The 115,343-nt window shown below is 42.7% G+C and carries 86 protein-coding genes, 1 tRNA gene and 3 rRNA genes (1 of these 90 running past the window's edge); 43 read left to right on the plus strand and 47 right to left on the minus strand.

Annotated features, from left to right (window positions below; all coding sequences use genetic code 11):
- Together AOB57_RS09670 and AOB57_RS09675 are read left to right on the plus strand one after the other, a co-directional pair.
- Nucleotides 1-911, plus strand: the 3' end of a protein-coding gene (locus AOB57_RS09670; RefSeq protein ID WP_054297706.1) for a catalase. The gene continues 1,219 nt to the left of window position 1, outside the view; 911 of the gene's 2,130 nt are visible here — the last part of the coding sequence; the start codon falls outside the window, past its left edge; its stop codon occupies nt 909-911.
- Nucleotides 912-1,178: 267 nt separating this feature from the next.
- A complete protein-coding gene (locus AOB57_RS09675; protein WP_167829593.1) occupies nt 1,179-2,108 on the plus strand; it encodes an IS5 family transposase in 930 nt (309 codons plus the stop codon).
- A 119-nt stretch (nt 2,109-2,227) separates the two neighbouring features.
- Here the strand turns inward: AOB57_RS09675 and AOB57_RS09680 are convergent, their stop codons facing one another.
- The 6 genes from AOB57_RS09680 to AOB57_RS09705 form a co-directional block, all read right to left on the minus strand.
- Complete coding sequence (locus tag AOB57_RS09680) at nt 2,228-2,902, minus strand: DUF5602 domain-containing protein (RefSeq protein ID WP_167829594.1); 675 nt, start codon at nt 2,900-2,902, stop codon at nt 2,228-2,230.
- Between the two features lie 180 nt (nt 2,903-3,082).
- Entirely contained in the window at nt 3,083-3,718 is a 636-nt protein-coding gene (locus AOB57_RS09685; RefSeq protein WP_054299993.1) for an iron-sulfur cluster assembly scaffold protein, read from the minus strand.
- Between the two features lie 74 nt (nt 3,719-3,792).
- Complete coding sequence (locus tag AOB57_RS09690; RefSeq protein WP_054300011.1) at nt 3,793-4,947, minus strand: cysteine desulfurase family protein; 1,155 nt, start codon at nt 4,945-4,947, stop codon at nt 3,793-3,795.
- A 206-nt stretch (nt 4,948-5,153) separates the two neighbouring features.
- The gene (locus AOB57_RS09695; protein WP_054299994.1) at nt 5,154-5,573 is read right to left on the minus strand and encodes a DsrE/DsrF/DrsH-like family protein; all 420 of its coding nucleotides are present in this window, start codon (nt 5,571-5,573) and stop codon (nt 5,154-5,156) included.
- An 18-nt stretch (nt 5,574-5,591) separates the two neighbouring features.
- Entirely contained in the window at nt 5,592-5,819 is a 228-nt protein-coding gene (locus AOB57_RS09700) for a sulfurtransferase TusA family protein (RefSeq protein WP_054299995.1), read from the minus strand.
- 154 nt (nt 5,820-5,973) lie between these two features.
- Nucleotides 5,974-6,393 (minus strand): HIT family protein, encoded by a 420-nt coding sequence (locus AOB57_RS09705; protein ID WP_054300012.1) that lies wholly within the window; start codon nt 6,391-6,393, stop codon nt 5,974-5,976.
- Nucleotides 6,394-6,651: 258 nt separating this feature from the next.
- On the opposite strand from AOB57_RS09705, the gene AOB57_RS09710 reads away from it, so the two are divergent.
- Complete coding sequence (locus tag AOB57_RS09710) at nt 6,652-7,017, plus strand: DUF5518 domain-containing protein (RefSeq protein ID WP_082384330.1); 366 nt, start codon at nt 6,652-6,654, stop codon at nt 7,015-7,017.
- 67 nt (nt 7,018-7,084) lie between these two features.
- On the opposite strand, the gene AOB57_RS09715 is transcribed toward AOB57_RS09710, so the two are convergent.
- The 7 genes from AOB57_RS09715 to mdh all read right to left on the minus strand — a co-directional run bounded on the left by AOB57_RS09715 (nt 7,085) and on the right by mdh (nt 13,634).
- A complete protein-coding gene (locus AOB57_RS09715; RefSeq protein WP_054299997.1) occupies nt 7,085-7,702 on the minus strand; it encodes a DUF3786 domain-containing protein in 618 nt (205 codons plus the stop codon).
- A 308-nt stretch (nt 7,703-8,010) separates the two neighbouring features.
- Nucleotides 8,011-8,568, minus strand: coding sequence for a putative ATP-dependent zinc protease (locus AOB57_RS09720; RefSeq protein ID WP_054299998.1), 558 nt, complete (start codon nt 8,566-8,568; stop codon nt 8,011-8,013).
- Between the two features lie 296 nt (nt 8,569-8,864).
- Nucleotides 8,865-10,040 carry a hypothetical protein gene (locus AOB57_RS09725; RefSeq protein ID WP_054299999.1) on the minus strand — a complete coding sequence of 392 codons (1,176 nt, stop codon included), beginning with the start codon at nt 10,038-10,040 and terminating at the stop codon, nt 8,865-8,867.
- Nucleotides 10,041-10,249: 209 nt separating this feature from the next.
- On the minus strand, nt 10,250-11,203 hold the full coding sequence (locus tag AOB57_RS09730) for a tyrosine--tRNA ligase (protein WP_054300000.1): 954 nt from the start codon (nt 11,201-11,203) through the stop codon (nt 10,250-10,252).
- Nucleotides 11,204-11,241: 38 nt separating this feature from the next.
- Nucleotides 11,242-11,973, minus strand: a complete 732-nt coding sequence (locus tag AOB57_RS09735) for a tRNA(His) guanylyltransferase Thg1 family protein (protein ID WP_054300001.1) — start codon at nt 11,971-11,973, stop codon at nt 11,242-11,244.
- Nucleotides 11,974-11,991: 18 nt separating this feature from the next.
- Nucleotides 11,992-12,249, minus strand: coding sequence for a PRC-barrel domain-containing protein (locus AOB57_RS09740; RefSeq protein WP_054300002.1), 258 nt, complete (start codon nt 12,247-12,249; stop codon nt 11,992-11,994).
- A 461-nt stretch (nt 12,250-12,710) separates the two neighbouring features.
- Nucleotides 12,711-13,634: a malate dehydrogenase gene (gene mdh, locus AOB57_RS09745; RefSeq protein WP_054300003.1), complete on the minus strand. Its 924-nt coding sequence runs from the start codon at nt 13,632-13,634 to the stop codon at nt 12,711-12,713.
- 244 nt (nt 13,635-13,878) lie between these two features.
- On the opposite strand from mdh, the gene AOB57_RS09750 reads away from it, so the two are divergent.
- The 3 genes from AOB57_RS09750 (at nt 13,879) to AOB57_RS09760 (ending at nt 16,552) form a co-directional block, all read left to right on the plus strand.
- Nucleotides 13,879-14,628, plus strand: a complete 750-nt coding sequence (locus tag AOB57_RS09750) for a ribonuclease H-like domain-containing protein (RefSeq protein ID WP_054300004.1) — start codon at nt 13,879-13,881, stop codon at nt 14,626-14,628.
- 198 nt (nt 14,629-14,826) lie between these two features.
- Nucleotides 14,827-15,567: a glucose-6-phosphate isomerase family protein gene (locus AOB57_RS09755; protein ID WP_054300005.1), complete on the plus strand. Its 741-nt coding sequence runs from the start codon at nt 14,827-14,829 to the stop codon at nt 15,565-15,567.
- A gap of 226 nt (nt 15,568-15,793) precedes the next feature.
- A complete protein-coding gene (locus AOB57_RS09760; protein ID WP_054300006.1) occupies nt 15,794-16,552 on the plus strand; it encodes a DUF128 domain-containing protein in 759 nt (252 codons plus the stop codon).
- A 92-nt stretch (nt 16,553-16,644) separates the two neighbouring features.
- Here AOB57_RS09760 and AOB57_RS09765 read toward each other — a convergent pair whose 3' ends face one another.
- From AOB57_RS09765 to AOB57_RS09790, 6 genes are all read right to left on the minus strand, one after another.
- Nucleotides 16,645-18,087, minus strand: a complete 1,443-nt coding sequence (locus tag AOB57_RS09765; protein ID WP_054300007.1) for a single-stranded-DNA-specific exonuclease RecJ — start codon at nt 18,085-18,087, stop codon at nt 16,645-16,647.
- Nucleotides 18,088-18,140: 53 nt separating this feature from the next.
- Nucleotides 18,141-18,623, minus strand: coding sequence for a YheU family protein (locus AOB57_RS09770; RefSeq protein ID WP_054300008.1), 483 nt, complete (start codon nt 18,621-18,623; stop codon nt 18,141-18,143).
- Between the two features lie 382 nt (nt 18,624-19,005).
- Complete coding sequence (locus AOB57_RS09775) at nt 19,006-19,401, minus strand: DUF1699 family protein (RefSeq protein WP_054300013.1); 396 nt, start codon at nt 19,399-19,401, stop codon at nt 19,006-19,008.
- A gap of 1,016 nt (nt 19,402-20,417) precedes the next feature.
- A complete protein-coding gene (locus AOB57_RS09780; RefSeq protein WP_054300014.1) occupies nt 20,418-22,064 on the minus strand; it encodes a tRNA uridine(34) 5-carboxymethylaminomethyl modification radical SAM/GNAT enzyme Elp3 in 1,647 nt (548 codons plus the stop codon).
- 214 nt (nt 22,065-22,278) lie between these two features.
- Entirely contained in the window at nt 22,279-22,854 is a 576-nt protein-coding gene (locus AOB57_RS09785; RefSeq protein WP_054300009.1) for a hypothetical protein, read from the minus strand.
- Nucleotides 22,855-22,928: 74 nt separating this feature from the next.
- Entirely contained in the window at nt 22,929-23,909 is a 981-nt protein-coding gene (locus AOB57_RS09790) for an IS5 family transposase (protein WP_394339691.1), read from the minus strand.
- Between the two features lie 955 nt (nt 23,910-24,864).
- On the opposite strand from AOB57_RS09790, the gene AOB57_RS09795 reads away from it, so the two are divergent.
- Nucleotides 24,865-26,856, plus strand: coding sequence for an S-layer protein domain-containing protein (locus AOB57_RS09795; RefSeq protein WP_054298404.1), 1,992 nt, complete (start codon nt 24,865-24,867; stop codon nt 26,854-26,856).
- Nucleotides 26,857-27,033: 177 nt separating this feature from the next.
- Complete coding sequence (locus tag AOB57_RS09800) at nt 27,034-27,612, plus strand: hypothetical protein (protein WP_054298405.1); 579 nt, start codon at nt 27,034-27,036, stop codon at nt 27,610-27,612.
- Nucleotides 27,613-28,056: 444 nt separating this feature from the next.
- On the opposite strand, the gene AOB57_RS09805 is transcribed toward AOB57_RS09800, so the two are convergent.
- The 4 genes from AOB57_RS09805 to AOB57_RS09820 form a co-directional block, all read right to left on the minus strand.
- Nucleotides 28,057-28,815: a formylmethanofuran dehydrogenase subunit C gene (locus AOB57_RS09805; protein WP_054298406.1), complete on the minus strand. Its 759-nt coding sequence runs from the start codon at nt 28,813-28,815 to the stop codon at nt 28,057-28,059.
- A complete protein-coding gene (locus AOB57_RS09810) occupies nt 28,816-30,540 on the minus strand; it encodes a formylmethanofuran dehydrogenase subunit A (RefSeq protein WP_264371690.1) in 1,725 nt (574 codons plus the stop codon). It abuts the gene before it with no gap.
- Nucleotides 30,537-31,841 (minus strand): formylmethanofuran dehydrogenase subunit B, encoded by a 1,305-nt coding sequence (locus AOB57_RS09815; RefSeq protein WP_054298408.1) that lies wholly within the window; start codon nt 31,839-31,841, stop codon nt 30,537-30,539. The genes AOB57_RS09810 and AOB57_RS09815 overlap by 4 nt, the downstream gene beginning before the upstream one ends.
- A 68-nt stretch (nt 31,842-31,909) precedes the next feature.
- Nucleotides 31,910-32,293, minus strand: a complete 384-nt coding sequence (locus AOB57_RS09820) for a molybdopterin dinucleotide binding domain-containing protein (RefSeq protein ID WP_054298409.1) — start codon at nt 32,291-32,293, stop codon at nt 31,910-31,912.
- Nucleotides 32,294-33,080: 787 nt separating this feature from the next.
- Between AOB57_RS09820 and AOB57_RS09825 the strand changes: the two genes are divergently transcribed.
- From AOB57_RS09825 to AOB57_RS09840, 4 genes are all read left to right on the plus strand, one after another.
- Nucleotides 33,081-33,191, plus strand: a tRNA-Met gene (locus AOB57_RS09825).
- Nucleotides 33,192-33,715: 524 nt separating this feature from the next.
- Nucleotides 33,716-35,254, plus strand: coding sequence for a class I SAM-dependent DNA methyltransferase (locus AOB57_RS09830; protein ID WP_054298410.1), 1,539 nt, complete (start codon nt 33,716-33,718; stop codon nt 35,252-35,254).
- A complete protein-coding gene (locus tag AOB57_RS09835) occupies nt 35,251-36,495 on the plus strand; it encodes a restriction endonuclease subunit S (RefSeq protein ID WP_054298411.1) in 1,245 nt (414 codons plus the stop codon). The genes AOB57_RS09830 and AOB57_RS09835 overlap by 4 nt, the downstream gene beginning before the upstream one ends.
- Nucleotides 36,492-39,926, plus strand: a complete 3,435-nt coding sequence (locus tag AOB57_RS09840) for a DEAD/DEAH box helicase family protein (RefSeq protein WP_054298412.1) — start codon at nt 36,492-36,494, stop codon at nt 39,924-39,926. Before AOB57_RS09835 ends, AOB57_RS09840 begins: the two co-directional genes overlap by 4 nt.
- Nucleotides 39,927-40,014: 88 nt before the next feature.
- Here AOB57_RS09840 and AOB57_RS09845 read toward each other — a convergent pair whose 3' ends face one another.
- The gene (locus tag AOB57_RS09845; protein ID WP_167829596.1) at nt 40,015-40,176 is read right to left on the minus strand and encodes a hypothetical protein; all 162 of its coding nucleotides are present in this window, start codon (nt 40,174-40,176) and stop codon (nt 40,015-40,017) included.
- Nucleotides 40,177-40,402: 226 nt separating this feature from the next.
- On the opposite strand from AOB57_RS09845, the gene AOB57_RS09850 reads away from it, so the two are divergent.
- The 5 genes from AOB57_RS09850 to AOB57_RS09870 are packed head-to-tail and all read left to right on the plus strand — an operon-like array spanning nt 40,403 to nt 46,576.
- Nucleotides 40,403-42,058 (plus strand): ABC transporter substrate-binding protein, encoded by a 1,656-nt coding sequence (locus tag AOB57_RS09850; protein WP_054298413.1) that lies wholly within the window; start codon nt 40,403-40,405, stop codon nt 42,056-42,058.
- Nucleotides 42,036-42,896, plus strand: coding sequence for a class I SAM-dependent methyltransferase (locus tag AOB57_RS09855; RefSeq protein ID WP_054298414.1), 861 nt, complete (start codon nt 42,036-42,038; stop codon nt 42,894-42,896). The genes AOB57_RS09850 and AOB57_RS09855 overlap by 23 nt, the downstream gene beginning before the upstream one ends.
- Nucleotides 42,886-43,908 carry an ABC transporter permease gene (locus tag AOB57_RS09860; RefSeq protein ID WP_226999468.1) on the plus strand — a complete coding sequence of 341 codons (1,023 nt, stop codon included), beginning with the start codon at nt 42,886-42,888 and terminating at the stop codon, nt 43,906-43,908. The genes AOB57_RS09855 and AOB57_RS09860 overlap by 11 nt, the downstream gene beginning before the upstream one ends.
- Nucleotides 43,905-44,852, plus strand: a complete 948-nt coding sequence (locus AOB57_RS09865) for an ABC transporter permease (RefSeq protein ID WP_054298415.1) — start codon at nt 43,905-43,907, stop codon at nt 44,850-44,852. The genes AOB57_RS09860 and AOB57_RS09865 overlap by 4 nt, the downstream gene beginning before the upstream one ends.
- A 2-nt stretch (nt 44,853-44,854) precedes the next feature.
- On the plus strand, nt 44,855-46,576 hold the full coding sequence (locus tag AOB57_RS09870; protein ID WP_054298416.1) for a dipeptide ABC transporter ATP-binding protein: 1,722 nt from the start codon (nt 44,855-44,857) through the stop codon (nt 46,574-46,576).
- A gap of 530 nt (nt 46,577-47,106) precedes the next feature.
- On the opposite strand, the gene AOB57_RS09875 is transcribed toward AOB57_RS09870, so the two are convergent.
- Both AOB57_RS09875 and AOB57_RS09885 read right to left on the minus strand, forming a co-directional pair.
- On the minus strand, nt 47,107-47,433 hold the full coding sequence (locus tag AOB57_RS09875; RefSeq protein ID WP_054298417.1) for a DUF2769 domain-containing protein: 327 nt from the start codon (nt 47,431-47,433) through the stop codon (nt 47,107-47,109).
- A gap of 407 nt (nt 47,434-47,840) precedes the next feature.
- The gene (locus AOB57_RS09885; RefSeq protein WP_226999469.1) at nt 47,841-49,715 is read right to left on the minus strand and encodes a glycoside hydrolase family 15 protein; all 1,875 of its coding nucleotides are present in this window, start codon (nt 49,713-49,715) and stop codon (nt 47,841-47,843) included.
- Between the two features lie 596 nt (nt 49,716-50,311).
- Between AOB57_RS09885 and AOB57_RS09890 the strand changes: the two genes are divergently transcribed.
- The 5 genes from AOB57_RS09890 to AOB57_RS09910 all read left to right on the plus strand — a co-directional run bounded on the left by AOB57_RS09890 (nt 50,312) and on the right by AOB57_RS09910 (nt 55,705).
- Nucleotides 50,312-51,376: a uroporphyrinogen decarboxylase family protein gene (locus AOB57_RS09890; protein WP_054298419.1), complete on the plus strand. Its 1,065-nt coding sequence runs from the start codon at nt 50,312-50,314 to the stop codon at nt 51,374-51,376.
- A 372-nt stretch (nt 51,377-51,748) separates the two neighbouring features.
- Nucleotides 51,749-52,465, plus strand: coding sequence for a DUF421 domain-containing protein (locus tag AOB57_RS09895; protein WP_054298420.1), 717 nt, complete (start codon nt 51,749-51,751; stop codon nt 52,463-52,465).
- 171 nt (nt 52,466-52,636) lie between these two features.
- Nucleotides 52,637-53,077, plus strand: coding sequence for a hemerythrin domain-containing protein (locus AOB57_RS09900; RefSeq protein WP_054298421.1), 441 nt, complete (start codon nt 52,637-52,639; stop codon nt 53,075-53,077).
- 614 nt (nt 53,078-53,691) lie between these two features.
- Complete coding sequence (locus AOB57_RS09905) at nt 53,692-54,144, plus strand: hemerythrin domain-containing protein (RefSeq protein WP_054298422.1); 453 nt, start codon at nt 53,692-53,694, stop codon at nt 54,142-54,144.
- Between the two features lie 556 nt (nt 54,145-54,700).
- The gene (locus tag AOB57_RS09910) at nt 54,701-55,705 is read left to right on the plus strand and encodes a phosphate signaling complex PhoU family protein (RefSeq protein WP_082384162.1); all 1,005 of its coding nucleotides are present in this window, start codon (nt 54,701-54,703) and stop codon (nt 55,703-55,705) included.
- Between the two features lie 310 nt (nt 55,706-56,015).
- Here the strand turns inward: AOB57_RS09910 and AOB57_RS09915 are convergent, their stop codons facing one another.
- From AOB57_RS09915 to AOB57_RS09955, 9 genes are read right to left on the minus strand one after another with little or no spacing between them, the layout of a single operon-like run.
- Entirely contained in the window at nt 56,016-56,741 is a 726-nt protein-coding gene (locus AOB57_RS09915; RefSeq protein ID WP_054298424.1) for an ABC transporter permease, read from the minus strand.
- A complete protein-coding gene (locus AOB57_RS09920; RefSeq protein WP_054298425.1) occupies nt 56,741-57,508 on the minus strand; it encodes an ABC transporter ATP-binding protein in 768 nt (255 codons plus the stop codon). The genes AOB57_RS09915 and AOB57_RS09920 overlap by 1 nt, the downstream gene beginning before the upstream one ends.
- The gene (locus AOB57_RS09925; RefSeq protein ID WP_054298426.1) at nt 57,505-58,398 is read right to left on the minus strand and encodes an energy-coupling factor transporter transmembrane component T family protein; all 894 of its coding nucleotides are present in this window, start codon (nt 58,396-58,398) and stop codon (nt 57,505-57,507) included. The genes AOB57_RS09920 and AOB57_RS09925 overlap by 4 nt, the downstream gene beginning before the upstream one ends.
- A 24-nt stretch (nt 58,399-58,422) precedes the next feature.
- Entirely contained in the window at nt 58,423-60,168 is a 1,746-nt protein-coding gene (locus tag AOB57_RS09930) for an ABC transporter ATP-binding protein (RefSeq protein WP_226999470.1), read from the minus strand.
- A gap of 37 nt (nt 60,169-60,205) precedes the next feature.
- Complete coding sequence (locus AOB57_RS09935) at nt 60,206-61,780, minus strand: hypothetical protein (RefSeq protein WP_054298442.1); 1,575 nt, start codon at nt 61,778-61,780, stop codon at nt 60,206-60,208.
- A gap of 13 nt (nt 61,781-61,793) precedes the next feature.
- A complete protein-coding gene (gene cobN / locus AOB57_RS09940; RefSeq protein ID WP_054298427.1) occupies nt 61,794-65,780 on the minus strand; it encodes a cobaltochelatase subunit CobN in 3,987 nt (1,328 codons plus the stop codon).
- 9 nt (nt 65,781-65,789) lie between these two features.
- The gene (locus tag AOB57_RS09945) at nt 65,790-67,508 is read right to left on the minus strand and encodes a WD40 repeat domain-containing protein (RefSeq protein WP_054298428.1); all 1,719 of its coding nucleotides are present in this window, start codon (nt 67,506-67,508) and stop codon (nt 65,790-65,792) included.
- Between the two features lie 4 nt (nt 67,509-67,512).
- A complete protein-coding gene (locus AOB57_RS09950; RefSeq protein ID WP_054298443.1) occupies nt 67,513-69,051 on the minus strand; it encodes a WD40 repeat domain-containing protein in 1,539 nt (512 codons plus the stop codon).
- Between the two features lie 53 nt (nt 69,052-69,104).
- On the minus strand, nt 69,105-69,686 hold the full coding sequence (locus tag AOB57_RS09955) for a hypothetical protein (protein ID WP_054298429.1): 582 nt from the start codon (nt 69,684-69,686) through the stop codon (nt 69,105-69,107).
- Between the two features lie 351 nt (nt 69,687-70,037).
- Between AOB57_RS09955 and AOB57_RS09960 the strand changes: the two genes are divergently transcribed.
- The 9 genes from AOB57_RS09960 to AOB57_RS10000 all read left to right on the plus strand — a co-directional run bounded on the left by AOB57_RS09960 (nt 70,038) and on the right by AOB57_RS10000 (nt 82,960).
- Nucleotides 70,038-71,798 (plus strand): S-layer protein domain-containing protein, encoded by a 1,761-nt coding sequence (locus AOB57_RS09960; protein ID WP_054298430.1) that lies wholly within the window; start codon nt 70,038-70,040, stop codon nt 71,796-71,798.
- A 19-nt stretch (nt 71,799-71,817) separates the two neighbouring features.
- Complete coding sequence (locus AOB57_RS09965; protein ID WP_054298431.1) at nt 71,818-73,857, plus strand: putative cobaltochelatase; 2,040 nt, start codon at nt 71,818-71,820, stop codon at nt 73,855-73,857.
- A 108-nt stretch (nt 73,858-73,965) separates the two neighbouring features.
- The gene (locus tag AOB57_RS09970; RefSeq protein ID WP_054298432.1) at nt 73,966-76,764 is read left to right on the plus strand and encodes a DNA-directed DNA polymerase; all 2,799 of its coding nucleotides are present in this window, start codon (nt 73,966-73,968) and stop codon (nt 76,762-76,764) included.
- Nucleotides 76,765-77,173: 409 nt separating this feature from the next.
- On the plus strand, nt 77,174-78,067 hold the full coding sequence (locus AOB57_RS09975) for a PstS family phosphate ABC transporter substrate-binding protein (RefSeq protein ID WP_054298433.1): 894 nt from the start codon (nt 77,174-77,176) through the stop codon (nt 78,065-78,067).
- A gap of 31 nt (nt 78,068-78,098) precedes the next feature.
- Entirely contained in the window at nt 78,099-78,989 is an 891-nt protein-coding gene (gene pstC / locus AOB57_RS09980) for a phosphate ABC transporter permease subunit PstC (protein ID WP_054298434.1), read from the plus strand.
- 2 nt (nt 78,990-78,991) lie between these two features.
- Nucleotides 78,992-79,849 carry a phosphate ABC transporter permease PstA gene (gene pstA, locus AOB57_RS09985; protein ID WP_193726263.1) on the plus strand — a complete coding sequence of 286 codons (858 nt, stop codon included), beginning with the start codon at nt 78,992-78,994 and terminating at the stop codon, nt 79,847-79,849.
- A gap of 51 nt (nt 79,850-79,900) precedes the next feature.
- Nucleotides 79,901-80,677 (plus strand): phosphate ABC transporter ATP-binding protein PstB, encoded by a 777-nt coding sequence (pstB, locus tag AOB57_RS09990; protein WP_054298435.1) that lies wholly within the window; start codon nt 79,901-79,903, stop codon nt 80,675-80,677.
- Between the two features lie 5 nt (nt 80,678-80,682).
- Entirely contained in the window at nt 80,683-81,333 is a 651-nt protein-coding gene (phoU, locus tag AOB57_RS09995) for a phosphate signaling complex protein PhoU (protein ID WP_054298445.1), read from the plus strand.
- Between the two features lie 220 nt (nt 81,334-81,553).
- Nucleotides 81,554-82,960: a dihydroorotase gene (locus tag AOB57_RS10000; protein WP_054298436.1), complete on the plus strand. Its 1,407-nt coding sequence runs from the start codon at nt 81,554-81,556 to the stop codon at nt 82,958-82,960.
- A 225-nt stretch (nt 82,961-83,185) separates the two neighbouring features.
- Here the strand turns inward: AOB57_RS10000 and AOB57_RS10005 are convergent, their stop codons facing one another.
- The 4 genes from AOB57_RS10005 to tnpA form a co-directional block, all read right to left on the minus strand.
- On the minus strand, nt 83,186-83,734 hold the full coding sequence (locus tag AOB57_RS10005) for a KH domain-containing protein (protein WP_054298437.1): 549 nt from the start codon (nt 83,732-83,734) through the stop codon (nt 83,186-83,188).
- A 1-nt stretch (nt 83,735) separates the two neighbouring features.
- Nucleotides 83,736-84,518, minus strand: coding sequence for a serine protein kinase RIO (locus tag AOB57_RS10010; RefSeq protein WP_054298438.1), 783 nt, complete (start codon nt 84,516-84,518; stop codon nt 83,736-83,738).
- A gap of 1 nt (nt 84,519) precedes the next feature.
- Nucleotides 84,520-84,849, minus strand: a complete 330-nt coding sequence (gene eif1A / locus AOB57_RS10015; protein ID WP_054298439.1) for a translation initiation factor eIF-1A — start codon at nt 84,847-84,849, stop codon at nt 84,520-84,522.
- Between the two features lie 96 nt (nt 84,850-84,945).
- Nucleotides 84,946-85,341 (minus strand): IS200/IS605 family transposase, encoded by a 396-nt coding sequence (tnpA, locus tag AOB57_RS10020; protein ID WP_054297573.1) that lies wholly within the window; start codon nt 85,339-85,341, stop codon nt 84,946-84,948.
- A 45-nt stretch (nt 85,342-85,386) separates the two neighbouring features.
- Between tnpA and tnpB the strand changes: the two genes are divergently transcribed.
- The 4 genes from tnpB (at nt 85,387) to rrf (ending at nt 92,106) form a co-directional block, all read left to right on the plus strand.
- Nucleotides 85,387-86,499, plus strand: a complete 1,113-nt coding sequence (gene tnpB, locus AOB57_RS10025; RefSeq protein ID WP_054297574.1) for an IS200/IS605 family element RNA-guided endonuclease TnpB — start codon at nt 85,387-85,389, stop codon at nt 86,497-86,499.
- Between the two features lie 786 nt (nt 86,500-87,285).
- Nucleotides 87,286-88,763: ribosomal RNA gene (locus tag AOB57_RS10030) — 16S ribosomal RNA — on the plus strand.
- 212 nt (nt 88,764-88,975) lie between these two features.
- Nucleotides 88,976-91,884, plus strand: a 23S ribosomal RNA gene (locus tag AOB57_RS10035).
- A 100-nt stretch (nt 91,885-91,984) separates the two neighbouring features.
- Nucleotides 91,985-92,106: ribosomal RNA gene (gene rrf / locus AOB57_RS10040) — 5S ribosomal RNA — on the plus strand.
- Together the 16S, 23S and 5S rRNA genes form the textbook arrangement of a ribosomal RNA operon.
- Before the next feature lie 396 nt (nt 92,107-92,502).
- On the opposite strand, the gene AOB57_RS10045 is transcribed toward rrf, so the two are convergent.
- The 3 genes from AOB57_RS10045 to AOB57_RS10055 all read right to left on the minus strand — a co-directional run bounded on the left by AOB57_RS10045 (nt 92,503) and on the right by AOB57_RS10055 (nt 94,706).
- Complete coding sequence (locus AOB57_RS10045) at nt 92,503-92,865, minus strand: nascent polypeptide-associated complex protein (RefSeq protein ID WP_054297577.1); 363 nt, start codon at nt 92,863-92,865, stop codon at nt 92,503-92,505.
- A 74-nt stretch (nt 92,866-92,939) separates the two neighbouring features.
- Nucleotides 92,940-93,260, minus strand: a complete 321-nt coding sequence (locus AOB57_RS10050; protein WP_054297578.1) for a HesB/IscA family protein — start codon at nt 93,258-93,260, stop codon at nt 92,940-92,942.
- Between the two features lie 291 nt (nt 93,261-93,551).
- Nucleotides 93,552-94,706 (minus strand): hypothetical protein, encoded by a 1,155-nt coding sequence (locus AOB57_RS10055; RefSeq protein WP_054297579.1) that lies wholly within the window; start codon nt 94,704-94,706, stop codon nt 93,552-93,554.
- A 166-nt stretch (nt 94,707-94,872) separates the two neighbouring features.
- Here AOB57_RS10055 and AOB57_RS10060 point away from each other — a divergent pair, with 166 nt between their 5' ends.
- The 4 genes from AOB57_RS10060 (at nt 94,873) to AOB57_RS10075 (ending at nt 100,541) form a co-directional block, all read left to right on the plus strand.
- Nucleotides 94,873-96,852 carry an amylo-alpha-1,6-glucosidase gene (locus tag AOB57_RS10060; protein ID WP_054297580.1) on the plus strand — a complete coding sequence of 660 codons (1,980 nt, stop codon included), beginning with the start codon at nt 94,873-94,875 and terminating at the stop codon, nt 96,850-96,852.
- 90 nt (nt 96,853-96,942) lie between these two features.
- Complete coding sequence (gene hisI, locus AOB57_RS10065; protein ID WP_054297595.1) at nt 96,943-97,305, plus strand: phosphoribosyl-AMP cyclohydrolase; 363 nt, start codon at nt 96,943-96,945, stop codon at nt 97,303-97,305.
- 276 nt (nt 97,306-97,581) lie between these two features.
- A complete protein-coding gene (locus tag AOB57_RS10070; protein WP_054297581.1) occupies nt 97,582-99,504 on the plus strand; it encodes a PINc/VapC family ATPase in 1,923 nt (640 codons plus the stop codon).
- 179 nt (nt 99,505-99,683) lie between these two features.
- Entirely contained in the window at nt 99,684-100,541 is an 858-nt protein-coding gene (locus AOB57_RS10075) for a hypothetical protein (protein WP_054297582.1), read from the plus strand.
- A 56-nt stretch (nt 100,542-100,597) separates the two neighbouring features.
- On the opposite strand, the gene AOB57_RS10080 is transcribed toward AOB57_RS10075, so the two are convergent.
- From AOB57_RS10080 to AOB57_RS10090, 3 genes are all read right to left on the minus strand, one after another.
- The gene (locus AOB57_RS10080) at nt 100,598-101,059 is read right to left on the minus strand and encodes a hypothetical protein (RefSeq protein ID WP_054297583.1); all 462 of its coding nucleotides are present in this window, start codon (nt 101,057-101,059) and stop codon (nt 100,598-100,600) included.
- Between the two features lie 106 nt (nt 101,060-101,165).
- The gene (locus AOB57_RS10085; protein ID WP_054297584.1) at nt 101,166-101,651 is read right to left on the minus strand and encodes an Ig-like domain-containing protein; all 486 of its coding nucleotides are present in this window, start codon (nt 101,649-101,651) and stop codon (nt 101,166-101,168) included.
- 871 nt (nt 101,652-102,522) lie between these two features.
- Nucleotides 102,523-103,644 (minus strand): chymotrypsin family serine protease, encoded by a 1,122-nt coding sequence (locus tag AOB57_RS10090; RefSeq protein ID WP_054297585.1) that lies wholly within the window; start codon nt 103,642-103,644, stop codon nt 102,523-102,525.
- A gap of 811 nt (nt 103,645-104,455) precedes the next feature.
- On the opposite strand from AOB57_RS10090, the gene AOB57_RS10095 reads away from it, so the two are divergent.
- The 4 genes from AOB57_RS10095 (at nt 104,456) to AOB57_RS10110 (ending at nt 113,898) form a co-directional block, all read left to right on the plus strand.
- Nucleotides 104,456-104,749 (plus strand): hypothetical protein, encoded by a 294-nt coding sequence (locus tag AOB57_RS10095; RefSeq protein ID WP_054297586.1) that lies wholly within the window; start codon nt 104,456-104,458, stop codon nt 104,747-104,749.
- Complete coding sequence (locus tag AOB57_RS10100) at nt 104,742-110,297, plus strand: hypothetical protein (RefSeq protein WP_054297587.1); 5,556 nt, start codon at nt 104,742-104,744, stop codon at nt 110,295-110,297. The genes AOB57_RS10095 and AOB57_RS10100 overlap by 8 nt, the downstream gene beginning before the upstream one ends.
- Nucleotides 110,294-113,383: a fibronectin type III domain-containing protein gene (locus AOB57_RS10105; protein WP_054297588.1), complete on the plus strand. Its 3,090-nt coding sequence runs from the start codon at nt 110,294-110,296 to the stop codon at nt 113,381-113,383. The genes AOB57_RS10100 and AOB57_RS10105 overlap by 4 nt, the downstream gene beginning before the upstream one ends.
- 332 nt (nt 113,384-113,715) lie before the next feature.
- Nucleotides 113,716-113,898 carry a hypothetical protein gene (locus AOB57_RS10110; RefSeq protein ID WP_167829597.1) on the plus strand — a complete coding sequence of 61 codons (183 nt, stop codon included), beginning with the start codon at nt 113,716-113,718 and terminating at the stop codon, nt 113,896-113,898.
- Between the two features lie 357 nt (nt 113,899-114,255).
- Here the strand turns inward: AOB57_RS10110 and AOB57_RS10115 are convergent, their stop codons facing one another.
- Nucleotides 114,256-114,660: a transposase gene (locus AOB57_RS10115; protein WP_054297589.1), complete on the minus strand. Its 405-nt coding sequence runs from the start codon at nt 114,658-114,660 to the stop codon at nt 114,256-114,258.
- On the minus strand, nt 114,588-114,950 hold the full coding sequence (locus tag AOB57_RS15045) for a transposase (RefSeq protein WP_082384021.1): 363 nt from the start codon (nt 114,948-114,950) through the stop codon (nt 114,588-114,590). Before AOB57_RS15045 ends, AOB57_RS10115 begins: the two co-directional genes overlap by 73 nt.
- Nucleotides 114,951-115,343 lie beyond the last annotated feature (393 nt).

Below are 115,343 nucleotides of genomic sequence, written 5' to 3' on the forward strand. Positions count from 1 at the left end.
CGGTAGGAGAAAACCTCCCGCGTCCTGCCTCTGCAGAAGAAGGTGGATACGCCCACTATATGGAGAAAGTAGAAGGAAAAATAATCCGCGCCCGCAGTGAAAAATTCAAGGACTTTTACAGCCAGGCAAAATTGTTCTGGAACAGTATGTCGGAGCCGGAAAAGAAGCACATCATAGAGGCATTCCATTTTGAAGTTGGAAAAGTCAATGATAAAAATATACGGAAGGCAGTTGTTGATATGTTCAACAATGTAGACGGAGATCTTGCAATCGAAATTGCAAAGGGAGTAGGAGTTCCGGCTCCTGAGAAGAAAGGTGGATCTCCTGTCACGAAAGAGTCTCCGAATGTCAGCCAGGAGCGTTCGGAGCATACGGTGAAGAATACCATTAAAACCAGAAGAATTGCCATCATTGCTGCGAATGGGTATAACCATAATGATGTCAGCCAGGTAATGCAGGCTTTAGAGGCTGGTGGAGCAAAAGCCCATATTATCTCTAAACACCAGGGGATGTTAAAGAGTTCAAGCGGAGAAAGTATCGAGGTTGATAAGAGCTATGTCACCACAGCCTCAGTATTGTACGATGCTGTATACATCCCGGGAGGAAAAGAGAATGTAGAGACCCTGAAAATGCAGGGAGACGCAATCCATTTCGTCAATGAGGCGTTCAGGCACTGCAAACCTCTTGGAGCAACCGGTGAAGGCGTCGAATTACTTAAAGCCGCAAACCTCCCTGATATACAATTTGCAGGGAAGGAATCAGCTGATAAGGAGATTCCTTTGATTTCCGATAAAGGTGTCGTGACGGCTGTTAGTGCGGAAGACAGGAGTGCTTTTAATGAGTCCTTCACTACTGCAATTGCAAAGCACCGTCACTGGGATAGGGAAAAGAAAGAACAGGTTCCAGCTTGAAGTTAACTTAACTCCGGATTATTTGAGCTAAATTCATTTGAGCCGAGGTTATTTGATTTGAACTAAATTCATTTGAACCGAAGTTATTTGAGAGGAGAAATTACTCCTCTCTTCGCTTTTAAACTCTATTCGCTTTTAAAAATTGAACTATATTTGGCTCTGTAGAAATCCTCTAAATTCTGTTTTTACCCAAAAATTATAAAAATAAAATTGTAAAAATGCTCCTTAATTTTTTTGTCCCCACAAAAAACAAAGGAGCAATTGCTATTGTCATCAAATAAGTATATTAAATTTATTGATCTCAGTCTTAAAACGGTTCAGTCTTCCAGACTGAACCTTTACTCCTGCAAATATTCCAAACGTGTTTATACTCAACATCAGCTTCTTGTTCTTGTTTTATTGAAGGAGTATATAAGTACAGACTACCGTGACTTTGTAGAACTTGTTGACCTCATGAACAATATAAAGGAAAAACTTGACCTTGATAAGGTTCCTCATTACACTACTCTTCAAAAGTTTGTGTCCAGAATTCCCTCTTCATTGTTTAACCTAATTTTGTCAAAAACTCTAAAACTATTTTACTCACATGGAGAAAAAGTTCTCATTACGGCAATTGATGCAACAGGATTTACGAGTTCTTATGCAAGTCATTATTATTCTAAGAGAACAGGGAAGCTCCGAAGGAGCTTCCTTAAAACTTCAATATCAGTAGACACTATTAAAAAAGTAATATTAGGATGGAAAATTAGCCAAAAAACAGATCATGATGTCAAGCATGCAAAGACTCTGATAAGACAATCAAACAAGTCAAGAAAGTCTCAATGTTATGTGATGGATAAAGGATATGATTCCGAAGAAATTCATACTCTAATAAGAGAAGAGATAAAAGCAGATTCAATAGTACCTTTGAGAGAAAGAAAAAGAAAGAGAATAAACGGAAAATATAGAAAACAATTAAACAAAGACTTTGATAAGATCAAATACAATAGAAGGAATATAGTAGAGACAATAATATCTGTTGTAAAAAGAAAATTTGGAGAAACATTAAGAGCAAGAAAGGTTAGAAATCAAGTAAAAGAAGTAAAAGTTAAACTAATAGTCTATAATATAAACAAAAAAGTAATACAATTATTATGGATTAAATTAAGGATTTCTACAGAGCCCTATATTTGGCTCCGTAGAAATCCTCTTAAATAGCCAATCTTAACAAATTAAAACTAAATTGCCTGATTCATTTTGCTGAAGAACTTTAAGTCTATTGATGACGATTAAGTAGGTTTTCTACAGAGCCCTATATTTTAAAGTTAAATTGTGTTTTACCTGAGAGTTAGTCCCTCAAGAGCCAGTGTATACTCTTTATTCGTTTCACTGTAGCTCAAGGAGTAACTTGTGGGATAATAGGAACTTGTCGGATAACATTTCGGAAGCTTGAGTTCTTTTGTTACCTCTGGTTTTGTCTCAAGGAAAGCTATTGTAACCATAGGTTCGACAAAAACCATTTCCCCGTTATAAAACCCATAAATAAAAGTCTCATTAAAAGGCTGTCCGTTAAACTCAGGAGCTTTCGGGTCTATCCAGTGTGCTCCCATTCTGGGCACTCCTCCTGGCGTGGGAACATATCCCTCCGGAATATATTCTGATGCCGGCATTTTTGATAAGTTCTTACAATCTTCCCCGGTCGCTGTGATCTTATCTCTTTCCTCAGGGGTTATCATGTAAAAATGAACATCAAAGTGCGGCTTATCATAAATTCCCTGAGGTTCATGTCCATGAGGATTCCAGTCAATCCCAATGTGGTTATAAGCTGTGGAAGCAGCTTCTTCCGGCAGAGAAAGTGTGTACTCCACAGTTCTTCCTTCAGGATGTCCTTCCAGAGCTGATTCTGTAAAGTTTACTCCTATTGACGAGGGATTTCCTTCATTGTCAAGCTTAACCCAGGAATAAGCAACTCCGCTGCCCAGGGTTTTACTTTCCCCCTCAAACATTCCCATTTGAGGTGGCTTAACAAAGCATTTTTCTTTTTGTTGTTGGGTCTCCGCCATTGCACAGCCGGAAAAGAGAACAGCAACTACCGTGAGTATACAGAAATAACATGTCAATTTTCTTCCCTTCGTATTACTCCCCCCACATAGCATTTTTCATTTTCTCAAATAACACGAATTCTATTCACGTCACGCTGTAAACACCACATCAACCTTTTCTACATCCCACAGAGACCCAAGTTTTTCTACAATATCCTCTTTTATCGCCGGAGCAAACTGGTGGTTTGCAGGCAGGTCTACTACCACTCTTACCGCTCCATCTTCAACGCTAATTTTAAGGATCAGGTTTGTGCGGATGACGTCAAGCCCTGTTAGAGGGTTCATTACGTGTTTGAGCCTCTTTTTTACAACTTCTTCAGTTGTAGGCTCTTTCTCGGTTATAAGTCCGTGTTTTTCCTCATAATCTTTGATTGCAGCGCGCAGGCCCTCAACTGCGAGCACTGAACAGTGGGCTTTGACCGGAGGCAATCCTCCAAGTTCCTCCGCAGCCTGCTTCCATGTTATCTTTTTTGCTTCATCAAGGGTTTTTCCGCGTGCAAGGTCTGTTATGATCGAGGCTGTGGCAATATTTGAGGCACAGCCGTAAGATTCGAATTTTATATCTTCAATAACCTTGGTATCTGGATTGACCTTGATATAAACGGCAACCATGTCTCCGCAAGCCGGGCTTCCTTCAAGACCTTTTCCGTCAGGATTCTCCATCTTTCCTACATTATGCGGATTCTTGAAATGCTCCAGCACTTTTTGACTGTAAGGAAACTTCATTGTCACACCTTTCTATAATCTTTCTCTGAGCTTCTATAATCTGCTTTCCCTTGTATTGCCTTTCAATCTTGTTTTCATTTCCTCGCAAGTGGGCTTATCTCCCTGAGCCTTGCTACTATCTCACTCATTGCTTCAATTGCTGCATCAACGTCTTCCATGCGGTTGTAGCGCCCGAGGGTAAAACGTACCGAACCATGTGCTCTCTCATGGTCTCCTCCGATACCCCTGATTACATGGCTGGCTTCAAGGGAGCGGCTGAAACATGCAGAACCCGTGCTTACTGCAAACCCTCTCATGTCCATATGCAGAGTTACGGATTCGCCCTCAACATAATGAAAAGTCAGGTTTGCGTTCTGAGGCAGGCGCTCTTCCCGGCTTCCGTTCAGGGTAACATCAGGAATATCCGAGAGAGCTTTGTCAATAACCCGATCTCTCATGGCTTTGAGCCTTATGTTTTCCTCTTCGGTTACGAGCTCGACAGCTTTTGCAAAACCGACCGCAGACGGAATATCTTCCACCCCTGCCCTCAGGTTAAATTCCTGGAAACCCCCGTCCATGAACTTGGTTATTGGGGTATCTTTCCGAATGTAAAGAGCGCCCACCCCCCTTGGGCCGTGAATAGTATGGGCAGACATGGTGATCAGGTCTACAGGTAGTTCCTTTACACTCAGGGGAAGCCTGGTAAAGCTATGAGTGGCGTCTGTGTGCAGGAGCACATCTTTCTCTTCGCAAATCTCGGAGATAGCTTTCAAATCCTGCACTGTCCCTATTTCCTGGTTACCGTGCTGGATTGAAACAAGAACTGTCTCCTTTGTGATTGCGTTTCTCAGCCCCTCTAGATTCACAAATCCTTCCGCATTCACATCAAGGAAAGTTACGCTAAAACCCTGCCTCTCAAGAGCTTTTGCAGTATTCAGCACAGGAAAATCTTCTATTGTCGAGACAATAATATGCTTTCCTTTCTTTTCTTTAAGAGCCCAGGCAACTCCTTTAAGCGCGGTATTGCTTGACTCGGTGGATCCTGAAGTGAAAATAACCTCCTCCCAATTTGCAGCAATCTTTGAAGCAATGCTTCCCCGGGACTTTTCTAGTGCTTCTTTTGCATCAATACCCATAGAATAGCCAAATTCTGATGTAGCTACTGCATAAGTATCAAAAAAATAGGGTTTCATCGCTTCAAGTACCTGCTCATCCATCCTCGTGGATGTAGAGTTATCAAGGTAAATCATATTCTCAAATATTTTTCTCCCTCCCAAATTAGACTATATAATTTTGATTTTATAGTTGAATCTCAGCTTTTTCAGTGAAACACAATATTCTCAATCCGAAAAATCCCGAAATAGTAGTTTAGTTGAACGCAAAGGTATAAATCAGACCTAACATTGAGTGCATTCTTATTATCGCAGCAGTGACAATTTTGAAGCTTTTCTGAGCCTTATATAAAGAGAGTTACACTAGCGCTTTTTGCCTCCTGAATATACGAACCAACAGCCCCCCATTCATCTATCCATTCCGTCTGAAGTTCATCTTTACTTAAACCCATGATTTCCATGGTCATCTCGCACGCGATTATTTTTCCCCCAAGTTCCTTGAAATCGCTCATCAATCTCTCAAGTGAAGCTACATTGGCTTTGTCCATTCTTTGCTTGATCATCTGCCTGCCAAGCCCCATCATATTCATCTTGGAAAGCGGCCCCTTGTCAAGCTCTCCTTTCTTCAAGCGCATTAATCCCCAGAAAGTAAAGTATATAGAGGCCTCCATACCCATTGCCAGGGCTCCGTTCGCAATTATAAGCGCACTGTATACTTTATCCATATCGCCACTGTGCAGAATAATGACCGCTTTTTCCCCCATTTAGACTCCTCTTCCGGCTTATCTCCGGATCTTTATCTCCCACTCTTTCCCTCCTTCTTTATCTTCAATATCCAGCACTTCTAGCCCCATTGCCTCGCAGGCCATAGGAATTTCTTTTCTTGATGCTGGATGTGTCCCTTTTATAATAACAAGATCCCCTGGAGAAGCTTTCTTTAAGGCCTTCCTGCATTCTACCAGCGGAACCGGGCAGGTCTGCCCTCGAACATCGATTTCAACTTCTGTCATTATTCTTACCCCCCAAAGTAAGAGTAACGGTAGGATTCTGACAGCAATTCTGTCTGCTATCTTTCCTTAAAATTCACTATATTCCAAAAATTATATTATCGTTTCGCATTGAAAGTTCTATCTGGGAATTACCCCTATAATCCTGAACCATATTTTAGAGTGCTTCCCTGATCTTTTTTGCAATTTCTTTTAGGTTTGTGGTATCAGGCTCGGTCCATACTATTGACTTTATTCCTCTCCCGCCATCTCCTTTTCTTCTGGGAATAACGTGTACGTGTACATGAGGAATTTCCTGACCGGCAACTTTCCCATCATTGATTCCGACGTTTGACCCCTCTGCCGAAAATGCTTTCTCGATTGCAGCCGTGATCTTTCTTGCAGCCTCAAAAAGCGAAGCAACACTTTCCGCATCCATATCCGTAAACCTGTTGAAATGCTTCTTAGGGGCCACCAGAGTATGCCCTTGACTCGCTGGAAAAACATCAAGAAATGCAAAAACGGCATCGTCTTCATATACTTTCTCTGAAGGAATTTTCCCCGCTACAATTTTGCAAAAAAGGCAATCTTCCATCATAACCATATCCCCTAGAGTTTTAGGAGATACACTTATATCAGGGTTCTGTTTCTTTCGCAACTTGTAACCGGATTTAAAAATTAAAACAAGTGTTTGGCAGAGAGCCATGAAGTAGAAAGTCTGGGAAATCCTGGGATGAACAAATTCCTTCTCGGAGATAAAGATTAATAAACGTTTAACTATATATTAAATAATAATTATAATAAGAGATCAAATTATTATAATAACCTTGAATTGTGTTTATTTCATTGCTGTGGGGTGGGGATAATAGCTAGAGTTCTGGGTGGTGCACTCATAGGTATGGTCTGTACTTTTATTTTTTATTTTATTCCATTAGTAAACTCCATAGCCCCTTTACTGGGCGGTCTTCTAGGGGGCTATTATGCAGACGGAGGTTCCGGGGGAGGGCTTAAAACCGGAGTTCTTATGACCATTTTCATGATTATTCCGGGTTTTCTTCTGGGAGGAATTCTCGGATCAATACTCAGAGATGCGCCTGTCCTTGGAGGATTCGTAGTTGCCTCTACATTTGTAATTACGCTAGTTATCGTAGCTCATACAGCTTTGATAGGTATAATTGGGTCGGTAATCGGGGCTGTTCTGGCTGAAAGGAGTACAATCTGACGGTTTGATAACCTTTATTTAACAGTTGCTGGGAAATCTTGGACGATTAAGTGTATAGAATCCCAATTTACAATCCTTTCTCAATTGTGGAGGTCAAATTGAGTTTTAAGACACGCTCTAAACTATTATCCAACAATGCTATAGCCAAGAAAAACATTAAAACTGCAATTTCCTCTGTAGTAAAAATCTTTGCCAATTCCCTATCGAATAGTATAGTCACTTCAGGTGGAAGCTCTTTATCTGCAAACCAAAAAATAAACTTGACACGAACATCTGGAAAGGTAACCAGCTCTACCGAGACATCACCACCTTCAACAAGTTTGCCTCCAAAGCGATCCGTCAAATTCTTGATCAAACTATCTGGATCTTCTCTAAGGCTTTTCAATATCGGTTTGATTGTATTTTTTTGATACGCTGGATAATAGCTTGGTCCACCCTTAAGTTCTTTGAATGAGATCCATTCTCCTTTCTGTATATATCCATGCTTTAGGATGCCTATGAGATAACGAAGAATAAGTACGGATATTTCCTCGCTTGCGGGAGCATCAGATGGCTTCATCAGCACGATCCTATCGATTATTTTTACTTCATAAACATCAGTTAAAAATTTGACCGTGTATTTTTGAGAAGGAGCTAGCGCTGCAATCTCATCCCACGCCTTGTTGAGTGCGATCTCGTATGTCACGGTTTCTTAACTCCTTATTGTCTGCTAATATATGATTAGGGTTTATATCCCACTGCTGGAAGATAAAAATCTCTAGTTTTTATCACTGTAAGTGTTACTTCCATCTTGACCTTATTTCAATACTTCTAATTGTGGCGCTGTAAAAATTCTTAATTTGATGCAAAGGTAGATGGAAGGGATTTGATAATTCTTATAAAATCAATTTATGTAATATTTTATAGGATATCATATATGGTATCCTATATGATATCTTATGTGATTTTATTCAATCACTTCTTGCGGCAGTTTTATACAGTAACTTTTTACTTTTAATCAGCACTTTTCGGGTGATTTTTTGTAGGCTCAGTAACGTACTCAAAGTTCCATATCGGAATTCCTTTTACTTCTCCCTTCTCAAGATGCTCAAGTTCATGATCTGCGCTGTACGCAGATGTACCTTTCAGGCGTATGTGCCTTTTTTTCATCTCCTTTATCCTTATCGTTCTGAGACTCGGGTTAACTTCTGCAAATATCACTTTTTTCGCTCTCAGGCTTATACAGTAAGGTCTTTCAACCAGCTCTCTTTCTTCCCTGGATCCACATTTTTCGAGTCTGTAGATCACTCCTTCTTTCTCTACAATCTCAGGTTCGATAAAGAGGTATATCTTTTCCAGAGTATAGCCGGTTTTACTCTCATCATTATAATAAGTAATTACATCCTTTACGGCAATACTTTTCATTTCCTCAGAGGCGTAACTCCATGAACCTCCTGATTTTAGCGAAAGCAGAAAAGGAAGAAATAACTCTGCCTGAATCTCGAAACTGGAAATTATATCCCTCTCCCAAGCTGAAAACTTGAAGATTGCTTGAATTTCCTCAACATCCATATTCATCTCCCCTTTTCAGGATCTGAATGTCAAGTTTATTTAATCCTTTTCCTTTGTGCACAATAAATCAATTTACGAGAAACCATATTCAGAAAACTATAGAATATTGAAGGTAAGATAAAAATCTAGAGTAATGATATATTAAAATAAAGTGAAATAAAGCAAAATGTAATAAAGCAAAGTATAATGAAATAATGTAATATAAATTTGAAAAATAAAAAATAAAATAAAAAATAGAAAATAAAAATGAATTAAAACATAAAAACAAACTATAAGTAAAAAAATATAATAAAGATTCAGGCAATCAGGTATTTTCTGTCCTTTATCTGAGTTCTACTATCAACACCAAGTATTCCAGCAATTTCTATACCTTCACTTCCGACTTCGGCAAGCTGGGTATAAATCTCAGACTTTGTTATATACTTTTCAGTACGTGTGCCGTCAGCTTCTTCTATTTTGATAGTTATCTCTTCTTTATTATGTACTTTTGCCAGGCACTCCTGAACGATTACCCCATACGGTTCAGCAATCACTTTCAGGCAGTCAAAGATCTGGTTGGTAGAGATAGCATCCTCTTCGTCGAGGAGGACTTTTGAAAGGGTATAAGTGCGTATATTTTCTCTGAGATAAGCCTGAACTTTCTCAGGAATCCTTGCTAGTCTTTCCATATCAATAAAAGCCCCAAGCTCTTTATCAGAAGTAATCTCCTTACCGTCTTCATATACAAAGTACCTGTGGTCCCCGCCTTCTATCCTGAATTTCCGGTTTGCTTTCTTGTTTTCGAGACTTATGCGTACGTTTTTTTGCGTGTCATATTCCAGAAAAGTTACAAGGAATTCGGAAAGGTCCTGCATTTTTATTTTTTCTTCTTTTCGCAGGATACCGGTTCGCGTCCATCCCGGCAGGCTTAAGTTTCCAAGCAGTTTTTCTACGGTCAGGCTCTCTTCCATAAAGCCGAGCCTGTAGTGGTACTGCACGCCTGAGACCCAACCTACCATTTCTCCTGAAATGCCGCCGCCTGTACTGCTGGAGAGCTCAAATCGCTTTTCAGCTCCGTAAACGCCTGAGATTAAAAACTTGCTAAGGACTTCAAGTATTTTTTCTTCGATTTTTTTATACTCATAAGGAGCTCTATTTTCGATTTTCGCGCATTCGGCTTCGAGGACTTCTTTTCTTTTCCCGAGATTTTCGTTACAGGTTTGCAGGATTGCATTAGCGCAGGGTATAACGTCCTCGATATCAGCTCCATTAATTAATTTATTAAGTACGGTCTTGAGCCTCTCCTCAAAATTATTCATTCCTTCTATTCTATTCTTCAATTCATGGAGTGCTTCTTTATGCCTGCATTTTATCTCTATTATGGAATTTTCCAGATGAATTACCTGGGAAGTTATATCTAAAAAAGTTTTCAGATCCTCAATGAAATCCCTCTGTACAGGCAGTTCCTTAGAGTCCTGGTATATATATTTCATAAAAGCACCCTGGATAAGCTAAACAACCCTTCAAATATTCTATTACCTATAGCTATATAACGTTTTATCCAGAAGCTTCCTTTATTTATAGAAGAAGTATTTTATCTTAAACAATAAATATTACATAAATATATGTCCTATATTCTGGACATCGTCTCATGCTATACTTTCTCTGAAAAAGCCGGGGGGAGCCCGGCCATTTTCCTTATTCAGAGTAGAACTTTCCGGACAGGATCCAGTATGTCATTTATATACTTTGCGGCAGCGTTTTTCAGATCCATTGGATGGATACTCTCTGCCACAAAAGCCTTTTCCATTTCTTCGTAACTGTTATATGTTATATTTCCACCGAATTTTTCAGGTCTCTCTATGACAACAGTTTCGTATCTGGGGAATATATGGTAGCGGAAAAGCGCCAGAATCGGGTTTTCTTCGGTATCTCCTATCTTGCAGTAGGCTTTCTTAAACTTCCTGTAAATTTCTTCTTCTGTATCATCCACTGATATAAAATTCTCCTTTGAAGAAGCCATCTTTGTTCCGTCTAACCCGATGAGAATTGGAGTGTGAATGCAGATAGGTGTTTCGAATCCCAGATTCTTTAAATTCTCACGGGCAAGCATATGGATTTTTCTCTGGTCGATGCCTCCAACTGCGATATCAACTCCCAGCATGGCAATGTCAACAGCCTGCATCAGTGGATATACCATCTGCGAAACAGTTGGGTCGTCCATAGCACGCCCGACTTCGTCCATGCTTCTGCGTGCCCTGTTCAAAGTTACTGCCCTTGAAAGTTTGAGAACATTCAACATGTACTCTGCCCCAAGCTGATAGTCAGACCCATATACGAAATTAGTTTTTTCCTCATCGAGCCCGAGAGCGATAAAGCAGCGCCTATTATAATCTGCGATCTTTCGGACTTCCTCAAGCGTGCCTTTCTTATTGAGATAAGCATGTACGTCTGCAAGCAGGACAGTGATTTCAAATCCGGCTTTCTGCAGATCAATGAGTTTATTTACTGTAAGAACGTGACCCATATGGATTTTCCCGCTTGGCTCATATCCTACATAGGCGCGGGGAGTTCCTTTTTTAGTAAGAAGTTCTTCAAGTTCTTCCTCAGTCACGATTTCCTGAACATTTCTTTTTATAAGTTCGAGTCTGTCCATAGCCTCTACATTCCTTTTGTTTTCTTATTCTCAAAAACTCAATTTCTATTAATAAGTTTCTGTAAAAACGCCATACCTTCTTCGGATTTGAAATTCGGGATTTCCCAGTTCTGAATGACCCTTCTGCGCAGAGATTTTACCTCTTCACCAAGTACGGGATTAAAGCCAGAGATTTGGTATTCCTCTTTAGAGATAACGATTCCTCTCCTCTGCCAGGCAGGAAGCGTTGCAAGATTTATCCCCCTCTCAAAAAGCATTTCGTGGATCTCCCACTCTTTCTTTCCTTTGAGGTATTTTGAAGCCTCAGTCTTATCTATTCCTTCGTTCCTCAGAGTATAATATCCCCAGGCTGCCACAAAATTGCGCCAGGCTTCAAGCTGCCTCCAGTGGAAATATGCAGAAATCTCTTCTTTTTGAAGAATTACTATTCTGGAATCAAAAGCAACAGGTTTTTCAAGCTGCAGGTTTATCGTAAGTGCGCTTCCCAGAAAGCTTGCCACAACAGAGTCAATCTTTTCCACTCTTCCCTCAAAGGGAAGTCTCATGAAGAGAAAACTGATCTCATCCGAAAAAGTATAGGCAAAGAGAGGGCTTAAACCACTTTCTTTAATGAAGAGTTCAACAGTATCAGCCATTGCCCTGGCGAAGGTTAGATCATAGGGTTTTTTAAAGCCCAAGCCCGAAAGCGTGTTTTTAAAATTCCTGCCGTCAGCGCGCACAACCACTGGAGGGATACAGCGCATTTCAGCATAGATTTCCCGATCTTTCATAAACTTTTCAAGATTTACTTAGTCTTCTTTTCGCTTTTTGTATCTCTGGATGACGTCTCTAACTATAATGATATCTGCTGCCGTTATAACCCACCTATAAGGAATAATTACGCCTCTGCTTGTCAGGTCAAAAAGCTCCCTATTAATATCCGAAATAGCAAGCCCGGTAATCTTCTGTTCCTCTATATCAATTACGAGGTCCTGCAACTTCCCTACATAAACACCGGTGTTTGTGTATATGTTTAAACCAAAAAGTGATGTAAGTTCTGCGCGCATCATATCCCTGCTTTGTAAATTAATTTAAATATTTCTCCTAACCTTATATGAAAAACATACTTATATATCTTACAGTTTTACCGACATTATATAATTACTGTCTTATTCTGCATATCCATACAGAACTTGAATCTCAGTCACTATTAAATAAATATTCTTATTTAAGTTAGCGAGAGGTAAAAGCGGTTTGGCATTGTTAAATCCACTGCCTGTCTTTGAATAAAGAAGAGGGAGCCTTAACGGCTTTAAGCATTTTTACTATTAGTCGCTCAAAAATTAAGCTTATTCACTATTTTTCTGTAACTCTCTACAATAAAAGCTATATCTCTTTGAGATTTTTTCCGGTTACAGGTATCTAAGCCATTAACCTGTAAACCAGATTCTTTATGTTTTTATATAAACTTTCTTTTTATTCTAATTTGTTTATTTTTAAACTTCAGTTTATCTATCCGTTTATTCTCTCATATCTCCAGTTGTGAAATCACATTTCGAATTGTTTCTGAGGATTTTCTTAGGGTTTCATACTGGCTTTCATCAAGCTCAAGTTCAAGGATTTCTTCGACTCCTGATGCTCCAAGTTTCACGGGTACACCGAAGTAGATGCCTTCCTGTCCATACTGTCCTTCCAGGTAAGCTGAAGCAGGCAATATTCTTTTAGAGTCTTTAATCACAGCTTCCGCCATCGAGACTACAGCTGCCGAGGGAGCATAAAAGGCACTGCCCTGTTTGAGGAGTTCTACAATCTCGGCCCCTCCGTTTACTGTCCTTTCTACCAGCCTGGCAATTTTATCATGTGGAAGTAGATCCGTGAGTGGAATTCCAGATACTGTCGTATACTGGGGAAGAGGTACCATGAGGTCGCCATGCCCTCCTATTACCATTGCCTGTACATCTTTTTTCGAGCACTTCAGTTCTTCTGCAATAAAGCTTGCAAAACGCCCTGAATCCAGAACTCCGCTCATTCCAAACACTTTCTTCGTCTCAAAACCTGTTGATTTCATAGCTACGTAAGTTATAATATCAAGTGGATTTGTTACATTGATTACTATGGATTCTGGAGCATATTTTGCAATATTTTTGGAAACTTCCGTTATTATTTTTGAGTTTGTCCGGATCAGATCTTCCCGGGTCATTCCTGGTTTTCTTGCAATCCCTGCTGTAATGATTACAAGATCAGAGTCTGCAATATCTGCATAATCATTGGTCCCAATTATAGAAGTATCGTAGCCTTTTATTGCACCTGCCTGCATTAGATCAAGGGCTTTGCCCTGAGGTAATCCTTCCACAATATCTGTCATGACAATCTCGCCAAGCTCAAGTTCAGCTAGTCGCTGGACTGTAGTCGCCCCTACGTTTCCTGCACCTACCACGGAAATTTTAGCCATTAACTGTACACCTGTGTTAAACAATTTATTTTAAGGTAAATTTTGAATTTCCAACATTAAAAATTTATCCTGTAACATGAGTCTCTATTACCTATCAACTACATTTTTTATATTTATCTGTGCTAATATCTCTTTAATATTTTTTGTCGTTAAATTCTTGAATTTACTGGTTTTTCTTTCGAACACTTTCAGATTTCATGCAGCATTTTTATTAAATATTACTCTCAAATGGTTCAGGGGAAACATGCTGAATAACACATACATTCATATTCCAGGTGTAGGGAAGGGCTTAGAGCAAAAAATCTGGGCTCAGGGAATACACACATGGGAAGAGTTCCTTAAGATGAAGGACAGAATACCCATACCTTCGTCACGAAAGGCCAGAATTTGTGAAGAGATTAGGAAGTCTTCCGAACGCCTGGCAGCAAAAGATCACTGCTTTTTTTCCCAATGCCTTCCTTCTGCAGAACACTGGAGAGCATATTCCCTATTTTCTGATTCTGCCGCATTCGTAGATATTGAAACTACGGGTCTTTCTAGGTCCCGGGATAAAATAACCATTGTGGGAATCTACGACGGAAAGGAGTCAAAGATCTATATAAAAGATATTAATCTGGATAATATCGTAGAAGAGTTCTCAAAATATAAACTGCTTGTAACCTTTAACGGTGCTCGTTTTGATCTGCCTTTTATAAAATCCGAGTTTCCCGAAATAGAATTCAAGCAGCTCCATATAGACCTCATGTATCCTTTAAGGCGAATAGGGTACAAAGGAGGTCTGAAAAACATTGAAAAGTTACTTGGAATATCTCGAGGTGATGACACCGAGGATCTAACTGGATTTGATGCCGTAAGGCTCTGGAGACAATATGAAAGAGGAGATCAGGAAGCTCTGGACAAACTTATTAAATATAACCAGGAGGATATAGTTAACCTGAAGACTATTATAGAGCTAACCTACCCTAGAATGGTTGAAAATGCTCTGAAGACCTGAGAAGCAAAGTATTTCAGGTTCGGAACTGATAAGAGATAAAATGTCAGGCAGCAAATCATATTTGCCATCAATTATTTATATACTTATCTTGCTGTTTCTGATAACCTACCCGGATAATGTATTGACAGACTTATAACAAATTCTTATTTAAAACTTGAATATTATCATCTATATGCTCTGGCAGGAAAGGGGAATTCAATGGAAGTAACACTGAAGTTCGGGGATAAAGTCACTGTGGCCGATGTAAGAAAGCTCCATGATATGGAAGATGTAGTTTTTGATCAGGAGTGGTTTGAAGAAACAGAGGACAGAAATCGGGATGTGTATTACATGTTCCGTGACCTTGCGAAAAGCAATTCTGACCTTGAGAAAATCAAAGCTAATCATTTGAGATATGATATTACTATAATTCCTCCTGCAATGCTTGGGTCGGAATATATAAAGACTGTAGGTCACTACCACCCGCGCGTTCCGGGAACAAATCTCTCTTATCCTGAGATTTATCAGGTACTTGAAGGTTCTGCTACCTATCTACTTCAAAAGGTAAAAGACGGAGAGGAAGATCTTGTTCTGGATGTTGTAGTAATCAAAGCGGAAAAAGGTGATCTGGTGCTTGTTCCCCCTGGATACGGGCATGTAACTATAAATGCCTCAGAAGAGACACTTAAAATGGCAAACTGGGTCTGCCGTGACTTTTCATCGGTTTACGAACCTATAAAAAGACTCTCTGGAGCCTCATATTTCCTTCTTAAGGATGGCTTTGTAAAAAATCCGCTTTATAAAAATATTCCGCCGATCCGTAACCTTAAACCCCTTACATATGACGAACTCGAGTTAAACTCCACAGAAGATATGTATGAGCTTATACATAAAATTGAAAAGCTCAGGTTTTTGACAGCACCACAGGATTTTGCAGGATTCTTGACAGGAGTGCTCTGAGAAGCAGGCTATTTTCTAACTTAAGCGAGCATGCTTTTACTTTTCCTTTCCATGTGGTTTTCTCAGAAACCCCTTACTTTTTTATCTTTCCATATCCTGAAATAAAACCGACACCGGTAGTACGAGAGGCCCAGGAGAATGAGCAATAAAAACCAAAGAATATCCTGTAACAATGAATACATAACTTATATTAGGTATAAATATTTTCAATTACTGGAGGTTTGAAATGAAAGAAAATGAATACCGTATCCAATTTACATCATCCAGAATAAGGGACCTCATGTACAGGACTACATTTGATCCTAAGAAAATGGATGGAGACGTTATACTTAATCTCTCATTTATTGATAAGAAAGATCTGGATGATGTGCTTGGGATTTTTAAGATGGTAATCTCAAGCGGGCTTTCGGTAACTCCCTATGTTAAGATAGTTTCCGAAGGCGAATCTCTCGGAGACCTGACTATTGAAAAGGGGAAGGTAGGTATCGGAACAGTATGTAGCATTACTATTGACGGAGTATTGCTAAAAGCAGGAATTCCTGTAAACCCCAAACTCGGAGGGGTTGTTCAGATCCGAAGCGGAATTCCGGTTCGCTTTACTGATGTACTGACTTACGCAAGTACAACTGTAGATCCGCTTGAAATTCTGATGTCACAGGGAATTACTTCTGTATCGGAAATGCTCAGGACAGGCTCAGGCAAGATTCTCGCAAATCTCAGAGAAGCTCCTATGGTTGCAAGAGATGAAATTGAAAGTTGCCTTTCTGACCTTCTGGATGCAGGCTTCAGTGGAATCCTTGAAGTTGGGGAACCAAATACACGGGTTCTAGATGTTCCCATAGAGAGAGACCATCTTGGAATAGTCGTCATAGGAGGGACAAATCCTATGGCTGTTGTACAGGAATATGGGATCAGCATAGACACCAATGCAATGTCAAAGCTAATTTCATTCAAAGAGATGAGCAGGATTGAAGATCTGGTTTAAGGCTCAATGGTAAATCTGACTCTAAAGCAGATCCTGGCTTTAATGTAAATCTGACTCCGAAAATCTCTTTAATTTATTGAGCCTTTACTTATTCAATTCAGCTTTTCGGAGCATACTTCGGAAGGCTGGTCTCTTTGCTTTGAATGTGTCTTTCTTCGCAGCTGTTCTCCTATAAACAGATCCAGCTTTCTTGCGAATTCTTCCTTTTTACCGTCAGGAATTGTTGCTCCTGCTGCAATATCGTGCCCACCGCCTACACCTCCAACTTCAGCCGAAACAATCGACATGGCTTCCGAAAGGTTGACTCCTCTGCGGATAAGGTCCTGGGTTCCCCTTGCTGAAACCTTTGTCCCTCCTTCGGCTTTTGCAAAAGCAATAATGGGAAGATTTCTGTTTTCAACTAATGTAGAACTCATGCCCGCAATAATACCCACAATAGTTTCTTTTATTTCCGAGCCTGCGTCGAAGTACTGGATATTTTCAAGCTGGATAACTCCCTTTTCTTTAACATATATGAGTCCGTTGACAAGATTCTGTCTATGCTCGGCAAGCAATTTACGGGCACCTTCATAAGCTTCCTCTCTGTTTCCCATGCAGACTGCCAGTCCAATCTCTGCATGATCGTAGCGCGCGGTGGCATTAAGAAGGGTGGAAAATTCCGACGCATCTCTCATCTCCGTTCCTTCTTTTTCTCCAAGGAGGATGTAAACCTCACCTATCAGACGCTCTATCTTATATGAGGGCATACCTGATTTCAGGCAGTACTGGATAAGTCCTGAAACAATTTTCTGTTTTTCTGAGATTTCAAGGTCAATCCAGCGTCTCCAGTGTTCATCCTGACTCAAACTAATATTAAGGGAGTGAAGAAACTCAATGCATGCTTCTTCGCTCCCCGTAAGCCCTGGGAGGTAAGGATCTGAAGAATATTGCATTAATTTATAAATCGGGCGGGTTTGTTTTCCAAATAGAGTCAGGTCTTTTTTGAACTGTAGAATGTTTCCCCTAACCCCATCTTCCAGAATTTCCCTGTTGACTCCGACAAGCTGCCCCATTTTCAGATGTTGCATATCCCCAACAGCCCCCACTATTGCCAGTGAGGAAAGGTCCTGATTTTTTCCAAGAGCTGAAGCCAGTAAGTAGGTAGTCCCAGATCCGCTTAACTCATACGAACCATTTGCTCCGAAAAGGTGAGGGTTAAGGTGAAATTGATGGCTTCCCTGGGGTTGGTGATGGTCTGAGATCACTGCATGGATCCCGCGAGATTTTATTTGCTCGCACATCCCGCTTCCAAGGTCAGTAAAAATGACAATGCTATGGTTCTCATCAGCAATAGCATCAAGAGCCTTTTCATCAAGCTGCTTGACAAAACGAGTCGTATATTCAAAACCGCCCCTTTGAAGGGCAGTACAGATAATTCCTGCAGAAGTCAGCCCGTCAGCGTCAATATGAGATACAACGTGGATTGATCTGTACTTTTTAATTTCGTCGGCACATTTCGCCGCTTCTTTATGAAGTGCTTTTATTGTTTCAGACATTACTCTCTCCACTGTTTTTCTGCTTGTCTCAATTAATAATCACTTTTTTAATCTTACTTTCCTTCCCATTCCCTTGGATCGACCTTATAATCTTTTCCTTCTCTTCTTATTTCAGGAAAACTTCGGATCTCCTGTAACGTAAGTTTGAGATTTTGATTGAGATATTCTTTTTCCAGTTCCTTCCAGGGAATTATGTATGCTTCCCTTCCGTGGCCGGGTCCCAGGCGAAGTTCTACTGCAAGAAATCCACGTCTTCCTGATCTGTTCAGGTAATCCGAAATTCTTTCTATCTGGTGGATTCCGTTTTTATCAACGGTAAAATGCTGAGAAAAGTAAAGTGCATTTGCTCCTTTGTCCACTGAAATGCTTTTGCACTCGATTCCCAGGTATAGATCCGGGTTAAGAGAATCCACAAGCACATCTAGAAACTGTGGAGTGAATCTGTGCTGCTTAAGCCTGTAGGAGATAGCTTTTATTCCATTCTCTTCAATGTATGCATTAAGTGAGTTTACAAGCATGCGTTCAAACTCGGTCATGAAATCCTGTTAAATGTTTTCTCTATTTTACTTAAACCTTCTACTCAGAATGCAACCTTTTCACCCTGATTACATAGGAGAGATATGTCAGCTTAAACAGGTTACATTACTGGGGGCTTAAACAGGTTACATTATAAGGGGCTTAAACAGGTTACATTACTAGGGAGTTGATACACATCATCTGGATATGTTATCTATCGCCTGAAACTAACTAACATTCAATTTTATGAAACAAACTTCCGCAAATTGATAGAAGAGTAATGATTGTACATAAGAGTAATTTATGTGAAAATCAAAAAGAGCTTGAGCCGCATAATAAATTTGAGTAATATCTTGTAAGAAAAATAAATGCCGGTCAGGTTCTTGACCGGCTGCACAATTTTTAATTTGATATAATGAAACTTACAAAGTCCGGGCTGAGCCTCGTTTCTTTTACAAGCCTTTCAATAGTTTCCTCATCGGAAAGCCCTTCTTCCCTGAGTTCTTGTATGCGGTCAAAAACGTGCTGTGACACTTCGGAGTATTCGTTAATGTCTTTCCTGTGACCCCATACATCGCCCTCAAGTAAAGCGATATTCTGCATTGAAAGATACATCTGTGCAGAACTGGAAATCGTTTTTTTGTATGAGCTTGGGATGTGGATCGCTTTTATTTCCGGACACTTCATAATGAGTTTAAAAATGTCCTTGTTAGATGGTCTGAATGCAAGATGGACAATTTCCTCATTAAGTTTTAAAGTGTCTATTTCTTCTTTTGAACTTACAACTCTAATTTTCATTTTTATCACCGTTCGTTTCCAGGTATTTTAAGGTGTTTTAGAACATTTTAGGGATTTTTTAGGGTTTCTTAAGGTTTCATTTAAAATTCTTCGGAGTCTCTTTAGAGCTATTTGATTTAATCAGAGCCTCTTCAGGTTTTTCGAGGTTTAGGTTTTTAGGGAGTTCCTTCCGGATTTTAGAGTTTCCGGATTTTTTATGTTTTTACTAACTTTTGAAACTTCCACTAAGTTTTTAATTTTCACATCATGGGTTTACTTAATTATTTATTTTTAAACCTTTTGAATTCGTTAACCCTAAAATTCAATTATTGTTTTAGAATTTATTTTGAATTTTAGAATTGTAAACTGTTTTTCAAAACCTTAATTTATATTTGAGGTTTTTTGTTATGTTAGGGACATATACTATTTAATTTTTTATGAACTTTCCTCTTATTTTCAACTTTTTCTATTATATTATATAAGTTGGGTCAAGGAAAGGGATAATCTCCATTTTCCCATTTTCTTAATTTTTTAAGTACAATCTGTCAAACTCTAGGGTTTCTTTTAAATAGCTCTAAAGAAATTCTGAAAATCAGTTTATGAGATAAAGCTAGCAATTCTACTGATGACATTTATTTATATTACACTATTTTATATATTTGAGGTGAACTGTATACGATATTGTACTATACTACTTAATATTTTCTGTAAAGCTCTTTTTCTTGTAAAATTCTTTTGAATAAACTGGTTTGACAAAAGAGATTTTTTCATTAAAGAATCTCACTAAAGATACTTATCATATAAGGGAAAGGACTAGATTACTAAATGCTCATTGTATAAAGGAGAGGGGCAAGGTTACTAAATGCTACAAATTTTTATCCTCGGCACTTTGATAATTACAAATCTGTAAATTAGTGGCACTGAAAATCTTCTAAGACATATGCAGTATTTTAGAAGACATATGTGCCGTACTTTTTCTTTTTTTCAAAAGTCTCTAAATTAAAAATAGTGACCTGCGCGAAAGTAGCAGGTCTGTCTTAACCTCTCAAAATCTTCGACATATATACGTTATCAAGAGTGTAGCCGAATTTTCGATAATATTCTCTGGCTCCTATTCCGCTAATAATAGCAAGTTTCTCGTAACCGTTTTCACGCGTTATATTCTCTGCTTGTTCCAGAAGCTCCTTTCCATATCCTCTATGTTGCCATTCCATTTGCTTTGCTCCTTTTCCTACAGGTACCATTGAACCATAAACATGCAGTTCTCTTATCAGGGCAGCTTCCTGCAGTTCAGGGCGATAAGGAGCAAAAGGAAAACGCAGGCGGGCAAATCCAATAAGAACATCTGCAGCAAGGTCTTCAAACGCAATGAAATGTTCTATGCCCCCGCAAGCTTCGTAGGTCTCTACAGTAAGCTCGATGTCTTCTTCATTTACCTTTCTCCCTCTCAGGCCAGTATGTCCGACTTCTCTGCAGCGGATACAGCGGCACTTTCCTCCCTTTTCTCTCAACCTTTCTTCTGCAAGCTGTCTTAGATTACTCTTTCGGACTCCTGCAAATATCTGGTGAGCTGGAATATCGCGCTGAATGCGCTGGAGTCTTACCCATTTAGGAAGAATTTCCTTTACGTCTGCAATAAGTTCGGCGGCTTCTTCGTCAGAAAGGGCTTCATAATCTCCTGCCTCCCAGAGTTTGTATAGAGGAGTGCCTTCAGTTACAAGTGTAGGATAAATCTTGAGATAATCGGGTCTGAAGCGTGAATCTTCAAACAATTTTTTGAAGCCTCTGAGATCCAGCTTTGAATCCGAGCCAGGCAAATGAGGCATCATATGAAATCCAACCTTAAATGCACTGTCTCTTAATATCTGATTAGCCCTGACAACTTCTGCAACGCCATGACCTCTCTGCATGCGGGTAAGCACAAAATCATAAACACTCTGGACCCCAAGTTCTACCTTAGTACCTCCCAGCTTGAGGAGCTCGTCCACATGTTCTTCCGCTGCCCAATCAGGACGTGTTTCAAATGTTATTCCTACATTGCGGATATCAGCTTTTTCATTGGCTTTCTGAACTTCTTCAAGAGGAATATAAGGTATAGATTTCCCGATTTTCCAGGCGGTCTTCCTCCACTCCTTTCCTGTTGTGAAATCATTCATTGCTTCAAGGCAGCGTCTAATAAACCATTCCTGGTAATCCAGATTGCGTGCAGAAAACGTGCCTCCCATAACTATAAGTTCCACTTTCTCTACGTCGTGACCGATCTCTTTAAGCTGGGAGAGCCTGGATTTAACCTGGGCGTAGGGGTCAAAATCATGCTGAATTGCCCTCATAGCTGCAGGCTCTCTTCCCATGTAACTCTGGGGTGACTTAAAAGTGGAGTTTGGGCCCCCCGGACACGGCAGACATACTCCGTGGGGGCATGGAGCTGGAGAGGTCATTACAGCAATTACTGCAACTCCGGAAATTGTTCTTACAGGCTTCCGTTTCAAGAATTCTTTGATTATTGCCTGTTCTTCAGCTGTCCCCTTGGTTATGATGTCTCCATTTCTGGGGAGGCTGGCTAGATGGTAATGCTTACTGACATCTTTTTTTACTTTATTTAACTGACTTTCATTTTCTATTTCGCCTGCAAGTACTCTTTCAAGGATTTCCCTGCACGCCTTATTATAATCGTTTTCTTTCATCTCAAGTTCCGTCTTTCCGGTTTCCAAACTCCGGTTTTTTTCTAGAGAGCGTTAAAAACTTATTTGTAAGATGTTAAAAAAGATTTTTTAGCTTTTAAAAAGCTGTTTAATCTAACTTTTTGATAATTTGCAATAATGTAGCTATAATGATAGCTTAACGCATATAAATAGAGCAAGCTTCGTCTTTATCAATGAGGTTTCATAGATCTATTACTTAGCAGAGATCGAACCCAATAATAAAAGTTCCGAGTCCGACTGCGGGCTTGAGGCCCATTAAAGATCTTATATACTCATCTGATGGGGTGGATGGAGACGCAATTACAACATTGGTCACCCCTTCCACGCACTCTACATCCTGACATTTCTGTGGGGGTAGGACGACAGTTATAGGTTCTTTCTTTCCACCTCCTGGTTTAGGCATTGTGTTTTTGTAGATTACAAAGTTCCCCATAACCAGCATATCATCGCACTTTTTACACTCTTCAAGCTTCTCGGAGTCGTAAATGTCCTCACCAATTTTTTCTCCGTACTGCATAAGCACTACGTTAGGCCCCTCGGGCCAGACATAGTCCATATTAGTTGTAAAGGCTATGATTATCTGACGTTTGAAGACTTCCTTAATCCCCTGGTTGTCTCCCACACCCAATCCCATAAGGACGGCACCTTCAGCCTTTTTCTCAAGCTCTAAAATTTTTTCTTTGTCTTCCTCACTCAAAACGTATGTATCTTCAACGCCCTTCATAGCTTTTATTCTGCATATGACATCCTGAATAACATTTTTACATTCCAAAGCGAATTCCCCTTCGTGTTTTAGACCTACGTTATATTTAGTTCAATAAATCTTACCTTGTTTCACGTTCTTATTTAATTTATTCTTTTATTCATATAGTAGCAGTTTTTTGGCTCTGTAGAAATCCTTAATTTAATCCATAATAATTGTATTACTTTTTTGTTTATATTATAGACTATTAGTTTAACTTTTACTTCTTTTACTTGATTTCTAACCTTTCTTGCTCTTAATGTTTCTCCAAATTTTCTTTTTACAACAGATATTATTGTCTCTACTATATTCCTTCTATTGTATTTGATCTTATCAAAGTCTTTGTTTAATTGTTTTCTATATTTTCCGTTTATTCTCTTTCTTTTTCTTTCTCTCAAAGGTACTATTGAATCTGCTTTTATCTCTTCTCTTATTAGAGTATGAATTTCTTCGGAATCATATCCTTTATCCATCACATAACATTGAGACTTTCTTGACTTGTTTGATTGTCTTATCAGAGTCTTTGCATGCTTGACATCATGATCTGTTTTTTGGCTAATTTTCCATCCTAATATTACTTTTTTAATAGTGTCTACTGATATTGAAGTTTTAAGGAAGCTCCTTCGGAGCTTCCCTGTTCTCTTAGAATAATAATGACTTGCATAAGAACTCGTAAATCCTGTTGCATCAATTGCCGTAATGAGAACTTTTTCTCCATGTGAGTAAAATAGTTTTAGAGTTTTTGACAAAATTAGGTTAAACAATGAAGAGGGAATTCTGGACACAAACTTTTGAAGAGTAGTGTAATGAGGAACCTTATCAAGGTCAAGTTTTTTCTTTATATTGTTCATGAGGTCAACAAGTTCTACAAAGTCACGGTAGTCTGTACTTATATACTCCTTCAATAAAACAAGAACAAGAAGCTGATGTTGAGTATAAACACGTTTGGAATATTTGCAGGAGTAAAGGTTCAGTCTGGAAGACTGAACCGTTTTAAGACTGAGATCAATAAATTTAATATACTTATTTGATGACAATAGCAATTGCTCCTTTGTTTTTTGTGAGGGCAAAAAATTAAGGAGCATTTTTACAATTTTATTTTTATAATTTTTGGGTAAAACAGAATTTAGAGGATTTCTACAGAGCCAGTTTTTTGCTTTCTTTTAAATCCAATGGTATCATATAATGCTCTTTTTATATTTCTCTTTTTATGTCGTCAACTTCTAATATAACACCTTTTTCTCCTGCAGATAATGTAAAGAGTTTTGAATAATATTATAAAAATAAAGGAAGTACTTTTAAAAATCTTTAAACTATTTAACCGCATCACAATTTTCCCGAGCCATTAACCCGACTTTTATAACCCCCTCAAACTTGATATTACTTATTGAGTATAATATCACTTGTATTGAGTATGTGCTCTGTCAGGACACCGTCTCTAAAGACAGATCTATCTAAATGAACTGAACTCTTCAAATTCGGATTTATATCTCAATTAATTTTGGGCGACTTGCAGATTCATAAGAACGTATTAGCCTGGATCTGATCCCATAACGTGTCGAAAGTTTATCAAACTCAAAAGATTTTAAGATGTGATGCAGAAAAAGCTTGCCAACAGGAGAAGCTTACCAGCTGGATTGTAGAATTAGTATTGATTTGAAATTGTTTAATGTAAAAGCTCTATAATTATACTATCTTTTTTCTATAGTCTCTTATAAATATTTCGAATTTATCTTTTAAGTTTATTTTTGACGAATATTCTGCCTGAGTTCTTTCGACATTTACCGTCATTTACATCGTTGTTTTGCGCTTTTCCTGTTCGATTTCCCTGAAATAGACCACAAAAGATTTAATAAGGCAATTATTTTATAGAACACTTGTAATCCAATTTAGAGGGATAAGGAGGGAATGAAATCCTCTTCGGCAATAGACGATATATATAAGTCTGATTTGGTGAAGAATGGTGAAACCCTTAAAGTGTTGATCCCGACACTTCTTCTTACATACGACATATCTTAACAAACATGGAGGAACAATAAAATGAAGAGATTTGCAGCAGTGACACTGGCTACTCTCATGCTTCTTACTGTATTTGCATCCGCCGCAAGTGCACAAGATGCAGTTGAGATCCGCGGTCCTGTGTTCAACGGCTCTAACATCCAGGAAATCGTCGGTACCGACGGCATTACAATCGATGCTACACAATTTGCAGCATTCTTCTATGACATTAACGACAACGTTACAACTGAAACTCTTTCCATTAGAAATGTTCCAGGAAACAACGGCAACGTAATTGGAGAGGGTGGGCTCGTCTATGAGACCCAAATTCAGCAGGTTGAATATGAATTTACCGGCGCCGCAGGCTGGGACAATTACAGTGTAATTGGCTTCTTTGCAGAGAAGTACATCCCACTGAAACCCAACAGCGCTGACAAACTTGCCAAGCTCGTCCTTGATAGCGATGACAGGTACACCATTAGAACCGGCGAAACCCTTGACCTCGGTGAAGGCTATGCTCTCGAAGCCAAGCAGGTCGATGTTGAAGGTGAGAAAGTCTGGCTCGAATTCACCAAAGACGGAGAATTCGTAGATGACGAAATCATCTCAGTCGTTAACGAAAACATGAGCACCTGGGAAGTCGAACTTGATGACATCCAGGACGAAGACGATGTTGTTGTCTTCAGAGTACATATCAACCAGGTCTTCCAGGGCGCAGTCGACAGCATTGCCCAGATCGAAGGTCTCTGGCTCATTGACTACGCAAATGCAATGACCATTGAGTCTGACGACGAATTCGGTGAACTTAACGACGTTTCCATCCAGGGAGACAGCCTTGTGATCCGCAATGACGATTCCTTCACTCTGACCAGAGACTCTGAAGAAGAAATCGCTGAAGGCATGTTCTTCAAGATCGCTGACACACCAACCAATGTACTCAGGTTCTATGTCATGAAGGAACTTACAGACCCAGGAACCTATGAAGTCAGAGGACAGGTTGCCACCGGTGACTTCACCTGGGATGCAACTAACTTTGCAGGTTTCTTCTACGACATCAATGATGATGTTACCACAGAGACCCTTTCTGTCTCCGGACTTGAAGGAAATGTAATTCCTGAGGGCGGTCTTGTTTATAACACTACCATTCAGAATGTTGACTTTGAATATGACGAGTGGGGCCAGTATCCAGTTATCGGCTTCTTTGCAGAGAAGTATATCCCACTGAAAGCCAACAGCGCTGACAAACTTGCCAAGCTCATCCTTGACAGCGACGACAGGTACACTGTCAGAACCGGCGAAACCCTTGACCTCGGTGAAGGCTATGCTCTCGAAGCCAAGCAGGTCGATGTTGAAGGTGAGAAAGTCTGGCTCGAATTCACCAAAGACGGAGAATTCGTAGACGATGAGATCATTTCAGTTGTTGGCACTGGCGCAAACACCTGGGAAGTCGAACTTGATGACATTGAGGATGAAGACGATGTTGTTGTCTTCAGAGTACATGTCAACCAGGTCTTCCAGGGCGCAGTCGACAGCATTGCCCAGATCGAAGGTCTCTGGCTCATTGACTACGCAAATGCAATGACCATTGAGTCTGACGACGAATTCGGTGAACTTAACGACGTTTCCATCCAGGGAGACAGCCTTGTGATCCGCAATGACGATTCCTTCACTCTGACCAGAGACTCTGAAGAAGAAATCGCTGAAGGCATGTTCTTCAAGATCGCTGACACCCCATCCAACGAGCTCAGGTACTACCCATTCGTTGAGAGAACTGTCGGCGAAGGCGAAGAACCCGATCTAGAGGATGACGAACCTACAGTGGGTGAGAACGTAACCGCTCCTGAAGACGATGAGAACGTAACCGCTCCTGAAGACGATGAGAACGTAACCGAACCTGGAGAGACCCCTGCAGAAGAGGAACCAACCGTAGGCGAAACTCCTGAAGAAGAACCAGCAGACACTCCTGGCTTCGGAGTTGTCCTTGGACTTGTTGGACTCCTTGCAGTTGTCTACCTCGTCAGGAGGAACAACTAAATTTTCTGATTGAAGGGTTTTCCTAACCCTTCTTTCTTTCAATTCTTTTTTGGTTTCTTTTTGCAGATACCTTTTTATCTCCTGATTTCTTAGTTCTGACAATTCTTTTAAATCTGAAATCCTGATTCTATAAGCCGTCTGGTTTTTCAGGGTTTTTGAAAATCAAGGTGAAGATTTATGAAAAAAAGTATAGCTTTAATATCTGTATTTGCGGTTTTAATGATCGCGTTTTCAGGCTGCGTCGGTGACAATAATTCTGCAGATGATAATGGAACAGAGCAAGATAACTCGGGAACAAGTATAACTGATGGAACTGCGGCTGATATTAGCGAAATTGAAAACCTTCCTGCAGGTTTTGAATACGTTGGGTCCCTTCCTCTTAATGAAACTGATATCAAAAATGACTATAACGCAGAGAATGTTTCCGGAATCGTAGGTGGGTCCGAAGGGATGTACAGATACAACGGGTCGGACTTCTATCTGGATGTAATCGAGCTTGAGGATGCCGAGGCTGCAAATAACCTTATTGGTGCATACAAATCTTCTTTCCCGCCGTTACAGAATGGTTCCCGCTTTGTGGAAGAATCCTTTAACGGACATTCTGCTGTCCGAATAACTGATTATATAACATCTAGTGGAAAATCTGTTCCCAGGTACTCCTATATCTGGAGCAACGAAAACTATGTGCTGGTAGTTTTTGGAAATACTGCTGACAGTACTCAGGTGAGACAGTTAGCTGAAGCAACAGGATATTAATATGTTTACGCGAGGGGTATGTCTTTTACCCTTTTATATCCTTTAATTTTTTACAGTTCATTTTTCGCTTTCCTTACCAAGCCTTCTTATCCGATTTCAGATCTTCTTCATTGTGTGGATATAAAGAACCACGGCTCATGGAATCTGATATGAATTCGTTAAAATGATTGGCACATTACTGCAAATCTTCTTAAAAAAATCATCCCAAAAGAAGTATATAAACTCAATATTTTAAGAAAACAAAAAAGCCAAATTTGATCCCGATTTAAAACAGACAATTCCAGTAATTCTACTTTTAAGATCCAATATGGGTGGATAAGAAACGGATAAGATAAAGAGTCTTCTGGGAATTAAACCCGTTTATGATCTTATCCGCCGACTTAATTCTTTTTGAGAGTTTTATTAATTCTCAATTTTATTAATTTTCAGTTAGAGATGCCGCTTTTACTTTATCAGCAATACACCTTTTCCGCCGACGTTGACATCGCCAGTGAATTTCCGGTAGGTAACCCCTTCAAACTCCTCTGTTCCTTCTTCTTTAAAGGATGGCAAGAGATCGAACGTTTCACCTTTAATGATAACTGTACCGCTCTTCATTTCACTTGCAGGCATTGTAGCATTGCCTTCAATTATTATCTTCCCGCCGTTGTTTGAGATTGCAGGAAGGAGACCTACACTGCCTTTTACGAGGATTTCTCCTCCGCACATGTGTTCTCCAAGGTAGTCTTTGGCATTGCCGTTGATAGTAATTTTTCCTCCACGCATGCCGCAGGATTCTCCCCTGTAACCTGACCCTACATAGTAAGAGGCATTTCCGTTGAGTATAATTTCTCCACCTGTCATCTCACAGCCAAGCCAGCTGTCAGCATCGCCATTAATTACGATCTTCCCGCCTCTCATACCAAAGCCGCAGTGCATATCCACATTGCCGTTGATCTCTATCTCTCCGGCACTCATGTTCTGCCCAATGCGCTTTACTCTTGAGACATCGCCTTCGAAAATAATCTTTGTATTCTCAACGGAGTCGCTTCCTTCTACCTTTACATTGAAGAAATCGCCAAGAGGGTACTGGCCGTTTCCATACCAGACCTTAATCGCCTTTATCTCCTCTTCAGTCTTGCCTGCAAAATTGTCAGGGTTTACGTCATCGGCTTCGATTGGGATTTTATTGGCTTCTTTGAGGGAGAGTTTTACAACCTGCATTTAGAACACCCCTTCCGTGGCGATTTCAACAGGTTTCTGCAGGTACGCATCTTCAACCATATAGTTGGCTTTGCTCACAGTGTAGTACTTCCTGAATTTAACATCTATATCTTTCTGCATTGCACTATCGATGGTTGAAGGAACCTTTGCATTTACCCAGTAGATCTTGCCTTTCGGAGTAGCTTCTATCTCTCCGTCTTTTACGACAATCTCCCCGTCTTTCAGCGTGTACGCTGCACCTGAGAAAGCTTTCTTAACCTTCTCATACTCTATCGAGGGGTCAATTTGTCCAGGCAGGATATCATATATTGCGATATCGGCATCTGAACCTGGTTTAAGATTTCCTTTTTCAGGCCTGCTATACATCTTTGACTGGGTGCTCCTGGTCATAACTGCAAGCTCATAGAAATCCAGTTCCCTCTCAATTCCGGGCAATACCATCCTATCAAGCGCCATCTTGGAAAAGCCGGAAATGACTTCCTCCCTTCTTTTTGCACTCATGAGGTAGGTAAAAGCTTCAGGATAGTTCACGAAAGAACCACCGTTCGGACTGTCAGTTGTAAACATAACCTTCCAGGGATCCTTCACGAGCAGGGCAAGTTCAAGACCAATTGCCCACTGCACGGCATTTACAAAGCTCTTTGGAGAGTAGAATAGAGGTACGACACCGGATGCATCTTCCAGTTCAATATCCTGGTTGCTCCATTTCTCGTGCAGCATTCTTGCATTTGCATATTCCACAGGTCCGTCTGCAGTCATGGTTACTGCAGGACCGAAGATTACCTGTCCAAGGTCGAAAGTCAAGTGGTCTGCTCCGTTCACATAATCTGCAACCATGGGAGCTCCTGTCTCAAAGTCCCTCCACGAGGTACCTGCATAGGCATTAAACTGCACGTGAGTTACGTGGAGGGCTTGCCTGTCCCGGCTAGGTTTAACTTTCTCGAAGAGCTTCATGGTTTCTATGGTAGTTTCATAATTCCCTGGTTTTCCTAGGTTGTTGCAGTGCACATGTACGGAATGGGGAAGGTTCAGACGTTCGTTAACTTCAGCAAGTCCCAGCAGAATTTCGGCAGGATTTACATCAAAGTTCGGGACAGGGTCATAGAGTCCGCTCACGTTCTTCCCCCATCCCCAGGCTTCTCCTCCTCCAGGATTTACGATTTTTATTCCGTAGCCTCTTGAGGCTCTGAGACCCCAGGCAATGTATGCTGCCAGCTTTTCGGGTTCCTTGTCACGTATATACTCCATGACCTGCCAGTTGCTTCCGAAAAGGGAGAGCCCCATTTTGTCCAGAATCGGGATTTCTTTGAACTCTTCATGAGTGTGCCTTGCAGCAAGCAGGGGAATTGCGGCTTCACAGATAGTCGTGTACCCGAGTTTTGCGTACCTGTACCCGATTGCATAGGTGTTGGGAGTGTTGTATCCTACCTGTGCTCTTGTCTTTTCGGTACGTGCAACCTGCCCCGAGAGTCCGGGTACGAGATTCTTCCTTGCATCGTTAGGATTAATGAAACGTCCTACGTTAATTTTGCCGGCGCTGTGGGTATGCCCGTCAAAGCCTCCTGCCATTGTGAGCCTTCCTTCGGCATCAATAACCTTTGCATTTGCGGAGACGCTTTCTACAATCTTTCCGTCCTTTATGGAGATGTCCATTGTCTCGCAGTTAATTCCCTGTGCAGGGTCGCAGACGTTTGCGTTTTTAATCAGGATTTCCGACATCTTCATGCACCTCTCTTCAATTCCCTGACTTTTGCGCTCAGGTCTTTTACTATTTCTTCGTCGGTCTTGAACTTCGATTCAATTAATTTCTTCATGCGGAGAGAAATTGCATCCATACGGTAAGCCGTTCCCTCGGCTTCTATTCCCACAACAGCTGCCGGGAAGACTACATCTGCAATTTCAGTTGTTGGATTAGGATATGGGTCAATTTGAATTACAGGGATTTTTGCAAGATGCCTGACTGCTTTCTGAGGGAAATGAGCCCCTGCATCAGCTGCAGCAATTATTGCAGCGTCCGGCTCTTCACGCACAAGAAGATCATTTGCCCCGGTCTCTCCAGGGTTATAATAAGGATATCCTCTAGCAAAGTCGATTGCCATCGGGAAACCGGTCTCCCAGGTTGCAACCTGCCCAAAACCAGTGACATTATAGTGCCCGCGCATTCCTATCATTACAGCTTTTGTGTGCTGGTTAAGATCTGAAATTAAAGAGGACATAGCATCGCCATTTTTGTACTTGGAACGGGACTGTGTTACTCCCATCCCGAAGAAAATACAGACGAATTTTGCGTTTTTCAGAGTCTCTGCAAGTTCAACAACTTTAGCCTTAGGAACGCCTGCAACGGTTTCCGGGATGACATCTTCGTGCCCGTTTACAATTGAACGAAGGGCAGTAACCAGGAGCAGGTCCGAGCCCTGTTCTATCTCTACATAATTGTCAGCCAGTTTTGCAGTGTCAGTTTTCCTGACATCGACAACTATCATTTTCCTGCCTTTCCGCCCTTTCTCGGTAAAGAGCCCTTTTGAGAAGCTTGAGTAACGGACCATATGTCTCGGGTGAGCATGCACCGGGTTGCAGCCCCAGAATATAATTACGTCTGCCCTATTCTTTATTTCCCCAAGAGAGGCTGAGGGAGACCCTTTCTCCTGGGCAGCAAGCGCTGTTGGTCCGTGGCATACGTTTGCTGTAGAGTCAATGACTGAGCCTGTTTCTTCGGCTAGCTGGATAGCCCCGCTGACCGCCTCGCAGGAAGTAGAACACCAGCCGTAAGAAAGCATTCTCTTAGAATTCACCAGAATTTTTGCGGCAGCTTCAATCGCCTCTTCATAAGAGACCGGGACAAGCTCCCCATCTTTCCTGATCATAGGAGTTTCTATCCTGTCATGTTCGAGCATACCTACAAACTTGCTGTGCCCAAGAATACAGGCGTTTTCGATTTTTGTGATTTTGTTATCTTCAACTGTGACTGTGATATCATCGCAGAGCGACCCGCAAAGGGAGCAGACTGCGTCTTTAATTACTGGCATATTTTTCCTCCGATTTTTTCAGATTTCCCGGATTTAATTGGAAATGTAAATTTTTGCCCCATCGGACTTCAGGCTTCCCTGTACTTTTTCATCAGGGACTTCATGTCCAGTGGCTTTTCATCCGTAACTTCAATTTCCGCAGGGACGCCTTTGAATCCGGGCATTCCGCAGCCGTGTGTATCAGGGCTCAACACTGCATTTGCCCAGGGACCCATAGGGATAAAGGCAAGACCATCAGGGTTTCCTTCATTTGCCTTTGCAAAAACCACCACGTCCCCAAATTCGGTGGTAACTTTCAGGCTGCTTCCCTCAGAGGCGCCAAGCCTCTCAAGGTCAGCGGGACTAAGTTCGCAGTAAGCACACGCATCAAAATAGCCTTTGTGCGTCTTTGCTTCCAGATGTGCGCCCTGGTCGGCGGTTCTTCCGGATATGAGATTTACTTTTATTTTCATTGGATTTCCTCATCTGGGTTCTGATCCAGGTATTTAAGTAAGCTAAATCTTTATTGTGAAACGTCAGTATCAGATTTCTTCTTTCTAACAGCCTTCAATCCGTAAAATAATGCCCTTTCTTAGGAAGCTATTTATTTCGGATTGGCTGGCTGCTTAATAAGTCTGGCTTGAAAACTTGGGAATTAACACTTAGGAGTTAATAATTAAATCTGAACGGAATATGGGAGTTAACTCGCGAAGGCTTTGCTTTATTTGCCTTGATGCGGCAGAAAGCATTCTAGCAGTAAAGTTTGACTTTTAAGCCTTTGAGTTTTAAGGGGTTATTTTGTGTGTAAACACCCAGGTAAGTTCTTTTAACTGGATCTCTATTCGATCATCCACTATAATTCATATTTATATATTTATTTGGAATTATATTTATCTTAGATCTCAGGCCTTCGAGTTGACATAAATATAATATTCTGGGGATTGAAGCTTCTCCAGAATATGGTTTTTGCTTTCCCTGTTTTTGAGAATCAGTTTGAAAGCATATTTTTATTTCTTCTTTATTATATATATTTCTGCTATATAGCTATATCTCAATAATTTCTTTTAATATATATTACCCCATTATGTCAACTCTAACATAACGTGCTCACTGATTCCTTTAATATGCTCTGACCACATGGAGTGTCCATCTCCCATATTCTCAGACCCCCTTCTTATAAAAAATAGTTGTGCAGTGACCCATTTTTTCATCTTTCGATCGTTAGCTTTTAATAGATCTTTGTGCATTTGAGTGTTGCAAGCCCGGATAGCCTAGATGGTTGGGGCGCCAGACTCATAGGGACAATTAAATTAGGCGTCTTTAATCTCCTGAGATATCTGGAGGTCGCGTGTTCGAGTCACGCTCCGGGCATCTAATTTTTATTATAAATGATTTTAACGCATACTGATTTGTTTTTTGTTTCGTAAAGTTTGCTATTTTAATACTGTAAAGTCTGCATTTATCATTTTGTTTAGACGTTGCATTAGTAAATTAATATTTCAAAACTGGTTCTTTGAATTTTCAAATATGCTTCACTATCTATTGCTTGAATTATTAATTTAATCTCTTTTTAAAGATTTTATTTAGAAATATGATAAAGATAGTAAGAGTTAATAAGAATCGCGGATAGATACTTGACAACAAGTCTTTAAAAATAAACATTTAAGGTAATCAAAATTGTAACCTGATAATAGGCTAAGAAAATATACCATAAAAATATGCATTGTTGAAAATTAATCAAAAAGTTTAAATCTGGCTACAATCGGTGAGTGAATACGAGGCTGGGCAAAGATAAAATCACGATAGATTCAGGTAAACAGAAGAATTTTCTGCTGTTTTACAGCCTTTTACATTAACTTCAGCCACCTCAGCTACCTGATTTAGAGGAATAAAAAATGATCAGTGGTGAATTAAAAAACCAAATCGACCGAATATGGGATGCTTTCTGGTCCGGAGGAATCTCCAACCCCCTCGAGGTTATCGAACAAATTACCTACCTGCTGTTTTTAAGGCGGCTGGACGACCTGCATACACTGGAAGAAAATAAATCAGTCCGGCTCAAACGCCCGATGGAGCGCCGCATTTTCCCTGAGGGTAAGGACGAAGAGGGCTGTCCCTATGAAAGCATGAGATGGTCCCGCTTCAAGAACCTTCAGCCGGCTAAGATGTTCACAGTGGTCGATAGACATGTTTTCCCCTTCCTGCGCACCCTTGGAGGCGATAATTCCACATACGCCCACCATATGAAAGATGCCCGTTTCACCATTCCCACGCCTGCTCTTCTCGCCAAAGTAGTTGACCTTCTGGACGATATTCCGATGGAAAACCGCGATACTAAAGGCGACCTCTATGAATACATGCTCAGCAAGATCGCTACCGCCGGGCAGAACGGCCAGTTCCGAACCCCGCGCCATATCATCCGCCTGATGGTGGAACTGACCTCACCCCAGCCGAAAGACATTATATGCGATCCCGCATGCGGTACAGCCGGATTTCTCGTATGTGCAGGCGAATACCTTCGCGAACACTATCCTAATATCCTGCACGATGAGAAACTGAAACAACACTTTCATCACGGCATGTTCCACGGCTTTGATTTCGATAACGTCATGCTCCGCATAGGCAGCATGAACATGCTCCTTCACGGCGTGGAAAACCCCGATATCCGCTATAGAGACTCCCTTTCCCAGGAAAACGCCAGCGACGAAGAGGCTTACACGCTTGTTCTCGCAAATCCTCCATTTGCCGGCTCGCTGGACTACGAAAACACTGCAAAAGACCTTCTCCAGATCGTCAAGACCAAAAAGACCGAACTGCTTTTCGTGGCTCTTTTCCTGCGCCTGTTGAAGCCGGGCGGCCGGGCGGCTGTTATCGTTCCTGACGGCGTGCTTTTCGGCTCAACCAGAGCGCACAAGAAACTCCGCCGCATACTTGTAGAGGAGCAGAAACTCGATGCCATCGTTTCACTCCCCGGCGGCGTTTTCAAACCCTATGCCGGTGTTTCAACCGCAATCCTCCTTTTCACCAAAACAAATTCAGGAGGCACAGACCATGTCTGGTTCTACGATGTTCAGGCTGACGGCTGGAGCCTTGACGATAAGCGCACCCCTCTCCTGAGCGAAGATAAACTGGGTGTTACTCCCTCAACCAAGCTTAACGAAGACGAGCACGCGAAAAATAACCTTCCTGATATCCTTGCCCGCTGGAAGGAGCGTAATAACAGTGAACTCAAACGTTCCCGAACCGAACAGAGCTTTTGCGTGCCAAAAGCCGATATCGCAGCCCAGGGCTACGACCTTTCCCTAAACCGCTATAAAGAAGTTGTGTACGAAGAAGTGGAATACAGATCCCCGAAAGAGATACTCAAAAGCCTCGCAAAGCTGGAAGCTGAGATTCAGCAGGGGATGGAGGAACTGGAGGGGATGCTAGGTTGAGTCCTTGGCCAGCAATAGAACTTGGTAAAGTTGCAGAAATTGCTGCAGGAGGAAGTGCACCGCAAGACCCTGATGACTTTAGTAAAGTTGGCATCCCATTTGTGCGTGCTGGAAGCCTGAAACCATTGATAGAAGGAGCAATAGTAGAATCATCATTGGAGCTTTTGAGCGAAGATGTAGCTAAAAAGCATCGATTACGCTTATTTCCTGCAGGAAGTGTTTTATTCGCAAAGAGCGGGATGTCAGCTACAAAAGGCCTTGTATATCGGCTTACCTCGCCTGCCTATGTTGTGAATCATCTTGCAGCCGTAATAGCCGGACCAAATCTAGATTCAGGTTATTTACGCCATTGCCTGCAAGTCTTTTCACCAACTTGTCTCATTCAAGATGAGGCCTATCCTTCGATTAGGCTAAGTGACATCACATTGATGAAAATCCCTCTTCCTCCCTTAGATGAACAGAAGAAAATCGCAGATATTCTAGACCGTGCGGAGGCTCTGCGAGCCAAGCGCAGAGCTGCGCTCGCTCAGCTCGATGAGTTAGTTCAATCCATTTTTATAGAAATGTTTGGGGATCCAATGAAAAATCCAAGAGGTTTTAATGTTGTGAAATTAAGCGAGGTTAGTGAAGTAAGTAGTGGATTGACTTTAAACAGCCAAAGAAGAAGTAAAAAAGAAAATCTATTCCCATATCTACGTGTAGCTAATGTTTTTCGTAACAAATTGGATTTGAGTGAGATAAAGTATATCCACATCTCTGATTCTGAAACTAATAAATATATGCTGAAAAAAGACGATGTTCTCATTGTCGAAGGACATGGAAATATTGAAGAGATAGGTAGAACTGCTGTATGGAAAGGAGAAATTGCTAATTGTGCTCATCAAAATCATATAATTAAAGTTCGGCTTGATGAAAACTATATGAGACCATATTTTGCATCTTATTTTTTGAATTTGTATGGTAATAAAGGATATTTTTACTATAAAAGTAGAACAACTAGTGGCCTCAATACAATAAGTACGAACAAAGTCAGAGATGTAGAAATTTTTCTACCACCTATTGATACACAATTGATGTTTGAAAAAATTGTATTAGAAATAGAAAGAAGGCAACAATCTCAACAGCAGTCCCTCTTAGAAATCAATAATCTCTTTGATGCACTATTGCATGAAGCCTTTACTGGAAAACTGTTTTCAAATCAATTTTTTGACCGGAAAATAGAGAAAGGAGTAAAGATATGACCAATTTTGCCTTTCTCGAAGCCGAATGGCCTTTTTTGTATGAGGCAGCCGAAAAAGCTGAAAATGCGGTTTATCCTGACCCGCGCGCTGCCTGTTTTTATGCTCGCAGGGCGCTGGAGCTGGCTGTGCAGTGGGTGTATAAGTATGATTATACTCTGCTTCTGCCGTATCAGGAGAATTTGAGTGCTCTTATTCATGAGCCTACGTTCAAGAAGGCTGCGGGAGAGGCGGTTTTTAACAAGGCACGGGTGATTATCCAGCTTGGGAATCAGGCTGTGCATAGTAACAGTCCTATCAAGGAATATGATTCAGTAACAGCCGTGAGTGAGCTTTTCCATATAACCTACTGGCTGGCACGCACTTATGGCAGGCAGGGGAATCCTGAAGATGGACTGAGCTTTAACCCCGAGGAATTGCCCAAAACAACTATCCCGAAGCAGACAATAGAGCAGTTGCAGAAACTTGAAGAGAGCCTGCGCGAAAAGGATGAAAAACTTTCTGAGCTTCTGGCTGACAAATCCGCAATGGACGAAGAACTCAAACGTCTGCGGGTTGAGGTTGCAAAGGCAAAGGAAGCTTCAACTTTACTGCCGGACACGCACGATTATTCCGAAGCTGAGACCCGAAACTACTTCATTGATCTCCTGCTTAAAGAAGCCGGCTGGTCTCTGGATAAGGATAAGGATGAGGAATTTGAAGTCTCAGGCATGCCGAACGAAAGCGGAATCGGTTATGTAGATTATGTGCTCTGGGGGGATGACGGGAAGCCCCTTGCTCTGGTGGAAGCAAAACGCACCACAAAAGACCCGCGGGTAGGTCAACAACAGGCAAAGCTTTATGCCGACTGCCTGGAAAACCAATTCGGGCAGAGACCAGTGATCTTCTATTCAAACGGGTACGATCACTGGATCTGGGATGATTCCATGTATCCACCTAGGCAGGTTCAGGGATTCTACAAAAAAGCTGAACTGGAACTGTTAATCCAGCGTCGTAGGAGCCGCAAATCTCTCTCAGAAGTCGATGTTAACTCAAAAATTGCCGATCGCTACTATCAAATCCGTGCTATCCGTCGGATTGGAGAATCCTTTGAAAAGGACAATGACCGGAAAGCTCTGGTAGTAATGGCAACAGGTGCAGGAAAGACCCGAACCGTAATTGCACTCTGTGACCTTCTTATGCGCTGCAACTGGGTAAAACGTGTGCTTTTCCTTGCTGACAGGGTAGCTCTTGTCAATCAGGCGGTAAACGCCTTCAAGCGGCACCTTCCCGACTCATCACCTGTGAACCTTGTAACTGAAAAAGATATAGAAGGGAGAGTTTTTGTTTCGACCTATCCTACAATGATGAAACAGATAGAAGAGATGAACAATGGACAGCGCCGGTTCGGAGTAGGACACTTTGACCTCGTGATTATCGATGAGGCGCATCGTTCGGTCTTTAAAAAATACAGGGCTATTTTCGACTACTTTGATTCTCTCCTTGTGGGTCTTACAGCAACCCCCAAAAATGAAATTGAACGCAATACTTTCAGCCTCTTTGACCTTGAACCCGGAGTCCCTACCGATGCCTACCAGCTCGAAGAAGCTGTAGAAGACGGTTTCCTGGTTCCCCCAAAAGCAGTTTCAGTACCCCTTAAATTCCAGCGCCAGGGGATCAATTACGATGACCTTTCCGATGAAGATAAAGAGCAGTGGGAATCTCTGGATTGGGGGGATGAGGACGGCGAAATTCCTGACCGTGTAGAAGCCGAAGCCATCAACAAATGGCTGTTCAATAAAGATACCGTAGACAAAGTGCTGGAGCACCTGATGGAGCGGGGGTTAAAAGTCGCTGGCGGTGACCGTCTGGGCAAAACTATTATTTTTGCCAAAAACCAGGCTCATGCTGAATATATTGCCGAACGGTTCAATGCAAATTATCCGCATTTCAAGGGCGAGTTTGCCCGAGTTATCACTTTTAAGACTGAATATGCCCAGAGCCTTATAAACAACTTCTCTATCAAGGAAAAATCTCCCCACATTGCTATCTCTGTGGACATGCTTGATACCGGAATCGATGTACCGGAGATAGTGAATCTAGTTTTCTTCAAACTGGTGCGTTCCAGGACAAAGTTCTGGCAGATGATAGGGCGCGGTACAAGGCTATGTCCTGACCTTTTTGGGCCGGGAAAAGATAAAAAATTCTTTTATCTTTTCGATTATTGCCAGAACCTTGAGTTCTTCAACCAGAATACTGAGACCACTGAAGGTTCACTAGGAGATTCCCTCAGTACGCGCCTGTTCAAATCGCGGCTTGAGTTACTTTCCGAGCTGGACAAGAGACTAGAAGCTGAAATTAAAGGCGGTGCTGAGACCCCGGAGAGATATGGTGAACCGAAAACAGAAGCTGAAGTCCGCTTCCTGATTGCTGAAACTCTGCATAATGAGATTACCTCGATGAATCTGGATAACTTTATAGTGCGTCCCAAGCGGCAGCTTGTCGAGAAATACTCAAAGCCAGAAGCCTGGATAAAGCTATCCAGCGAAGACCTCTCCGAGCTTTCCCATGAAGTTGCGAGTCTGCCTTCGGAATTACAACCTGAAGCAGAAGAGGCAAAGCGTTTTGATCTTCTTATCCTGAACCTGCAGCTTGCTTTGCTGCGTGCCGAACCTGGTTTTGAGCGCCTGCGTGATAAGGTGAGAAATATTGCCGGTCTTCTGGAAGAAAAGTCCACTATCCCGATGGTACGTGACCAGATGGCTTTAATTCTAGACGTGCAGACCGACGAATGGTGGGAGAATGTAACAACTCCCATGCTGGAAACTCTTAGGCGGCGTCTCCGTGACCTGGTAAAACTGATAGACAAACACCAGAGAACGCCGATTTTTACCGATTTTGAAGATGAAATGGGTAGCGAAATTAATGTGGAATTACCTGGCTTTTCTTCTGCCGGAGATTTCGAGAAGTTTCGTGCCAAAACTCGTGCTTTTCTACTGGAGCACCAGGATAATACCGTCATTTATAAGCTTCGGATGAATATAGCATTGACATCATCTGACCTTGACGAATTGGAGAGAATACTTTCTGAAAGCGGGGTGGGCAGGAAGGAAGATATCGCTCGTGCTAAAGAAGTATCTCACGGTCTGGGGTTGTTCGTTCGCTCACTTGTAGGATTGGACCGAGAGGCTGCGAAACAATCTCTAGCTACTTTTCTATCGGGCAAAACCCTAAATGCAAATCAGATAGAGTTCATAAACCTGATAATTAACCACCTTACCGAACATGGAATAATAGATATTGCATTGCTTTACGAATCACCCTTTACTGATATCACTCCACACGGTCCTGACGGGCTTTTTACCTCGGCTCAGGTGGATGAACTAATAGGAGTTCTGGAACAGATCACAGCAACAGCACTGGTGTCCTCCGGTCAGCAACAGATTACTGCTTAAGTGATCTTTAACCCGCTTTTCCCATACAATCCTTCACCATAGATTACAGGATAAAATGCTGTTCCGCTGGTTATTATTTTATTCTCCTTCAATGAGAATTCGTACATTCAGATATCATAACTATAATATCATAAGGGTTGCCCATCCACACTATCCTGTCACCGTAAATGGCAGGAGATGTTGCAAACCTGCCGGCAGTGATTTTAGTCTCTTTGTCGATGAGATTGGAACCGAAGTTCCGGGTTTTCAAAACAGGATGAGTATAAATAAATAATAAAATTGAGGGTAAATATCCTCTGGTTGTGGAACTCAAAATAGCTTAGAAACATCCTTTTTTCTACTTTTTTTTGGTTTAGGTGGATTTAGTAATACTTTTATACATCTATGTAATACCACTATGTATTATTAGCAATTAATTTACTTTGTTCATGTTTCCGGAAATTAACAGGGTAGTTCCTGAAAGTCAGGTGTTGGTAATGGATAGAAAAAGGTTACTGGTGTTATTTTCTGTTCTCCTGATAGGCTTGAGCTTAATGACTGCGGGCTGTACTGATCAGGACAGTGCTCAGGCAGGAGAACTGGCTGAGATTGAGAATACTGCTGAAGGGTCACAGGCTGTGGATGTTGTTAATCTGAGCGGCGGGGATTGTGGGTATCCTCAGCCGTTTACGATATATCCGAGGGGACCGGGGTCGTCAAAGGTCAGGATGATCTTTGACAGTCTCCTTGAGAGGGATGAAAGCGGTATGATTCCCTGGCTGGCTGAAAGCTGGGATGTCAGCCCGGATGGGACCGAATATACATTCCATCTCCGTGAAGGGGTTGTGTGGAGTGACGGAGAGCCTTTTACGGCAGATGATGTTAAGTTTACTTTTGATTATGAGCAGGAGCATGTGCCTATCTCGGGCGGAATTGAGCCGGGTATTGTAGATAGTGTCCAGGTCTTGGACCCCAACACTGTCAAATTCGTACTGAGCCAGCCTACTTCTACATTCCTTTACAAGCTCACGAGCTTTAAAATAATACCTGAGCATATCTACAAAAATATCTCAGATCCGGTTAGTTTCCTTGACTCAAAGGCGGTCACGGGGACTGGTCCGTTTCTTCTTGACGAGTACAACAAAGAACATGGGACGTATCGCTTTGTGGCAAACGAGAAATTCTGGGGGCCTGAAGTTGCCGTTAAGTCCGTCGAGTTTATTCCGGTCAGCGACTCGTTAATAGCTTTTGAGCAGGGCAAAATCGATTTTGCAAGCATATCCCCTGACACTCTTGATAGGTTCAAATCCGATCCTGATATAAGAATAGTCCAGCAGCCGGCCTTCTGGGGTTACCAGTTCTATTTCAACATGAAAAAATGCCCGGAACTCAATGACCGCAGAATAAGGCAAGCTTTTGCTTATGCCATTGACCGTGACGAACTGGTGGAAAAGATTGCAAGAGGTGCAGGAAAAGCCGGCAAGATGGGCATACTCCCTGAAGACCATATCTGGTATAACCCTGACCAGCCTGAGTATGGCTACAATCCGGATAAAGCCAGTGCACTGCTTGAAGAAGCCGGATGGAGTGATACGGATGGGGATGGAATACGTGATAAGGACGGGGAAAAACTGTCATACATATTATCTCTCAGCAGTGGCGAAATCCGTATTGGTGGACTTATAAAAGAGAGGCTGAGTGAGGTGGGAATCGACGTCCAGGTGAAATCCCTTGAGAGCAAGTCCAGAGATGCCAATCTAAAGAACGGAGACTTTGAGCTTCTTATCAGCGGTTTTGGGGGCTGGGGACAGGATGCAGATTATCTTCGCACAAGGTATTGTGACACAGATTCACAGTCATCAAATAGTGTGTCATCCGGTGCAGCAGTATATGGTTACCACAATGATACCCTGAACTCGCTTGGTGCCCTGGAGCTGCAAGAATCTGACAATAATAAGCGGAAAGAAATAATATGCGAGATGCAAGCCCTGCTTGCTAATGATGTGCCTGCAATACCGCTCTATTATACAACGTCATACGATGCCTGGAGAATCTCAAAATATGACGGCTGGATGAATATGTACGACCATCATGCAAGAACACACAGCATTCTTTCGTATCTTGAGAGGGATGGGATTGCAGAAAAAAGATGATATTAATAACCTGCTTGAATGCTGGAAAAAAGCCACGGATAATGTGTTGATCCAGGATGAGGGCAGGATGGCGGAGTTCTGGAACAAACGTTCTGTGAATTATGCCAATAACATTGAAAAAGACAATAGAAAAAAGAGAACTGATGAGATCCTCGAATTTCTTAAAGAATCCGGTTTTAATCCTGAAGGATCCAGAGTTCTTGATATCGGATGCGGGCCAGGAACACTTTCTCTTCCTCTCTCAAAGCTTGGAGCAGAAGTTACTGCACTTGACATATCTTCCGGAATGCTTAACAGACTAAAAGATGCTGTAAAAGAAGAATCTCTTCCGATAGATATCATTGAATGCTCCTGGTGGACAGCAGACATAGATCTCCTTGGATTCAGGAACGAATATGACCTTGTAATTGCCTCCATGACTCCCGCGATAAGGGATATTGAAGACTTTGATACTATGATGGCATGTTCAAAAAATCTCTGTTATTACAGCAACTTCCTGAGAAGAGATGAGGACAGGGCGTATCGTGAGATCCGGAGTTCGATACTCGGTGAAAAATCCGAGAATACTATGAACGGCATAATTTATCCATTCATGTATCTTTACCTCTCAGGCTACAGTCCCTCGCTCAGGATCAGCCATTCCAAATGGAAGGAAGAATTGACCTGGAAAGAAGCAGCAGATCAGGCAATAGAATTTATTGGGCGGGGGAGGGATTTTGATAATGAAACAAAGAAAAGAATAATGGATTATTATAAAAATGCCTCTCCAGATGGAATCTACCGTTCCGAGTCGGACGTATACACAGGTATGATGGTATGGAAAGTTAATGGCAGATAATCGGGTGGTAAAGGGGGCAGATGATTTGATGGAAAAGGATAGGAATTCGTTTATTTTGAGGTTGTTATCTACTCTTTTTGTAATTCTTGCCATCAATTTTTTCCTTCCTAGAGTCATGCCCGGAGATCCGTTCACAACCATTTCTGCAGATGAGATAGGGGAAGAGATTATTGTAATGACCGAGGAACAGCGTCTTTATTACCTGAACTATTACGGACTTGATAGGCCTTTGCATGAACAGTTTTTAGCATATATGAAAAACCTGATGACTGGAAATTTGGGAAGGAGCATTTATTACAAAATGCCGGTCAGTGATGTAATAATGCTCCATCTTCCCTGGACTATATTAATTGTCGCGAGCGCTACAGTAATCAGTACAGTCTTAGGTGTGTTTCTCGGAACACTTTCGGCTAAGAACAGAAAAAACGGGAGTGACAGAATTATGATGACGTGTATGATCGCCTTTGCAGAAATTCCCCCGTTTCTGCTTGGCCTTATCCTTCTTCTGGTTTTCAGTGTACATTTAAGGCTTTTTCCTCTTGCTGGTGCTGTCACTCCTTTTGCGGACTATAATGCTCCGCTAGAACAGGCATGGGACATAATGTACCACGCTTTTCTGCCTGTTGTGACCCTGTCACTTACGCAGCTGACCGGGGTTTACCTGCTCACCAGAAATACGCTGATTACAGTGACCACGAAGGATTATATCAGGACTGCCCGTGCAAAAGGACTGGGTGAAAAAACCGTATGGATACGGCATGCACTCAGAAATGCGCTGCTTCCGGTAGTGACAAGAACGGGCTTTATGGTAGGAATAATGATTGGGGGAGTTGTGCTCGTCGAGAATGTTTTTTCTTATCCTGGCATAGGGATGACGCTCCGAAGTGCTGTAATCTGCCGGGATTATCCTCTTATTCAGGGCATTCTCCTGGTAACTGCAGTCTCCATACTTGTCTGCAACCTGCTGGTTGACAAAATATATGGGAAACTTGATCCGAGAGTTGCGACATGATAAAGAATTTTGTTACTTCTGGAAATGCCAGAATAATTTCGCTTGCTCAGGCGTTAAATATTGACAGAAATAACAGAATTAACAGAGTAGTCATCAGTACAGCTGGGGCATTCTCCAGATTCAGCACTGAAGGTAAAATTGGTATCCTTGGAATAATCTGTATCATTCTAATTGCAGTTTTTGCTCCCATGATTACAATTTATCCTCCTCAGAAAATCACAGGTGATTCACTCGAACCTCCCGGTCCGGGACACATACTCGGAACTGATGAACTGGGTATGGATATCTGGTCGCAGATATGTTACGGTGCGAGAATAAGCCTGACAATAGGTCTTGCAGTGGCTTTTGCGGCAGGCTTTGGTGGGGGAGCTATTGGAATACTTGCAGGATATATTGGAGGGCACGTTGACCAGGCACTGATGAGGGTAATTGATGTGACAATGGCTCTTCCAAGCTTTCCTCTTCTGATTGTAATATCTGCTTTTCTTGGACCGAATATCCTTAATGTAATTATTGTACTTGTCCTGTTCAGCTGGGCAAAACCCGCACGTATTGCACGTTCCCAGACGCTGTCGTTAAAAAAGAGCAACTATATTATTGCAGCTAGGAATTACGGTGCAAAACCGTTTTACCTTCTCTGGAGGCATATATTTCCTGAAGTTATGCCTGTTCTCTTTGTTCTTGTCATCGGTATAGCCTCACATGCAATCATAGCCGAAACAGGGCTTGCTTTTCTGGGACTGGGAGATCCTACTTCCAAGAGCTGGGGAATGATGCTCAATCATGCAACCGGTTTCAGGTCAATATATTTTACGCCTTACTGGCAGTGGTGGCTATTGCCTCCGTTGTTCATGCTTATTTTTCTCCTGCTCTGTCTTGCGTTCATAAGCAGGGATATGGAAAGGATACTTGACCCCAAACTAAAAATAAAGAAAGGTTTCTGATTATGAGTCTGCTTAAAGTCAATGACCTTAAATGCAGCTACCTGACTGACACTAACACTGTCAAGGCTGTTGACGGCATTTCTTTTGAGATTGGAGAAGGAGAAATCCTGGGCATTGTCGGAGAATCCGGAAGCGGCAAGACTACTGTTGCACTTGGGATCATGGGGCTTTTGCCGGAAAATACAGCCATTTCTGGCGAAATTCTTTACCGGGATGATGTAATCTCTTCCTTGCCCGAATCCGAAATGGACAGGTTGAGATGGAAAGATATAGCAATTGTTTTTCAAAACAGCCTTGAAGTGTTGAACCCTGTTATGAAAGTTGGCGTTCAGGTAATAGAACCTATGACAAAACATCTTGGTATTAGCCCTGAAAAAGCACGGATAAAATGTGCTGACCTGTTCCGAACTGTCGGCCTTGACCCTAAGTGGATGGATTTGTATCCGCATCAGCTCTCTGGAGGCATGAGGCAAAGGGTTCTCTTAGTAATGGCTCTTTCATGCGATCCTAAAGTACTGATCCTCGATGAAGTTACTTCTGCACTTGATGCCTTTACCCGAAAGGATATCAGGGACCTTCTGCTTGACCTTCAGAAGCAGAACGGGTATACAATGTTAATAATCTCTCACGATATCACTTTTGTATCTTCTCTTGCATCCAGAATAATAGTAATGTATTCTGGAAAGGTTGTGGAAACAGGCTCTGTAAGGGATATTCTAGTATCTCCCCGTCATCCCTATACAAGGGGTCTTGTTCACTCGACGCCGGATATTTTCGTTTATAAAGACTTGTGGGGAATCCCCGGGGATGTTCCGGCAGGGGATGAATTTAAGGGCTGCCCCTTCAGCCCGAGATGCACACAGAAAATCGACATATGCAGCAGGGTTTCCCCAGTCCTGATGCCAGCAGGAGGCGGACGGGAAATTGCATGCCATAGAGGTGGCATAGCAAACCTTCTGGAAGCAAGAAACCTGAGCTTCAATTATCGCCTGCCTGATGGAAGATGTATTCAGGCAGTAGATAATGTTAGTCTGGAAGTGAGGGAAGGGGAGGTTCTTGCAATTGTCGGCCAGACAGGCTCAGGAAAGTCAACCCTTGCACATCTCCTCGCAAATGTAATAAAGCCCGAATATGGAGAAGTATTGTTTATGGGAGGCGACGTCAGAGTGGGAAACTATGGAAACAGGGTCAATGGCATTCAGATAGTATTCCAGGATCCTTTCAGTTCGACAAGCAACAGGTTTACCGTGCACGATGCAGTCAAAGAGCCCCTTTATATCAATAAGATCGGGTCCAATGGAGACAGACAGCGTATGGTTAAAAATGCCCTTGAACTTGTTCGTCTTCCCATTACAGACAATTTCCTGAGGAAATATTGCGGTGAACTAAGCGGCGGGCAGAGGCAGAGGGTTGCACTTGCCAGAGCAATGGTTATGGAGCCGAAACTCCTTATTGCTGATGAGATCACTTCGGCTCTGGATGCTTCAACTTCTGCAAATATATTGCGTCTTTTAAAGGAACTTCAGAACAGGAGAGGATTTGCAATGATATATATTTCACATAACCTCTCCCTGACTCTCAAGATTGCTGACAGGATAGCAGTTATGAATTCTGGAAAGATTGTAGAGCTGGGAAATTCCCATGAAATAATGCTTTCACCTTCTGATGAGTATACAAAAAGGCTCGTGGGTTCAAGAATAGGGCTGTGCTGTCATAATCATTAACCATCATAAATCTGACTCGTATAATTTCAATTTACATGGTTCCCTTTTTCAATGAAAGATGATTTCAAAGGTGAAACTTGGAAAGAGATTCTCTGACAATTGCTCAATTCTGATAGCTATCCGAATATCGGATTATGAGAAAAATATTCTCGGTATTTTCCAAATCGCCAGCAATCTGGGAATTAGGGTCAGTTCGATCAATTTCAGCAGACCAAGCCTTGAAGATGTAATATCAACTAAATATAAATTGGGTACCCCAAAACAATAAAATTCAGATATACAATTATTTAGACATTTTTAAAGATGAAAACATTTTAAATTAAGAAAGATAATAATAAACTGAAAACATATGGAAAGCATAGAAAAGAACTGCATTTGATAAATTGATTGTTCCAAATTCAAGATTCAAGAATATAAATTTGAATTTTGAGTATTCTTAAGCTAAAAGCAAAATAAAGGCTATGTAAAAATACTCTGAAATAAGTCTTTATACTATATTTTACTCGCTGCTGGATTTATTCATTCTTTTTTCAAACTGCTCCACCTCTCTGGCAGAAATACATTGTCGGCTTTACATTTTGCAGATGATATTCTTTCCAGACAGCACAGGTATAGCATATACATTGTTCTTCAGGGTAAAGATCCTGACAGGTAGCTCTACCAGTTGAACAGTAGACTCCTGGAACGTCCTGGTTTTTAGGAACATTACCTTCGCTCCCACTTTCATATTGCTTCATTAAATTATCAAGTTTATCCATTGCACATTTGCTGTCAGCTTGGACAGGACATTTTGGGCACATACATTTCTTGATATTCTCTAGAGTATACGGAACTTTTGCATTTTCGCATGTATTCATATTATCTCCTAAATAATATTCAAAAATATTTATTCTTTTAGGTGCTTCTCCAGTGAGGTTACAAGCATTTCCATTTAACTGATCTCAAGACTCTTCTGTAGGCAATTTCATATTATGCTTTTCTCTCATATGTTTTTCATATTCGGCTCGTGTTGCAAACGTCATACGACAAACAGAGCATTTGAACTTTTGTTCTTCTGAATCTTCCTCCTGCACATTATTTCCCCCATTTCATAATTTTTAATTCTCATAAAGAGCTTTTCAGACTTAAAATAACCACAATTAAAAACTTTATTCAAAATATTAATTGGAATCTCCCATACTCTTAAATTAAAGAGATTAAACATGCTCTAATTTTAGACTATATTCTCAATGGAACTCTTTGAAAGCAAAGAAAACACAGGTGCTCAATCTTCTTTAATTCTTAATTGTGTTTTCTTTTTTTGATACCTGATAATTGTATCCACGAATTCAGCATGGCTCCAGGTAAGTGGTGCGACAGAAAGTGGTTCTCCTGTAAGAGAATCAATCTGTTCAGGCATAATTCCTGTTTCAAGAGAATTATCTGCAGCCCAGTTAATCAATCCAAGAGCCTTTTCTAGATCCTTGATCTCTTTTGCTTTTGCAATATACCATTTCGCAAGCCATAGAGTGCATATAAGCCAGGGGTTGCTGTTAATCCTGCCTTCTTGACGATAATAAAAATCATTTTCATATCTCGCCAGACCGCCTGTTCCTGGAACCCAAAGTTTTTGTTCTAAGTTTCTCATTGTTCTTATCACTCTAGGCTCATCTGCTGGGAGTAAATTAAACTCGAAAATTCCATATACACTGCTATCCACTGTCCGATCTAAACTTTTATTTTTTATATTATGATTCTTATAGTTTATACCCCTCAAAAAAATACCGCGTTCATTATCATAAAGCTCCCTTAATATTGCTTTTTTCAATTTTGAATAACGCGATATGCATGTTTTATAAGTTTCTTTGTCTCCTACTAAACGGCTGAGTTTCTCTCCTGAGAGAAGTCCTCTGTATACAGCAGATGCGGTAAAGGTAAAAATTCCCTTTCGTTCTTCCCAGAGATCGTAACTTTCAACGGGAATATCATTTGGATACTTATAGTCATCCATAAAAAAAACAGCATTTTTTACCAGAGGTTCATATACCTCCTTTATAAATTCAATATCACCGGTAGCTTCATAATATTTCCAGAGAGCGTGGATAACAAGAGCAGTCTCATCTTCCTGAATCGGAAGTGAAGGCTCTCCATATGTAACCCAGGGAAGCCAGCTGCTTCCCAGAGTGCCGTCAGGGTTATATTTGTGCAATAAACATCCAGCCCACCAGATTACATTTTTACAGAACCTGAAAAAGGGTTTGGTAAATTCAGGAAAACCTGCATTTATCATGGCAATTGATACAAAAGCTCCATCTCTGGGCCACATATAACTATAGGTATCTCGATTAAATTGAATATTCTCAGAGTCATTTGCTGCTATTATAGCTCCATTTGTGTCAGTCTGGGTCTTTATTGTCAGAAGGGATCTTTTATATAAATCCACAAGCCGAGGTTCAAGCCCTGAGAGATCAATTCTTTGACGGTCTACCCAGTTCCTCTGATATTTTTCTGTATGCTTCTGAAGATTTTCTGGTCCCAGTTCCATAACGATATCATTAAGCGTATAGACATCTTTAAAATCTTTTCCAGCTGTCATATAATAGTAAATGACCTCTGTGCTGCTGCCCTGAAGTTGCAGGCTAATTCCTACAGTTGAATCTACTGAACCCTGAGCAACTGGATTTTTTGAGAGTATTCCATCTTCCGCATCCACATAAGTACCTTTTAACCCGTCTTTCTCAGCATAGCCTATAGCATAATCGTCGATATCAGCAACCATATCTTCCTTATTGTTTGCTTTGAGAATGCCTATAAGAAAGTACCTGGCTCGTTTATAATGAACGATAACGTTATGGTCCATCTGATATATTGCAGTGTCTCCTACGCCGTCTCCGTATAAGTGAAAATCGTGATTAAAAAAAAGTCGAACCTCTCGGAAAATTTTCTGTAGATTTTTAATTGTTATCTTCCGGAGAAATATATTGTCTTCACAACACACACTTTCTTCCAAAAGCAGTTCGATCCCCAGTTCATTATTTAAAGCCCAATTCTCGGAGACAAGGGTATCGCTCTTATACGCAGGCTTTCTCTCCCAATTTTCTTCATTGATCCAGGAAAGCCTACCGTCAGTATAGATTCCTATTCTATGGAAATGCCCCATCAGGTGGTTTTCCTGTCCAACGTAAGGGTAATAAATATCTCTTACCTGAAACCACTGGTCTATATTTATAAGTAGTGACTGATTTCCAAGGACAATATGTCGGACAATACGGCTTTACCTCCCTAGGAAGCTCTTTTAACGTTTAACCAGAAATCCCCAGAAATAATATTTATGGAAAATTATTCATTTCATACTTTGGGTTTAGAGAATAAAAGCCTTTTCAGTTTTTGGAAAGACTATAACTTATGCGGTTGGATTGAAAAATTAATACAGGCTTGCCCAAGGCCACAGAAAAATCACAATATATAGAGAGCGCAGTTTACATTTTTATTTTTTAAAGCTTTGACTTCTAAAATTTGATATTTCGAAACTTTGATTATTATTAGATCGCTACTTCTTTAGAATTGCTCACTCGACTCATATTCTCTGGATTAAGGTCATTCTTTTCGATTGGTTTGTGATGTAACCGATTAGATCGAAAATGTATGAAAAACTCCTGTGTACTTGTTTGAATCGTTACTTTTCGGTATATATTTATGACTTAAGTTACATACTCTAAAGAAATAATAACAGGGGATAATACTACGGCACAACGAATGACATCATCAGAACGTATGGCAGCGCTTATTTCAGGGCAAAAGCCTGACCGTATTCCGGTAATTCCGTTTGTAGAGGGATATTCCTCAAATATTACAGGCATATCTCTTGGAGATTTTTATGCTGATGGGGATAAATGTTTTGAGGCGCAGTTTGCATCCATGCGGCTTCATGGTTATGAACAGACTCCGATGTATGGATATGCATCCTGTGGAGCATGGGAATTTGGTGGGAAAATCGATTTTCCTTATAGAAAAGGGCAGGGGGCTCCTTACGTAACCGAGCATCCTGTGAAAACTATAGAAGACATTGAAAAACTTGAGGTCCCGGATTTTGAAAAAGAATTGCCTGGTGCATATAAAATAGCAGACCGGGTTGCAGCCAGATGCTTTAAACTCGGAATGCCGGTTACCGTACAGACAGGCAGTAATTTTACTGCTGCCTCGGTTGTTGCAGATACATCTGAATTTTTAACATGGCTCATTATGGAACCAAAAACTGTCCATCTTTTACTCGATAAAGTAAGTGATATGTTCATCAACGCTCTAGACTATTTTGCAAATAAATATGGCTCAGAAAGCCTGCTGCCTTTTGACGGAGGGCCGTCCGAGTCAAATAATATGATTCCTCCGCAGATGTTTGAAGAATTTGCGTACCCATACATGAAAAAAGTTCATACCCATGCGAAAGAACTGGGAATACATGCTATGCTCATGCACCCATGTGCTAATCAGAACCTGAACCTTCCATATTATAGAAAATTAAGAGAAGAACTGAACTGGTCAGGAAAATATTTCTGGCTTTTTGGACCGGAAACTCCTATCAAAGATCAGGTTAAAGCTTTTGGAGAACACGACGTTATCTGCGGTAATATCAATCCTACACTATTCCTTACCAGCTCATATGAAGAACTTCTGGAAATATGCAGGCAGAATATCGAAGAAGGTATGAAATCTCCATCAGGGTATATTCTTTCTCCTGGATGTGAATTCCCTGTAAATGCGCTGCCTGTAAAGCTAATGGCGATGGTAGATGCAGCAGAAAAATACGGCAGATATGAATGATGTACAGGATGAATTTAAAGTTCTGCAAAAATCTCGGTCAATCATATTTTATTGAAGAGGATTTGGATAATCCTCTTTTTTTCTGCCATAAAAAAGTAAGGTGCGTTAGGGATTTGATCTAACCAATAACACTGAATTATTCTCATGGTCAGGTTTCGGTACTGTATGTTCCCTCTTTCAGGGAAAAGCTTCAGTCACTTTATGTTTCTTTTCTGTTATCTCAGCGTGGAGATTTTCATTTTTCTCAAGACCTTTTATTTTAGAAGAGTTCGTCTTATCTTTTGCTGATGATGTTTCTAGTTTCTACCTCCAATATTGGTTTAATCATATAAATAAGAACTTTTAAGCCCTTCTACGCCTTTATTACCTGATATGGCAGAATCTTCCATAGAGGTCTTCGAAATAACAAGGATTCTTATAGCCGATGCTCCCTGGCATTTCCTGCTTGAAATAATTGTCAGGTCAGCTTTCATGTTTATTTTTGCACTTATCTTTATGCGCTTTTTAGGAAGAAGGGCAATCCATCAGCTAACTTCTTTTGACCTTCTGCTTATTATTGCGCTTGGGTCAGCTATGGGAGACCCTATGATTTATCCTGATGTTGCTATTTTATGGTCGGTTTTCGGAATTGCAACCATTATGGTATTTTACAGAGTACAGAACGCTCTGGCGAATAAATACTCCTGGTATGAAGATTTGACTGAAGGCAGTCCTGTAAAGATAATAAGTAATGGGATTCTTGATTCGAAGGAACTTGAGAAACATACCCCAACACAAGATGATATTTTCCTTTTATTGAGAAATGACGGGATCCGGAATCTGGGAGAAGTTGAAGCTGCTTATCTTGAGAGAGATGGAAGCCTGAGTGTGTTCAAGTACAGACCCGGGAAAGAAAAACCAGGTCTGCCGACAATCTCCGAAGATATGATTGACGAATGGAAGCCTCACAAAGCAGGTACGAAAGTCGAAATTTCAGGCTATCACTCCTGCTACAAAACGGGCGAGACTATCTGGCTGGAAAAGGGCGATATCTTTCCCGACTGCGAAGGCGAGATCTGGGTATTGTCTGAAGAAATACAAAATTTTTGAACCACCTGCTTTTTTCAATATCTACTTTTTTCAATAAATTCTATGAAAGTGATAAAATAGAATAAATCCATGCTTTTGGCGCTACTTTTTTTATAAATTAGATTCTGTGGTTATGTATTTATATTTTTGAAAAAATAACACTTTGTTATACCTCGAACGAGGGGGGGAAGTATGGAAACAATTTATGATATACTAAAAGCAGAACACAGGCAAGTAGCTGACCTTACACAGCAGGCAATGCGTGATAGCTCAAAGGAGAGTTTCCTCAAGATAAAGGCGAAACTCGATCCTCATATAATGGGAGAAGAAAAGCTTTTCTATCCACTGCTTGAGCAGAAATCGGAATTACGTGAGCTTGTCAATCATGCCTATGAAGAGCATAAAGAAATAAGGTCCGTATTGTCAGAACTGGAAAGCATGGATCCAAGCAGTTCGAATTGGGTTTCCAAGCTCAAGGAACTGGATGAGACTGTAAGTCACCACGTAGAAGAGGAAGAAAATAAGGTATTTCCAGAGGCTCAGAGAGTAATGAGTGAAGACAAAGCACAACAGATATCTCAGCAGTATCTTGATTTCTCAAAGACTTTTAAACAGCAACATCCCATGCCTTAAAAACTAAAAAGTAAACGAAAAAGAGATTGCCGGTGTCCAGAAACGTTCTGGAACAGCAGAAGGACAGCAGAAGGCAGAAGAGCTTTCCCAGAAATACCTTGAGTTTAAAAACAGCTACAGGGGTAAGATAGGAGCTGGGGAGTCCCTGGCATAACAAAAGTCCGGAGATTATTAGTAATCTGTTGATTTTAATCAGCCAGAGGATATTTCCCCCTGATCCTCTCCCTTTATTTTTGTATAATTACTAATTATTTTGCCATTAACTATCTTAGAGTTTTCTTAATCCCTTCTATTTCATATTGTAAGATAACGATTATCTTACACACTGCTTAAGCATTCCTGGAAATCTTATTTCCTTCCAATACATAAAAATGGAAATTTTAAGAGAAATCTCATAAATTATTACTATTGTTGTTACTACTTATATAAATTAGATATACAGTCTATTACTTATATAACTGGATATGTAGATTGTTACTTATATAATCGGATAAGCATATTATTAGTTATATAATTGGATATATTGGCTACTATTTATATAAATTGGATACATAGGTTACTTATTTATACGGTTGCTTGACTAACTTCCTTATACTAAAAAGAGGGGGAAATTTATGGAAACGATTTATGACATCCTGAAAGAGGAACATGACCAGTTGGCTGATCTTCTCCAGCAAGCAGTGGCTGATAGTTCAAAAGTGTCTTTTCTTAAAATAAGGATTAGGGCTGAGCCTCATATGATAGGGGAAGAAAAATTCTTTTATCCAAGGCTTGAAGAGACAGAAGAATTACGTGACCTTATTGCTGAAGCCTATAAGGAACACAATGAGGCAAAAGCCCTGATCTCTGAGATGGAAGTTATGGAAGAAAGGGATGAAAGTTGGACTTCTAAACTCAGTGAACTAAAACAAAGTATAGACCATCATGTAAAAGAAGAGGAAAATAAAGTGTTTGAAAGAGCTCGAAATGTCCTGAGCCAGCAGGAGGCAGAAGAACTCGCTGAACAGTATGTTGAGTTCAAAAGGAGTTACATGAACAGGGTAGAAGCCGGGGAACTTCCGGTATAAAAGATAAAATATAAGTTGGACCTTAGGGCTGATTTTTTCTTTAATCAGTCCTTTTTACTTTTATATCACTTTTCTTTACATTATGTGAATTAGTCTGATTTTACAATTAATATGCCATTTATTAACCCAATTCTTTCAATGTGCCATTTACCAACCCAGGTGTTTCAATACGCTGTTTATTAACCCAGGTCTTTCCAGATGGCTTTTTATACTCTTTTCCATCTTTTCATTTTTTATCAAAACTAATTAGTTCTCACCAGTTTACCTGTAGATTAACAACCGGACTATGTACATGGTCTCTTATACTAGTTAAAAAAGAGTTTTCAAGGAAAAAATGCTTTCTCATAAATCAGTTTTGTGCCTGACTCTGTATCGGATTTTCAATGAAAGTCTATGTTTTTCTGTGATTGAATGATGGTCCTATATATGGTAATTAGACAAGATTATCAGATTTTATTTCTTACTTTAACGTCCTATTTTCAGGATACCTTTATATATTACTTTCCTCTATATAGTTTCTTCAAGATTAATTAGAATACCCTCAGGGGGTTTACTTATTACCAAGGATAAAAGAAAAGTTCAGTTTACCGGAAATTCTACTTATATTGTGTCTCTCCCCATAAAATGGGTCCGGGATATAGGGCTTGAGGCCGGGGACACCCTTACTCTTACACCCATGCCCAATAGAACCCTGCTTGTTTCTCCCAGCGCGGTCTCAAAGGAAAATTCAGCTCTTAAGGCTACAATCGATTATGTTCACTCAGACAGTGCAGAAAATAATCTCAGGATTCTTATTTCTCATTATCTTGTGGGCTATGACGTCATCAGGCTGACTACAAAAAAGGGATTCAGTGCCTATGATCGCAAGTTTATCAAAGATTCCGTGCGCCAGAAACTAATAGGGCTTGAGCTTGTGGAAGAATCCCGGAATGAGCTGGTCTTCCAGTGCCTTCTCAACTACAATGACCTCCCTCTTAGCCGGGTAATTAAAAACATGTATGGGCTTGTACTTTCCATGCTTGAAGACTCCATGTCTGCTCTCAGGGATCACAATGTCGAGATTGCCGAGGATGTCGTCCAGAGGGATGACGATGTGGACCGCTTTTATCTTCTTTCCGTCCGCCAGCTTAAGGCTTCAATCGATGATATCGAACTTTCTGAAAAGATAGGAATCAGGCATCCCAGAGAATGCCTGGGATACAGGCTTATTACAAAATGCATTGAGCGTGTAGGAGACCATGCAGTCAGGATCTCCAAGAACGTCCTTAAAATGGACTCCGGGGTCAGTGCAGATGACCCGATCTTCCAGATGGCTGATCTCTCCCGCAAAGTTTTCGAGAGTTCGATAGGCTCAATGACTGAAGAAGATCCGCAGGCTATTAATAATATTGTTGTAGAAGCTAAAAAAGTCTCCCAGTTCGGGGTTTCTCTGGAGCCGCAAGATTGCGATGGTTCAGGCAATATCGAACTTAGCATGATCCTGGAGAGTCTCAGGCGTGTTTCGGAATACAGTGCTGATATTGCTGAAGTTGCAATCAATATGAATATTAGACAGGCTTGAGCCTGAAGTTACGTATTGAGATCAAATATAATCAGAGATTTACATGGGAGTTGCAATTACATTGCAACAACCCGCTGTCCTTTTCGCCCACTTCTTTCGTTCAAAAGGACTAATTTATAATAGTCATCACTCAAGAGGACTACTTCGGAAGTTATTAGCACGAGCTGAGCCGAGTGGGCCAGTCAAGTGAAATGTCTCTATATAGGCTGGCTGAGGCGCTTAACTTATATTGATTTCAAGCGTTTTCGGGATCAAAGGAGATGTTTCTTAGGCCATAAGGATAGTGCTTTTTTCCTTGATTCTCTCTTTTTCACACAACTGCCTTTCTGAACTGATACGTTCCAAGAAGCACCATAATCCCGGCTCCTATAGCAAGGCCGATGATCCCGTTAACAGGTATTCCTCCTTCAAACAGCATTCTTGCACTGTCGATTGCATAGCTCACCGGATTAAGCTTTGCCAGTGTCCTCAACCAGGCAGGCATAACTTCGTAGGGCATAAGTGCGCTACTCGTGAAAAACAGGGGCATGCTGATCATGCTGTTCGCGGCTGCGTAACTATCATGGTCACTCAGATAGAGTCCTATCATGGTTGAGAAGGCAGAGAATAAGACCGAAAACAGGAACAGTGTTAGATATATCAGAACTATATGTATAGGGTTCAATATCCTTACTCCAAGAAACGTAGCTATCAAAAGGATCACGGTCGCCTGAAGTAATCCTCTTACGCTGATAAAGAGGATTTTTCCGTACAGCATACTTTCTCTCGGGGAAGGCATTGCAAGGAATTTATTCAAAAAACCCAGTATTTTATCGAAAATCATAAGCGATCCTCCCTGAAGGGAAGAAAAAAGGGTTGTCATAACAAGGATGCCAGGAGTGATAAATTGAAGATAATTATCAGTAAATTTTGTGGGCAGGGCAAGCCCAACAAATACAAGCCAGGCTGCAGGCATTACAAGCGACGAAATAACAGTTACTCTTCCTCTCAACCATTTTACAAAATCCCTTTCAAAATAGTAGTATATTGCTCTCATTATCTCCGCCTCAGAAGATTCCTGAACTGTGTGGAATTAAACCCTGCCTGCTCCTCAGGAGTTTTGACTTTCTCTAGAAAAACGTCATTGAGAGAAGCATTTTCTCCTGCTGAGCTTACAAGATTCTCAGGAGATCCGATAGCTGTTATCCTTCCTTTGTCAATAATAGCAACCCGGTTACAGTATTTTTCTGCTTCTTCCAAGTAATGTGTTGTCATGAAAATAGTCATTCCTTCGGCTTTCAGCATCTTAATGTGTTCCCAGATCTTTTTTCTGCCGCCTACGTCCAGACCAAGGGTGGGCTCGTCAAGAAACAGGACTTCAGGCTCATGCACAAGCGCCTGGGCAAGTTCAAGGCGCCGCCTCATTCCTCCAGAGTATTTTGCCACAAGATCATCTGCGCGGTCCGAAAGCCCCATCATTTCGATCACTTCGTCTACTTTTGAATTCCTATCAAGAATTCCGTAAAGTTTTGCATAAAGCATCACATTTTCCCTACCTGTCAGCTTTCTGTCCACTGCCATATCCTGGGGAACATAGCTTATTTTTGACCTCACCTTCTTTGAATCCTTAACAATATCATACCCGCAGACCTTTGCGGTGCCACTGCTCGGTCTTAGCAGGGTTGTAAGCATCATGACTGTCGTACTCTTGCCTGCCCCATTGGGACCCAGAAGTCCAAATATCTCATTCCCAACATCCAGATTCAGGTTATCTACAGCAAGCAGGTTCCCGAAGGATCGGGATAATTTTTTAATCTCTATCACAGGTATCCCCTGGCGATTGCATAAACAGGTCTTAAGCCTGAATTGTAATAAATTCCACTTGTATACATGTTGTAAAGAAACTTTATTATCACAATACTTAATGCTGCAAAAATGCAGAACATAACCACTGCTCTGTCAAATTCCGAAAATTCCAGTTTTTTGAGGTATGTCCTTTCTGTATTAGCCCGAAAAGCTCTGCTCTGGATGGAAACAGCAAGCGTACCTGTCCTCCTTACACAGTTTGACAGGGTAGGGGTCAGTATATTGAGCGATGTTTTGATAATTCCTGATCCAAACTTTTTAGGACTAAAACCCCTGAGCCTCTGGACTGTTATTACAGTGGTCACTTCGGTGATTATTATCGGAAGGAACCTGACTGCTGTTACCACCATAAAAGCCACGCTATAAGGGACACTGAGTCCTACAAGGCCGTTTAACATATCTCTTGAATCCGTAGTCCAGCATATCAGTAGTCCAAGGGACATGATTGAAGCAGATCTCAAACCCTGAATTGCGCCGTGCTGAAGCCCTTCTGCATATACGAACAGTCCTCCATTTGTCATCCATCCCAGTACCGGAAAATCAGGGCTGATTATGGTAAAAATTACAGTCCTCGGAAGCTGGGAATAAAACAGGGCCTGGGAATAGACGGTTCCCCAGATTAAAAGTATGAGCAATATTGCAAGGGTTTTGAGTTTTATTGCAGGCATCCTTGCGAGTGCAAAACCGGAAAGTACGATCAGAAACAGCAAAAACATGGTCTCAGGATTGTCAAGTGTTACTGCTACAAAAGCAACTGATATCAGAATCAGGATCTTTGCCCTGGGATCCATCCTGTGAATTATAGTGTCTTTAACTGTTGGCTCTGCAATTGATCTGACTCCTATCATATTATCACTTCAGCCACCTGTTCTTCAACATTCCACTACTTCACAACTTCTATGAGCCAGTGTCTCTACAAGCTCTGTTATCGAAAAAGCATTAATTCCAAGATAGTTAGCAATCTCAACAACAGGCGGCTGGGTAAGAGATGCTTTCCTGAGGATATCTGTATTCCTTATAACATCTCTTCCCTTCCCATCCGCTATAATCTGACCCTCGCTCATCACAAGAATTCTTGTGGCATAGAGCATTGCAATCTCAATATCATGGGTACAGAACACAAGCGTGGAACCTTTATTTTTGAAATAATCCATCATCTGCTCTATATTTACTCTATCCTGCCCTGTTGTAGGTTCATCAAGAAGGACAAGCTCTGGGTCAATAGAGAGTACCGAGGCAACAGCTGTCCTTAATCTCTGACCTCTGCTCAATGATTGGGGAAGATCCTGCTTGAGATCTAAAATCGACATCGCTTCCAGGGAAATCCTTGTCCTTTCCTCTATATTTTCTAACTTTAACTGAACAGGTCCAAACATCACCTCTTCCTCGGCTGAATTGCAGAAAAGCATAAGGTCCGGGTTCTGGAATACGAGCCCTATTCTGCCTGCAAAAGAATACGGATTTTTTGACTCTGTATCTTCTCCGAAAACCTTTATGCTTCCTTTATACGGCTTAAGTATGGATGCAAGATTTAGAAGCAGGGTTGATTTACCTGATCCGTTTGTACCCATAACCGCAACCCTTTCGCCCCTGCATATTTCCAGATTTATGCCTTTAAGCACCATCCGATTTTTATCATACCCGGACCACACATTCTGGATTGAAATCAAAAGTTCGTTATTTTCTGCAGAGCAGCCCTCAGGATTGATTCTTTTTTCCAGATCATGATGTGTTATGTATCTCTCCGTTTTTTCTTTAAAATCTCTATTATTCAGCAGAGGAATTGTTTCCTCTGCACTGAATGGTCTCGCCTTTATCCCCAAGGTGTGGCAGAGCTCGACAGGTACGGGAACCCGAAGACCCAGCCTGTGAAATATCTCCAAATGGTCAAAAGCGTCGGGGGCAGGCTGGTCGAAAATTATTTTTCCGTTATCCATTATGACGATTCTGTCTGCAAAAGGTGCAATTTCGTGCAGCCTGTGCTCAACCAGCAAAATGGTTATCTTCATTCTCTTGTTGAGTTCCCTAACAGTGTTCAGTATTTCCTGTGTGCCTGCAGGGTCCATCTGGCTTACAGGTTCGTCCATGGCAAGGATTTCAGGCATCATCGCGAGCATGCTTGCAATGCAGACCCTCTGCTTCTGACCCCCTGAAAGAGCATTCGTGGAACTCAGCCTGTGTTCTAGCATTCCTACCATCCGGAGAGCTTCTCCTACCTTTATATCAATCTCTTCTCTTTCTATGCAGAGGTTTTCAAGCCCAAAGGCTACTTCGTCTTCAACAGTTGTAGAAAAGATCTGGTCATCGGGATTTTGGAAGACAAGCCCTACTTTCCTTGAAAGCTCTACCTGGTTTAAATCACCGATTTCTGTCCCCATGATTTTTATGCTGCCTGAAAATATTCCCTCGGATTCGTGTGGAATTATGCCGTTGAGTGTTTTGAGTAAAGTGCTCTTCCCACAGCCTGTAGGTCCGGTCAGGAGAACGAATTCTCCTTCCTCTATTTTCAGATTGACTCCTTTCAAAGTCGGTTCCGATCTACCCGGATATGTGTACCACAAATCTTTGATCTCTATTATTGTGCCTTCCTTATTCTGTTTTCTAATATCATCTCCCACTGTACCACCCTGACTTTGCTACTTTTATTCTCCAACCTTATTCTGCCACCTTTTTCAGTCTGTTTCCCAGGCTTATTCCGAACCAGGCTCCTATGAAAGTGTAGAGAAACCCGTCTATCAGGATATTCGCTATTATGTACCAGTTGCTATAAAACAGCCTATAAAGCACCATCCAGACGTTGAAGGAAACATACCCGCTGATCATATCCGCAATTCCGCACACTATCCCTACCCGCAACCTGTTTTCCGGATCAGGATTTTTGCCGGTTATGCCTGCAGTATACATCATAACCTCCAGAATCACCGCACTCACAGAAAGCGTTATAAAACTAATCGGGGTGAAGCTCCCGGTTATAAAGCCTCCAAGAAGGAACCTGACCATCGTAAAAAGGCTAACCACTCCAGGTTTTGGGATCAGGACAACAAGCGAAGCAATAAGCATGTAAAGAAGGATCTCATAAAAGAGCCCGGTAAACAGGAAGCTGAAAGGTCCAAGTATTGCATGGGATAGCTCCCACAGGATTGTCATCGGCAGGTTTATGGCTGCAAAAGAAACTGTGCCAAAAAGGGAAATAAGCACAAGGTTGCGGGTTTTAAACCTGCTCATTATCTCTTTTGACTTTATGAAGAAGAGGCTGACTGCGGTCAGTCCGAGCAATGTGGAGGCAAATGTAATCATTATAGGCCCCCATTTCCTTGAGATTGCAGTTATTTTTTGGTTCCGGGTTGTTGCAACCCAGTCACTGCCTGTGAGTTTAACGTCTACTCTGAGCAGATAATCTCCTCCCATTGCATTATCCAAAATATAGAGTGGGAGGCTTACAAGTGAACTTGAGTCAGGAGGAAGTGTTAACGCGGCATAGCAGAAGGTATCTGCTTTCATCCCCATCAGCGTCGGCTTGAAGGCTTTTACAGGCTCCCCTGTATTGATGTCAAGAATATCATAGGTAACTACAACTGGTACCGTATTGTTTCCTTTGTTTGAAATCTCCACTCCAATGAAGGTTGAAGTAAGTTCTTCCCTGTCGATCTGGAGGTCCGTAACCTTTAGAAGCTTTTTGAGAACAGGAGATGTTTCCCGAATAATAAGAGTATTGGAAGGATAGCTCGGGTTTCCATATCCATCCTCATCTGACGGTATTATCAGTCCGGAGACTAAAATCTCATTTGCGACTTCATCTTTTGAGGCAACCCTGAGCTGCGTTTTGCGAACAATGGTATGCTTGTTCCCATCAACGTCAACAACTGCAGTCGCAGTTATATCGTAGGTTCCGGAAGGCAGATCCTTTGGAATATAAATATCAACGAGCCTGTACCAGTCTTCATACTCGGTCTGAAGAGAAAATGACTGGACAGGCGTATCCCGGAGAACGAAACCCTCAGGTAAATCGATCTCTAGAGTCACATTCATATTTCCATTATAATAGCTCTCAAAAAAAACGTACGCAGAAAGGTTACTGCCTCCTACTGCAAGCCCTTTCCCTTCCACGCCATGTGGGACCTGAAGCATGAATGCAGTCATCTCTTCAAGCTCAAATTCCTCCTGTGCAAGGGCTATTGTCGGCTGGAAGACGAGTAACATTACAGGGAGGAGATAAGCTATGTTTTTCATTCCGCAACCTTTTTTATTTGAGGATTTTTCTGATTTCCTGCATTTTCTTATCCCAGTCAGGAACATCTTCAAAGCTCACGATATTCACAGATCCACCCTGAAACTCTCCTTCTCCTGCCAGCTCTTCCATCCAGCTCTCTATTTCAAGGTAAGAGTTTTTCAGCTTTTCCAGAAGTTCAGGATCGGGGTTCCAGAGTCCTCTTGACTGCGCCTCAAGGAGTCGGCGTGCCATCTCTTCAAGGGCATAGGGATTGTTCTCTTCAAAGAACCTGCGCATTTCTTCGTCGAGGACGAATGTTTTTGTGATATCATCAAAGATCCAGTCGTCCACTTCCTGCGTGGAAGCCTCCCAGCCGTAGACTCTTCCAACTCTTTTAGAGATATCCTGTGCACCTTTATACCCATGCTGTTTCATGCCTTCGATCCATTTCGGGTTTAGGAGTCGGCTCCGTACCACCCTGCGTATTTCATCTGCCATGTCCCGGACTTCAACATGCTGGGGCTCTCTCGTATCTCCGAAATAGACCCTTACTTCTTTTCCCGAGGCCTGTTTTGCAGCAGCCGTGAGCCCTCCATGAGTCCCGAAATAACAGCAGCAGCCAAGTAAGTCATACTCGTCACTGACCACTTTGTTAAAGGTGGCATCAACAGTCTTCAGGCTGGAAGCAAGCTGCATGTGAGCCTCTTTTCCTTTTACATCTTTTCCGTAAGCATAGCCATTCCAGTAAAGGAAGATGTCTGCAAGGTCTTTCTCGTCTTTCCAGGCACTTGCATAAACAGCGAGCTGCACCCCTGCCGAATAGGTTCCGGGTTTGCTTGAAAAAATCCGTAAGGTAGCTTCCCTGGAATCTGCTCCTTCTTCAATCATCCTTAGGCTGTGTTTTCTCGGATAGTTCATTTCCTCAGGTTCATTAAGAGAGGCTACAGCTTGGATAGCTTCATCTATAATCTCCAGGCAGTTCGGGAAGTTGTCCCTGAGGATTCCTGAAACCCTAACAGTAACATCAATCCTGGGTCTGCCCAGTTTTTTAAGTGGAATAACATTGAACCCTTTCAGGTTCCCGTTGCTGAGCCAGACAGGTTCAACCCCGAGCAGGCTCATTATCTGTGCCATACCCTCTCCATCAGCCCACATGATATCGTTTGCCATCCAGTAAAAGCCTACATTCTCAGGGTAACGGTTCTCGTCTCTTAGATGTTTATTGATCAGTACCTCCGAAAGCTGTTGCCCAACTCTCCAGGCGGCTTTTGTCGGAACCTTTTTGGGATCAAGAGAATAGAAGTTCCTGCCTGTAGGCAGTACGTCGTCTTTTCCGCGCATGATAAGCCCGGATGGACCTGGAGGGATATATCCCCCTTCAAAGCCGTGGAGAAGTGACTCTATTTCCAGAGAGGCATCAATTCTGGATTCAAGATCAAGAATCCTTTCACAGATTGCAGCAGCGTCCTGAGAAAATACCGAATTTATGCTCGAAAAATTCTGTTCTTTGAAAACCGGTTCTATGATACCAGGTTCTGTAAAGTTTTCTTCTGCAGTGTTATTCCCTATGAAATCCCTATCTGCCAGAATCTGTTCTATTAAAAATCGTTCTTTAAAAATATGTTCTGTAACTGTCTGTTCCATGAAGCTTTTTGCTGCAAGAATCTCTCTTATTATTAAGGACGGCTCTTTTTCCGGGTTATTTATGAATATCCTGATAAAGTCTTTTGAAAGGGAATCAATCTCCTCAATTCTCTGCCCATTTGACTTTCCATTTTCTGAAATCCGGCCCTGGTCAGATATCAGTTCGTCAAGGTCGAGCCCCAGGATTTCTGCAATCAGTCTGCGGATAGAAACCTTATTTCCCACACTTTCCTGGTCATCATACCTTAAAATCGAGTTTATGAACTCAACTTTTTTCTCGCCTTCAGGGATCTGCCCGAAGATATGCATTCCGTGGTGTATCTGGCTGTTCCTTATCCTTCCGAGGGCTTCATGTGCCCTTCTTACAATTTCTTCAAAAGGAGTCTCATGGACAGCTTTTATCTCTGAGTCAAGGTTCGATTTCTTAATCTCGTCAAGTATCAGATGTTTTAAAGCGTGCGTCCTGCCTTTATCGTGTTTTACTTGCTCGTATTCCCCTAACAGCCTGTCAAGCTCATCAAGGCTTCCATAAAGCCCTCCTGCGGTCATGACTGTTTGCATATGATCAACAAGACAGGCAAGGCTTCGGCGTTTGGCGATTGTACCTTCAGGAGGGTTGTCAGAGTTGTAAATATAAAGATGGGGTATTGTTCCGATCCCTATATCAGGGTAGCAGTCTTCTGAAAGCCCAACCCCTTTTCCTGGCAGGAACTCAAGATTGCCGTGGGTTCCCACATGCACAAGCACATCGGCTCCAAAAGTATTCTCAAGATACCTGTATGCCGCAATGTACTGGTGGGTTGGGGGAACTTCAGGATCGTGAAGGATCTTGCATACTTTTCCGTCACATCTGGCGCCTGCACATCCTCTTTTTGGCTGTACACAGACCACAGCATTTCCATACTGTATTCCAGTAACTACGATTTTATTTTCGTAGACCATTGCAGCAGGAATGCCGTTTATCTCTTCTCCCGGAGGGTTTCCCCAGCTCTCAATTACCCTCTGCCTGACATGGGGGCTCAAGGTGTTGAAGAACTTCTCGTATTCTTCTTTTTCCACAAAAGCGAGAGCTCCGCCGTTCTTTACAATCTCGTTAATGGGAGTCCATCTGAACTCGGAAATTGCTTTTTTGCTCAGGATAGTGTCTATAAGCTCCTTGCCGTTAAGGGGAGGGTTTACATTATAACCAGCCTCCTGCATCCGGTTGAGGATTCTTGCCAGGCTTTCAAGGGAATCAAGGTTAGCAGCCCCTCCTACCGATGCTTCAACCCCCGAACACGGCTTGTTGTGAAGGATAAAAGCAACTTTTCTCTCGCCAACAGGTTTTTTCTTGAGGGTTATCCATTTCAGAACCCTGGATGCAAGTTTTGAGCAGCGTTCCTCAATAGGGAAATGGCCCATGTAATTTTCTTCCACTTTGCCTGCGCCTATTACAATTGGCTCAATTACGCCTTCAAACTCAGGTAAAGCAACACTCCAGCCGATCTCGGTGCTTAAACCCTGCGACTCTTTCCACTGCTCTATGGTCATATAGTGTGAAATTACAGGCTGGAAAACAGGCACATCAAGTTTTTTCAGTAACTCTACGCCTTTTGCTGCACATGAGGCTTCCCTCTCTTTCGCTTTGCTGCTGGCAATGAAGAATGGTGAAAGTTTTACAAGGCAATCTATGATGGGCTTTCCGTCTTTCATAAAGTAGGCTTCGATGACCTCTTCCATACTCCTGCTTCCAAGTTCTTCATCTTTCAGAGAGTATGCAAAAACAGGGATAACGGATAAACCCAGATTTTCAAAACTACTTATTAGAGCCTTCTCAATCTCAAGTTCGTTATTTACCCACGAAGTCCTGGAGATCAGTAGCCCAATCGTTTTTTCTTGAAGGGGTCCGTACCATTTAAGGTACTCCTGAGTATCTGAGAAAATTTCTCCGGCATCAGGATGATAGAGTCCATCCCAGGGAATTTTTTTCGGAGGCTTTGCTTCTATTTCAGCGCCAAAAACCTCTTGTAAAAGGTATCTTAGCATATTGCTGAAGTTTTCCTTCCCTCCGTAGATAATATATGAAAAACATGTGGCTGCAATTTCGAGTTTTACTGAAGAAAGAGTGAAGCTTGAGGGGTTGCTGCCAACACAGATTATGGGTATCCTTGATTTTAATGGTTCAAGCTTTTTATAGAAATCTTCCCAGAAGGGATTGGCTATGTGATAAATGAAGATAGCATCAGCGTTCTCACACGCAGCGAGCACATTTTCAGTTTCTTCGGGATTTTCCTCCAGGATTTTTGAGTAGTAAGCTTCAAGCTCTATTCCAAGCTCTTCTGCTGCCTTTAAAAGGGTAGGAATATATGAATTCCACGTTACAGAAACGATTTTCATATTTCACCCTCAGGTAAGGATATGCACTTTATATTCTCCGAGAACTGTGCCGTCTTCAAGCCTTGAAGGAGCTTCCAGGGCTGCAATATACCTGCCATCAGGCGAGATATCAGCAGATACAGTGATGCCTTCTGTGTTGTAAGTCTGAATGAGCCTGGAACTTGCTCCTCCTCTCTCTGATACGTCAAAAACATACACTCCGTGTCCACTTCTATCCTCAGTTACCAGGTTCTGGGCGAGAGGGATCACAAGGTAACGGTCGTTCAGTGCACATTCTCCGGCGTATCCATCCACTCTCCATTTCCAGAGAAGGTTGCCGTCATAATCATAGGCAAAGATAGTGTTCCCGCTGGGGTGTTCAAATGGAGCATCCTTGTTTTTATCTTTGGAGAAAGTGCTGCCAATTGAAAAGATCAGGGTATCATTGACTATGTAGGCATAGTTCGCACTGCCATAAATGGGCACACCGCTCACAATTATCGGAGTTGAAATGTTCTTCTCCCATGCAATTTCTGGGGTTCCGGTCTCGATGATCTCGGAGTTATTGAACAAAAAGGCCCTGCCGTCACTTGTCATTGTTATCAGCTTTTCTCCGTCAGGAGTAATCTGCGTGCTGTACCAGATTGCCGAATAATCGAAAAATGGTTCAAGTGGCTGGATATGGTAGTTCCAGTGCTCTTGTCCTGTGTTTCCGTTCAGAACATGGACAGTGCCCTCTTTCCATTTATCTGCCTTTGTAAAACTGGTAGTGCCAAAAACAGCGTATTTTCCATCAGGAGTGGCATCAATCCATGCAACCCCAGAGTCCATGAGTTCGGATTCTGGGAATTTCCAGCGCATATTGCCTTCGGAATCAAAGGAATAGATTCTTGCCAGATACTTGTATTTCTCACCGATATAGCCACATGCCCTGCTGGCAGCAACATAGATATTCCCTTCCGAATCAAGTTTTATCTTTTTCGTGGCAGGCATATATTTGAGGTCTGAACCCAGATCCGTGCCTGCACCAAATTTCCAGATTTCGGCGCCGTTAACATCGAAACAATACAGGAAAGCATCCGGACTTTCTTCACCCACAAAAAGGCGTTTTCCATCTTTTGAAAACTCTATGTCTGCAATTCTTGCATCCGCTATCCCTTCAACGAGCTGCTTTTCCCATAGCTTTTCACCTGTTGCAACTTCAATGAGTTTCAGAGAACCTCCATGGGTCCCGATTGCGAGATACTTGCTGTTTGGTGAGAATTTCGTTACACCTCTAATATTTGCATTGGTTTTTTCAATGTTTCCGGGAGTTACATCTTCGAGTTCTATGGTATATTCCTCTTTCAGGGCAGGTTTTGAGGGGGCATATGCTTCAATAGTGCTGGACTCCCCTGAGCCTGTTATCACTTCAAACCTGTACTGGGATTTGGGATTCCAATCAAAGGAGGCAAAGATATTGTCTTCCGTTTCTCCAACTTTCTGAGAAGTTATCTGTTCTTCACCAGAGTAAACCCGTATTTCCGATATTTCTGTCACACTTTGCAGGGTAAGCAGAGCTCCAGCCCTTGAGAAAACTATAGAGTCTATAGGGACTCCTTCTGCAGAACTGCTTATTTCCCGCGTTTCCTGCATCCCTGAATCCGAACTTTCAATCAATGTATTGTTATTGGATTCCTGGCTTTTTTCAGCACATCCCGAAGCCATCAAAATCACAATAAGAAGGACTATCAAAGATTTCCATTTCATTCTCTCACCTGACAATTATTAACCTGTGTTTTCCGGTTATATCCCCATTTTCAAGCTGCACGGGGATTTCGACTGCTGCTATAGTACAGTCTGAAGAGACCGCAGCACTCGCAACCACTCCTTCTGTATTGAATTTCCAGAGCAGTTTTGAATTCCCATTTCCGGGCTTCTGGAAATCGAATACATGGATTCCGTGAACCTGAGTGTTTCCTGATGACGTATCTTTTCCTACTGGCAGGACGAGGTATCTCATATCAGGAGAGCAGAAAATCCCTGCACAACGCCCTCCTAGATTATAGCTCCAGGAGATTTCTCCCGTCTCCACATCACATGATACTAGAGAATTTTCAAGGGGGTGTGCCATAGGGACATTTCTGGGATAATATACAGGAAGAGTGACTCCGGTAAGGTAAACTATTTCGTTTTCAGACACGATTTTAGCGTCTTCTCCGTAAGCATATATGACACTTCCTTCCAGTTCTTCTGGAGTTGTCACATTGGATTGCAATTCTTTGGAGTACCATTCGGATTTCCCATTTCCCGGTTTTTTAATTTTTGAATCATAAAACAGGTACTTTCTTCCGTCCCATGTATATACAGTTATTACGGAACCATCATCTGAAATATCAAGTCCGTGCCAGATAGCTGTAGAAACAAAATAAGGTTTAAGAGGCGGAATTTCGTATTTCCAGCGGAGGTTTCCGGTTTCATCTACAGAGTAGACGACGGCATCAAGTTCAAGGGAATTTGTCCAGTCCCCGGTTGAAAAAACCACATTTTTTCCATCCTGGCTTGAATCAATCCAGTTTACACTCCGAGCATAATTTTCATTTGCCGGCAGTTTCCAGGAAAGTGTACCATCTGAGCTGAACCTGTACACTCTTGAGACCAGCCCGTAACCAGGTTCTTTCCAGTATCTACCTGCTGCGATGTATACGGCATCATCAGCAGCCGTTATTTTGTATATAGAAGGCTGATATTTTGGGTTCTCACTGGTCCCCAGATCGTCGGCGCTTCTATAGCTGTGAATTTCAACCCCTGTGCCTGCATCCATGGAATAAATGTATCCGTCAGCACTCCTTTCTCCTACAAGGAGATACTTACCGTCTTTCGAGAACGAAATGTCTGAAATGTTTCCATTTAAGGTCTTATTCCATAGCGGATTTTTGCCTGGCACATCAACAACTGTCAGGTTTTTCCCTGTCCCGACAGCTAAATACTTTCCGTTCTGGGAATATGCTACACAGTCCTGGATATTCGATCTTCCTTCACTGAGATTTTCCGGCTTTATATCTCCAAGTTCATACTCCCAGTAAAGGTAAGGAGAAACTTTCTCAGAAGAAATTATATTTTCATGGCTCAGGGGATTGCTTGCCTGACCACTCTCACTATTGTCTGTTAGAATCTTTTCATTTTTTGAGATTTCTTCACTACTGTTATTCCCCTCTTCATCAGAGGCTGTGATATGTGAAGATACACATCCTGAACAGACCAGAAAAATAAATGAAAGTATAATTATCAGCACAATACTACCCTTTTTCATTTTCAAACTCCTTTTCAGGCTCATCTTGAGGCTCCTTTGATTGCCTTTTATCATTATCCATATATCTTGAGATCTGAGATACTCAAAATATTCTGATGCTGTGTACTATTGTCTCCAAAACCTGCACTCATTTTTTCAATTTTTATATTTTCAGCGGGACCGCAATATTTCTTATAATCTTCAATGAGATCTCTTTCAACTGTACCCATTGGAATTCCTGAGACTATGATCGATGGGGAAAAACGCCTTCTGTTTTCCTTATCCCGATAATATTCACCTTCGGACTGCGGATTCATGCTCCCTGCTGCAACATAGTAAATGGACCTGTGATCATTGAATGTTATTTTTAACCAGAGACTGAACCTATCCAGATCCTGCCCTTCCCAGTTCCAGGAAATTTTTCCTGGAGAAATGCTCACATTTTTACTCCACACCCCTTCCCCTGTCTGTTCTGGATCCGTTGTATTTAGATACAGTACCCCGTCTTTGCATCTTAGAAGCTCCCCTTCAAAGCTGCAATCCTCAAAATTTTCCTGGTACAGGGATTTTTTCTCGGGCATAATTTGAGAGTAAAATATCAAGCCTGCAAAGCTGATGATGATAATTCCAAATATTATGGTCTTCCTGGAAACCATAATTGACACATAAATCATATAATTAATAAATATTTCGAAAATATACTTTAATGATCACATATAGTATTAAATAAATAATATTTATGACTACTATTTCTGAGCAAGTTTTTATTTGATAATAAATATTCCACTTTCTATTTTCATGTGTAAAAATAATTCTTTATAATGTATTCTTTCATATTCCATTACATTGATAACGAGATATTAATTGTTTTTCTACTGTATTTTATCCTGAATAATCTTATTTACTCTACACTATTCTCGATTTTAAGGTTTCTTTTAACAATATAATCCTTTCATCAAAATAAAAAAGCGCAATTGTTATATATTGCTACAATATTTCTCATTTTTATGGATAATAGTAACAATAAATTCAAAAAATTTATTAATTTTTATATTATTTTTTTTATTTCAATAGCTTTAGTTGCTATCGATCCGGCGAAAAGTGCCATTGACCAGCGAGGTCCTCTCATAAATATTTCAGCCGGAGAGTATGTAATCCTCAATGGAGAAAACTGTCCAGGATTTTACTATTCAACGTCTACCGGCACATATTACGAGTCGCTGGAGCTTTATTTCTCCGAAGACGGGCTTATTGAGACCGGAAATGCAACGTATACTTCAAAAGTCATTTCCGGCTCCACTGGCTTTTTTGGAAAAAAATATAAAGTCTTTGAAGATGGATTGATCACGGAAAATCTGGTTAGCTATGGAAGCCGGGATCTCCAACAGGGGAATGATTACGATCTTGGGAACGGCTATAGACTGGTACTGCTCGGGATAAACGATGAATCTGCTCTTCTTGAACTCCAGAAAGACTTTCTCCCCGTTACCAGCAAATCCGTTGATGAGGGCTCAAAATTTAATTTTACAGCCACAATAAACGGGAATAAGTATGTGATTCTTGAAGGAACTCTAGACAGGGTTTTCAACAGTAAGGATCCGGTTGTAAGTCTTGTAAGCGTAAACCAGTATTCGACTGCACCTATTGAAATCAAAGTTGGGGACCAGTATGGCAATTTTGAGGTCACAGAGGTTACAGATGATAAAATAGAACTGAAAAATAGAGTGCCTATAAGGATGAACCCCGGAGATTACGTAACAATTCTTGAAAATTTGATTGATTTCAGAGTGGCTGATAATGTCTATAAGGCATGTTCTTACAATATGACTAAAGATGTTATTAACTCATATAAGATAAAAGGAGCCTCTTTAACTGTAAACCGCTCGGATTCTTCTCCGGATTCCTGTGTATGGACAGCCGACTCTTTTGGTATGCTTTATTATGATCTTGAAAACGATTTCAGTACTGAAAGACTTGAACTCAACCTTGATGACGAAATAGACTGGATCCCGGAAGGTGGTCTGGTTTATGAATCTTCACCTGTCAGGGTTCCATACAAAAATCCAGAGATGAAGGATTATGGAGAAAATGCTTATAATGGCGGATATTCTGTGCTTGGATGGGATGGGGAGAAGTATGCATATCTTGGAGACAATCAGGGAATTGTAAATATCCTTATGGATGATGATAATGACAGACGTCTCTATTCCGGTGAAGAATGGGATCTTGGAGAAGGGTATACCCTGAGAGTAGATGATATAAAGTCGGATAGAGTCTACCTGACAGTTTTGAGAAATAATGTTGCGGTTTACTCAAGCATAATCTCTCCAGGAAATTCGGCTGATATTGGTACACATACTCTCTTGTATAGAAAAAATGTAAATGGTGTTGAAATCCCCCTATTTTCCGTATATGTGGATAATGTCCTGGAAGGAAGCGGAAACTCATGTGTAAGCCTGAAATATCCTCTACACTTTTCTGAAAGCCCTCTTGAAATAAATGTCGGGGAAACATTCGGCTCACTTACGGTCGTTGAAACTTATCCTAATATCCGGCTTGAAAATAAAAATACTCTTAATTTTGGCTCGGACCTCAAAGTCACAGAAGAAATCCATCTTGGCTCCTTTGAAAAGACGACAGGAGGAAAACTCAGTGTTACCTTTTTCCCCTTCATGAATAAGGTGGAAAAGGTGGATTCTGTTCTTCCTACAACCACCCAGCGGTCTATTCCGGTTATGAGCCTTGAAGAATACCTTATCGGAAACTGAAAGATGTTGAGGTTAAATCATGAGAAACCATAACTTTACTGTCTACCCTTTTACTGCAATAGTCGGGCAGGAAAAAATGAAGAAAGCTCTTATCCTGAACGCTATTAATCCAAAAGTAGGAGGAGTTCTGATTAGAGGTGAAAAAGGTACTGCTAAATCAACGGCAGTCAGAGCTCTAGCCAATCTCCTTCCTGAAATCGAGGTAGTTCAAGGCTGTAAATTCCACTGCAATCCCCATGATATAAGCACAATGTGTGAGGAATGCCTTGAAAAAGTTAAATCAAGAACTCTTAATATTTCTTTTGAGAAAATGAAAGTTATTGATCTGCCTGTAAGCGCTACCGAAGACCGGGTTGTAGGAACTCTTGATATCGAGCATGCAATCAAGAAAGGGGAAAAACGCTTTGAACCCGGGGTACTTGCTTATGCACACAGGGGTATTCTGTATGTAGATGAAATTAATCTTCTGGATGATCATCTTGTAGATGTGCTCCTTGACTCTGCAGCAATGGGAGTAAATACTATTGAAAGAGAAGGGATCTCCTATTCTCACCCTGCGAGTTTTGTGCTTGTAGGCACCATGAACCCTGAAGAAGGGGAACTTCGACCTCAGTTGCTTGATCGTTTCGGTTTATGCGTAGATATAAAGGGAATCAGGGATGTAGCCCAAAGAGTGGAACTCATCAAGTACAGACTTAGCTATGAGGCTGACCCTGAGACTTTTGCAGCAAGCTGGCAGGCTGCAGAGTCTGAACTCCGTGTACAGATTCTTCTGGCGCAGAAATTGCTTTCTGATGTGAAGATCTCGGACAGCATGCTTGAACTGGTCAGTCAGATCTGTGTCGATATGGGGGTAGACGGACATAGAGCGGATATTACGATGATGAAAACCTCAATTACGCTTGCAGCTTTCAATGGGAGGACTGAGGTGCTTGAAGAGGATGTGAAAGAGGCTGCGGAATTAGTCCTCCCACATCGTATGCGCAGAAAACCTTTTGATAACCCTTCCGAAAAGCAGGATAAATTGAATGAGAGTATCGAAAAACAGAGGGAAAAGCAAAAGAAAAACGAACAGAAAAAAAAAGAACATAAAGAACATTCAGAGAAAGCACATACTCAGCCCGAAGAGCAGAAGTCCGATTCCACGCAGGATGTTGCCGGAGAACAACCTGATGCTTCCTCAGAAACAATTTTTGCAACAGGAGAAAGTTATCAAATAAAACAATTGTCACCCGATTTTCGTAGAAATAAGCGAAAAGGATCTGGTCGACGCAGCAAAACTTTGACGAAATCCAAACAGGGCAAGTATATAAAGAGCAAAATTCCCAAGGGAAAAACCACAGATCTTGCTTTTGATGCCACTTTGAGGGCAGCCGCTCCTTATCAGTTTACGCGGGGAAAAAACGGTAATTCCATAATAATTCATGATTCCGATTTCAGAAAGAAGGTCAGAGAGAAAAAGATCGGTAACCTTGTTCTTTTTGTGGTAGATGCCAGCGGTTCCATGGGGGCTCAGCAGCGGATGGTAGCCTCCAAAGGTGCAGTTCTTTCAATGCTGATGGATGCTTACCAGAAACGTGACAAAGTTGGACTTATTGCTTTTAAAGGGGCAGGGGCAGAGCTGATACTGCCGCCAACCTCCAGTGTGGAAATAGCACAAAAATATCTGGAGAAACTTCCGACCGGAGGAAAGACTCCTCTTCCTCATGGGTTAATGAAAGGCTATGAAACCATAAAGGCAGAACTCCGCCGCGATCCAGATACCTGTCCGTTTATGGTTCTTATTTCTGACGGGAAGGCAAATGTCAGTATGTATGGGGAGCCACCCCTCCAGGAAACAAAAAAAATAGCTTCCATGTTCAGAGAGGAATGTATACAATCGGCAGTTATTGATACAGAAAGCAGCATGATTAAGTTCGGGCTTGCCAGGGAAATTTCCAATTCTCTTGGAGCCCGATATCTTGCACTTGAGGACTTAAAGACAGATTCCATAGTTGAAGCTGTTCGGGCTTCAGCCCCATTCGAGTTTTCATTTCCCTCAGGCAGCTTTTCAATTTGAAGGTCTTCCTGCCTGTACTCTTTGATTCTACAGGCTTCCTCGAAGATAATATATCTGTTTTTTTTCAAAATACAACAAAAGCTATATGTCTATCTAAAACCGTAAACCATGCCTATGGATTTCCAGATCTTGGATGCAGATTATGAAGTTATTAATGACAGCAACCCCGTCATCCGCCTCTTTGGCAGAGGGGCGGACGGGAAGAGCGTTTGCTGTTTTGTACCTGATTTTGAGCCTTATTTTTATCTCAAGGCTTCTGGAGACCTTCACGCCGTAGCCAGGCTTATCAAAGATACTTTTGCTCAAGTTAAAAAAGTCGAGATTGTTGAAAAATTCGAGCCCATTGGGTATCAGAAAACAAAAAAAGAGATGCTCAGAGTCACCACCCACCTTCCCAGAGACGTGCCCGAGATAAGGGGCGATATCCTCAAGCTCCAGGAAGTGATGCGGGCTGAGGGCAAATGGGAAGTCTATGAAACTGACATTCTCTTCAGAAATCGTTTTTTAATCGATAAGAACCTTGGAGGTATGGTCTGGTTATCCGCAGAAGGAGACCCGATTGACCCTGTAAAATATTTCCGTAGAAGCACCTCAGGCAGCTCCCGCTGCGAAAATTTCGCATGTGATTCTTCAATCCTTGCATCCGGGTTTAAAAAGGTTGAAAACTTTACAATTGCCCCTCTGAAGTATCTTTCTTTTGACATAGAGTGTCTGCCTCTTGATGGTGGAATGCCTTCCCCGGATGTTTCACCTATAGTTATGATCAGTTTCTCCTTCGAGCCAGAATACAGAGGGCATAAAACGCTTGTGCTTCTGGCAAGACCTGCGGAAGGCATAAATTCTGATGTTCTTCCCTGCAAAGACGAAACTGAGATGCTAAATCGATTTTTCGAAATCTTCTGCGAATACGACCCTGATATTGTAGCAGGCTATAACCATCAGGATTTCGATATTCCTTACATAACGGACAGAGTCCGGGCTCTGGTTGCACAGGGGAAAGCAATAAATCCTGTTGTCGGCAGAGATGGCAGCAAAATAAGCTACAGGCGATTCGGGCTTCTCACCCGTACTGAAATGAAAGGCCGCGTGGTTGTTGATGCGCTTCCTCTTGTAAGAAGAGCTTTCAGTCTCAAGCAATACACCCTGCGTGCGGTCTCAAAGGAACTTTTGAACCGTGAAAAGCTGGACGTACCCCCTCTTGAGATGGAAGAATACTGGTTTGATACAGGGGAAAAATTCAGAAAATTCGTCGATTATGCACGCAGGGATGCCGAACTGGCTCTCGAACTTATCCTTAATTTGAGGCTCCTTGACAAGTATATAGCTCTTGCCCAGGTAAGCGGAAGCCTGCTTCAGGAAATCGTTGATGGCGGTCAGACTTCGATGGTTGAGACCCTGCTTCTCAGAGAGTTCGGGCTCCGCGACCGTGTTCTCCTCCCCAAACCCGATGATGGGGTTTCGGCTGAGCGTTATGAAATGAGTTCCGACCTTAAAGGCGGAGAAGTCCTGGAACCCAAAAAAGGACTTCTGGAAAATGTGCTTCTTCTTGACTACAAGTCCCTTTACCCAACTATAATGATGGCGCATAACCTGTGTTATAGTACAGTAGTTACAGGTGACACACCTGATGGGGCAACTATCAAACCTCCATCAGGAGGGGAGTTCGTGCCTCCTGACGTTTACAAAGGCATCGTGCCTTCTATCCTTGAGGATCTGCTTAACCAGAGATCGCTGACAAAGCAAAGAATGAGAAGTACTTCTGATGAAAACGAGTATCGAGTACTTGATGCTACTCAACTCGCCGTAAAAATTCTACTAAATAGCTTTTACGGTTATTCCGGATATGCCCGGGCAAGGCTCTACAACTTGACGCTTGCAAACGCTGTAACCAGTTTCGGCAGAAGCAATATCCTGAACACCCGGGAAATTATCAACAACACTATAAGAAAAATCGTGCTCAGGAGTGGAGCAGCTCTACTCCTTGACGAAGCTGGAGAACTCTCTCCTCATGATAAGGTAGTTGAGTTGTCGGTTGCCTACGGAGATACGGATAGTGTTTTTGTCCACTGTCAATCCACAATGGATCTCTCGCTTGAGGAGGTTAGCCTTGTAGGTAACAGGCTTTCAGATATCGTTTCTGCTTCCCTGCCTGACCCAATGGAGCTTGAGTTTGAATCCATTGCGAAACGTGCTCTCCTTATAGCAAAGAAACGCTATGCTCTCTGGCTCTTTGAACCCAGGAACTCTGGTTGGGAAGATAAGATTAAGGTCAAAGGCATGGAAACAGTCCGAAGAGACTGGTGCGAACTGACCTCGGTAACCCTCAACAGGGTTCTTGAGCTTGTGCTTATAGAAGGTAATGTCGACCGGGCTGTAGAGCATGTCCGCAAGGTGGTTAACAATGTCAGGAACCTTGACCCTGCAAAAGACTCCGAGATTATCGAAAGCCTTATTCTCACACGCACCCTTACCCGGAAATCGGAGAGTTACAAGAACAAGCAGCCTCACCTTACAGTCGCGGAGAAGCTGAAGGAACGGACCGGTGTCATGCCTTCGATAGGAACCAGGATACCTTTTGTCATTACTGCCGGAAAAGGGCTATTTGTAGATAGGGCTGAAGACCCGGACTATGTCAGGGAACACAATATCCCGATAGATGTCGATTACTATATTAAGAAACAGATACTCCCCCCTGTAGAACGTATCCTGGAAGTTTTCGGGGTTAAGCTTTCTTCACTTGACTTTGATTCCAAGCAAAAAGGACTATTTGACTTTGAAGCTAAGAAACCTGAAGTAAAGAAGCAGGAAAAGCCTCGTCCCAAAAAGGAAAATAATGAGAAGCCTAAGGAGCAAAATTTATTTAAGGAGAATGGGCGTGCAGAACAGAGCTCCCTTTTCGATTTTTGAGCCTGCTACATTTCCTGTTCCTAGTTTTTTAAAAATAGCTTGAACTTTCCTGATCATTTATATTTTAATTATCTAAACATTTGGCACGATCCTTAATTTTTTACCTCCGTTCCCAGCTTTCTCAGACTTTGAATTCTTTGAGAGTTCCTTCTAAGGTTTTAACCTGTTTCCTGCCTGTCACTGGATTTTTATGCCGCAGTTTCTTCACGCAATTTTTTCCTTTTGTCTATATTTTATATTGTACACATATATTACACAACTTTATTCTATATTTCTGAGCTGTATATACCTCTCTATAACATATAAGGCGAATCTTTATATATTTCTCTCTTTTATTGTGAATTGTAATGGTACCAGGTTAGTTAGATTTAAATTACTGACTCATCACTTCCAGGTGGAGTACCCCAAAATGGTAAACAGATTAAAAAGTTACATAATCTTTACATTATTTGTGCTCGGATTTGTTTTTCTAGGAGCTGGCTGTATTGGAAACGAAAGCAGTAAAGATTCTGCGAAGGAAACATCCTCAGGGAGAGCGGGATCACAGGAAATTTCTCTGAAAGGCTCCGATACGGTTTTGCCTCTTGCACAGGCTGAAGCTGAAGAATTCATGAATGAAAACCCCGGTAAAAGTGTGACAGTGACCGGCGGCGGATCCGGTGTTGGAATTACAGCGCTTATTGACGGTGAGGTGGATATCGCTACTGCATCCAGAGAGATGAGAAACGAAGAAGTAGAATATGCCAGAGTAAACGGAATCAACCCTGTAGAACATGCTATTGCTTATGATGGAATCTCAGTAATTGTAAACCCGCAAAATCCTGTTTCTGAACTTACCTTTGGTCAATTACGCGGCATTTATAACGGAAGCGTAACAAACTGGAAGGAGGTAGGCGGTGAGGATAGACCTATTGTAGCCATCTCCAGAGATAGCAGTTCCGGAACTTACGAGTATTTCAAAGAAGAAGTTCTGCTTGGGGATGAATTCCGCCCTGATGCGCTTACACAACCGGCTACAGGAGTAATCATAGGTGAGGTCTCTCAAAACCCTAATGCAGTCGGATACATAGGCGTTGCGTATCTTGATAAAAGCGTAAAGGGCTTAAACCTGGATGGAGGGAACGGCTCTGTGCCTCCAACTCCTGAGAATATTATCAGTGGCGCATACCCACTTTCAAGGCCTCTGTATTTCTACACTAATGGAGAACCTTCTGGACTCACAAAGGAATTTATTGATTTTGTGATGAGCGAGAAGGGACAGAACCTGATAAGTGAGGTAGGATACTTCCCGATAAATCGGTAAAGTCTGAAAAGGGACATTTTCAGGAGAAATTATGCTTAGCAGGAATTATAGAGAAAAAGGGATTGAATCTGTGCTTTTCATAATAAGCACCCTTACGGTCGCAATCCTTTTTCTCATATGCTTATTTCTATTCAGGGATGGTTTACTTCTTTTTAAAGAAACATCTCTTCTTAATTTTCTCACAGGCAAATTCTGGTACCCAACATCTGTAAACGAGCAATTCGGGCTGGTGCCTCTATTTCTGGGCTCCCTTCTTGTGACTTTCGGAGCAATTTTATTTTCAGTTCCTCTGGGAATTGCTTCTGCGATATATATCTCTGAGATTGCACACCCGAAAGTTGCTGATTTTCTAAAGCCTTTTATTGAGATTCTGGCAGGTATTCCTTCTGTTGTTTATGGCTTCTTCGGACTTGTTGTGCTGGTCCCTCTTATGCAGGAAACTCTTAATTTGCCTACTGGTCAGACTGCGCTTACAGGCTCCATTATGCTGGGAATTATGGCGCTTCCCACAATTGTCACCATATCAGAAGATGCAATAAGTTCGGTCCCCAGCACTCTAAAGCAGGGTTCGCTTGCACTTGGGGCTACAAGATGGCAGACCATATATAAGGTCATAATTCCTGCAGCTATTTCCGGAATCTCAGCAGCAGTAATGCTTGGTGTGGGAAGGGCTATTGGAGAGACAATGGTTGTTCTGATGGTAACCGGGAATGCTGCAATAATTCCTTCTTTTCCGGGAGGATTTCTTGATCCTGTGAGAACAATGACCGCCACAATAGCGCTTGAGATGGGGGAAGTCCCTCAAGGAAGTGATCACTTCCATTCCCTCTTCGCTGTTGGGTCTGTACTTTTCATTATTACTCTTCTGGTTAATCTGGTTGCGGATTCTATAAAAAAGAAATACCAGTTTAAGTTGGGGTGATCATGGGTTTGAACTCAAATACAAATGAAAAAATTGCCTTTTCCCTGTTAATTCTGGCTACGTTAATAGTGACAGGTTTCGTGCTGGTTATCCTTGCTTATATTATCTTAAATGGGTATGGGGCAATTAGTATCGAGTTCCTTACACAAATGCCTAACAGAATGATGACTGCGGGTGGGATCTTTCCAGCAATTGTAGGCACCATAGCCCTGATAATAGGCTCCATGCTTGTAGCTCTTCCTCTGGGAGTTATGGCTGCTATATACCTGAATGAATATGCAGGAGAATCCCGCACCACCTGGTTAATCGAAATGGCAATCAACAACCTTGCAGGAACTCCCTCGGTGGTCTTCGGGCTTTTCGGGCTTGCACTGTTTGTGAAATATTTTGATTTTGGTCCTTCCATACTCTCGGCTTCTCTTACGCTTGCACTCCTGATTCTACCGGTAATTATCCGTGCTTCTGAGGAAGCTTTGCTTGCAGTTCCTAATGAATATCGGGAGTCGTCCCTTGCTCTTGGGGTGAGTAAATGGCAGACAATAAGGTATGTAGTACTGCCAGCTGCCATACCCGGAGTTGTTACAGGGTCGGTGTTGAGCATAGGAAGGGTTGCAGGAGAAACCGCACCTATTCTTTTTACAGGAGCTGCTTATTTTCTGCCAAGGATGCCTGATTCAATCTATTCTCAGTTTATGGCGCTTCCTTACCACCTTTTCGTGCTTGCAACTGCCGGGACAAACATCTCAGAAACCAGATCTATCCAGTACGGAACAGCTCTGGTTCTATTAATTATCGTGCTGGGGATAAACCTTGTAGCCGTTGTGATTCGCAGGCATTACAGAAATAAACTGAAAATTTAATTAGAGTTTCATTATAATATATCAGGTCTTATATGACAATGAGGTCCCTAAATGACTGAAGCTGTTCAAAACGTATCTCAACCTCAGATAGAAGCAGAGAATCTTAATCTGTGGTACGGGGAGAAGCAGGTGCTTAAAAATATTTCCATGCAGATCCCCAGAAACAGCGTAACTGCCCTTATAGGCCCTTCAGGCAGCGGCAAATCCACTTTCATCCGCTGCTTAAACAGGATGAACGATCTTATTAAGAACTGCAGGGTCGAAGGTAAAATATTGATAGAAGGCAAGGATATTTACGGTCCAGATGTGGATGTTGTTGAGCTTCGAAAAAACGTGGGCATGGTTTTCCAGAAGCCCAACCCTTTTCCCATGTCGATTTATGACAATGTTGCTTACGGGCCCCGTATACATGGTGCAAACAGGAAAGATCTGGACGGCATTGTTGAGCAGGCTCTTCGTTCGGCTGCAATCTGGGAAGAAACTTCGGACAGGCTTAAATCTCCTGCGCTCTCCCTCAGTGGTGGGCAGCAGCAAAGGCTCTGCATTGCCAGAACCCTGGCAGTAAAACCCAGAACAATTCTTTTCGATGAACCCACAAGCGCTCTTGACCCCATCTCCACTGCAAGGATTGAAGACCTGATTATGAACCTTAAAAAGGATTATACCATAGTAATTGTAACTCATAATATGCAACAGGCAGCGAGGATATCGGATTATACAGGATTTTTCCTTTCGGGGGAACTGATTGAGTTCGACCAGACTAGGCAAATTTTCCATAATCCTCAAGAAAAGAGTACTGAAGATTACATTACTGGCAGGTTTGGGTGATTGGAATGGTTCGTGAACGATACTTAGAACAGCTGGATTTACTCAAAGAATCTGTACTCTCGCTTGGAGAAATGGTTAAACTGATTTTCAGAGATTCTATGACTTCGGTTATAGACCTTGATATCGAGCTTGCCAGAAAGACCCTTGCCCTTGAGCCAGAGGTAGATAGATTTGAGGAAGAAATTGAGGCTTCTATTTTCGATCTGCTTGCCCTTCAACAGCCCATGGCTAGTGATCTGCGGCTTGTTGTATCTACTCTCAAGACCACAGCGGACCTCCGGCGGATTGTGGGATTATCAATAAATATTGCAAAAATCCCCGGAAGAATAGAAGGCGAGCATGTAAAGCCCCTTATAGATACGAGGAAAATGGCAGACATTGCCGGATTTATGCTTGAGAATTCCCTGAAAGCTTTTGAGACCCAGGATGTCGAACTTGCAAGAGCTACAGCAGCGAGGGATGAAGAGGTCGATAAGTTATTTTATGCGGTCTGGGTCGAGCTGATAGAAATGATGGCGAAAGATACGAGTATTATTTCCAGAGCCACAAATTTGCTTTTCCTGATTCGTTATCTGGAAAGAATTGCAGACCACTGCTGCAATATGTGTGAAAACGTGGTCTATCTCGCTACGGCTGAGAGAGTTAAACTGAATTAAGTAGTTTCTACCCTTTTTTCTTTTTTGCTTCTTGCTTCTATCTTTTCTTTCGTTTTTTTGATACTGAAATTTCAGTTCGTTTTTTGCTTTAGCTTTCGGACAGTATTCTCATGCTTTCGATTACTTTTTTCTCCTATACACTTTTGACCTTTTTTTCTCACCATTTCCTGTTTTCTCTGATGTACAGGTTTTAAGTACATTTATAAGCATATAGACGCCCATGCCTGATATTCTTATCAAAAATACACGCATCTACTACAATAATTCGCTTCAGCCTGCTGAGATCATTATTGAAGATGGTAAAGTTACCAGGATAGGAAAAGATCTCAGAGTCTCGAGTTCGGATACAATAATAGACGCAGGTGGCGCTCTTACCCTGCCTGCCGGGATTGATGTGCATGTCCACTTTAGGGAACCCGGAATGACTTTAAAGGAAAACTGGTATACGGGCTCCTGTGCAGCAGCTGCCGGAGGAATTACCACTGTTATTGACCAGCCCAATACAGTGCCTCCCACTACCGATAGGCGGGCTTTCGAACAAAAACTTAAGCTTGCCAGGAGAAAGTCTATTGTTGATTTCGGGATTAATGGTGGAGTAACAGGCAATATCGAGAAATTAAAAGAACTCTGGAAGCTGGGAGCCACGGCTTTTGGGGAAATCTTCATGGCCGAGTCCACAGGCGGACTAAATATTAATGAGGAAACCTTTGAGGAGGCACTTGCCGAAATCAAACGCCTCAATGCACTTGCGACTATCCATGCGGAAGACGAGGAAATGCGTATTGAGCTAGAAGAGCTGTTAAAAGGCGATACTTCCTACGAGTATCATTCAAGGGTGCGTCCCAATGCGTGTGAGGCGGTTGCGGTTCAAGAAGCTCTTGAACTTGTTTCCAGATTGAAAATCAGAGCGCACATTTGCCATATTAGCACCCTTGAAGCTACAGGTATGGTACGGAAGGAAAAATATCTTGCAAGAAGGGAAAATAAAGAACCTCTTTTTACCTGTGAGGTTACTCCTCATCACCTTTTCCTGTCTACGCGAGACTGGGAAAGGCTAAGGTCTTTTGGGAAAATGAACCCGCCTCTCCGTGGAAGCCACAGCATTAAAGCTCTGGTAAACGGGATTAATGACGGGACTATTGACATGGTAGCTTCGGATCATGCTCCGCATCTGGAGTCCGAAAAAGATGTTGATATAAGAGTTGCTCCCTCGGGTGTGCCCGGAGTTGAGACCCTTATGCCTCTAATGCTTGCCGCCGTCCGAAAAAATATTTTACCAATTTCAAGGATGATCCTGCTTACAAGCTGGAATCCTGCAAGAGTCTTCGGGCTGGATCGCAAATTCAAGGGTAGGCTTGATGTAGGTTTTGACGCAGATTTGATTATTGTGAATCCCCGCGAGCTTCGCCCTATAAAGGCTGAGTTCCTGCATAGTAAAGCGGGTTGGACTCCTTTTGAAGGCATGGACGGGATTTTTCCAGAGTACACTCTCTCGAGGGGTGAGATAATCTGGAGTGAGGAGTCGATCAACGCAAAACCTGGAAGAGGCAACTTCCTGGAAGGTAGAGGAAAGAGGTCAGAAGAGGACGAAGAAGATCTTGACCAGGCTGATGAATCCCAGGAATGAAGAAAAAGAGCTTTGACAAAGAATGCCTTGATAAAGAGAATGTCTTGATAAAGAGAATGTCTTGACAAAAAGGTTTTGGGAAGGTTTTAGCAAAGCACGGAAAAACTGAAAGCCAGCTTCCAGGAAAGTTTAAAAACACTATAAGTATCTTAAAATAAAGTTATAATATCCTGAACCTGGCTTTTCTTCTTTCTAAATACTATTTAACCTTGCTTTTCTTATTCATTAATAATATTCAACTGAGTCAAACTGGGACTGTAAAAGTTCTTGATGCTTTTTTTCGAGGAACTTGTAAACTGCCCCATGGGTGGCTCCATCGAGCAGCATCCTTATTGCTGTTCGGATTATAGTGTTTTGCTCCGGGTGCCCAAGTATGGATACGGTTTTTCCGTATACCGAGATTTTAACGTTTATAAGGGTTTCTGCAAGTTCTCTGGTTCTTCCGTTTCTTCCTATTATCCTGCCTTTTATGCGCTGCAGTTCTTTTGGTGTTGTAGCTACATCGGAAAGGTCGATGACCTCAAGCATAAGCATGTCGTCATCCAGAAGTTCGAGAGCTTTTTCAGGATTGAAGCCCCTTCCTATCGCCTTGAGAGTTTCGAGAACCCTGAATTCTTTCAATGGGTCTTCTTCACAGGTGATGTCTATCTTTCCAATTCCGCTGTCGATCTCCAGCTGGCATGCGGTTTTATCCTCGATAAACTTTTTTGTTTCTCCTTTCGGACCTATTATTACTCCGACTCTTTCTTTGGGGATTTTGACATACTGAGTCATATCATTCCGCCTGTATTTTTTTGAGTAGCTCTTCAGGTTTGTCCTTTATCCCATAGCGGCTGAAGAACCTGAGTATATTTTGTACATCCCTGTAAAGGAACTCCTGGGAGTTTGGATGCTCCAAGGTTACTGATTGCCCCATATCAATGAATATGGGGGTCAGGTCTTTCGGGTCGATCAGGATATTGTATTCGCTCAAATCGGCATGTACTAGATTTGCTTTTTTATAGAGAAGACGCATGTATTCGACCACAGTGTCAAAAATAAGCTTTGCTTCATCGCCTTCAAGATACGTGTTTTTGAGGAGTGGGTAAGGTATCTCTTTTTCTCCCATAAATTCCATGATAAGAATATTCTTTTCAGCAAGCACAGGCTCCGGAACCCGTACTCCTGCACTTTTCGCACGCTTCAGATTCTGAAGCTCTTTGCGTGTCCATGCAAAAATGATGTCTCGCTTATTGTTTCGAATGTTTGTGAAACGAGGGTCCTTCATAATATAGGCGTCCATAGCCTTGAAGGTGCTGCTGGCAATCCTGTATATTTTTACAGCCAGCTCTTTATCCGGGCCTTCGGCATAAAATACATTTGCTTCCTTTCCGGTACTGATTGCTCCGCCCATCGCCTTTATTATGCCTTTGTTAGAGAGGGTATAAAGAATCTTAAGGGTAGGTATATCAAATACGTTTTCTTCTACTTTTAGCCGTTCAGAATCTTTCTCCCTGACCCTGGACTTATCTTTAGCGCGATCAATGCGCTTTATTTTCTTTTCCTGATCCATTCCCATATTATCCTTTCAGGTATCCTTTCTTCTCAAGCCAGTCTACCTGCGGCCTTGTGTATTTCCAGATCACATCGGCTTTTTCGTTCTGGAATTCCCAGGGCACGACAATAACAACATCTCCTTCTCGAATCCAGGTTTTTTTCTTCATCGAACCCGGAATCCTTCCCATACGAACGACCCCATCCATGCAACGAAGCCTCAGACGGTTTGCACCCAGAAGACTTTCAACAGTTGCCAGGATCTCGTTATTTTCCCTGCGCGGTATGCGTACTCTTGTAACGGCTTCTTCCGTATCCGGTTTGGATGTAGGTTTCTTTAAGTCTGCCAGTTTGATACCTCATTTTTATGTAATTTATATTTATTATTTTACTTTTTATAGGAAGAAGCGTAAAACCACTAGGTCTTTAGCCTAGTGGATGTAAGCGTCAACTTAACCTTGGTTCCTGATGTATGCCTCAGCTATTTCCTTACTAACATTTCCTATAGTTGAGGCAAAATACCCATCACTCCACAAAGTCTTTTCTCCCCAATAATATCTTTTAAGATAGTTGCCTTGACTTTTCCATAACCTATTTGTAGTCTCTTGTTTCAGTTTTCTAACTATAGATACAACTGAAACTTTAGGCTCACTCTTAATTAACATGTGGATATGATCTTTGTCAGTTTCCATTTCCAGTATTTCAAAGTCAGACTCTTTTTCAATATCGTGAATAGTCTGTTTAAGTTCTGCGTTAAGTGGTTCTAATATCTTTTTCCTGTACTTGCAAACAAAAATAACATGGTACATAAGCAAAAACTTACTGTGATTCTTGTGCTCATACTCCATATTTACCAAAAACTATATATGTTGGTAAAGCATATAATACCATGTATGATGAAAGCGTTCAAGTTTAGACTATATCCGACAGAAGCCCAAGCTGGTAAACTTAATCAGCACATAGGTAGCTGCCGCTTTGTCTATAACTGGGCACTCAGTCAGAAAATTAAAACATATGAACAAACTGGAAAGTCTATTTCTAGGTTTGACTTAAACAAATTAATTCCAGCTTTAAAAACCTCTAATGAATGGTTAGGTGAGGTAAACTCTCAATCATTACAGGGAATGACTAAACAAGTAGAGTCCGCTTTCACTAGATTCTTTAGAGAAAAGAACGGATTCCCTAAATTTAAGTCTAAAAAGAATCCTATACAGTCTTTCCCAGTACCTCAGCACTATAGTGTTGATTTTGAAAACAACACTGTTAAGCTTCCTAAAATTGGAGAGATTAAAGCAGTTCTGCACAGACACTTTGAAGGTGAGTTGAAAACAGCAACCGTTTCAAAGACTTGTAAAGGAGATTACTACATTAGTATCCTTGTTGAAGATGGAAAAGAACTTCCAGTAAAGGAAACTTTCACAGAATCAACAACAGTAGGAATTGATGTAGGTATCAAAGACTTTGCTGTCCTTTCAACAGGAGAAACGGTTGAGAATCCAAAGTACTTGAAAAACTCTCTTAAAAGGCTCAAAGTATTACAGAAAAGAGTATCAAGGAAACAGAAAGGCTCTAAGAACAGAGCAAAAGCTAAACGAAGACTTGCTGTACTCTATGACAAAATAACAAATCAGAGAAATGACTTCCAGAACAAACTCTCTTTTAGACTTGTTAGCGAAAACCAAGCTGTAGCTCTGGAAACTCTAAATGTTAAAGGCATGGTTAAGAATCATCATTTAGCACAGGCTATAAGTGATTCTGCATGGAGTAGTTTTGTAACAAAGTTGGAATATAAGGCTCAATGGTTTGGGAAAACTGTTCTGAGAATAGGACAATTTGAACCCTCTTCTAAGCTCTGTAGTGTGTGTGGATACCACAATAAAGAGCTTCAATTGAAAGATAGAGAATGGACTTGCCCAGATTGTAAAACAAAGCATGATAGGGACATTAACGCCGCTATCAACATTAAGAAATTCGCTCTCATAGATCAAAACCTAATAGGGGTTTGAAACCTATTCAACACCTGCGGAACGCGGGGAAGAGCCTGTTGACTTGCTTTCAGTAGAAAGGGGAATGAAACAGGAAGCCACTGAGTCTTTAGCTCAGTGGTAGTTCACTTTATACCCTTAAATCCCTTATATATCGTTTTTCCAAGTTTTAAGGTTATTCGTCCTGCAGCCTTCAACTTTCTGTTATTATTTTAATGCTGCGCTTTTCTGCTTTCTTTTACTCTCTTCTTATTATTATTTTTTTCTAAGTAATTGGACAGGCGACAAGTATATATATTTTATATTCCTTTGTATGTTTCACGCGCAAGACAGGCGTGAACCGCTCTTGAAATTGTAATTCTAGAGTGAAGTTCAGGGTTATAGCAAAACAGATTTTCAACAATTGTTAAGTTTGTTTTTAATGAATTTTCCTGAACAAAAAGATTTATATATTAAAACTGATGTATATGTCTTCCTGTTCCAGTACGAATTTGATTGTGCTGGAAGATTTTCTCATAGTCTTTCGGTTTAAATTTCTTCTTAATCTGAGAGGGAATGATTATCTTTAAATACTATGAGTGCATATCTATAACTTCCTGCATGAAAAATGCAGCAATTACTATTCATTAATAATGGAGTCAGGAGTTATTTCCTGTCTGACGAGGATTTTGTCGGTTCGGTTAATTCTGGGCGGTGAGAGTTTTTCATAAAACGAATCATCGCGAAACTGAAATAACTGAATTGATAGTTGTTAGTGCAAGTTTCTGCGACCAAGACCTTTAATTTTAAGTGTGCGATACATTAACAATTCTGGTTGATCCTGCCAGAGGTTACTGCTATCGGTGTTCGCCTAAGCCATGCGAGTCATATGTTCTTCGTGAACATGGCGTACTGCTCAGTAACACGTGGATAACCTGCCCTTGGGTCTGGGATAACCCCGGGAAACTGGGGATAATACCGGATAACGCATATATGCTGGAATGCTTTATGCGTAAAATGGATTCGTCTGCCCAAGGATGGGTCTGCGGCCTATCAGGTAGTAGTGGGTGTAATGTACCTACTAGCCTACAACGGGTACGGGTTGTGAGAGCAAGAGCCCGGAGATGGATTCTGAGACATGAATCCAGGCCCTACGGGGCGCAGCAGGCGCGAAAACTTTACAATGCGGGAAACCGTGATAAGGGGACACCGAGTGCCAGCATCATATGCTGGCTGTCCAGATGTGTAAAATACATCTGTTAGCAAGGGCCGGGCAAGACCGGTGCCAGCCGCCGCGGTAACACCGGCGGCCCGAGTGGTGATCGTGATTATTGGGTCTAAAGGGTCCGTAGCCGGTTTGGTCAGTCCTCCGGGAAATCTGATGGCTCAACCATTAGGCTTTCGGGGGATACTGCCAGGCTTGGAACCGGGAGAGGTAAGAGGTACTACAGGGGTAGGAGTGAAATCTTGTAATCCCTGTGAGACCACCTGTGGCGAAGGCGTCTTACCAGAACGGGTTCGACGGTGAGGGACGAAAGCTGGGGGCACGAACCGGATTAGATACCCGGGTAGTCCCAGCCGTAAACGATGCTCGCTAGGTGTCAGGCATGGCGCGACCGTGTCTGGTGCCGCAGGGAAGCCGTGAAGCGAGCCACCTGGGAAGTACGGCCGCAAGGCTGAAACTTAAAGGAATTGGCGGGGGAGCACAACAACGGGTGGAGCCTGCGGTTTAATTGGACTCAACGCCGGACAACTCACCGGGGACGACAGCAATATGTAGGCCAGGCTGAAGACCTTGCCTGAATCGCTGAGAGGAGGTGCATGGCCGTCGCCAGTTCGTACTGTGAAGCATCCTGTTAAGTCAGGCAACGAGCGAGACCCGTGCCCACTGTTACCAGCATGTCCTCCGGGACGATGGGTACTCTGTGGGGACCGCCGATGTTAAATCGGAGGAAGGTGCGGGCCACGGTAGGTCAGTATGCCCCGAATTTCCCGGGCTACACGCGGGCTACAATGAATGGGACAATGGGTCCCTACCCTGAAAAGGGCTGGTAATCTCCCAAACCCATCCGTAGTTCGGATCGAGGGCTGTAACTCGCCCTCGTGAAGCTGGAATCCGTAGTAATCGCGTTTCAATATAGCGCGGTGAATACGTCCCTGCTCCTTGCACACACCGCCCGTCAAACCACCCGAGTGAGGTATGGGTGAGGGCACGAACTCTGTGTCGTGTTCGAACCTGTGCTTTGCAAGGGGGGTTAAGTCGTAACAAGGTAGCCGTAGGGGAATCTGCGGCTGGATCACCTCCTAAGCATAAAAAACCCACCACCCAGATGCCGATAAACCGAAACAAAATCCTCAAACCATTAAGGTTAGCTATTCAATAGCTAATCATCATCAAACTCATCAAATGCACTCGGGAAGTAAATTTCCGGGGAAGGACGGATTGCCTGTGTTGACACGCAGGTACATGAAGTCATGTATAGGTGCTGTATACTGGACGCTTACTGGACCTGGTTAGGATATACAGGAAATATGCTATCAGGTGGATGGCTCGGCTCAAGAGCTGATGAAGGACGTGCCAAGCTGCGATAAGCCCGGGGTAGGCGCAAGGAGCCAATGAACCCGGGATCTCCGAATGGGACCTCTCCATAGTGATCAGTAATGATCGGGAACGCTCCGAATTGAAACATCTCAGTAGGAGCAGGAAAAGAAATCAAACGAGATGCCGTAAGTAACGGCGAGTGAAACCGGCACAGTTCAAACCGAATCCCCTTAGGGGAAATGTGGTGTTGAAGGGCTGTTCAAACGTCTGGCGGCTAAACAGAACTTGCCTGAAACGGCAGACCATAGAGTGTGACAGTCACGTATGTGTAAACCAAAAGACCGGAACATGTCCCTGAGTACCGTGCGTTGGATATCGCGCGGGAATCTGGGGGGCACCAACCTCCAAAACTAAATACTACTTGAGACCGATAGCGAAATAGTAGGGTGACCGAACGCTGAAAAGTACCCCGAGAAGGGAGGTGCAAAGTGCCTGAAACCTGATAGTGATGGAACGATACGGCATGAAAGGATCTTTGGTACGAAGGAAACACTCGCGAGGGTGCTGTACGAGTATCACTGCCAGTGTCGTATCTTACGTTTTGAAGAACGGGCCAGGGAGTGTGTCTTGGTGGCAATGGCTAACCTTATATTTGGGCAGCCGAAGCGAAAGCAACATGTGCGCAACTCTTCTGAGCGAGGCACGACGTATACAAGTGCGTGGAGTCACCGGGACACGACCCGAAGCCGGGTGATCTAGGCGTGGGCAGGTTGAAGCGTGGCGAAAGCTACGTGGAGGACCGCAAGCGGTGTTGATCTGCAAATCATTCGCGTGACCTGCGTCTCGTAGTGAAATGCTAATCTAACCCGGCATCAGCTGGTTCCTTCCGAAACATGTCGCAGCATGACCTGACTGGAGATCGTCTGTGGAGTAGAGCACTGATTGGCGGTTCCGGGGGGGAAACCCCTCGCCCGCTTGTCAAACTCCAAACCCACCGTCGTCTGAGAAAGTCGGAGTCCGGACTGCTGGGGTAAGCTTGTAGTCCGTAAGGGAGACAACCCAGCCCGTGGTTAAGGTCCCCAAGTGTCGACTAAGTGTTAACACTAAAGGGCGTCCCAAGCCCAAGACAGCTGGAAGGTTAGCTTAGAAGCAGCTATCCTTCAAAGAGTGCGTAACAGCTCACCAGTCGAGGTTTGGGGCCCCGAAAATTGACGGGGCTCAAGTCGACCACCGATACCACGGAGTACCGCAAGGTAATCTTGTAGGAAGGCGTTGCGTTCGGACAGAAGCAGGGCTGTGAAGTCCTGTGGACCGTTCGCAAACGAAAATCCTGGTAATAGTAGCAGCATAGAAGGGTGAGAATCCCTTCCGCCGAAGGGGCCAGGTTTCCTCGGCAATGTTCGTCAGCCGAGGGTTAGTCGGTCCTAAGACGTACCGTAACTCGAGTACGCCAAAAGGGAAACAGGTTAATATTCCTGTACCATTTAGCACTCATGTCTGACGTCTCAGGGCAGGCCGAGCGGAGTCGTCGCTCCGTCTAAGCAGCGAAACCCGTGGAGAGCCGTAATGGCGAGAAGCGGGTGAATCTGTTATGGCTAAAGTCGGTTACACCCAGGGACCCGTGAAAAGGCCGCTAAATGTCCGTACCGAGAACTGACACAGGTGCCCCTGGCTGAAAAGGCCAAGGCGTGTCGGAGTAATTCAGTTAAGGGAATTCGGCAAATTAGCTCCGTAACTTCGGGAGAAGGAGTGCCTGCTGTGAAGACAGCAGGTCGCAGTGACCAGGGGGCTCCAACTGTCTAATACCAACATAGGAGATTGCAAACCTGTAAAGGCTAGTACAATCTCTGAATCCTGCTCAGTGCAGGTACCTGAAACCCCGGTTCAACGGGAAGAAGGGCCTGTAAACAGCGGGGGTAACTATGACCCTCTTAAGGTAGCGTAGTACCTTGTCGCTTAATTGGCGACTTGCATGAATGGATCAATGAGAGCCCTACTGTCCCTAACTGGAATCCGGTGAAGCTTACATTCTAGTGCACAGTCTAGAGACCTCTAGGGGGAAGTGAAGACCCCGTGGAGCTTTACTGCAGCCTGTCGCTGGGTTGTGGTTCTGGATGTACAGAGTAGGTAGGAGGCGTCGAAGCGGTTGCGCCAGCATCCGTGGAGCCATCAATGGGACACTACCCTTCTGGGACCGCGACCCTAACTCTGAGAAGAGGACCCCGATAGGTGGGCAGTTTGCCTGGGGCGGGACGCCCTTGAAAAGATATCAAGGGCGCGCAATGGTTGACTCAAGTGGGTCGGAAACTCACTGAAGAGTGCAAGAGCATAAGTCAGCCTGACGTTATTCAGCACAGTAGTGGATGACGAGACGAAAGTCGGTTCTAGCGAACTTTTGTGCCTCCTTGGTGGGGGCCAAAAATGACAGAAAAGTTACCCCGGGGATAATTGAGTCGTTGCCGGCAAGAGTACATATCGACCCGGCAGCTTGCTACCTCGATGTCGGTTCTTTCCATCCTGGCCGTGCAGCATCGGCCAAGGGTGAGGTTGTTCGCCTATTAAAGGAGATCGTGAGCTGGGTTTAGACCGTCGTGAGACAGGTCGGTTACTATCTACTAGAGGTGTCTGAGGTCTGCGGGTAAGCTGCTTTTAGTACGAGAGGAACCAAGCAGCGGCGCCACTGGTGTACCGGTTGTTCGACAGGGCATTGCCGGGCAGCTACGCGCTAAGGAATAAGAGCTGAATGCATCTAAGCTCGAAATCTGACCTAAAACGAGACCTCATTAAGGATTCCGGTAAAAGACCGGTTTGATAGAAACGGGATGTAAGCACCAAGGCAACGAGGTGTTCAGTCCGCGTTTACTAACCATCCGTTCCTTTCCTAATCCGGTTCAGGCGAAATCCAGTCTGCAGCACCATACATGACTTAATCATTAGTTTGTCTTTGGCTATAGACAAATTTCCTCAATCCCATTTATAGGAGAGTGTGGCGGCCATAGCGGCAGGGTCACTCCTGTACCCATCCCGAACACAGCAGATAAGCCTGCCCGCGTTCCTGACTGTACTGAAGTGCGCGAGCCTTCGGGAACTCTGGATCGCTGCCATGCTCACCCTATCATTCTAATCTTTTCTAAAAATGGTTTTTTTAAAACTGATTTTCTAATAGTGATTTTGTATCTTTTTGATGTGGATCCCAGTTATCGACTGTATTATCCACCTGAGCGAGGCGCATGACTGCTTTACCGCGTTTGTAAAATAAAAATTTATAAAAATGAAAAGGAATACATAGGCCCTTTGCATTTGAACAATACGACTATTTATCCACAGATGGACTATTTATTCACAGATCAATCTATCCACAGATTAACCTTCTTGGGAACTGAGGAAAAAGACTCAACTCAAAGAAAGTCTCGACTTCTTCGGCTCTAAGGGTATCCGGAATGCAGAGCCATAACCCTACCGAGACAGGACATGGAGCTCGTTAAAAAAATTATTGAAAAAAGTCAGGCAGAAGAAAGTGCCACAATGGCTTCTGCCAGATCTCCGTTTGAATCTTGCAAAGCTTTCCGGGCTTCATCTTCAGAAACGCCGGTTTGCTCCATTACGAGTTTTATATCTTCAGCGGGAATCTCCAGTTCTTTTGGAACTTCTTTTGCGTCACCTACAATCTGGTATGTTTCCGAGCCCTGGACTGTCATTATGCTGACGTTTGCATTCTCTATAATAATATTAGAGTCCGCAGTCTTTATGACTACTTCCTGAACATCCTTGAGCTCTTTAACATCAATTCCCATCTGTTTCATCATCTGCTTCATCTTAGCCGGGTTCATACCCCGGCCCCCTATCCCTCCCATTCCTGGGAACATAGACTTGCTTCTCCTTTATTTTCGTTTACTTTTTCAGGTTCGGGTTCAATACATTCAGCGCGATTTTACTTTTCTTAATGGCATCCGCCGCAGGTGCCGCATCCACCGCCAGCTGAGGGGTTGCGGATAAGAAAACCTTTTCCGTTTTCGTCCTCAATAAAGTCGATGCTGCCCTCAGAGAAGCCTCTTTCTATTTCTTTTGCCATAACAAGTTTTATCCCGTTACTTTCCATAGTGATGTCGTCTTCCTTCTGTTCATCGTCAAAAGCTAATCCATACTGAATTCCGCTGCAGGCAACCCCGGCAACAAAAATTCTGAGAGCAAGTTCAGGTTTTCCTTCTTGTTCAAGCAGTGCTTTCAATTCTGCAGCAGCTTTGTCTGTTACTTCTATCATTTACGCACCTCTTTTTTACTTTCCATATTTTACAAAAATTTATGTGTTTTATTTTCTATAAGATGCCAACCGTTACAGCTTACAGATAATTTCCAAACGTTATATACTCTTGCATCGGGCGAATATAACGTTTATTGTAAAATTGCGCTTTTTCCCTGAAAGAGTCTTTTTCACAGGAAGCTGGAAGGGCAGAGTGTGGATTCTTTTTCAGAGAATCTTTACGTTGCCAATATATAAAAATATATTTTCTATTTTATATATTTTTCTCCTAATATTTTTTTGCATTTAAAATCACAGAAACTCGGCATCTTCATCAACAGGCTCCTCAAGAACCTTTGCATTATAAGCATTAATCTCCAGAGAATTGCGTTTCCCTTTCACTTCCCAGATGGGAATGTATACAAGCTCCAGATCAAGCTGTACCTCTTCAGATTTTGGTCTGATGCTCCTGTGTTCATATATAACAGCCTGTCCTTCTGTATTGTTAAAGCGTATCTCGCGTGTATTCTCTTCTATTATTAAGTCCAGAAGAATCTTTTCTGCCTGTTTTTTATCCACGTTCGGTCTTTTTAACTCATACTGTACGGCAGGAATCCTTGTAGGTGCAGCCAGTCCTTCGATTTCCATCTCTTCTTTTGATTTGTTTAAAGCGTTAAGAAAACCTTTCCCTTTTCCTGCAATACTCAGTACCTTTGACCTGAAGCGTTTTTCTGCTTCAACACTATATTTGTATTTCCAGAAAGGCACAAATTTCAAAATCGCATCCCTAGGGCTGCTTACATGGGGTTTTGCAATAATCATCGCCTGCTTTTTAGAAATTCTTGGCTCTACGGATTGTATATTCAGCATTTCGTAAGATTCGATATCTGAAACCTCAACCTGTTCTGATTTCCTTAAATCTTTTCTCTCCTCAAAGCCCCATATTCCGAATCGATTCTCAAAAGAAGGTTTATCGGTTTCGATTTGCTGACTCTGAGAGGGCAGGATTTCTCCGTTAGGGTAAGAAGACTTCTGTCTGAGCTTTTCTTTTGGATTCCAGTTTTTTACTAGCTCAAAAGCTGGTTGCCTGTACGGGTCTCGTGTTTCATTTGCTGGCAGTATTCCCGGTTCTGGATACGAAACCTTTGATTTTCTTTCCAGATTTACAAGCACCGCTCTTCCAATTTGAAGAGCCAGTTCATCCCTATCCCATACATAAATCCCAAATTCAGCTGCGTAATCGATTAATTCTTCAGACCCCTTCCCGGTCATTACGTAAATTCCTGTACAATCTCCTATTTTTTCGGAAAAGGATTTTATTTCCTCGCAATCTGGCTGCAGGGCACACCTGATATAAGCCTGATGCCCGTTTTTCTCCACAAGAATATCACACTGGCTGCATATTGTGACATTATATCCGGAGGATTTAAAAATATCAACAAGGATTTCTAAAAGGTCTTGCTTCATGATTCTCACATTCTTATAACCTGCACATCTAAAATAGTTTATGTTTGCACCTGAAAGTACAATAATTTGGCATTCTCTATTATAAACTACTCTTTTGCTTTATTATACATCTTCAATAATATGAAAAGGTACATATATTTAAGAGACTAAATTCTAACCAGATAGTATGAGTGGAATCAGGTTTGGAACGGATTCCTTTTCCACATATGAAGAAGGAATAAAGAAAGAGTGGATTGTAGGAAACGGACTCGGGGGATACGCCTCATCTACAATTATAGGGGCGGGAACAAGGACTTATCACGGACTGCTTGTGGCAGCTCCGGAAAACTCTCCAGGAAGGTTCGTACTGCTTTCCTCTCTTGATGAGGAAATTGCGATTAATGACGAAGTTTATAGGTTGGCAACCCATAAGTATCCGGGTACTGTTTTTCCTTCAGGGCTCAATTATCTTTCCAAATTTATTCTTGCTCCATTTCCTCTCTGGGTTTATCACCCAGGCGCTTTTACCGTGAAGAAAAAAGTTTTCATGATTCACAACAGCAATACGACCTGTGTTCTGTATGATATCAGGGCCAGAAGAGATGGAGCTCTGCTGAGAATCTTTCCGCTGGTAAATTCTAGAAATTTCCACCACACTGCTCGCTCAGGAGATATCTCTTTCTCTCAGGAAGCCAGTCCTGCAGGAGTAAAACTGGAAAGTTCTAACGGTTTTGCTTTCTCGCTTTCTTCCAATCTCCAGTACCATTCTGATCCCAAATGGTACTATAACTTTGAGTATGATACTGAAAAACAAAGGGGACTTAACTTCCAGGAAGACAACTTTAATCCGGGTTATTTCGAAAGTAAACTCAAACCAGGAACATCTCATTTTTTTATTGCCGCTTCAACAGAAGATATTTCTTCTCTGACGCTAGAGCAGGTTGAGGAGCTCTATACAAGGGAAGTATACAGGCAAAATCTTCTTGCCTTTAATTCAAGACTTACCGAGCCTTTTGCTCTCAAGCTTCTCAGGGCAACCGACTCCTTTATAGTGAAAAATCCCTCATCAGGTGAAAATACGGTGATTGCGGGATATCACTGGTTTTCTGACTGGGGGCGGGATACCATGATCTCCATACCTGGCCTGCTTTTAATTCCTCGCCGCTTCGAAGAGGCAAAATCCATTCTCAAAAATTATTCCAAATACTGTAGGAGAGGTCTGATCCCAAATGCTTTTCTGTCTCTTGGGGGAGAACCGATTTACAATACTGTGGATGCTTCTCTCTGGTTTATTCACGTCCTGGGCAGGTATTTCGCATATACAAAAGACTTCCTTTTCCTCTCGGATGTCTGGGAAACCGTGGATTGTATAATAAATAATTATCGTAAGGGTACGGACTTTGGAATCGGCATGGACTCTGATTATCTAATCCGGCAGGGCCCTCAGTTAACCTGGATGGATGCTAAAGTCGGGGAACAGGCAATAACTCCAAGAGAAGGCAAAGCCTGTGAAATCAACGCTCTCTGGTACAATGCCCTGAAGACTGCCTCCAGTCTGGGCACCTTTCTAGAAAAAAATATTTCTTTTTATGAAACTCTTGCAGCTGGGGTAGCCTCAAACTTTGAGAACGTTTTCTGGAATCCGGAAAAAAACTGCCTTTTTGACCTTGTATCTCAGGACGAAGCAGGAAATGAGGTTAAAGATCCTGCAATTCGTCCCAATCAAATCTTTGCAGTGGCTTTACCCTATACCATGCTTTCGCCTGAAAAAGAGAAAGCGATAGTGGATAGAGTTGAGAAAGATCTCCTGATTCCCTTCGGGCTTAGGACCCTCTCGACAGATCACCCTCTGTATAAAGGACGTTATCAGGGGGATCCAGCAACTAGAGATGCAGCCTACCACAATGGCACTGCCTGGCCCTGGCTCCTTGGCGCTTATGTGAAAGCTTACCGGAAGGTCCACAACTATTCAAAAGAAAGCCTCGAAGATATGCGGGCTCTTCTGCAGGGCTTTGATGCGCACCTTGAAACCGCAGGCATTGGCACCATCTCTGAGGTGTTTGATGGAGATTATCCTCACTCTCCGGGTGGCTGTATCTCTCAAGCTTGGAGTGTTGCAGAAATCCTGAGAGCATATGTAGAGGATGTGCTGGGAATCAAACCCTGAGATAAGAGTCACATGTACTGTCGTTTCTTTGCAGCATCCTTCAAAATTCATTCCCTCTCTTTTTTATACTTGTTTTACAATCTATCCCCCATGATTGATTTTGATTCCTTAAAAACCGAGAACGGTCTGATCCTTGCTATTGTTCAGGATCAGCTTAGCAAGGAGGTACTGATGTGCGCCTATATGAATCGGGAGGCCCTCGAGAAAACTGTAGAGACCGGAATAGCACATTTCTGGAGCCGGAGCAGGCAACAGTTATGGAAAAAAGGAGAGACTTCAGGACATGTGCAGAAAGTAAAAGAGATCAGAATTGATTGCGACATGGATTCTCTCCTTATGCTGGTTGAACAAACAGGTGGAGCCTGCCATATGGGGTACAGATCCTGTTTTTATCGAAAATTAGACGGAAAGGTTATAGGGGAGAAAGTCTTCGAACCGGAAGACGTTTATTAAGTTAATCAAGTTTCGAGAAATGGAGAATATCTCACTTCTCATTTATTTCAGTTTATTTCTTCTTTTATTTATACTCTTATTTCTTATCCACTTTGTTCCTCCTTTTTTCTTTTATCCTTCTCCTTTTTCTTTATCTATATATTTTATTTCTCAGCCTTTCGGTTTCTCAGTATCTCCAAAACCTTATTTTCTTCCTGCACAGTTTTTTAGCTTTTTTCTTCTAAAATAAATTGTCAGAAGTTTTCTTATATACCTTCCGGCTCTATATCCCCTTATATGGCTGATGACAAGCGGATATGGAGGATTGTTCCAGATACGAGTGTAATTATTGACGGAAGGCTTTCGGCTCGCATTAGAGACGGGGACTTCAGAGGTGCCGAGATTATAATTCCCGAAGCTGTGGTATCGGAACTTGAAGCCCAGGCAAATAAGGGCAGAGAAATAGGGTTTAAAGGGCTTGAAGAGCTTCTGGAACTCCGCAAGCTGGCAGAAAGAGACGAGATTCTCCTTCAGTTCAGCGGGGTTCAGCCCACGCTAGAGGAGATAAAGCTATCTAAAGAGGGCAGGGTAGATGCTCTTATCCGAAGTACAGCTATTGATGCAGGAGGGCTGTTTGTAAGTGCAGATAGGGTGCAGTCTCTTATAGCTAAAGCAAAGGGCCTTAATGTCGAGTACATGCATCCCAAAACCCTGGATCCGTCTGAGCTTACGCCTCTAAAAATAGAGCATTTTTTCACGGATGATACGATGTCCGTACACCTCAAAAATGGGGTTCCTCCTATGGCCAAGAAGGGACCAATAGGGGATATACGCTATGTAGTGATTCGTGATGAACCTGTTACTTCTGCAGAACTTTCCAGTATATCTAGAGAACTTATTGAAAGGGCGAGGCTGGATCCCGAATCTTTTATCGAGATGTCATCAAGTGGAGCAACTGTCTTGCAAATCCGAAACATGCGTATCGCAATTGTCCACCCGCCTTTTTCCGATGATATGGAAATTACAGCTGTCAGGCCAACTGTAGTTGTAGATCTTGAGCAATATCGGCTAAGCGATAAACTCAAAGAACGGATTGTAGGCCAGCGAGGAATTCTTATTGCTGGTCCGCCTGGAGCCGGAAAGTCTACTTTTGCCGCAGGAATTGCCCGATACCTGAACGACCGTGGGCAGGTGGTCAAAACGATGGAATCCCCAAGAGACCTTCAGGTACCTCCTGAAATCACTCAGTATTCACCTCTGAATGGCAGGATGGAAGACACTGCGGATCTTTTGCTTCTGGTCAGGCCGGATTATACTATATATGATGAGGTCCGGAAGACCAGCGATTTTCTGATTTTTGCAGATATGCGGCTTGCAGGCGTGGGGATGATTGGAGTTGTGCATGCAACCAGGGCAGTAGATGCCGTTCAGCGTCTGATTGGAAGGGTCGAACTTGGTGTAATCCCGCAAGTAGTGGACACCGTTATTTTTATCGATAAAGGAGAAGTTGCAAAGGTTCTGGTGCTTGAATTTACGGTTAAAGTGCCTCATGGGATGACTGAACAGGATCTTGCAAGACCGGTAATAGTTATTGCAGATTTTGAGACCAGAAGAGTTGAGTATGAGATATATACCTATGGCGAACAGGTTGTTGTTATGCCAGTAGGACCTCCTACTGAACTCAGGAAACCTTCTTGGAAGCTTGCAGAAGAAGAAATAAGGAACGTTATTAGCAGGTACGCATCCGGTCCTGTTGAAGTGGAAATGACTTCAGATGACAGTTCAATCGTAAAGGTTCGAGATGATGATGTGCGAAAAGTTATCGGCAAAGGTGGAAATGTCATTGACCGGATCGAAAATATGCTTGGCCTTCATATTGATGTCAGAGAGCTGGAAATCGAAGCTCCGAGAGCTGCAAGGGGCAGGAAATATGGAGCTGAAAGCCGGGCTCCCCGGGAGAAACGAAGAGCATCCAGCTTTGAAGAGGTGCCTGTTGTCTCTTCTGTTCATCCTTTCATCGAAAGAAATAAGAAACACCTGATTCTTGGAGCCCCGGAACTTGCAGGAAAGGATGTAGAAGTCTATATTGCAGACGAGTACCTTTTCAGTGCAACGGTGAGCCGGCATGGAGATGTAAAACTCAGGGCGAACTCGGACCTTGCTTCCGATATTATAGACGCTCAGGATAGGGGAGAACCGATTGAGATAAGGCTTATCTGATCTCTTCCTGTTTCCTCTTTTTGAGCTATTTTTCTCTTCTCTTTTTACAATCTACTTTTTATCCTTCCTCTTCTTTTTTCTGCTATTGATTTATTTTATTATTTTATACAGATACTCAATAATTTTATATACTGTAGATCCTGATTCTGTAATAGAAAATTAAAGGGGTTATGGTCTGAATGAATAAGTCACATCAAGCAGAGCCGGAAATCAGGGAGGATTTCCAGGGAAGAATTGAGGTTTTTGACCAGAGCATAAGGAGTTTTGAAAAACGACTCAGGGCAGTTGAGAGGCGCCTTTCTATGGAAATCCCTCCTGGAGTGCAGGCTGGAAGAATTTATTCCAGAAATTTATCAGGATTTTTCCCTGAAAGAAACGAAGGAAGTATCGCCGCATACTCTTCTATTCTCCCACAGGTCTCGTCGGTTTCTCCTGAGTCTCCTATTCGCGGAAATCCTTTTCTTTCAGATCTGGTTCCTCCAACTTCGGAAGGAAATGCCTCAAGTTTTGGATTCAGTGCAGTACTTCCTTCAGGCGAGCCTATGAATCCCTCAATGGCTTATGCTGACAATTCTTCTGAAATTTCCGGAACTGGTTATAAAATAAAAGATATAAATGAAGTTTTCTCCAGCATCACAGAAGGCCTCCGTTCTCTCCATGCTACAATATCCGAGTTATCGAATTTTACCCACAACAGTCTCGAGCCTGAGATCGAAAAATTAAACACTGAACTTCGTACTCTCAAGGCTCAGGAAGATACGAAAAATAAATATATAAAGGAACTTGAATCCCGCATAAAAATCCTTGAGAGTCAGAACAGGCTCACTTTCGGCTCTATGAAAATTCCATTTGAGATCTCAGGAGTTATCGGCTCTTCAGCTCTTTTCCTTACCGCCCTCCTTATATGGGCTGGTCGGTGGGATGTCATAAGGTCTCCTTATTTCTCCACTGCACTTGCTGTGCTAATGGCAGGAGCCGTTTTTATGAAATTTTATATGGCTAACCGAAGAGAGAAAACGCTGGCAGATGAGTTATGAATTAAGAAGAACTTGTGTGTATTAACTATTAGTTTTGAGTAGAGTGCGGCTTCTTCTTAGCTTCGAGTTATCTTTAAAAAATAGTCGCTGTCAAAATCCCTGTACCCTTCTCTCATTATTTTTATCTTGATATATCCTTCAGCTTTTCCCGGAGGAAGTTCAGGATTGGAAATCTTCAATGTTACCTTACCTTCAAGGTCGGTAACGCCTGAATAGGCTTTTTTCCTATCAGGACTCCAGGCAATCACATTTGCATCCCCTATCCCGCAGTTCTCGCTGTCAAACACTTTTACAGGCAGGCTCAGATCTATTTCTTTTTTGATTTCTTCTTCAGGTGAAGGCAAAGAAAACGCACTTATATTCGTTGTCGCATACATGGGTTTAGGAGGAGTAGGAGCATCGCTGACAGCTGAAAGAACTGCATAGAAACCTATGAGGCCAATAACTGTGAACACGACAATTCTTATTGGAAGCCCCAGGGTTCCAGTCTCATTATTTTTCAGTTCTCCACTTAGCATGTGAAACCTCTCCCTGCAGTTTTGTTGTGTGCAGTTCTTTTATGCAGTTCTTTTATTACGCGCAGTTGTCTTATTGCCTTAAATTCTATTTCCGTAAGATCTCAAATCATCTCGTCTTAATGATCAGAATGGCATCCTTTTTCTCGTAGTCGTAGAAACCGTCAGCTACGACCTTCAGGTCCATTGTCCCTTCGTTCTGGTTTGGATCAAGCCTGATTCTCGCGTTATCCGGAGTTGTTAGGAAAGTGATTCCATTGGCGTCCGTAGTATTCGAGGCTGCCCCGCCAAGCCCTCTCAGAATAACGTTTGCATTCCGTACCGGATTTCCGTCGTTGTCAGTTGCTTTTACCACTACGGTTATGGCAAGAGAGTTTTCTGCGGTACTGGAATCCACTATTATTGAGTTCCCTTTAGCAAGAGTACTTCCTCTAAGCCCTGCATTTTCCACAAACACCGACATCTCCTTTGTCGGGGTCGGCATGATCGAAATCAGCGTTGCAAGGGCAACCATCCCGACAACAAGCATAACGACAATATTAATCGGAAGCTCCATAGCTTTTTCATCATGTTTAAAAAATTTGAATTTTTTCATGTATTGTCTCTATTCAACTTTCTTAAATTATTCACTCTAAACTGTATTAATTTTTTGCTGAATAACTTTGCTTTTCTCAATACATCGGGGCGTGGAGGTCATGAATGTTCCACCAGTACAAGTTGTCAGGCAATTAAGCTTCAGGGTGAAAAATAACAAAAATAAAGCGTTTAAAGTCTTTCAATTGAAAAAGAGAGACTCTATTTATTACTTCTAGTAATCGTCTAACTGCCTCTTTAGGTTGAGAAGTAAAACAATTTCAGAGAAAGCACTTGGAGCTTATAATATAGTAGCAACTGCACACCTCTGGTAAAGGCTAGAAGCTCTTGAGTGTGGCCCAGAAGTCTAGGAAATAAAGATTTCTTCATAGATTAACTTAGACAAGGCTTTGACCCAGGCTCAATGGGAGGCCGTCAAAGCTTGGGAGCAGGTCCATCCCTGGAAACAGGTGTATGTAATAGTTTGTGAAGAAGTGGGGCCTGAGTAATTTTTAGTCTATTTTTATACATGGCGATTTGAATAATATATTTTTAATTAGTTATTTTAGGAATGCGCTTTAGAAACAAATCTTAGAGGGTCTTATTCAGCCTGATAGTGAAAAATAAAAGTAAAGTCTGACCTAAACTTGACAATAATCCTAGATCCACTTGTGATCTTTTCATCTCATTTACTTCCTTGGTTCAGTGGAATTTACATTCCAGATAAATATAAGGTAATAGTGTTGTTGATGCCTTTGATCGCATGTTGATAGCAGTTGCTCCTTATAAGACAATGCCAGTTGCTAAATCCGATGAGGTACTGTCCTGTTTACATTACTCAAACAAATTAATGACCACCATTAGTATTCAGTCTGTCTATAGAATCTGCACCGTCAGATCCATACCATTTTGACACTAAGTTGTGACTCTACATTTTGGATGGATGATATAATCCCAACTCTAAATCCGGATGCTCCTCCTCGGTCTCCTCCCCATAGCAGTCCAACAGCTGTTGTCCGATCTGAGTCTCTTAAGACTACAGATCCAGAATCTCCGTGGTCACAGAAAAAACCGTTGTTACTGTCGGGATACCCCATGACTAGTGCTTGATCTATAACATAGCGATTTGACGGTCCGGCCATCCATTGGTGCGCACAATTGACATCAATGACAAACCCTTTAGTTAGACGGGTCCTAAAACCCCTTTTACAGACCCCTTCCCCCTTTTTACACCAAGCGGTGGCCGTTATACGATCGATCAAAATTGCTGGAGGGTCTTGGTCGACAATTTCTGAAGACAAGGTACGTCCATATTCGAGTGCGGGAACCAGTGTGAAAACCGCGGCATCGACAAGACCCACTAAAATCGGTGAAAAAGGAAGAGGTGGAGTTTGGGGGTAGTCTACCCGCACAACACGGCCAATATTGTCATCTGGAGGAATAGCAGTGGTTCCGGGTATGAAAACTCCAGGGGGATGATCTGGCTGCCAGACTGTGAAGGGAAAACTGGAATTTAGATTTCCCACCACGTGAAAGCAGCTCAATCCAAGGAGTTCGCCTGTGTTTGAGTCTTGGACCACAGCGCCGAGAGTTCCATATTCCCCAATTTTAGGGTTAATTATCTTGATTCCGCCCACTATCGGGTTATAGCGATTATTGTCCGGGAGAACGAGAGGTTCAACATGTGACTCGATAAAGCAGACTCTGAGGCCTCCCATTAACTCGAGTATATGAAACGGTATCTGAGGTACCTGAGATATATCAGTAACATAAACTCGAATGGCCACTTCGTCATGTAGTATCCCATTCTCTTCGAGCATGCCTATACCGACTCCGACGACTCCAGGCAAGGCCAGAATTGGCCATTCGACAAGTTTCTTGGCTGCAATCATTTCGGCAGTGATTTCCATGATATCTCCTCTTTCAACCACATTTGATTCAAAGTAGTTTACATTCAGGAAAATAATGCATACTAATTTGCTGATGCCATTGGTCGTGTATTGCAAAATATTCATTTAGTTTCTCTCTTGGTAATAGTCACTCCTAATGAGACAATGGCCGTTGTTAAATCCATTGAGGTTTTCTTCTGTTTACATTACTCAGGCAAATTAATGACCATTTAGTGCTCAGCTTGCTGATAGAATCTGAAAATGCAGCCATAATTGAGCAACTTTCTGAATCGACCACTGATACTAAACCACTGATACTAATTCATTACTACCTAGACAACTCTATAAAAGCCATAAGATGTTGACTCGATGTCTCAAATGTGTGAGATGTACTCCCTCTCCTCCCCTATTAGAAATAAAACGACTAATTGACAGTACTGCTTTGATTAATTCATATATAATTATATAATTTCCTTTAAATAAGTAGCTGCTAAACAAATTTACTGATCTGAATTCTAAATCCCTTCTAGAGACCCAATTAATAACGACACAAAATCAATGTAACTGTGTGTGGAAGCGAGTACTGTCAAATATGGTATGTGTGACCTATTAGAAGTATTCTATAGTCTTTGAAACTTTATAGGCGCGTTTGGGGATTCTAATCTTTAGTTGACGATTATTGATAAGTTCTTACAGGTTTTTGTGAGCGTTTATTGTATATGATGCTTCTAACTAAGTATCCTTACTAATTTTAAGTAAGCTGAATAGTTACTCAGGGATTTATATATTTCCATGATAATAAAACTTCATAGTTATCGAAAAATGATAATCTAAAAGATAAAGTGAAAGAACTTAATTTGCGGTTTTATTTACGTTTTGTGGGGACCTAAAATATCAGAGGACATATCCTGTAACTTAGAAAAGGAGAAGAAAGAATATGGAGAGATGGGTGTACCCGATTTTGACATTAGTCGTACCACGTTTATACAATAACATCCAAGCTACTCTTGGAAAGATAAAATACAAAATAATCGACAGCAAAGATCTTATTGAAGAGAAGGTTACGAATCCGGAAGTATGGTCCACTGGTAAAATCCTTGAAAAGTATGGCAGAGATTTAGACGAAGTTAATGACAAATGGAATATTTTCCGATTGATAGCTAGACTCCCCATACCCCGGACTGGAGATTCTATAATAAAAGAGCTTAGAGAAGGGGTTTTGCATGCCTGACCCACCATTGCCTGATCCGACCTTGCTTGATATAATTCAGAAGCGCTTTGGTGTTGATGTTGATCCTGATTCCAATGGGGGCAAAATTTTAAACAGCCTTAAACCTTTGCCTACTTTTAACAACCAATCGCTCATTGGTCAAGCTTCTTTAGTAAGCCCTTTGACTCTCACCCTAACGGACAGTGGTATAAGTGTATACGCCGCTCAGGGAGCCGAATCACTGGTTTTCAGTTTACCTCCGGGCCCTCTAGATTTCACAATCATACCACCAGATGAGGCTAACATATCGCCAAAAGTGGAGTTGAAGCTGCTTCCATTCACAATGTCTCTCTCCTTCTTACATCCCGCTCAGGCTTTGCCGAATGGTATGCCGCAGGCTGTAGAAGGTAAAGTTGAATTAAACTTCCCAGATTTGTTGCTGGTGGTTATTGCCAGTGTGGACAAACCTGCCAGTGCTTTCCTAGCACCCCCACATGACGCCACAGGAACGCTGGAAGTAACAATGGTGCCTCCCCTTGCGGTGATCGACCCTAGCAATGTGGTCGGACTCGGCTTTAAACGTGCAACTCTCAAGCTCAATGGCCATGTGGGGCCAGAAATAATTGCTCCGGTAGTTGAGATTTATCTCGCACCTCCTGGAATTCCCGCCCTGGCAATGCACGGTAGCGGGCACGACTTACGCTTAGGTCTGGGTGGAGATGGACTCTCCGGCGACTTCCGCCTAGCATTATCTGAAGGCGCTCAAGCGGTGGCCAGATCCCGCTTCCTGAACCAAATGTCTGCTCACTTGCGCCTTAACCGCAATGCGGTCACGTTGCTAGAATTGACCGGCAAGATAGATCTAGACGGCGAGGTTAGAGTTCGTCTTGGTCAACTGGGCGAGCTTCCCGAGCAGATTGATTACTCATTAGGACTGACTTTTGACAATGATTGGCGGGCTGCACTTACCCTCCGCGCCAGCGAAGGCCGGAATTTCCTGTGGCGTACGCAGCGCTCCGTCCCGAACCCGGATGTGCAAGTGCTTCGGGACACTCTGGGGGCATATGCTGTGTTTTCTCCACTGCTGGCGTCCAACCTGCCCCCTGCAGACAGTAGCGGTTACGTCAACCTTACCCTTGCTGCTGGGGCAGCAAGTGGATTGGTGACCGACTCTAACTGGCCGATTGTCACACGGTCTGTAACTCTGTATGGAGGAGAGCTAGTAATTCACAAAAACAAAATTGCTGGTGACTCTCATAAGACCTATGATGCCTTCCTATTTTTCGATTTGGAAACCGAGCTCGATATAAATATGAAAGTTGGCAATATTAATTTACTGGAGACAAAGAGGCCGCTAAAAGTGCGACACAAGGCGATCGGCCTTCGCCTTGATTTTGGAAGCAATGGTGACGCACCACAACTGTGGCCAATATTTGACCCAATTCAGGGTTTCAGCCTCGACCTCAGCGATCCAGGAGTGTTCTCTGTTCCAGAATCGCTGGGTGATATCTTACAGACGGAAGGCGTGCGCATGACACGCGAGAATCCACTCAACTTTGAGGTCGATCTGGTGCCCAAAGCTGATCTTGGCGTTGTATCAATTGATCGAGCCAGCGTGCGTATTCCTCTCGATTCGCCAGTGCCTCCTACGCTAACGGCGCTTGGGGCGCATGTTAACGTGCCTGGTGCAATTAAGGGCAGTGGTTACCTCAAATTACTGCCTAATGGGGGCTTCAACGGCATCCTAGATGCAGCCATTATTCCCCCACCATTTGGCGTTCGCGTGTCGGCCGGTCTTGCACTTAAGGACGCCCGTGACAAGGATACACAGGAAGCTGTGACTGCCGTGCTGGTCACATTGGGTGTCGAGCTACCGGTGCCCATTCCACTTGCCAGTTCCGGACTGGGCCTGTTCGGTTTCTGTGGTCTGTTCGCTATGCATTGCCAACGTAAACCTGCTAAAACCGCGCTGGGGTGGTTCGTGGATATCGCAAAAGGTAAGGTGACCTGCAGTGATGCATGGGAAGCCGTAGCGCGTAAATGGGCACTTGGCCTGGGTGCCGTAATCGGTACAATTGAGGGCGGCTTCCTGATCAATGCCAAGGGTATGGCTGTCGTCGAACTCCCAGGCCCGCACCTGCTGTTGGTGATGAATGCCAATATTCTTAACAAGCGTCCAGATACGCGTGGCACGGAAACTGGCAAATTCCTCGCAATTATAGAGATTCTCCCAAAGAAATCATTAACAATTGGAATCGTTGTTGATTATCACGACATCCAGCCTCTTATAGAGTTCCGCGTGCCGGCCGAAGCTTTCTTTGACTTCAAAAGTCCCGAGAACTGGCATCTTGATGTCGGCGGTATCCCGCCCAAAATGCCGGCTTCTGTCAAATTCCTCGCGTTTCGAGCTGATGGCTATCTGATGATCCATGGGAATGGTATCGACTTACCAACAGAACCAACGCGTCGGCTGGAGGGCTTTTCGGTGGCGGCTGGCGTCAGAGCTGCCTTCATTTGGGGGTCGGAAGATCTCGGTTTGTATCTTAAAATCGCAACTCAGACTGATGTTGGTATCAGTTTCAAGCCCTTCATGATCATTGGAAAGATAATGCTCAGCGGCGAACTGCACCTATTCATCGTTAGTATCGAAGCTTCCGCGTCTGCCGAGATGATACTTATACCGGATAGGAATACCTTCTTTATATCAGCCGAGGTTTGCGGTAGGGTTGATTTCTTCTTTTTTGAGGTAAAGGGTTGTGTCAAACTCGAACTGGGTGACCCTAATCCAGAGCTACCGGAACCTGAGCCGTTGGTAAGAGCATTATCATTGCACAGTCGTATTTCGACTCCATTGTTCGGTTCTGCCAATGACCGCCCTGTGGACGGAAGTCTAGGTGAGGCTGCCCATTTTGATTCAAGAGAGAATCGGTGGATAGGAGATCTGCCTGTCGTGCCTATAGATTCCATTCCGGTGCTGCAGATGGAATTGCGTCCTCATGTTGATTCAGAATGCCGCTTTTTCAACGAGGCAATCGACTCGAAACTCCCGCCGAATGGCTGGTTGCGTCGTGGCGAACGCTTCTATCGCTATATTCTCAAGTCCGTGAATATGACTGCCGAAAATGCCCTCGGAGCTCCATTCAGTCCGTCGGTAGGTGAAGGATGTACGCCCGCTGTTTGGTGGGATCGTTACGGCAAGCCGGGAGGCGGTGACGACCATGACGTCCAGCTGGCGTTGTTAAGCTGGGATCCTGATCCGACTCCTGCTGCTGCCGAGAGAACTAAATGCCTTGACGAGAGGATAAAGCGCCACTGGGGCAATATCTGCGCCGAAGCGGCTGAGCCTGCCCGTGTCCTGTGGACATTTCGCCATGCTCTTACCGGACCGTCACCTACAGGATGGAGTTTGACAGGAATCCCCTGGCCTGACCAGCCGGGAAAACGACGTTCGGCTCCACCTTATCTCACCCTGCGTGTGACTGAACCGTGGCGGTCGGGGAATATACTCGCTGATAGCCTGGCGCAAGTCACTCCAGCCTTCGTATATGCATATTGGAGATATAATTACAATGATCTTCTAGATTACGATCTGGGGTTTTCCAAGCGGCGGGAGTGCCTGCTAGTTGCCCCGCGGACCGGCTTTGAACTGCTTCCCTCCATCTCCGGTGACGAACATTTCAAAGAACTGTTCTCTGAGGTGCAGTCAGGAAGGTCAGATGGGCTAGCCGATGGATTGCACCTAGAGCTAGCCGACGCGCTGCGCCTAGACTGCGCTGGAAATAGCAAATTTCGGGCGCTGCTGGCTGTCGAACACAATATTTGGGAAAAAGGGTCGCTGATTTTGCGGGCGCGAGACATCACAGGCCAGAAAATATTGTTCGAACAGAGTATCAATCCTACAACCAGTTTCCGTTTCCCTATGTGGAGCCACGAGGAGATCAGAGAACTACCACTGCCAGCGGAGTGGGTGGACCAGACAGGTCCGTGGTTTACTGAAGTAATGGGGATCTTACACTCCTGGTACGATGGAATCCCAGTTGCTAATGATGTTATCCCACTAGTGCCGCATGCGGAGCTTGTATTCATTGAGGTCAACTTGCCGAAGGGCGCATCCCAGCTCGAAATCGGCCTAAAGGATATTTTCGAAGATGAGCTTACCGAAGATGAGCTTACTAATGAGTGGTTCACTAACTGGGGCCTTTTACTGGTCGACGGAGTAACGGAGAGGGAATGCCAGCGCTATAGTTTTGACGTGACAAACCGCGAGAACCAGATCAAGACTGTCAATCGCTTATTGCACGCCAACCAAGCCAATATGGCGTTGTTACATCCAGATGCGGTATACACTGTCGACCTGACCTATTATGTAATGGTAACAAACGCTGATGAGAAAGGCAATCCTCTGGAAGGAAAAGCTGAACGTTTCCCAAAAGACCCTGGGGAGACGTTGAAACAAAAATTCCGCTTTAAGACCGACAATAAGCTGCCCGAGCGCCTCGATCCCTGGGTAATGACGACCGATCCAAGCCCGTCCGAAAATTTCTTCTTTTATGGTGATCCGCTGCGGGTTGTGTTTGCTACCAATGCGACAAGAAAGTTATTCAAGGCTTACGGAAATCGGGCACTGGTTGCAGTAGTCAAGGCAGCCTCGGGAAAGCATCCACCATCTGATCAGGGATCTGGCTCGGCAGGGATCAATCTGGAGACGAGCCCGTTGGTCAATATAGTCCCTATCCCCGCATTTGCCTTAACGCCATTTGAAAGCTCCTTATGTGAAGCTCTGGCCTCTCAAGACTGCATAGACTTCAGTCTCCAAACCGCCAGGCATGAACAGGTTCAGCTGAAGATGAAGCTAGAGCCTCTTACTGACTATATACTTGACCTTGAAGTGGATCCTGCTCTCAGTTTGGAAGCCGAACCCACTACACCCTCATATCCCATGTTCCGGCTTCATTTCAGCACCTCACGATACGAGAACGTGGCAGCCCTAGCAGCCGACGTGGCCAATGTGCAGGTAAAGCACCGTCGCATTACCGATGCAGTCCCGCTGGCTGAACTTGCCGCCCGTACTGAATCACTGATTCTCCAAATAAGTGACCTGGAATTCGAGAAGGTACTGCGAGCAATGCATTGGGGAGACCTTACAAGGGCTGAGAAACCCCGTGTAACAGTGATCCATCAAGACAGAAACGCAGGCTCGCCATCATTGCCTTCTTCCAGACCGGTTGCTGTGCTGATAGAAACACCGGAACCGATCTGGCGCTGGCGCACTGTACCTCAAGAAGTGACCGACGAGCATGGTACTCGACGCTACCAGCTCAAGCAACAGTCCCGGCTCAAAATGGTAGAAACGACGGCAGGTGAACAGCAAGTGCTGCGTTTCTTTCACTCTACCAGCCGTGACAGGACTCTGGCCATCCTGAAACCCTCAGTAACGGTTTCAGGCGGTTCTCTGTCCCTGGCATTGCGACTTATCCACCATCCACTTTTTGAGGGGTCTCTGCCTCCAGAAGAACTGATCCCATTGATTACTCTGTCTATGCAAGCTCCGTGGGAGGAACGATCATGAACAGATGGGTTTTGAACAGCTTATTTAAAGTGCAGGCGGTTAAGATCGACTGGGATGATGAGATGGAACGCCTAGAGTATGAAGGACCCTTTTTGGGAACTGGTTTTGATCCGGGGTCTCTCTATTTCCGCTGGTTGTTGCATCCTGCACTTGGCCTGCCATGCCATCCATTTATCCTCTATCGCAACCGGCATCCTGGGGGCAATCTGACAAAGCAGGAACTGGCTAACCTACCCGGCTGGGAAGAAGTTGAAATTGTAGGTCTACCGGTCGATGACTGGGACGATGTTGTCTATAAGGTTCACAAACAGGGTCCTGTAGAATATCCACTTTTGCAACCTTCTGAGGCTGCTCTGCAGCGTTTAAAGATTGGCGCGCCGCGTATAGGCTGGACTAAGCTTACACGAAATGGAATCTCTTTGGATGATTGGAAATCTCCCGACCTAGAGGCTTATCTTCAAGATATGCTTGATTCAAAACTTCTGAAAGGCATCTACTGTATGTTTAAAGATTGTCGTCACTATGGGCTCAAACATGCCGATTATTTAATCCGAGAAAATAATGAAGGAAATGACACCGGAAGATGCTACGACACTAGTGTCGGAGCCCTGCGTTCCCCTCGTTTGTTACTTGACAGACCTGTTGATCCGCATGGGGAGAGCCATCCAGTTCGCAGCGAGTGGAGTCCGCTTGGGATGCTGCTGGTTGCCGTTGGCACAGATCCACTAGCAGCTTTGGTACTGGGTTTTGGTACGTCGCTGTTTGGTGCCAGTAATCCTAACGAGATTTATATGGTCTCGGTGCGCCACGAGCTGCAGATAGGCGATACTATGTTTGATTTTGAACTAGCCGATGTTGTCAGAGTAGATTCCCAACTGGCTGCGCCAAAAGCCCCTACCAATCTCTCAGCCAGAATTATTAGCCGCAACCGTCCTCAGACATTAGACGGGCCTGCACTAGAATCCATTAGGATCAGCTGGGAACGCCCCGATAACCCAATATTCACACTACAGTCGAGTAACTCCGGTTTTCCAGCTAGCTACGCCGTGGGCCGTTTCGGTCCCCATCCAGTTCATGCTGAGATTTTACTGGCCAGGCGTCCAGAAACTTTGGGTGGGTGGTTCCCTTTTGTCGCCAGCAAACCGGATGAGGTACGCCCTGTGTTCTTCACAGACTATATCTTACGTTTAAGCAACATAGCTGGCAAGCCTGTTCCAGATCCTTTCGGTGTGAAGGTAACTTATGCCGTAGCTTCCCAGGATATCTTCGGCCGCTGGAGCCCTTGGAGAACAGTATCCTTCCAAGGGAATGACGAACAGCCTCAGATACCATCGGTTCTATCAATAAATATAGATCCTTCCGGGCAGGTAGCCATTGATTTCTCCTGGGATTGGTCGGATCGCAGCCCAGAATTCATAGAGTTGATTGGGGCATATGCTGACGATCTGGATAACAAGTTATTCACGGAGCGAGTGCAGTTCGGCGGCAACGATGAACCTGTATCGACATCTGACGAAATCCAGTTTATACCGCTTGACCCCAACTTGGAGCATGCCGCCGGTTGGGGAGGTGCACAAGACCAGAACCCTGCAGAGCCGGGAGTTCGCTTTTACCGTTTGATTACAAAAATAAAGCTTGATTTCGCCGGAAAACCAAAGCGTACCTTCCAAGTACAGGCGTGTGGTCAGTGTCATATCCACAGACTTTGGGGTGACCCTCATAATCCAAACTTTAACGTCAGCCCATTAAGCAGCCCGGTGAGCACACACATTTACGACCCGGAGCCTCCAGCTGCCCCCACTGTACCGGAAGCGCCTCAATGGGCCAGCCTGCCCGATTCGTCCGGAGTAAGCCGAATTTTGCTAAGCTGGACTGGTGATCTTCGTGTTTCTGGATATGTGCTCTACGAAGCCACCGAGACTAGCTTACTTGCTGCGCTTGGCCTGCCCGGCCCAGACACTTCCCAACCGTTCTTTAAGCGTCTCGCAGTGTTGCGGGCTGCAATGGCTGCTCTGAGTGATAAAGGTTCCGAAGCGAATATACCCTTGAGTGAGAGGCTGGCTAAATTGGAAACTGCACTCACGGATATTGGTCTCCCCGGAGCACGCCTTTCTCAATCCTTCCAGGACCGCCGCTCCAGTCTTACTTCGGGTTACCTGCGGCCATACTTCCGTCGAGTGAATAAGGAGCCGATTCCTCCGACTTCACCCCAAACCTTTTATGAGACATCTTTGCCCCGCGGCAGCAAAGTCATCCACTTCTATGCCGTAACGGCTATGAGCCATAACCAGATAGAGTCTGCCTGGCCGGACTCTAGTAAAAAATTCATTGCTGTGGCTGTTCCCAGTCTGGCCGTGCCCCTGCCACCTACATTGCAAGCTAATCTAGATCCCACTCAGCTGGTCGTGCACTTGAATATCAGCCTTAGTTCAAGTGTAGCTGTGAAGCAGGTCGAACTCTACCGGACAACCAGTAAGAAATTGGCGAAAAGCGCCGACACGATGGGCTCTCCCCTCAAAACGCTTAACGCCACAGGGCTAGAAATTACCTTCACCGATGATAGTGTAACTCCCGGCTGGAGGCGTATCTGGTATCGTGCTGTAGCCTGGTCAAAGCGTGATGACCAGCTTGGACTTGTCGAAGCGCGCTCTTCTGCTTCTCCACTAGTATCCGTTTTACTTCCACCGCAAACTGCGCCCGATATCTCTGACCTCCGAGTTAATGAGCCAGGATCAAACGAATTTGAGGTGCTTGTAAGCTGGACAAGCCATGCCCCTGTCGAGATAACACCTTTGGGACCGCATATTGCTGTGCTGCTGGCACATGACATTTCAAGAAACTTAAGTATCCGACTGGAAGGTGATCTGAACACCCTGCTCTTTGTGAACAGCCTGGCTGAACTGCCTCCAGCCAACCTCGCGGACCGTAAGATCATTCGAGTAGGACCCCCCGACAACTACCGCCTGTATGCCTGGATACCTCGTCCTGCTGCTGACCAATTATTCTACCTGACGGTCAAGATGATCGATCCGCTGGGTCGTATTGGCTTAGCCACTGCTGAAGTTCCTCCCCTACCTACACAGTAAACTGTCATTATATGGGCAAGGTGGGAGCACCGCAGATGATTAAGGAAAATAGATATGAACGACGAACAGGATTAGTCAGTGAAGTTGTCACCTCTATGACGATGTAAACTTGACATATATCTCAGCAGCTGAAGCCATCAATGCCGCGACGAGATGGGAATCAAGAGTCAATAGTGTTGGAAATAATAGATGGAAGAACAGATGAAGAAAGCATGGCAAGCCTCTCCTGAAAGTTTAGAATTATAAAATCTAATTTGTGGGGTAGATAGAATGGTTAATGGATCACTTTGTAAGTTGAACAAAGATGGTTCGATCTGGAAGTTGGGAAATAGGTGCAGGAGATAAGTTGCGGGCTTACAATATTGATTCACGAGACAACGCATTTTGTAGGCGATAACTGGGATAGTGCAGCAGAGTGGAGTCCTTTTTATAGCACGCTCAGCAGCGATCAGGCAATTAAAAACCCATCCAATTACGCGGCTTTTGCAGATAATGTATTTCCCGGAAAACAGTGATCTACGATTTGGAAATGAACCCTGGCTATAATAAAGAAAAGGAGACTTTACACTGCCTGCTTCAGGTTACTAAAACTTTTGATATAACCTCATAAAACAAGTGAGAAGATTACCGTTATGGAACAAACCGGCCAATAGGAGTCTTCATATGGAATTTGGATATGAAATATATGCTGAAATATCTGGAAGCCAAGACAGATAGGGGATACATAGGGAGTCTACATTGTATGTTTTACTCCAAGAGCTCATCCCAAAACTTGATTTACCCTCATTATTGCTGCTAACGTTACAACTCCAAGGTATGATATTTCTTTGACTTCATATCTTGGAAAAACTTTCTTGTATGACTCTATCCAGCTAAAGAACCTTTCTATTGTACTTTTTTTTTAACTCTTCCCAATCTACCTTTATTGGTCTTCCTTTCTTCTTTTTCTTTCTATTTCTTTTGTTTACTGGTATATTGGACTTTATTCCTCTTCTTCTATTATATTTTCTGATATCAGCTGTATCATACATCGCATCAGCTGTCACTCTGGAAGGTCTGTTTATAGGTCTTCCTCTAGGTCTTCTTATCTTGAAGTTTTTAATTGTAAGGATATAAAGCGTAGAGTCATTTTGATTTGCAGGGACAATAATAATGGATAGAGGTAGCTCCTGTGAATTTACTAAAACACTTAATTTTACTACTTTTACTTTCTTGTAACCATCATATCCGATATTTCCCCTTTTTTGGCAGGAATATCCTTTGTATCGGTAAAACAATGAGAAAGATCTATTTTATTCAAGTCATAACCTTTGTTTAAAAGTTCATTAAAGATTTCCTGATAAATTCCATGTTCACACAGATAGAGATGAAATCTATGAACTGTTGATTTAGAGCCATATTTACGGGGAACATCTTGCCAGGTACAACCTGTTGTAACAACATACAAGATCCCATTCATTAACTTCCTTAAGTCAGAGCGAGGTCTTCCTGTATGTGGTTTCTGTGGAGGAAGATGATGTTCTATGGATTCCCATAGAACATCATCGATTTCATGGAAAAGATCCAGATCTTTTTATAGACAAAACCAGTAGTTTTCTTAGAATTTCCTTATTTTAAGCTTGATATCTTTACTTTAAAAAATAAGTCATATACTTATCAAAGTAATTGCGTAAAATGTCATAATCTTAACTTGGAGTCTTTAATTGGGCTGGGCAACTCTTTGCATTCTAGTTTGTTTACTGTTAAATAAAATAGGATCCTCTATGTGTACCCTACTTTCCGCAGTATTTTTGAAAATCAATATTTTTCCGATATCGTTTTTCAAAAATTGGCTCTGTAGAAAACCTATGAGATTACGAGTATAAACCGGTTTAAATTGAATAACCTTATATATTTTTGCTTATTTATTTTTTGCCTCTTGAAGCTGGTTTAAATAGATTTTTCTACGAAGCCCAAAAAT

Source organism: Methanosarcina flavescens, from assembly GCF_001304615.2.
GTDB classification, from domain to species: Archaea; Halobacteriota; Methanosarcinia; order Methanosarcinales; family Methanosarcinaceae; genus Methanosarcina; species Methanosarcina flavescens.

What these genes read in the sequence shown, in the direction of transcription:
- AOB57_RS09680 (WP_167829594.1), bottom strand. Translation starts at nt 2,902, where the DNA reads ATGGGAATGTTTGAGGGGGAAAGTAAAACCCTGGGCAGCGGAGTTGCT.
- AOB57_RS09685 (WP_054299993.1), bottom strand. Translation starts at nt 3,718, where the DNA reads ATGAAGTTTCCTTACAGTCAAAAAGTGCTGGAGCATTTCAAGAATCCG.
- AOB57_RS09690 (WP_054300011.1), bottom strand. Translation starts at nt 4,947, where the DNA reads ATGATTTACCTTGATAACTCTACATCCACGAGGATGGATGAGCAGGTA.
- AOB57_RS09695 (WP_054299994.1), bottom strand. Translation starts at nt 5,573, where the DNA reads ATGGGGGAAAAAGCGGTCATTATTCTGCACAGTGGCGATATGGATAAA.
- AOB57_RS09700 (WP_054299995.1), bottom strand. Translation starts at nt 5,819, where the DNA reads ATGACAGAAGTTGAAATCGATGTTCGAGGGCAGACCTGCCCGGTTCCG.
- AOB57_RS09705 (WP_054300012.1), bottom strand. Translation starts at nt 6,393, where the DNA reads ATGATGGAAGATTGCCTTTTTTGCAAAATTGTAGCGGGGAAAATTCCT.
- AOB57_RS09720 (WP_054299998.1), bottom strand. Translation starts at nt 8,568, where the DNA reads ATGGATGTTGAGGAAATTCAAGCAATCTTCAAGTTTTCAGCTTGGGAG.
- AOB57_RS09725 (WP_054299999.1), bottom strand. Translation starts at nt 10,040, where the DNA reads ATGAAATATATATACCAGGACTCTAAGGAACTGCCTGTACAGAGGGAT.
- AOB57_RS09730 (WP_054300000.1), bottom strand. Translation starts at nt 11,203, where the DNA reads ATGGACAGACTCGAACTTATAAAAAGAAATGTTCAGGAAATCGTGACT.
- AOB57_RS09735 (WP_054300001.1), bottom strand. Translation starts at nt 11,973, where the DNA reads ATGAAAGATCGGGAAATCTATGCTGAAATGCGCTGTATCCCTCCAGTG.
- AOB57_RS09740 (WP_054300002.1), bottom strand. Translation starts at nt 12,249, where the DNA reads ATGCGCGCAGAACTTACATCACTTTTTGGTTTAAACATATACACAAAC.
- mdh (WP_054300003.1), bottom strand. Translation starts at nt 13,634, where the DNA reads ATGGCTAAAATTTCCGTGGTAGGTGCAGGAAACGTAGGGGCGACTACA.
- AOB57_RS09750 (WP_054300004.1), top strand. Translation starts at nt 13,879, where the DNA reads ATGCTGAATAACACATACATTCATATTCCAGGTGTAGGGAAGGGCTTA.
- AOB57_RS09755 (WP_054300005.1), top strand. Translation starts at nt 14,827, where the DNA reads ATGGAAGTAACACTGAAGTTCGGGGATAAAGTCACTGTGGCCGATGTA.
- AOB57_RS09760 (WP_054300006.1), top strand. Translation starts at nt 15,794, where the DNA reads ATGAAAGAAAATGAATACCGTATCCAATTTACATCATCCAGAATAAGG.
- AOB57_RS09765 (WP_054300007.1), bottom strand. Translation starts at nt 18,087, where the DNA reads ATGTCTGAAACAATAAAAGCACTTCATAAAGAAGCGGCGAAATGTGCC.
- AOB57_RS09770 (WP_054300008.1), bottom strand. Translation starts at nt 18,623, where the DNA reads ATGACCGAGTTTGAACGCATGCTTGTAAACTCACTTAATGCATACATT.
- AOB57_RS09775 (WP_054300013.1), bottom strand. Translation starts at nt 19,401, where the DNA reads ATGAAAATTAGAGTTGTAAGTTCAAAAGAAGAAATAGACACTTTAAAA.
- AOB57_RS09780 (WP_054300014.1), bottom strand. Translation starts at nt 22,064, where the DNA reads ATGAAAGAAAACGATTATAATAAGGCGTGCAGGGAAATCCTTGAAAGA.
- AOB57_RS09790 (WP_394339691.1), bottom strand. Translation starts at nt 23,909, where the DNA reads ATGCTCCTTAATTTTTTGCCCTCACAAAAAACAAAGGAGCAATTGCTA.
- AOB57_RS09795 (WP_054298404.1), top strand. Translation starts at nt 24,865, where the DNA reads ATGAAGAGATTTGCAGCAGTGACACTGGCTACTCTCATGCTTCTTACT.
- AOB57_RS09800 (WP_054298405.1), top strand. Translation starts at nt 27,034, where the DNA reads ATGAAAAAAAGTATAGCTTTAATATCTGTATTTGCGGTTTTAATGATC.
- AOB57_RS09805 (WP_054298406.1), bottom strand. Translation starts at nt 28,815, where the DNA reads ATGCAGGTTGTAAAACTCTCCCTCAAAGAAGCCAATAAAATCCCAATC.
- AOB57_RS09810 (WP_264371690.1), bottom strand. Translation starts at nt 30,540, where the DNA reads ATGAAGATGTCGGAAATCCTGATTAAAAACGCAAACGTCTGCGACCCT.
- AOB57_RS09815 (WP_054298408.1), bottom strand. Translation starts at nt 31,841, where the DNA reads ATGCCAGTAATTAAAGACGCAGTCTGCTCCCTTTGCGGGTCGCTCTGC.
- AOB57_RS09820 (WP_054298409.1), bottom strand. Translation starts at nt 32,293, where the DNA reads ATGAAAATAAAAGTAAATCTCATATCCGGAAGAACCGCCGACCAGGGC.
- AOB57_RS09830 (WP_054298410.1), top strand. Translation starts at nt 33,716, where the DNA reads ATGATCAGTGGTGAATTAAAAAACCAAATCGACCGAATATGGGATGCT.
- AOB57_RS09840 (WP_054298412.1), top strand. Translation starts at nt 36,492, where the DNA reads ATGACCAATTTTGCCTTTCTCGAAGCCGAATGGCCTTTTTTGTATGAG.
- AOB57_RS09850 (WP_054298413.1), top strand. Translation starts at nt 40,403, where the DNA reads ATGGATAGAAAAAGGTTACTGGTGTTATTTTCTGTTCTCCTGATAGGC.
- AOB57_RS09855 (WP_054298414.1), top strand. Translation starts at nt 42,036, where the DNA reads ATGGGATTGCAGAAAAAAGATGATATTAATAACCTGCTTGAATGCTGG.
- AOB57_RS09860 (WP_226999468.1), top strand. Translation starts at nt 42,886, where the DNA reads ATGGCAGATAATCGGGTGGTAAAGGGGGCAGATGATTTGATGGAAAAG.
- AOB57_RS09865 (WP_054298415.1), top strand. Translation starts at nt 43,905, where the DNA reads ATGATAAAGAATTTTGTTACTTCTGGAAATGCCAGAATAATTTCGCTT.
- AOB57_RS09870 (WP_054298416.1), top strand. Translation starts at nt 44,855, where the DNA reads ATGAGTCTGCTTAAAGTCAATGACCTTAAATGCAGCTACCTGACTGAC.
- AOB57_RS09875 (WP_054298417.1), bottom strand. Translation starts at nt 47,433, where the DNA reads ATGAATACATGCGAAAATGCAAAAGTTCCGTATACTCTAGAGAATATC.
- AOB57_RS09885 (WP_226999469.1), bottom strand. Translation starts at nt 49,715, where the DNA reads ATGGGGCATTTCCATAGAATAGGAATCTATACTGACGGTAGGCTTTCC.
- AOB57_RS09890 (WP_054298419.1), top strand. Translation starts at nt 50,312, where the DNA reads ATGACATCATCAGAACGTATGGCAGCGCTTATTTCAGGGCAAAAGCCT.
- AOB57_RS09895 (WP_054298420.1), top strand. Translation starts at nt 51,749, where the DNA reads ATGGCAGAATCTTCCATAGAGGTCTTCGAAATAACAAGGATTCTTATA.
- AOB57_RS09900 (WP_054298421.1), top strand. Translation starts at nt 52,637, where the DNA reads ATGGAAACAATTTATGATATACTAAAAGCAGAACACAGGCAAGTAGCT.
- AOB57_RS09905 (WP_054298422.1), top strand. Translation starts at nt 53,692, where the DNA reads ATGGAAACGATTTATGACATCCTGAAAGAGGAACATGACCAGTTGGCT.
- AOB57_RS09915 (WP_054298424.1), bottom strand. Translation starts at nt 56,741, where the DNA reads ATGAGAGCAATATACTACTATTTTGAAAGGGATTTTGTAAAATGGTTG.
- AOB57_RS09925 (WP_054298426.1), bottom strand. Translation starts at nt 58,398, where the DNA reads ATGATAGGAGTCAGATCAATTGCAGAGCCAACAGTTAAAGACACTATA.
- AOB57_RS09935 (WP_054298442.1), bottom strand. Translation starts at nt 61,780, where the DNA reads ATGAAAAACATAGCTTATCTCCTCCCTGTAATGTTACTCGTCTTCCAG.
- cobN (WP_054298427.1), bottom strand. Translation starts at nt 65,780, where the DNA reads ATGAAAATCGTTTCTGTAACGTGGAATTCATATATTCCTACCCTTTTA.
- AOB57_RS09945 (WP_054298428.1), bottom strand. Translation starts at nt 67,508, where the DNA reads ATGAAATGGAAATCTTTGATAGTCCTTCTTATTGTGATTTTGATGGCT.
- AOB57_RS09950 (WP_054298443.1), bottom strand. Translation starts at nt 69,051, where the DNA reads ATGAAAAAGGGTAGTATTGTGCTGATAATTATACTTTCATTTATTTTT.
- AOB57_RS09955 (WP_054298429.1), bottom strand. Translation starts at nt 69,686, where the DNA reads ATGGTTTCCAGGAAGACCATAATATTTGGAATTATCATCATCAGCTTT.
- AOB57_RS09960 (WP_054298430.1), top strand. Translation starts at nt 70,038, where the DNA reads ATGGATAATAGTAACAATAAATTCAAAAAATTTATTAATTTTTATATT.
- AOB57_RS09965 (WP_054298431.1), top strand. Translation starts at nt 71,818, where the DNA reads ATGAGAAACCATAACTTTACTGTCTACCCTTTTACTGCAATAGTCGGG.
- AOB57_RS09970 (WP_054298432.1), top strand. Translation starts at nt 73,966, where the DNA reads ATGCCTATGGATTTCCAGATCTTGGATGCAGATTATGAAGTTATTAAT.
- AOB57_RS09975 (WP_054298433.1), top strand. Translation starts at nt 77,174, where the DNA reads ATGGTAAACAGATTAAAAAGTTACATAATCTTTACATTATTTGTGCTC.
- pstC (WP_054298434.1), top strand. Translation starts at nt 78,099, where the DNA reads ATGCTTAGCAGGAATTATAGAGAAAAAGGGATTGAATCTGTGCTTTTC.
- pstA (WP_193726263.1), top strand. Translation starts at nt 78,992, where the DNA reads ATGGGTTTGAACTCAAATACAAATGAAAAAATTGCCTTTTCCCTGTTA.
- pstB (WP_054298435.1), top strand. Translation starts at nt 79,901, where the DNA reads ATGACTGAAGCTGTTCAAAACGTATCTCAACCTCAGATAGAAGCAGAG.
- phoU (WP_054298445.1), top strand. Translation starts at nt 80,683, where the DNA reads ATGGTTCGTGAACGATACTTAGAACAGCTGGATTTACTCAAAGAATCT.
- AOB57_RS10000 (WP_054298436.1), top strand. Translation starts at nt 81,554, where the DNA reads ATGCCTGATATTCTTATCAAAAATACACGCATCTACTACAATAATTCG.
- AOB57_RS10005 (WP_054298437.1), bottom strand. Translation starts at nt 83,734, where the DNA reads ATGACTCAGTATGTCAAAATCCCCAAAGAAAGAGTCGGAGTAATAATA.
- AOB57_RS10010 (WP_054298438.1), bottom strand. Translation starts at nt 84,518, where the DNA reads ATGGGAATGGATCAGGAAAAGAAAATAAAGCGCATTGATCGCGCTAAA.
- tnpA (WP_054297573.1), bottom strand. Translation starts at nt 85,341, where the DNA reads ATGGAGTATGAGCACAAGAATCACAGTAAGTTTTTGCTTATGTACCAT.
- tnpB (WP_054297574.1), top strand. Translation starts at nt 85,387, where the DNA reads ATGATGAAAGCGTTCAAGTTTAGACTATATCCGACAGAAGCCCAAGCT.
- AOB57_RS10045 (WP_054297577.1), bottom strand. Translation starts at nt 92,865, where the DNA reads ATGTTCCCAGGAATGGGAGGGATAGGGGGCCGGGGTATGAACCCGGCT.
- AOB57_RS10050 (WP_054297578.1), bottom strand. Translation starts at nt 93,260, where the DNA reads ATGATAGAAGTAACAGACAAAGCTGCTGCAGAATTGAAAGCACTGCTT.
- AOB57_RS10055 (WP_054297579.1), bottom strand. Translation starts at nt 94,706, where the DNA reads ATGAAGCAAGACCTTTTAGAAATCCTTGTTGATATTTTTAAATCCTCC.
- AOB57_RS10060 (WP_054297580.1), top strand. Translation starts at nt 94,873, where the DNA reads ATGAGTGGAATCAGGTTTGGAACGGATTCCTTTTCCACATATGAAGAA.
- hisI (WP_054297595.1), top strand. Translation starts at nt 96,943, where the DNA reads ATGATTGATTTTGATTCCTTAAAAACCGAGAACGGTCTGATCCTTGCT.
- AOB57_RS10070 (WP_054297581.1), top strand. Translation starts at nt 97,582, where the DNA reads ATGGCTGATGACAAGCGGATATGGAGGATTGTTCCAGATACGAGTGTA.
- AOB57_RS10075 (WP_054297582.1), top strand. Translation starts at nt 99,684, where the DNA reads ATGAATAAGTCACATCAAGCAGAGCCGGAAATCAGGGAGGATTTCCAG.
- AOB57_RS10080 (WP_054297583.1), bottom strand. Translation starts at nt 101,059, where the DNA reads ATGCTAAGTGGAGAACTGAAAAATAATGAGACTGGAACCCTGGGGCTT.
- AOB57_RS10085 (WP_054297584.1), bottom strand. Translation starts at nt 101,651, where the DNA reads ATGAAAAAATTCAAATTTTTTAAACATGATGAAAAAGCTATGGAGCTT.
- AOB57_RS10090 (WP_054297585.1), bottom strand. Translation starts at nt 103,644, where the DNA reads ATGAATATTTTGCAATACACGACCAATGGCATCAGCAAATTAGTATGC.
- AOB57_RS10095 (WP_054297586.1), top strand. Translation starts at nt 104,456, where the DNA reads ATGGAGAGATGGGTGTACCCGATTTTGACATTAGTCGTACCACGTTTA.
- AOB57_RS10100 (WP_054297587.1), top strand. Translation starts at nt 104,742, where the DNA reads ATGCCTGACCCACCATTGCCTGATCCGACCTTGCTTGATATAATTCAG.
- AOB57_RS10105 (WP_054297588.1), top strand. Translation starts at nt 110,294, where the DNA reads ATGAACAGATGGGTTTTGAACAGCTTATTTAAAGTGCAGGCGGTTAAG.